Genomic DNA, 115,343 nt, shown 5'->3' with positions numbered 1-115,343 from the left:
CAGCTCGTTTCAAGAGATGCGCATGAAGCCACAGTTTCGTACGCTAACCATTTGATGTACCATGACAGGGGCAATCACCCCGCCATTCGGAAGATCCTTGAGGTTGAAGCGCTGTCGGAAAGCTGGAGAAGCTCATTTTTAAAGGAGCTGAGCGCATAAAAACAAGCCGTGTCCGAAAAGGAGCACGGCTTTAACATGTTTATTTTTTGACGCTTTCAAGCAGGTTGGCCAAAAAGTGTTTTTTATAGCTTTGAAGCTTTCTTCCTTCATACTTTGTCATTCCCAGCTTTTTCAGTTCTTCTACATACCAGCCTTTGCTTCCGTAATGCATGGCAGAAAACTCCCTTCTATAATTCGATGCAATTGGCATTCTAACATCTATAGAAAAACGCTGAAAAGGGATAGGCGGCAATTTTTAAAAACTGAGTCTTTCGTCGTAGTTTGGAAGTTTGAGGAAGGCTTCAGCCGTGTGTCAAACTGGTGACGATCATCACAATGATCGAGATGCTGAGGACGATTCCGATATATTTTAAGAAGCCGTTCTTTTTTTTATGAGCATATACGATTAACAGGATGCTCTCGATGAAAAAGATCAGCCCGATGATGGCAAACAGCATGCGGTAAAGCTCCTTTCGGCACAGTTTGTCTTTTATTTTAGCATAAAAGCCCGGACTTCTATGAGCCGGGCTTTTTCACGTAATCAGTCAAGCTGTGTTAAAATGATCGGTTCGTTTTTCGTAATGACGATCGTATGCTCGATCTGTGCCACAAAGCTGCCGTCAGGCGTTTTGAATGTCCAGCCGTCTCCGGCTTCGATGGTATGCTCGGCTTTTGTGGAAACAAACGGCTCAAGGGCGATGACGGTTCCGTTTTTAAAGAGCGCATTATCAAACGGGTCATAGTAATTTAAGATATGGTTGGGCGCTTCATGGAGGTTCTTTCCAATCCCGTGTCCCGTCAGGTTTTTAATGACGGTAAATCCGTTTGCTTTTGCTTCATTGTATACGGCTCTGCCGATTTGGTTTTGTTTCTTGCCGGCGCGCGCCTGCAAAAGTCCCTTTTGAAATGCGCTTTCCGCGCTTTGGCAAAGCTTGTGCAGCGTTTCATCGCCTTTTCCGAGTACAAATGAAATGCCAGTATCAGAATAGTAGCCGCCAAATTCAGCGGAGATGTCGATGTTGATCAAATCCCCTTCTTTTAAAATCGTGGATTCGCTTGGGATACCGTGGGCGACTTCATCGTTCACACTGATGCACGTCGTTCCTGGGAAATCGTATTCTTTTTCCGGAGCCGATGCGGCGCCATGAGCCTCAAGCACTTCTTTACCGATGAGGTCCAGCTCTTTTGTACTCATGCCGGGTGCTGCTTTTGCCTTCATTTCCTCCCTGGCTAAAGCGACGATTCTGCCTATTTTCTTGAGCCCTTCCAGCTCTTGGTCATTTGTTACAATCACAATTCATTCCCGCTTTCTTTTTTTATATTCCATTTCAAGCTTACCATATCTGCTTGCGAAAAAGGAACAGAGCGGCTTCAAGACAAAAAAAAGCACCCGCTTATAAATAAGCGGGTGCTGTCTGTTTATTGTCCGGAATCTGATTTCGTAGTTTGCGCCGCATCAGATTCTGATGTTTTCGGATTGTGGTTGGTGTAGTCGTAGTCGCTCGGGTTGATCGCTTTAAAGCCTTTCGGTTTATAAAAACGCAGCAAATCTCCGTCGACGATTTTATCCGACATTTCGAGTTCTTTTTTCACGGACTCATCGATGTTCGGATCGATGTCTTTTTCGTTCAGAAGCTCTCCTGTTTTCGTGTCGTAGTAGTTTCCGTTCGTTTTCGTATATTCCGGAGAAACGAAATCGCCGTTGCGGAACGGAATAACTTCACGGTGTTCCGGTGACAGAAGGTCTGAACCGCTCATCAGGTAATCTTTCGTATTCACGCCCATCAAATGAAGCAGGGTAGGGGCTACATCGACTTCGCCGCCGTATTTATTGGATTTGATTCCCTTGACCCCAGGCGCGTGGATGAACAGCGGAACCCTTTGCAATTGGGCATTTTCATTCGGTGTGATGTCTTTGCCCAATACTTTGGCCATCGCTTTGTTGTGATTTTCCGAAATACCGTAGTGGTCTCCGTACATGACGACAATCGTATTATCATACAGTCCGGATTTTTTCAGATCGTTGAAAAATTGTTCAATGGCCTGATCCATGTAGTTGGCCGACTGGAAATAATGGTCAACGACGCTGTCGCCGGTATCGCCGGCAGGGAAGTCTGTATCGCCTTCATCCATCTCGAACGGAAAATGGTTCGAAAGGGTGATAAACTTCGTATAGAACGGCTGTTTCAGGCTTTTCAACAGCGGCATTGATTCTTCAAAGAACGGTTTATCTTTCAATCCGTAGTTTTTCGTTTTATCTTCGCTCATATCGTAATACGTAGCGTCAAAGAATTTGTCATAACCGATGGCTTTATACATTTCATTGCGGTTCCAGAACGTTTTGTAGTTGCCGTGGAATGCCGCTGATGTATAGCCTTGAGACTTCAAAATGGCCGGAGCCGACTGCAGCGTGTTTTGCGCTTTATTAATGAACACTGACCCTTGTGATAAAGGATACAGCGAGTTGTCCATCATAAATTCCGCGTCAGACGTTTTACCTTGTCCTGTTTGGTGGAAAAAGTTATCAAAATAAAACGTTTCATTGTCATGCGCCAGTGAATTTAAGAACGGCGTGACTTCCTTGCCGTCGATCTTATAGTCGATCGCGAACGTCTGAAGTGATTCCAGTGAAATGTAAACCACGTTCATGCCTTTCGCTTTTCCGAAGTATTCGGCATTCGGCTTATCATGATTGGCTTTAATATAGTTCTCTACTTCCGTCACGTCGCTGGAGCTTGCCAGTGCGCGCTGGCTGTTTGACTTGATATTCTGCACCGCATCATAGATTGTGAAGTTGTAGGTCCCCAAATATTTCACAAGGTAGTTGCGGTCAAAAGAACGGGTCAGAAGCTCCGGACGATCAATCTCGGCAACGGCCAGGTTGACGAGGAAGACAAGGACGCTTGTTCCCAGCACAATTTTAAACGGGCGCTTCGTTGTTGTTTCAGAAGGTCTGTTATAGAATACAGCCAGCCCGATTAAAATAAAGGTATCGATGAAATACAAAACATCAAGCGGGTGCATGAGCGAGAAAATGCTGTCCCCGAGCTGCCCCCCGTTTGTTTTTGCCTGCATGATCGTAGGCAGCGTGATAAAGTCGCTGAAAAATCTGTAGTATACGACGTTTGCATATAGCAAAAAAGACATTAAAAAATGAATCACTATAATCGCTGTCTGCTGTATTTTTTTCTTGAACAAGAGTCCTAATCCAAGAAAGAACAAGCTTGAGCTAATCGGATTCACAAAAAGCAAAATCTGTTGTACTGTGTTGGTTATTCCTAAATTAAATTCAATTACATACGCAGCATAAGTTTTCAGCCATAGCAATATGGCGGCTATCAGGAAGAAGGCAAGACCTCTTTCCTTAATAAATCTTTTCAATTGTTACACTCCTTTTTTCCGGATCAGTAAAAAACCATCGGAACGAAAGAAAAAAACGAATGTATAAAATATACCATGAAATACCGATTTAGAAAAGCGGAAATCAACCTTGTGAAAAGAAGCTCAAACCCCCTGGTAAATCAGGGTTTTACAGTTTTCTAAAAAACATTTGGGAATATTTTACGCTTGTCTTGCATTGGCGGGAACGCATCTTTATGGCAGACTGTTGTTAGTATATGAACAAAAGGGGAGGATGTAGACCATGGATTTTTCGAGCATTGTTTCTGAAGATAAGATTAAGCGGGCCATTAAGGACGGCGAATTCGAAGGGCTTCCGGGAATGGGGAAACCCTTGAAAAAAGACGATGCCGCCCATGTTCCAGAGCATCTCCGCATGGCTTACCGGGTGATGAAAAACGCCGGAATGACGGGGGATGAAGGGGCTTTGAAGAAAGAGCTGATGACAATTGACGACTTAATCGCAAAGTGCACGGATGAAGACGAGCGCGATCGTTTAATTGAGAGAAAAACAGAAACGCGGCTCAGGCTCGACAGGCTCGCCGACAAGAAAGGCATGTTTTCCAAACCTGCCTCAGCGTTTTATAAAGAAAAAGTGTACCGAAGGCTCAGCGGGAAATAAAAAAGCGCTGAGCAGGTTTATTTCTGTCCTATAGTGGTATTGACCCATAAACGAATAAAAGGGTGATAGGATGGAACGATTGTTGAACTGGGTTGAATACATATCAGATTGGCTTTGGGGGCCGCCGCTCATCATACTGCTGACAGGGACGGGAGTCTATTTAACGATCCTGCTGAAATTTTTTCAATTTCGCTATCCTCTCTATATCTTTAAGCAGACGATCGGAAGCGTCGGCAAAAAGCCGAAAGGAGAAGGGACGGTTACACCGTTGCAAGCTTTGACATCGGCTCTCAGCTCAACAGTCGGCGCCGCCAATATCGTCGGTGTGCCTGCGGCGATCATGTTCGGCGGTCCGGGAGCCGTGTTTTGGATGTGGCTGGTCGCTCTGTTTGCCATGGCGATCAAGTTTTCGGAAAGCGTCCTCGCCGTCCACTACAGAGAAAAAAACGAAGAAGGCGAATATGTCGGGGGGCCGATGTATTACATTACAAAAGGACTCTCTATGAAATGGCTCGGCGTCTTTTTTTCGGTCGCGCTGATGATTGAGCTTGTTCCGAGCATCATGGTGCAGGGAAATTCGGTTTCCGCCTCATTAGCTGAGACGTTCTCGTTCAATCGTTTATACACCGGAATCGGGATTGCTATTTTGATCGGTTTAGTGGTGCTCGGAGGGATTAAACGGATTGGAAAAGTGACAGAGCTCGCGGTTCCGCTTATGGCAGGGGCGTACATCGGGGCCGGTTTCCTGATTGTCGTCATGAACCTTTCTTCTGTACCCGCATTTTTCTCTCTCATCTTTTCGAATGCGTTTACATCTTCTTCGGCATTCGGCGGCTTTGCAGGTGCGGCGGTTGCCGAAACCGTTCGCTGGGGGTTTGCCCGGGGCCTTTATTCCAACGAAGCCGGGATGGGGACGGCGCCGATCGCCCACGCGGCGGCGATGACCGACCACCCTGTGAGACAGGGATTCTGGGCGGTGATCGGCATCGTGGTCGATACGCTGCTGATATGCACGACCACAGCCTTCGTCGTGCTCGCATCAGGCGTCTGGACCGGTGAAAATGCGGCGAGCAATCCAGGGGCACTGGCGGCAGCCGCATTCCGCAGCTATTTCGGCCCTGTGGGCGGATACTTCGTCTCCGTCGCGCTCGTTTTCTTTGTTTTATCAACGATCACAGTGGTCATTTTTTACGGGGTAAAACAAGCTGAATTTCTGTTCGGACGGCTCGCGGGGCATATGATTAAATTCGTCTATCTGGCCGCCGTCATCATCGGGGCTGCCGGAGGAGCAAAGGCGATATGGGGATTCCTTGATCTTGCGCTCGTTTTCATTCTTCTTCCGAATATTTTGGCGGTGCTGCTTTTGAGCAGAAAAGTAAGGTCTTTATATGATGAGTTTTTTACATCAGAAAAGTATTATTTGAAAGACATCGGTCAGCAGGACGACGCTTATGAACGTGATGAAAAAGTGAACAATTTATGATCACAGCCGGTTGTTCCCGGCGCATAAATCGGAGGAAGCCTTGCTGTCCTTCGTTTTATGAAGGGAACAGCGGGTTTTTTTTATTTTTGAAAGCGCTATAAAAATATGTTGACTACTTGTATATACAGGAATACAATATAGGTATAACATGTATATACAAGTTATAAAAGGAGAAGGAGGGATTGGAATGACTGATTTACATCAATCAGCGCGACGGATTGTCGATGCTGTCGGCGGTGCGGACAACATTGCAGCGGTAACCCATTGTGTGACGCGGCTGCGATTTGCACTGCTCGATGAAAGCAAAGTCAATCAAGAGGTGCTGGAGCAAATAGATGTTGTCAAAGGATCGTTTTCAACGAACGGCCAATTTCAAGTGGTGATCGGCCAAGGAACGGTCAACAATGTATATGCGGAGCTGGTGAAGGCCACAGGAATCGGCGAATCGTCAAAAGATGACGTCAAGAAAGCCTCAGAGAAAAATATGAATCCTTTACAGCGTGCTGTGAAAACGCTTGCAGATATTTTTATTCCAATATTGCCGGCGATTGTCACCGCCGGACTGCTGATGGGAATCAACAATATCCTGACGGCTCAAGACATTTTCTTCAGCGGAAAATCGATCGTTGAAGTCTATCCGCAATGGGCGGATCTCGCCAATATGATTAACTTGATTGCGGGCACGGCTTTCGCATTTCTCCCGGCATTAATCGGCTGGTCGGCCGTCAAGCGGTTTGGCGGAAATCCGCTGCTCGGCATTGTGCTGGGTGTCATGCTTGTGCACCCTGATTTGTTAAACGCATGGGGATACGGGGCTGCCGAGCAAAGCGGAGAGATTCCTGTCTGGAATTTATTCGGTCTGGAAGTGCAAAAGGTCGGCTACCAGGGGCAGGTGCTTCCCATTTTGCTTGCATCTTATTTGCTGGCAAAAATTGAGCGCTTTTTGACAAAGCGGACGCCTGAGAGCATTCAGCTCCTTGTCGTGGCACCGATTACGCTGCTCGTCACAGGTTTTGCTTCATTTATTGTCATTGGACCGATTACGTTTGCCATCGGAAATGTCTTAACATCAGGCCTTATTGCTGTCTTTGAACAATTCGCCGTACTGGGCGGACTGTTATATGGCGGACTTTACGCCGCTCTCGTCATTACCGGAATGCATCATACATTCCTTGCCGTTGACCTTCAGCTGATCGGCTCAAAGCTCGGCGGAACATTTTTATGGCCGATGCTGGCGCTGTCCAATATCGCACAAGGTTCAGCCGCGCTTGCGATGATGTTTATTGTCAAAGATGAGAAGCAGAAAGGCCTGTCTCTGACATCCGGCATTTCAGCTTATCTCGGAATTACCGAACCGGCGCTGTTCGGGGTGAATCTCAGATACAGATTTCCGTTTGTGATCGCGATGATCAGCTCGGGGATTGCCGGAATGTTCATTTCCTCGCAAGGGGTTTTGGCAAGCTCAGTCGGCGTCGGCGGTGTACCCGGCATTTTCTCTATCATGAGCCAATACTGGGGAGCGTTTGCAATCGGGATGGCGATCGTGCTGATCGCGCCGTTCGCCGGAACATATCTCTATGCAAAATTAAAAATGAAATAAGAGAGGGAGAGGGGCGCGCATATTTGTCAGCCCTTTTCCCATTTCATAAAGAAGAAAACGGTGGTGTTGAAAAGTGGAAACGAAAGAAAATCCATGGTGGAAAAAAGCAGTCGTCTATCAGATTTATCCGAAAAGCTTTAAAGATACAACAGGGAACGGTGTCGGCGACATTCGCGGCATCATTGAAAAGCTCGACTACATCAAGGAGCTCGCCTGTGATGTCATTTGGCTGACGCCGATTTATCAATCGCCGCAAAACGACAACGGCTATGACATCAGCGACTATTACAACATTCATGAAGAATATGGAACAATGGCCGACTTTGAAGAGCTTCTAGAAGAGGCCCACAAGCGCGGCATAAAGGTGATCATGGATCTTGTCGTCAACCATACATCAACAGAGCACAAATGGTTTAAAGAAGCAGTGTCCGGAAAAGAAAACCCGTATCGCGACTTTTATATTTGGAAGGACATGAAGCCGGACGGTGCTCCGCCGACAAACTGGGAATCGAAGTTCGGCGGCTCGGCGTGGGAGTTTCATGAAGGGACCGGACAGTATTATCTCCATCTCTATGATGTCACACAGGCGGATTTGAATTGGGAGAACGATGAAGTCAGAAAAAAAGTGTACGAGATGATGCATTTCTGGTTTGAAAAAGGAATCGACGGCTTCAGACTTGATGTCATCAATGTCATCTCAAAAGACCAGCGTTTCCCTGATGATGATCAAGGGGACGGGCGCAGATTTTATACGGACGGGCCGAGGGTTCACGAGTTTCTGAATGAAATGAACAGGGAGGTCTTTTCAAAATACGACAGCATGACGGTCGGGGAAATGTCATCGACCACAATCGCAGATTGCATCAGGTATACAAACCCTGAAAGCCGGGAGCTCGATATGGTGTTTAACTTTCACCATTTAAAGGCCGACTATCCAAACGGGGAAAAATGGGCGCTTGCGGATTTTGATTTTCTAAAGCTGAAGAAGATTCTTTCTGAATGGCAGACTGAAATGAATAAAGGGGGCGGGTGGAACGCATTGTTCTGGTGCAACCACGACCAGCCGCGGATCGTCTCACGCTACGGCGACGACGGAACATACCGCATAAAATCTGCGAAAATGCTGGCAACCGCGATTCATATGCTTCAGGGGACACCATACATTTATCAGGGAGAAGAGCTCGGGATGACCAACCCGAAATTCGAGGACATCTCTCTTTACCGGGATGTCGAATCTCTCAATATGTACCGTCTGATGAAAGAAGCAGGAAAGCCGGAAGCCGAAATCATCGAAATCCTGAAAGCGAAGTCCCGTGATAATTCAAGGACGCCGGTGCAGTGGAACGGAGAAGAAAATGCCGGGTTTACGACGGGGACACCGTGGATTCCGGTGCCTGACAACTACAAAGAAATCAACGCAGAAAAAGCGCTCAGCGATCCTGATTCGATTTTCTACCATTATAAAAAGCTGAATGAGCTCCGCAAGGAATTCGATATCATCACAACCGGAGATTATCAGCTGATTCTGGAAGACGATCAAGCGCTCTATGCGTATTTGAGAAACGGAGCGGATGAAAAACTGCTGGTGATCAATAATTTTTACGGGAAAGAGACCGAGTTCCAGTTGCCTGCTGATATTGATATTGAAGGCTATGATGCCAAGGTTCTCATTTCCAATGACACCGATCTTCCTGAGTCATTTACACGCTTTAAAGTGAAACCGTATCAATCGATTGTTTATCATCTTGCCAAACCATGCTAAACTAAGCGTGGTGGTAAAAAAATGAAGATCAACAAGTATATGATGATTTACAAACAAATTGCAGAACAAATCGATCAAAGCATACTGAATGCCGGAGATATCCTGCCGTCTGAAAACGACCTTGCCGAACAGCACGACACCTCGAGGGAAACGGTTCGGAAAGCGCTGAATGTGCTTGCCCAGAACGGATATATTCAAAAGATTAAAGGAAAGGGGTCAGTCGTGCTGCACAGGGAGAAAATGCAGTTCCCGGTTTCCGGTTTGGTCAGCATTAAGGAACTTTCAGAAACGCTTGGCAAAGAGACAAGCACGACGGTCCACGAGTTCGGCTTGACGCATCCGGATGCATATATTCAAAAGCAGCTTCGCACTTCTGGAGATGAAGAGGTATGGCGGGTCGTCAGATCGCGGAATATTAACGGAGAGCGCATCATCCTGGATAAAGACTATTTTATCCGCAAGCATGTGCCGCTCTTGACGAAAGAAATATGCGAGGACTCGATCTACCAATACCTTGAAGGTGAATGCGGGCTCGTCATCAGCTATGCCCATAAGGAAATTGTGGTCGAGCCATGTACGGCTGAGGATCAAGAATATTTGGATTTGAACGGATACGAACACATTGTGGTTGTGAAGAATTTTGTTTTCCTTGATGATACAACCTTGTTTCAATATACGGAAAGCAGACACCGCTTGGATAAATTCCGTTTTGTCGATTTTGCAAGAAGAGAAAAGTAGCACGGTGCGCCTGACGGCGGCCGTGTTTTTTTATGCAGCCGTTTCTCATCACGTCCGCATTGAATATGCTACAGCAGGTGTAAATGAGAAATGGAGGATGTATCAATGATTCATGAAACCGTAAAGATCGGAAAGAACGTGGTATTGGGAGAGCAGGCTGTCATTGAAGAAAATGTGGTCATCGGGGACAACGTAACAATCGGTCATCATGCCATTATTAAAAAGGATACTCAGATCGGCAGCGGGGTAAAAATCGGCGATTTGGCCGTCCTTGGCAAAGCAGCTTCTTCAAATAAAAAAATGGCCCGCCAGCCGAAGCAGACAGGAGCGCCTTTGCGGATAGAAGATGATGCCGTAGTCGGAGCGAGCGCTGTTATTTATCGGGATGTGCTGTTGGAACAAGGTGTTTTCGTGGGAGACATGGCGAGCATTCGCGAAAATGTCGCGATCGGAAGAGAAAGCATTATAGGACGCAACGCGATGGTTGAAAACAATACCAAAATTGGAAAGAGAGTGACGATTCAAACGGGCTGCTATATCACCGCTGATATGACGATCGAAGATGAAGTGTTTATCGGTCCTTGCTGTTCCACATCAAATGATAAATATATGGGAATGGGAAACTACCCGTATCAAGGTCCAACTATTAAAAGAGGAGCGAAAATCGGGAACAACGCAACATTGCTGCCGGCGGTCGTCATCGGGGAGCATGCGGTCATCGGAGCGGGCGCCGTCATCACAAAAGATGTTCCCGCAGGCAAAACGGCTGTGGGCAATCCAGGCCGATTGCTGAAATGAACGGTTTTTCAATCTTATCTGTGTTATATAACGTGTCTGCAAAAAAGAGAGATCATAGGATATAGAGCTTCAATATCTTTTAAAGACCATTGCAGCCAGAAAATGAAAAGAAATGGGGGTGGAAAAATGTCCATTCAAAACGCGGTGATGAACGGGGGGTTTGAGACGGGAACCTTCTCGCCTTGGGTAGGCGTAAACGCATTTGTTACAAGCCAGTTTTCGCACTCAGGATTTTTCTCTGCGAGATTTTTGGGCGGACCAGTCACGTCATATATTGCTCAATTTGTTCCGGCCAGGGCTGGGGAAGGAAGCGAATTTCTGGTTTCTCTTGCGCGAGCGGGATTTCTCCCGGCACCTTCTGTAACGATACAAGTTACTTATTTTAATAGTCAATTTAATTTTCTCGGATACGGGTTATTTGCCACTGTGCCGTCAAGCAGAATACCGGCAGCCGAAAATGGGACATGGCTTGAAGTCTATCAAACAACTTCACCGGCTCCCCCTGGCACCACCCAGGCATTCATTTTGATCAACAACATTCCGCAGGCGGGAACTGCAAGCGTGCTTGTGGATGATGTTGCTCTATTAAGTGTTGAGGGTGGAGGAGGTCCGACGGGAGCCACGGGTCCAACAGGAGCCACGGGTCCAACTGGAGCAACAGGTCCGACGGGTCCAACGGGAGCGACCGGACCAACAGGAGCGACGGGAGCAACTGGAGCGACAGGTCCAACCGGAGTAACAGGTCCGACCGGAGCCACAGGAGCGACCGGAGCCACAGGAGCAACAGGAGCCACGGGAGCGACAGGTCCGACGGGTGCAACCGGAGTCACAGGTCCAACGGGAGTAACTGGCCCGACAGGTCCGACAGGCGCAACAGGCCCAATCGGAGCAACAGGGGCAACAGGTCCGACGGGAGCCACTGGAGCGACGGGTCCAACTGGAGCCACAGGAGCGACCGGAGCCATCGGCCCAACAGGAGCAACGGGAGCGACAGGTCCAACTGGAGTGACTGGAGCCACCGGAGCGACAGGTCCGACGGGAGTAACTGGTGCAACGGGAGCGACAGGCGCAACAGGTCCAACGGGCGCAACTGGCCCGACAGGTCCGACAGGAGCAACCGGCCCAACCGGAGTAACTGGTGCCACCGGAGCAACAGGTCCAACGGGGGCAACGGGCCCAACCGGAGCAACGGGAGTAACCGGCCCAACAGGGGCAACGGGAGCGACCGGAGCAACAGGTCCAACGGGAGTAACCGGCCCAACAGGGGCAACGGGAGCGACCGGAGCAACAGGTCCAATGGGAGTAACCGGCCCAACAGGAGTGACCGGAGCGACGGGACCAACGGGAGCGACAGGAGCAACAGGAGCGACAGGAGCAACAGGAGCGACCGGCCCAACCGGAGTAACTGGAGCCACCGGAGCGACAGGTCCGACGGGAGCGACAGGTCCAACGGGAGTAACTGGCCCAACAGGGGCAACTGGAGCGACCGGACCAACAGGTCCAACCGCTCCAACGGGAGCAACGGGAGTGACAGGTGCAACGGGAGTGACAGGTCCAACGGGAGCAACAGGTCCGACAGGAGCAACAGGACCAGGAAGTTTGTTGGGAACACCGGCGCAGTCTACTGATCCTGTTTCACTTACAGTTGGAACCGAAACACCAATTCTAACGACGACTGTTACCTCTTCAGCCGGACAGAATATAAAACTCGATTCTATGGCTGAAGTTGATATTATCATAGGGCCAGCTACTACTTTTGAATACAGTATAATTTTTACATTATATAGAAATAACGGCGCTATCGCACAAGTGTCTGTTGATTCTCAGGATGAAAAATCGGCAGGTTCGGTTCGTGTATATGGTGATATTCCTAACCTTACATGGGTTGATACACCAGGTTCAGGAACACAAACTTATGAGGTTAGAATTAATGTAACAGGGACTAACCTTTTGGCAGCCAACGTTAATACGAGAGCGCTAAATGCTGTAATATTTGATTGATTGTAAAATGAAGAGTCCCCTTTAAGTTTTCATAAAGCTTAAAGGGGGTTTTTGTTTAAATTGATAGAAAAGATTTTAAGGAAATATGGATTTTATCGATTAGTTAATTATAAATTTATTATTCATAGCGATTGGGGTTATAAAAATTCAGAGAAATAGAGTTTTATCCAAACGGTATTCATAGATATTTCATATTTTGTTTGAGGGATATTATTATCTCAATTTTTGAGAAAGGGTGGTGAAACGTGATTGACCATTGAAAATCGAATAATAAATGGAGGGTTCGAAACAGGTTCTCTGCCGCCTTGGACAGGATTTAATGCCGTAGTTACTTCTAATTTCAGCCATTCAGGGATTTATAGCGTTAACTTAGTAACTTCATCGATTGGTATCATAGCCCAGAGCTTTCTGGTTAACCCGGGAGAGAATTTTGAATTTGTTATATCTATTTCAAAAGCTAGCAGCGCTCCTAATCCTGCGATTGTAATAACCGTAGATTATTATAACTCCTCTTTTAACTTTTTGTCGCAGGGATTAAGTTTAACAATTCCAGTAAACCGTCTATCTGCAGTAAATGTTTGGAATGAAATATATGCCGCAACGAATATTGCTCCTCCTGGTACTGCTATAGGGGTGTTAACTGTTCAAAAACTTCCTCTTAGTGGGGGGGCACCAATACTAATTGATGATGTTGCAATGATAACAATTGATCAACCAGGAGCAACAGGTCCGATAGGAGCGACGGGTCCAACGGGAGCGACGGGTGCCACCGGGCCAACCGGAGCCACCGGAGTGACAGGTCCGACGGGAGCAACAGGTGTAACGGGAGCGACCGGAGCAACAGGTCCGATGGGAGCAACCGGAGCGACCGGAGCAACGGGAGTAACCGGGGCAACTGGTGCAACGGGAGCAACAGGTGCCACAGGCGCAACCGGTCCGACGGGTGCAACGGGAGCGACAGGAGTAACCGGAGCAACAGGTCCGACAGGCGCCACAGGAGCCACCGGAGTAACCGGGCCAACGGGAGTAACCGGAGCAACAGGCGCAACGGGAGCGACCGGAGCCACGGGTCCAACGGGAGTAACCGGAGCAACAGGCGCAACAGGTCCGACAGGAGCAACCGGGGCAACTGGTGCAACAGGAGCGACCGGCCCAACAGGAGCGACCGGCCCAACAGGAGAAACGGGAGCAACCGGAGCGACAGGTCCGACAGGCGCCACAGGAGCAACCGGAGCAACAGGTCCAACTGGAGTAACAGGCGCAACCGGTCCGACCGGAGCCACCGGAGCGACGGGTCCAACAGGAGCAACCGGAGCCACCGGAGCGACGGGTCCAACAGGAGCAACGGGAGCAACCGGAGCAACAGGACCAACTGGAGTAACCGGACCAACGGGAGCGACAGGAACAACCGGGGCAACAGGTGCCACCGGAGCAACAGGAGCAACTGGAGTAACAGGCGCAACCGGTCCGACCGGAGCCACCGGAGCGACGGGTCCAACAGGAGCAACCGGAGCCACCGGAGCAACAGGTGCCACCGGAGCGACAGGAGCCACAGGAGCAACCGGCCCAACCGGTGCAATCGGAGCGACAGGTCCGACAGGCGCAACGGGAGCGACTGGTGCAACAGGAGCAACTGGTGCAACGGGAGCAACCGGGCCAACAGGTCCGACAGGCGCCACAGGTCCGACGGGAGCAATCGGAGCAACAGGTCCGACGGGAGCAACTGGAGCCACAGGAGCGACCGGGGCAACCGGCCCAACAGGACCAACAGGAGCAACCGGCCCAACAGGAGCGACGGGTCCAACGGGAGCGACAGGTCCGACGGGAGCGACAGGTCCGACGGGAGCAACCGGTGCAATCGGAGCGACGGGTCCAACAGGAGCAACCGGCCCAACAGGAACAACAGGAGCGACGGGAGCAACTGGAGCAACGGGTCCGACGGGAGCAACTGGAGCAACGGGAGTGACAGGAGCCACCGGGGCAACAGGAGCAACTGGAGCAACGGGAGTGACAGGAGCCACCGGGGCAACAGGAGCAACCGGCCCGACAGGTCCGACGGGAGCAATCGGAGCAACAGGTCCGACGGGAGCCACCGGAGCGACAGGCCCAACAGGAGCAACGGGAGCCACCGGAGCAACAGGAGCCACCGGGGCAACAGGAGCGACAGGAGCCACCGGGGCAACAGGAGCGACAGGAGCCACCGGAGCGACAGGACCAACGGGAGCCACCGGAGCAACAGGTCCAACCGGAGTAACTGGACCAACCGGAGCCACCGGAGCGACGGGGCCAACAGGAGCAACGGGAGCCACCGGAGCAACAGGTCCAACTGGAGTAACAGGCGCCACCGGCCCAACTGGTGTCACGGGAGCCACCGGAGCGACGGGTCCAACTGGAGCAACGGGTCCAACGGGAGCCGCAGGAGCAACCGGGGCAACAGGAGCCACCGGACCAACAGGAGCCACCGGAGCGACAGGTCCAACGGGGGCAACCGGAGTAACCGGACCAACCGGTCCGACAGGAGCCACCGGGGCAACAGGAGCGACAGGAGCCACCGGGGCAACAGGAGCGACAGGAGCCACCGGGGCAACAGGAGCGACAGGAGCCACCGGAGCGACAGGACCAACGGGAGCAACCGGAGCAACAGGTCCAACCGGTCCGACAGGCGCCACGGGAGCGACTGGTGCAACAGGAGCAACCGGAGCAACCGGCCCGACAGGTCCGACGGGAGCAATCGGAGCAACAGGTCCGACGGGAGCCACCGGAGCGACAGGCCCAACAGGAGCAACGGGAGCCACCGGAGCAACAGGAGCGACAGGAGCCACCGGGGCAACAGGAGCGACAGGAGCCACCGGGGCAACAGGAGCGACAGGAGCCACCGGGGCAACAGGAGCGACAGGAGCCACCGGGGCAACAGGAGCGACAGGAGCCACCGGAGCGACAGGACCAACGGGAGTAACCGGAGCGACAGGTCCGACGGGAGCAATCGGAGCAACAGGTCCGACGGGAGCCACCGGAGCAACCGGCCCAACCGGTGCAATCGGAGCGACAGGTCCGACAGGTGCCACCGGAGCAACAGGTGCCACCGGAGCGACAGGTCCAACGGGAGCAACCGGAGTGACAGGTCCGACGGGAGCGACAGGAGCCACCGGAGCGACGGGTCCAACTGGAGCAACGGGTCCAACGGGAGCCACCGGAGCAACGGGAGCCACCGGAGCCACCGGAGCAACCGGGGCAACAGGTGCCACCGGAGCGACAGGACCAACGGGGGCAACCGGAGTAACCGGAGCAACCGGTCCGACAGGAGCAACCGGTCCAACGGGAGCGACAGGAACAACCGGGGCAACAGGTGCCACCGGACCAACAGGAGCAACAGGTCCGACGGGAGTAACCGGAGCCACCGGAGCGACAGGTCCAACGGGGGCAACCGGAGTAACCGGACCAACCGGAGTGACAGGTCCGACGGGAGCAACGGGAGCAACGGGAGCGACAGGAGCCACCGGGGCAACAGGAGCAACAGGAGCAACGGGAGTGACAGGAGCCACCGGAGCGACAGGACCAACGGGAGTAACCGGAGCCACCGGAGCGACAGGACCAACGGGAGTAACCGGAGCCACCGGAGCGACAGGTCCAACAGGAGCAACGGGAGCAACCGGAGCAACAGGTCCAACCGGAGCCACCGGAGCGATGGGTCCAACAGGAGCAACAGGAGCCACCGGAGCAACAGGTCCAACCGGAGCGACGGGTCCAACTGGAGCCACCGGGGCAACCGGAGTGACAGGAGCAACAGGCCCTACGGGAGCGACGGGTCCAACAGGAGCAACGGGAGCCACCGGAGCAACAGGTCCAACCGGACCAACCGGTCCGACAGGAGCCACCGGAGCGACGGGTCCAACAGGAGCAGCGGGAGCAACAGGAGTAACAGGAGCGACAGGACCAACAGGACCAACAGGAGCAACTGGAGCCACAGGAGCAACCGGCCCAACTGGTGCCACGGGAGCCACCGGAGCGACGGGTCCAAGTGGAGCAACGGGTCCAACGGGAGCCACAGGAGCAACGGGTCCGACAGGTCCACAGGGTCCAACGGGTCCGCCGGGTGAAGTAGGAGTAATGGTAGTAGCTGGTCCAACCGGCCCAACAGGACCAGCTAGTCCACAAACCGCTATTTTCTTTAACAATCTATTTGGGTCTACTACTGTTTACAATCCACCAACGATTCCTTTAAATACAGAAGTAACTGTTGTGTCGGTTCCTAATGTATCGGTCACTAGTGGGCAAAATATTAAGGTGGATTATGCATTGGCGATAGAAGCCGTAAATACTGCAAACAGTAATATAATTTTTGAAATAAGGCTATATAGAGGTGGAACTTTAGTTCAAACAAGAATATTTAATAGAAGTCTCGCGGCTGCCGGCACTCAAAGGTTTCCATTAGCCAGCACAATTGTTGATACAATTCCTGCCACCGCAACAGTTGAATATTCCGTTAGGGTAGCGGTAACAATGGCTTCAAACGTTACTTCCGCTGCAGCATTTAATAGAGATTTAAATCTCATTCGGTTCCCTTAAAGGGAGGTTTCCCCTTTTGAAGTTTAATATTAAGTGAAAGAACGTTGCTTTAAAGTTAATATAGTTTGATTCACTTGGATTTAGCTTCTATAAATGTGTTTTAATCGTATGGAAAATAACGTGACCGAGCGTAGTAAGGAAACATAGTATATGTTAGCTTCATTCTTGAAAAGAGAATTGAAGCTAATCTAGTGAAAGGGAGGTAAAATCCTAGATGTCGATCCAAAATTTGGTTGTAAACGGCAGCTTTGAAAACGGGGCACTTCCACCCTGGGTAGGCCAAAATGCAACCGTCACAACTCAGTTTTCTCATTCTGGTTTTTGGTCGGCAAGATTACTGGGCGGGGCTGTTACTTCTTTTATTGCACAATTTGTTCCGGTAGATGCAGGAGAAGGTTTGGAGTTTTTAGTTTCTCTTGCTAAAGAAGGTTTTCCTGCTCCATCGCCTCAGGTGCAAATTCAAGTGTCTTATTTTGATAGTTCATTTAATTTTCTAGGCCAAGGTCTCTTTTTAAATATCCCGTTCAACAGACTACCGATTGTTCAAAATAATACATGGCTTGAAGTCTATCAAACGACGACCCCAGCTCCAGCTGGCTCTACTATGGCTTTCATTTTGATTAATACTTTGCCGCAGGCAGGTACAGCGAATGTCATTGTAGATGATGTAGCACTATTAGATGTAGAAGGCGGAGGAACAGGTCCAACAGGTCCAACTGGCCCGACAGGTCCAACCGGCCCGACAGGAGCGACAGGTCCAACAGGTCCAACCGGCCCGACGGGAGCGACAGGTCCAACAGGTCCAACCGGCCCGACAGGAGCGACAGGTCCAACAGGTCCAACAGGTCCAACTGGCCCGACAGGAGCGACAGGTCCAACAGGTCCAACCGGTCCGACAGGAGCAACCGGCCCGACAGGAGCGACAGGTCCAACCGGAGCAACAGGTCCGACAGGAGCAACCGGCCCGACAGGTCCGACGGGAGCGACAGGTCCAACCGGAGCAACCGGAGCAACAGGTCCGACAGGAGCGACAGGTCCGACAGGAGCAACCGGCCCGACAGGAGCAACAGGAGCAACCGGAGCGACAGGAGCAACAGGTCCGACGGGAGCAACAGGTCCGACGGGAGCAACAGGTCCGACAGGAGCAACTGGTGCAACGGGAGCAACCGGAGCGACGGGAGCAACCGGTCCAACAGGAGCAACGGGTCCAACAGGAGCAACAGGTCCGACGGGAGCAACTGGTGCAACGGGAGCAACCGGAGCGACAGGAGCAACCGGCCCGACAGGAGCAACCGGAGCGACAGGTCCGACAGGAGCAACAGGTCCGACGGGAGCAACAGGTCCGACAGGAGCAACGGGAGCAACCGGAGCAACAGGTCCGACGGGAGCAACGGGAGCAACCGGAGCGACAGGAGCAACAGGTGCAACGGGAGCAACCGGAGCAACAGGTCCGACGGGAGCAACGGGAGCAACGGGAGCGACAGGTCCGACGGGAGCAACTGGTGTAACCGGCCCGACAGGTCCAACAGGTCCGACAGGAGTAACCGGCCCGACAGGTCCAACCGGAGCAACTGGCCCGACAGGTCCAACCGGTCCGACAGGTCCAACAGGAGCAACTGGCCCGACAGGAGCAACTGGCCCGACAGGTCCAATCGGTCTGACGGGAGCAACCGGTCCAACAGGAGCAACGGGTCCAACAGGAGCAACAGGTCCGACGGGAGCAACTGGTGCAACGGGAGCAACCGGCCCGACAGGAGCAACCGGAGCGACAGGTCCGACAGGTCCGACAGGAGCAACCGGAGCAACTGGCCCAACGGGAGCGACAGGTCCAACAGGAGCAACCGGCGCGACAGGTCCAACAGGTCCAACCGGTCCGACAGGAGCAACCGGAGCAACCGGAGCAACAGGTCCGACAGGAGCAACAGGAGCAACAGGAGCAACCGGAGCAACAGGTCCAACAGGTCCGACCGGCCCAACAGGCCCGACCGGCCCTTAATATCTATCGGGTATTAGCAAAGTTTCCAATTAAATGTTTGTTTTCCCGAAAGTTCGCTGTAACGCTACGCGAATGATTCAGGGGGGCAGTAAACCGTAGGTTTACTGCCTTTTTTCTTTCTTTAATTCTAAGAATAAAAAAACATCCCTGTCACTATTTTGTGAAAGGGATGTTTTTGATTGATTAGCCTTTACGTTGGCTAAATGATTGAATGGCTGAGACTACCTGATCCACATTGACTTGGTCATGACAGGGGAGGGTGATCGTATTTTGTTCAAGAAAAATGGAATTGGGTTTAATCTGCCTGTATTTGCGGCGGTAATAGGTAGTGCCGCTTAAGCAATAGGTGCCAAAAGTCGACTCTATATGGCAGTCGCTCAAATATTGAATCAATTCGTCGCGAACGATGTTTTTTGGAACTTTGAAAACGGCGGATTGTATGTTGTGTACAACGTCAGGACCGATTTTTTGACTTTGGAATCCGAGGGGTTCAAGTCGTTCACTATATGCTTTCTGCTGAAGGTTTCTGCGATGAATGATGTCATCTAGTTTTCGGAGCTGTTTAATTCCAAGAGCGGCTTGGATATCAGATAATCTATAGTTATAGCCGAAATCCATAAAATCCATTTGGCCGTCAGCGATGGCGGCGCCATGATTTAATTTGACAGAAAGCCATTCTTTCAACGCTTCCCGGTCGGTTGTAATTGCCCCGCCTTCGCCTGTCGTAAGCAGCTTTCTGGGGTGAAAGCTGAAACAGGTAAGATCGGCAATTTTTCCGGATTTACAGCCGTATTCACTGCTGCCGATCGCACACGCGGCATCATCCACAAGCGGTAAGCCGTACGCTTCACAAATGTGTTTGATGTTGGTGATGCCTGTCGGGTTTCCCAGAGCATCTACAAAAAGAACGGCTTTTGTACGGGACGTGATTTGACTTTCCAGCTCTTCTGGAAGCATGTTAAATGTTTCAAGATCGACATCGGCAAAAACCGGCTTGGCGCCTAAATCTTCTATTACATTGACAGTGGCGGGAAACGAAAAGTCTGAGACGATCACTTCATCTCCGGGTTGCACGTTCAGGCTTTTAAGGCACATCGATAAAGCCGTTGTAGCCGATGTTGTTAAAAAAGCATGCTTTGCATTGACATACTGACTAATATGATCTGCAAATGTTTTGACGAAAGGGCCTTTTGTCAGCATGCCGGAAGAAAATATTTCTTTTAATTCTGCTTCCACTTCTTCAAACGTAATATACGGCTCGATCAATTTAATCATGAGAGCTCCTCATCTTTCACCCTTCGGTTTTTGATCACCTTTGCCGGCACGCCTACCGCTATGCTGTAAGGGGGGATATGACGATTGACGACAGCGTTTGCTCCGATTTTGGAGTGGGCGCCGATCGTAACGCCTGCTAAGATAGACGCACCGATCCCGATGTTGCAGTTTTCTTCAATATGAATAGGAGCGAATGTAAGCGGCGAAAACAAAATGGTACTGTCAGGTTTATCAGGATCGGTATGGTAGGCGGCGTGTATCCGGACATTCGGTCCGATTCCGGCAAATTCTCCGATTGTAACTCCTCCGGCACCGTGTATAAAACATTGCTGTCCGATCCAGCTGTTTGCGCCGATGATCAGGTCATGCTTGTAATAGCCTTTTAAAATCGTGTCATGGCCGATATAAACGTTATCTCCGATATAGATGTTTTCCGGATGAAAAATGCGGACCCCGTCTTCAATAACGACATTTTCGCCGCATCCTCCGAGCTGGGAAAGGGTGAATTCACCTTTTCCTTCGCTTTTCCATTGTTTCAACAAAAGCGCCTCCTTTCTTATTGATCCAAATTTTTTTGAATGCTTTCAGCTGTTCTTCTGATCCCTTCTTCCAGATCCACTTTTGCGCTGAAACCTAGCATTTCTTTTGCTTTATTGACCTGAGGGATGCGAAGTTCAATATCGGCTTCTTTTTTCTCCCCAAAGAAGATTTGCGATTTTGATCCGAGAACTCTGATAATCGTGCTTGCCAATCCGTATACGGTGATCACAGTGCGTTCGTTGCCGATGTTGAAAGACTCTCCAATGGCTTCTTCCATCGTCAAACAGCGCAATATTCCGTCGATCATGTCATCTACATAACACCAGGCCCGGATTTGCGTTCCGTCGCCGTGAATATAGATCGGCTCATCTAACAGAGCTCTGTGAACCATCGTTTTGATGGCGCCTTCCCCGACTTGTTCCGGTCCATAAACATTAAAAGGGCGGACGGTGACGGTCGGGAGCCCCAGTTCTTTAAAATAGGCATACGCCATATGTTCCTCGGCGAGTTTGCTGACAGCATATGTCCAGCGTGCTTCTCCCACCGCTCCTAAAACAGTATGACTGGTCTCGCGTGCTCTGAAAGCGATTTGGCCAAACACTTCACTTGTACTGAAACAGACGACCCTTTTGCATTCGCTTAAACCGGCAGCCGCTTCAAGCAGATTGGCTGAACCGATCATGTTGACCTGCATCGTTTTAACCGGATTTTGAATGACTGTGTCAATCCCTGCGATGCCGGCGGCGTGGACAATGTGACTGGCCCCTTGGATCGCCTTTTTAAGCGCGTTCACATCCAAAATGTCTCCCTGTACCACTTTCAAGTGAGGATGGTCCCGGTAAGATTTATACCGGAGGGAGTCTCTTGAAAAATTGTCGTATACGGTGACGCTGTTGCGCTCTATCAGCTTTCCTATTAAAGAGGATCCGATAAAGCCTGCTCCGCCAGTTATGAAAATATGCTGGCCGGATAACTCTGTCATATCGCTCATCTTGTTCACCTGCTTGTTTCGTTTTTTTTGAAATACAAATCCCCGACGCGAAAGGTGTTCAACATCATCCCGAAAGTAGCGCCTGATAAACAGCCAGCGTTTTTTTGCTGTTTTTCACCATATCATGATGAACTTCTGCATATTTTCTTCCTTTCTGGCCGATTTCCGGCAGCATATCCCGGTTTTTCAGTACATTTTCAATCACTTCTGTAATGTTGTCGGGATTTGCTCTTATGAGAGGCAGTTCGGAAGGATAGTGATCCTTCATAAAATCACTGACCCAGCAGATAACGGGTTTCCCCATTGCCATCGATTCGACGGCAAATAATCCATAGCTGCCGATATGAAGCTGATCAATGATCAAATCCGCCTTTTGATAGATTTTCTTTGCCTGTTCATGAGAAACCCCTCGTACTAGGTGAAAATGAAAATCGTATTTTTCTTTTAAAGACTCCACCGCCTTAAGGATATGGCGGGTTCCTTTTATTTCTGGAGAGGTGGGGGCATGAACGATGAGCGGCTTTTCATTTGACCTGTAGTCAGGAATATAGCGGTCAAGCTGGATCATGGTTGGAATCATGTGGATATGCTCATAATAGTCTTTTACATATTCGTAAAGTTCCATATCGGCGACGATGCAGTGCTGGACATATTGTGAAATTCGTTTGAGGTGATATCGAATTCGCGCTTCGTTTTTCGTTTTTACAACGGCGTATGGATTTGTTTTAGCCAATGTTGAATAAAGCCTCACATCGCTGCCCCAATGATGCATGATCATTGGTTTCCCCGCCTGTTTTAAAATGGGATAATCCGACATGTCCAGCGTAAAGCTCGTGCCAAAATGAAAATGGAACAAATCATAGGATGGCAAGAGATCATTGGCAAGCCTTCTCAGCTTCGCATTCATGGCGGGCGTATTGCGTTCTTTCAGCAATGACCAGGTGTAGTCGGCAGCGTAATTTAAATAATAAGGATAGTAATTTAAAGTGTGTGCAAGCGCGCCATGCTGTGAGAGCCCTTTAGCCAATGTGTTCATTTGGTTGGCGATTTCCATTGTGCCTTGCAAAACGCGGATTTGCCCAGCCGGAGATTCGGTTTTTTCATGAACGGGAAGGTCAAGTTTCGGACTGCTTTCGGTTTCTGCTCCATCTCCTTTTTGAAGATAGGCCGCGCTCTCTTTTTCCCTTCCGGTGCGCAGGCACACTTTTCCCATCAGCAGATTTAAAAATCTGTTATCAGGAAAAAGGTCAAGCCCCCTCCAGAGCCACAGCCAGGCGTTATGGTCATGGCCGAGATAAACAGAAAGAGAGGCTTGAAGAAAATAAAAATCAGGCTCGTTATGCGAGCCGTCAGCTTCCCACTCTTTTAGGCGTTTCATGGCTTTGTTCCAATCTTTTTGTTCCAGACAATGAATGATGTCTGATTTGAAATCTTTCATGATGACCTCCCATCGATCATGCCGCTTTTAATTTCTCCTTTATATGGCAGAATAAAAACACTTTGTGCGCTCTATCATACGTATAAATGAATCTATATGACTGTGTATTTGTGCGAGAGTGTAAGAGAAAAACGTTAAACACATGTTCACTAGTAGTATTTCATTCAAGCGAGAAAAGAAAGTTCTATAAAAACCACTTTGGAAATGGCGCAGCCTGAAATGCTAAAACAGTGACAGCGGCACAAACGCGATCAGCTGCTGGTTCATATTTTATGGGTAGATTTTAAAAAAGAGTCTCAGGGAGTGAAGGCTTTGGTTACAATCAGTCTATGTATGATTGTCAAAAATGAAGAAGAAGTATTGGCGAGATGCCTTGATACAGTGAAAGACATTGTAGATGAAATTAACATTGTGGATACGGGGTCGACAGATCAAACCGTAGAGATTGCGAAGCGATACACGGACCGCGTCTTTTTCTTTGAATGGATCGGCGATTTTGCGGCTGCCCGCAATGAATCGTTCAAACACGCCACGAAGGATTATATTCTCTATCTGGATGCGGATGATGTGTTGCTTGAGAAAGATCAGAAAAAATTAAAAGAGTTGAAGGAAACGCTTGATCCTTCCGTTGATTCCGTGTCCATGTACTATGATGCGGGAACAGACGAATTCGGAAATGTGACCTTAAGGTACCGCCGCAACCGCCTGGTGAAAAGGGAGAAAAACTTTAAATGGAAAGGCGACTGCCATCAATATTTGGAGGTATTCGGGAACATCATCAATGCCGATATCTCGGTGACGCATAAAAAAATCCGCCACTCTGTCGGACGAAACCTCAATATTTACCAAAAGAAGATCGATCGCGGCGACACGTTTACCCCGCGCGACTATTTTTACTACGGAAATGAATTAAGAGAAAACAGACACTACGAAAAAGCAATTGAAAGCTACAATAAAAACATTGAAATGAAAGAAGGATGGATTGAAGACAAAGTATACGCCTGCATCAACAAAGCCGACTGCCACCGCTTTCTCGGCGACTTGGATAATGAGCTGAGATCGCTCTTCCAGTCATTTGAATTTTCCAAAACGCCTCGTGCCGAAACATGCTCAAGAATCGGCTATAACTTTCAGCGGCGGCGGGAATACAATGCCGCTATCTACTGGTATGAGCTGGCAACAACACTGGTGCCTGATTCGAATAAATGGAGCTTCACCTATCCGGCATATTACACTTGGTACCCTCACTTGCAAATGTGCGTGTGCTACTACAATTTAGGAGACTTTGAAAAGTCGTATCAGCACAATGAAGAGGCGAGAAAATACCGTCCCGATGACAAATCCGTCCTTCATAACAAACAGCTGCTGGAAGGGAAATTAGGCATGAACAAATAAGCATGGTCAAGACTTACTGAACAAGTAGGTCTTTTTTTATGAAAAAAATCAAGCCGTGCCAAATTACCGGCAGGCATCATAACTTATTTTGGAACTTTTTGATTTTAGAGGAGGAACAGAGATGATCCCGTTAATCAATTTAAAACGCCAGTTTCAAACGGTAAAACAAGATATTTTACAAGAGTTTGAGCATGTGTTGGACAGCGGCCAATATATATTGGGGCCGAAGGTTGAAGAGCTGGAGAAAAGAATAGCCGAAAAGCTTGGTGTAAAAGAAGCGGTCGCGGTCGCCAACGGAACGGATGCATTAGTGCTGACGCTCGAAGCTTTCGGTATCGGCAAAGGGGATGAGGTCATTACGACGCCGTTCACTTTTTTTGCGACCGCCGAAGCTGTCTCAAGGGTGGGGGCTAAGCCGGTGTTTGCTGATGTTGATCGTGAAACCTGCAACCTTGATCCGGAAAAAATAGAAGAAAACATCACCCCTGCTACTAAAGCGATCATTCCCGTCCACATTTTCGGACAGCCGGCTGATATGGACGAGATCATGGCGATTGCCAAAAAACACGGACTGCTTGTGATTGAGGATGCCTGCCAAGCGTTCGGCGCTTCATATAAAGGGCGTCCTGTCGGCAGCATCGGGGATGCCGCCTGTTTTTCATTTTTCCCGACAAAAAACTTGGGAACGTTGGGAGACGGGGGAATGGTGACGATTTCAGATCCGGATGCGGCTCGGCAATTAAGAACACTCAGAACCCATGGCACAAGCAAAAAATACTTCCATGACAAAATCGGTTTCAACAGCCGTCTTGATGAATTACATGCCGCTGCTTTGCTCATTCTTCTTGAGAAAATCGACGGCTGGAATGAACAAAGAAGAAAAGTGGCCAGCCGCTACAGGGAAGGTTTGAAAAAGGCGGAGCATCTCACACTGCCGGCTGAGAAAGAAGACCGCACACATATCTATCATCTCTATTGTATCGGCGCGAAAGACCGCGACGAATTCATTCAATCGCTGAAAGAGCAGCACATTCATTCAGGCGTGTATTATCCTTGCTGCCTTCATTTGCAAACGGTCTATTCTTCATTGCAGTACAAAAAAGGCGATTTCCCTATAGCCGAGTCCTTGTCCGAAACCCTTTTCGCGATTCCGATGGATCCTTTTCTAGCCGCTGAGGAACAAGAGCAAATTATTTCCGCGTTGCTGAAAAAAGGAGGAGGGGAAAAGTGACGGTTCATTTCGGTTTAATCGGCTGCGGCTATATGTCAAGAAAACATCTTCAAGCACTGGCCGGGTGCGGCGATGCAAAGTTGTCGGCCGTCAGTGATTTGCAGGAAGAAAGAATGAAGGAAGCGGAAGAATACTATGCTTCCCTCGCCGGTGAGAAAAGCCGAATGACCTGTTATCAGCAGTATCAAGCCCTGCTTTCAGATTCCAAAATAGAAGCGGTCATTATTGCGGCGGTTTCGGGACTGCACGCCGAAATGGCCAAAGCCGCGCTGCTGGCAGGCAAGCATGTCATCGTCGAAAAACCGATCACCTTGTCATTGCAGGATGCCGATGAGCTTATTGAACTGGCGGAACAGAACGGGCTGAAGCTCATGGTCTGCCACCAGATGCGCCACCGGCCGATCATGAAAAAGCTGAAGGAAACGATTGAGAGAGGAAAACTGGGAAGGATCTACTTAGGCACAGTATCGCTTCGCTTAAACAGGTCACCCGCTTATTATGAAGCGGCATCTTGGCGAGGAAGCTGGGAAAAAGACGGCGGGATGCTCGTCAATCAAGGGATACATCTGATCGATCTGCTGCAATGGTTTTTAGGTGATGTAAAAGGCGTTTACGGAGATATACTGAGCGGCTCAGGAGCAAAAGAAACGGAAGATGTTGCTATCGGTGTTCTGACGTTTGCCAGTCAGGCGAAAGGAGTAGTAGAAGCGAATATCGTCACACAGCCAAACAATATCGGAAGTTCTCTCTCGATTTTTGGAGAACATGGAACGATTTCATTGGAAGGCCCGGCATTAAACCGGATCAGCCGCTGGTATATCCAAGGGGAGAAGGCGGCTGCTGAAGAAGCGGCGCAGCTGATTGATCTCGGCGGCGAACAAACCGCCATGTATCAAAACTTTATAAGCGCCGTCAAGCGCCAAGACACCCTATTGGTTGACGGCTATGAAGGGAAAAAGGCGATTGAAACGATTTTTGGAATCTACCAGTCTGTGTTGCAGAAGCAGCCGGTGCAGCTGCCTCTTTCTTCATTTCAAACTTCTGATATGAAAAATAAATAGGTTTTGATTTGGTAGATCGTCCCTTTCAAAAAAAGATTTAAAACATAGTTTATTAAAGGAATGTACAGAAGGGGCGATTTGATAAATGAGCAAACAGGAAATGCATAACGAAACGATAGCGGTCATCGGCTTGGGGTTTGTCGGTCTGCCCTTGGCCATGTTGTTGATATCAAAAGGAATTCGGGTTATCGGTGTTGATTTGGACAAAAAGAAAGTCGAGGCATTACGGAAAGGAAACAGCTATATTTCAGATATCAACGATCAAGCGGTGCAGGACGGAATAGGCACCGGTTTCTTTCGTCCTGTTTCGGACTACGGTTTAATCGGTGAAGCGGATGCCGTCATCATCTGCGTACCGACGCCGCTCAATGATGATGCGGGCCCTGATTTGACTTATGTGAAAAGAGCGGCGCAATCGATTGGAGGGCACTTGAAAAAAGGGCAGCTCGTCGTATTGGAAAGCTCGACATATCCAGGTACGACAAGGGACATCGTCAAGCCGATCCTCGAAGAAAGCGGCCTTGTATGCGGAAAGGATTTTTATTTGGCTTATTCTCCAGAACGCGTTGATCCGGGCAATCAATTCCCGATTGAAGTCGTGCCGAAGGTAGTGGGAGGCGCGACGGAGGCATGCCTTGAAAAGGTGCATCAATTATACAGCGGCATTTATGAAGAGGTTGTGCCTGTCACATCGCCGGAAACAGCAGAGCTGACAAAGCTGCTCGAAAATACGTACCGGTTTATTAATATTTCATTCATTAATGAATTCGCGATGATCTGCGACAAGCTCGGGGTGAATGTATGGGAAGTCATCGAGGCGGCAAGCACAAAGCCGTACGGCTTTGCGGCGTTTTATCCAGGTCCCGGCATCGGCGGCCATTGCATCCCCGTCGATCCGCTGTATTTGCAGTTTGTCATGAAACAAAGCGGTTTATCGAGCGACTTTATCGAGCTGTCGGAAGCGACAAATGCAAGAATCGTCCGCTATATCGCAGAACGTTCCTTGCAACTGGCAGGGGAAGATAAGGCGACAGACGCCCGCATTTTAATCTACGGCGTCACCTATAAACGAAATATAGCGGATGTCCGCGAATCAAAATCGCTTGATATTATAGAGAAGCTGATCGGTATGGGGGCCGATGTTTCCTACCATGATCCGCACGTTCCGGAACTCGATCTCAGCGGCAAAAAACTGGCCAGCATGCCGATAGATTCAGAGATGCTGAAAGAGTACGACTGTGTTGTCGTTTTGACTGATCATGACGCACTTCCGAAAGAGCTGTTACTAAACCATGCAACCGTGATATTTGATACAAGAGGCGTATTGAGAGAAGCAGCCGGAAAAGCGAAAGTCATCCAGCTCGGAAACGGATGCTCTTGACGCCAATTTTTTGCCGCGACTCACGCCCAGACCCGTTCGGAATACAATAAGTTAAAACAAGAACGTAAAGGGTGAGGGCCGTGTGGATCGGAATTTTGTTGATGGTCTTTGGAATTGGGATCAGTATTTTTGCCGTCAGTCTGATTGTCAGCTATTTGTTTGTTATGCCGAACCGGAGCACATATGAAGAAACCTTTTTCAGCGGACTCAAACACGGCGAGATCATCGATGATGTGTTTGAGTCACACGACAAAGAAGAGCTGTTTTTGACGGCGGGGGATGGATGCCGGCTGCATGCGCTGCTTTTTCCTGTTCAAACGAGCAGGAAAGCTGTCATCGTCTCCCACGGCATCAAGTGGTCGCTGTTTGGAGGGTATAAATACGTCGAGCTGTTCCAGTCCATCGGCTACAATGTCCTGCTTTGCGACAGCAGGTGCCACGGATTGAGCGGCGGTTCACACGTTTCTTACGGATATTACGAAAAGGACGATTTGGCGAGGTGGGCTGACGAGCTTGAGAACAGGTTCGGCAAAGACCTTTGGATCGGGGTGCTTGGCGAATCGCTCGGAGCCGCGGCTGCCATCGAGCTGATGAAACAGGACCGGAGAATCAAGTTTTGTATTGCCGATTCCTGCTTTAGCGATTTAACAGAGCTATGCCGCTTTCAGCTGAAAGCCGCCGTCAAATTGTCCGTGCCGTTTCTCATCCCGTTGGCAAGCGGGCTGATCAAGCGGCGCCACGGCTGGAGCCTTGCCGACATATCGCCGGTCAGCAATCTTGAGCAGTCAGACACGCCGCTGTTTATCATCCACGGCACAAATGATCAGCTTGTTCCGCCGGAAATGGCCAAAAGCCTGTATGACCGGAAAAAAGGGATAAAGAAACTATATTTGATTGAAGGCGCGGGACATGTCGGCGGATTTCGCCACGATCCTGAAGAATACTTAAACAGAATCAAAGACTTTCTCTTAAAAATCGAGCCGGCCAATTAGCCTTGCGATTCCAGCATTTCAGCGTCAGCCGATCTTTGGCGTGCTTCCTTAATTTTGCCGGCATAGGAAGCTCCCCAATTCATCATTTGACTGATGATCGGGATCAGCGTCTTGCCGAACTCAGTTAAACTGTACTCGACTTTCGGAGGAACCTGCTTATAAATCGTGCGGCAGACGATGCCGTCGCGCTCAAGTTCGCGAAGCTGGAGGGTCAGCATCCGCTGTGTCACGGCGGGAATTAAACGCCGCAGCTCATTAAAGCGTTTTTTATCATCGATCAAGTGATACAGAATGACGCTTTTCCATTTGCCGCCGATGATATCGATCGTTGCTTCTACCGGGCATGAATAACCGTCCGGTGCTTCGCATGCCTTCGGATTCTGTTTCATTTTTCTCTCTCCTTAGTATAAAAAATGATACTATGCCACAAAAATGTGCGTACTTTCTAATTGCTATTATAATGATTAGAATGAAATTGAGAAAGGAATATAAACTATATTCAAAAGGAGAGAACAGAACATGACACAGCAATCCAAGAAGCAGGAGATTCTTGACGCATTCCAATTTAGACACGCGACTAAAGAGTTTGATCCGGACAGAAAGATATCAGACGAGGATTTTCAGTTCATTTTAGAAGCGGGCAGACTGTCGCCAAGCTCGGTCGGCCTCGAGCCGTGGAAGTTCGTCGTCGTCCAAAATAAAGAGCTGCGGGAAAAACTGCGCCAGGTCTCATGGGGCGCGCAGGGACAGCTTCCGACGGCCAGCCATTTCGTTTTGCTGCTCGGACGCACGGCTAAGGAAATGCGACATGATTCCGGGTATGTTGCAGATCAGTTAAAGCATGTGAAAAAAATGCCGGAGGACATCATTGAAAATATGCTGAAAGAAGACGGTGTTCTGAAAAGTTTCCAAGACGGCGATTTTCATTTGTACGAAAGCGACAGAGCGATGTTTGACTGGGTATCAAAGCAAACGTACATCGCGCTTGCCAACATGATGACGGCGGCTGCTTTGATCGGTATTGACTCCTGCCCGATTGAAGGCTTTAACTACGACAAAGTCCACGACATCCTTGAAAAAGAAGAATTGTTGGAGGACGGCCGCTTTGACATCTCGGTCATGGCTGCTTTCGGATACCGCGTGAAAGAGCCGCGTCCGAAGACAAGACGGGCGCTTGATCAAATCGTGAAATGGGTTGAATAAGAAAAGTACGGTTCTGCCTTTAGCAGACCGCCTCAGCGTGTCGACAAACCCTCGCATTCGTTGTCAGGCCTGCGCGTCGGTGCTCACGAATTCCAACATTCGCTCCGCTCCGATGCTCAGCCTTCCTAGACTGCAAAGGTTTTCAATCACGCTGAAAGGATGACAAAATCCCAAAACTAAAAGTCGTTTTGGGATTTTGTCAACAATCTGAGTGCGGTTCTGCCTTTAGCAGACCGCACTTTTTTTATTTAGATTTGGAGCTTGCGCCGCTTCCTTTGGTAAAGGTACAGGCCGCTTCCGGATATAAGCAGCAGCAGGCCGAGCATCAGCCAATGATAGGCGTTTGTAGCGGTGTCAGGCAAAAATCCGCCGTTTGAACCATCTGAAGGTTCATTTCCGTCATCTGACTCGCCGCTGTCATGACCGCCTGATCCGTCTCCGCCGCTTCCGGCGCCGGGCGAAGCAGGGGGTTCACCGCCGCTGCCGCCATCCGGGCCGTCATCATCGCCGGAACCCGGCGGAAGTGAAGGAGACCCGGCATCATTGTCATTCATCACAGTATACTCGCTGAAATGGTCGACATAGCCTGCAACGGTACGGCCTTTCGTATAGCCGTTTGGCACTTTTGTGAAGCTGTTGTTTTTGCGGTCGACATAATAGACGCTCAAATGTTTGTCAGGAGCATCGACTTGGAAAAACAGTCCGACAGGCTTTTTAAATGTGCTGACCGTTTTTCCTTTCTGCTGAATGTTGAAATCATACACCTTTGTGACCGCCTGCTTGATATTCTTGGCGATTTTGATGCTGATTTTAGTCTTTTCGCTTGCCAGATTAACGGCTGGAAGCTGCATCGCAATGCGATCGTTTTTCAGGGTGATATTTGGATCGTCAGTTCTTTCTTTGACAAGGTCAGTCTGTGCTTTTGTCATATTCAGCTTGATGTGGTCTTTTTCCGTGTCAGGGAAATAAGCAATCACCTGATTTGCGTTTTTCGCGTATGTTTCGAACGGCTTTTCCGCAAGCGTCCAAGTGCCGTCTGTCTGACGGTCAGGAAGGAACACTTCTGTGATTCTGTTTTCGATGTTCGGTGAAACAGAATCGTACAAGGCAAGCTGTTCTGTAAAAATGTCGTAATCGGTAAAGCCGAGATCGACACCGTTTTTCGCTTCTTTAAAAACGGAATAGCCGTCTCCGCCGCCGCCCATGAAGTTATTTGTAGCGACACGGTAGGTTTTTTCCAAATCGAGCGGAACAGCGTCCCCTTTGTCATTGACAAGGTTTACATCAAGGATGCGCTCACCTTTTGGCTTGCTCAGTGTAAAGGTGAAGGATAAACCCGCGACATGCGGAAATGCGCCTCCGCCTTCTTCGACTTGGCTCACCCCGTGCTCAAGCGCTTCTTTAATTTGCGCCCCCGTCAGATCAGCGGCATAAAGGGTGTTGCCGAACGGCATGACTGTCAGCACATCGCCGAGTGTGATGTCGCCTTTGGCAATACCGCTTCTGATTCCGCCGCCGTTTGTGATGGCGATGTCAGCGCCGCCGGCTTGTTTTGCTTTCTTCAGCATGCCGTCCGCGATAAAATTGCCGAGGTTTGTTTCTTTTGAGCGGACATGCTCGCGTTTTCCGTCAAGCGGGACATCGGCATAGCCTACTTTTTTCTTCTTCAGTTCGTCAATATCTTCTTTAAAGCCGTCAAGCACTTCTTTCGCAGGAGGGTCTTCGTCCACTTTGCCGTCGATCGCGATCAAATTGAACCTTGATTGATCCGTTTGAACGACGCCTTTCTCATCAAACACAACATCGACCCTTCCTAAAAACTGCCCGTAGTCTTTCACTTGGGCGACGATTGTCGGTTCTTCGTTCTCCACCACTTTTAAATGATCGACGAGTGTATGCGTATGCCCGCCGATAATCAAATCGATGCCCTTCACTTTTTTGGCCAGTTCCAGATCCCGGTTGTAGCCGAGGTGGGTGAGGGCGATGATTTTGTTGACCTTTTCTTTTTCTTTCAGTTCCTTGATCGTTTTCTCCGCTGACAGATAAGCGTCATGAAAGGCAATGTTCGGACCGGGGCTTGACGTATATGACGTATCTTCCGTTGTCAGCCCGAATACGCCGACTTGTTCGCCGTTTACATCAAGCAGAATATAAGGATAGATGCCGCTTTCTTTCTTTTCTCCCGCTGTTAAGAGTGCAGGCTCTTTTTGAAAGCTTCGCAGCTGAGGCTCCTTTGATACATCGACATTGGAGCTGACGATTGGAAAATCGGGCTTTTCCAGCTGGTGTCTGTTTAACGGATCGACGGCCGCATTGTTTCCGCTGAGAAAGTCTGCGAGCACTTTCGGCCCTTTATCAAATTCATGGTTGCCGAAGGTCATGGCGTCATAGCCCATCATGTTCATCAGCTTCAAATCGGCGAGTCCGTTCCATTTTGTAAAATACAAGTCACCGGAAAAGACGTCGCCGGCATCGAGCAGCACATTGTTTTCTGTTTCACTGCGGATTTCTTTCACTTTGGCAGCGCGCCTTGCCGCTTCATCAAGGTGGGCGTGCGTGTCGTTCGTGTGCATGACTGTTAACGTCCAGTTTCCATCATCAACCGGAGGCTCTGAACCTTCAAAGTTCAGCTTATAGACGCCATATCCGCTGTTTTCGGATTCCCTGACAAAATCGATGTCCTTCGCTTTTTCAGCAAACGGTTTGGCGAGGAGAGAAGATTCGAATGTTACATCGGCTCCTTTAATCGGAGCGATCGACCAGTTGTTGTCGGCGGCAGGATTGACCGTTTTCTTTTCCATGATGTAGTTCATGAGCACCTGCCTGTTTTCATCAGCCGCCGCATAAACGACTTTGTCCTGGGTCAGATGCGGGAATCCGCCGCCCCCGGACGCGCGGTAATTATTTGTGACCACAAGAAATTCCTGATCGTCGCGGACTGGTTTTCCGTTGTAAGATAACTGTTTGACGCGGTTTGCCTGCGGATTTTTCACCCCGCCTGACGCATTGTATTTCGCCGGTTGTGTGACATCGATCTGGTAGGTCACACCGTCAATGACATCGAAATTATACGATCTGAAATCGGGGTTGAGGAGCGCTTGTTCACCCGATTTTGAAGGATCGATCTGGTTGAACTGCCCGGCCGACATTTCGATCCAGTCCTTCACTTCGCTTCCCGTCAGCTTGACGATATAGAGTGTATTGTCGTACAAATACAGATCGCCGATGTTTTTGATCGCAAGATTTCCTGCTTTAATGTTTGTATAATAATCAGCACCGTTGCGCCCTCCTGCTTTAAACGGCGCGCCCGCTGATAAAATCGGCAGGTTTTCGTATTCCGTTCCTTTCATGACATCTTCCGCATACCATTTTTGTGCGTCTGTGACAATCTGGATCGAAGGATCGTCTTTTACCTGTGCGAAAAAGCTGTTAATATCGGCTTCCGTTTGGCCAACCGGCGCGCGGACGTATTCAAGCGTTTTTTCGTGCGTGTCTTTAATCGCGGAAACGACGGTTTCGTTTCGCGACGTCACATTTCCGGCAATCGCTTCCGTTTTTGCGCTGGCATCTTTCACTGTCCATTTGCCGCTGTCCTGTTCAAGCTGCATATCGATGATTCCTAAATGGCTGCCCCAGTTTTTCGGCATGACGACAGGGATGCCGTTGATCGTTCCTTTTTGATTGTCGATCACGCCATTTCCTGGATAGTCGGTACCGGGGAACAGACCGTGCTGGTGTCCGGAGATGATCGCATCTATTCCTTCCGTCTTGAGAGCCAGGTCATATACGGCGTTTTCTGCTCCCGCCGCCTGTCCGCCATTTTCAATTCCGGAGTGGGCGATCGCAATGATCACGTCGGCGCCTTCTTGCTTCATTTTCGGAATCGTTTGTTTCGCTGATTCGGTGATGTCCTGCACCGTGATTTTGCCGTCCAGATGCTTTTTATCCCATGTTAAAATCTGCGGCGGAACGAAGCCGATGTAGCCGACTTTAAGCTGGTGCTTTTGGCCGCTTTCATCCGTCAGCGTCCGCTCTTCAATATGATATGGCGTATATTTGTTCTTTCCGTCCGATGTTTTTATATTGGCATTGACAATGGGAAATTCGGCGCCTTTTATCGTGCCGTCAAGGAATTCAAGGCCATAGTTGAATTCGTGGTTTCCGAGCGTGCCGGCGTCATAGTGCAGTTTGTTCATGACATCAATGATCGGGTGTGTTTTCGTTCCGGAGATAATTGCTTCACGTTCATGTTTGAAGATATATTCCCCTAGAGGGTTCCCTTGAATTAAGTCGCCGTTGTCGACAAGAATCGTGTTCGGATTCCGGCTCCGGTGCTTTTCGATCAGCTGAGCCGTGCGGACCAGTCCGAATTCTGCCGTTTCTTTGTCGGCATAGTAGTCATAGTCCATGATATGGGCGTGGATATCTGTCGTACCCAGGATGCTGAGGTTGATCAGCGGGTGTTCATTTGGTTCTTCTGCATATGTCTTGGTGTTTGGAATGAGTAAACTGAGTATCATCACTGAGGTTAGCAGAATACGGAGAATGTTTTTCCTTGAAAACCGTCTTTTCTGTATTCCCACCATTTCTCCACCTTTCAGATTAGAGTAACAATTTCTATTGTAAGAACTTTTTGTAAAGTTTTGTAGAACTTTCGTTGCGAATATTGTAAACACTCAGAAAATGATTCCAAAGTCTGTCCCTGTCTGCCGGGTGACTTAGGTACTTTGTCGCGAGGAACGTGCGGATGTTTTATTTAGTGTGGCAGGGGGAAATGGATTTATGTAGACAGAAGCTTTTGGGAGGGTGATCAATATGAGCAAAAACATTGCAGTTGTTCTGACAGATTACTTTGAGGATTCGGAGTATACCGAGCCTGCGAAAGCGTTCAAAGACGCCGGGCACCAGCTTACGGTTATTGAAAAAGAGAAAGGCAAAACGCTGAAAGGCAAGCAAGGCGAGGCGCAGGTGGAAACAGATGCGTCCATTGATGAAGTCAGCCCGGCCGATTTTGACGCGCTGTTGATTCCGGGCGGATTTTCGCCGGATATTCTCAGAGCCGACCAGCGTTTCGTATCGTTTGCGAAATCCTTTATGGATGACAAAAAACCGGTGTTTGCGATCTGCCACGGCCCGCAGCTTTTAATCACCGCCAAGGCTCTGGACGGACGCAGTGCAACAGGCTACACATCGATTCAAGTCGATTTGGAAAACGCCGGGGTTCAATTTAAGGACGAGGAAGTTGTCGTCTGCCAGAACCAGCTTGTTACAAGCCGAACGCCTGACGACATCCCTGCGTTTACACGCGAATCTTTGAAGCTGCTCGGCTAATGAAAAAGACCGGAATAGATTTCCGGTCTTTTTTATGTTTATTTTCGGAGTGCAGCCAGTTCCTCTGCGATTGCCTGCATTTCGCTCGGACTGAAAGATTTCTTTTTCATCACCATTTTGTGCAGGTATTCAAGATCTTCAAGCTTTTCATTGCTGAAGGCTTCAGCTTTGATGACGCCGATGTTCAGCATGTTTAGTTTTTGCGAGATCTCTTCGATCATTTTGTTCAGCTCGGCTGTTTTCTGCTCTGACAAGAAGGCACATCCTTTCTCACTGATTTTGTAGTCTTTATTGTAACAAAATTAAGCGAGAAGAAAAGGACGGCTGTCAAAAAGCATCTCCGGTTTAAACGGATACGCTCTTTTGCTTTTCCGCTTTTTCGGCTTTGATTTTGGCAAGGATCTGTTTGGACTCATAGATGACAATCCCTGTCAAACCGAGCAGTCCGATCAGGTTCGGTATCGCCATCAGACCGTTCAGCATATCGGCCAGCGCCCAGACAAAGTCATTTTTAAAGACCGCTCCGAAAAAGACGGCGATCACAAAGATGACACGGTAGACGATCGCATATTTTTCATTCAGCAGGTAGGTGAAGCATTTTTCTCCGTAGTACGACCAGCCCAAAATCGTCGAATAAGCGAACAGCAGCAGTCCGATCGCAACGATTGTCGATCCCGCAGGGCCGAGAAAATGTGCGAACGTCATCGATGTCAGCGCATCGTTTTTTTCTGTCAGATACATGTTTCCCATGACAATCGATATCCCCGTAATCGAGCAGACAATCAATGTGTCGATGAAAACCTGGGTCATAGAGACAAGTGCTTGGCGAGCCGGCATATCAGTTTTTGCCGCGGCTGCCGCGATCGGCGCCGAGCCGAGCCCTGCTTCATTTGAAAATACGCCCCGCGCCACGCCCCAGCGGATCACGGTTCCGATCGCGCCTCCTGCCACGGCCTGGCCGGTAAACGCGTCAGAAAAAATTAAACCAACCGCGCCTGGGACAAGTTCAAAGTTTGTGACAAGAATGATCAACCCGGCGATGACATAAAATAAAGCCATGATCGGCACGAACAGCGAGGTGACTTTGCCGATGCTTTTAATCCCACCGAGAATAACAAGTGCTGTAAAAATCGTGACAATGATGCCGGTTACCCAGGCAGGCACAGAAAATGTGGAGCTCATGACTCCGGATACAGAATTTGACTGAACCATATTGCCTATTCCGAAAGCGGCAAGCGCCCCGAATATGGCAAATAACACACCAAGCCACTTTTGCTTGAGGCCGTGTTCCAAATAATACATCGGGCCGCCTGACATTTCGCCGTTTTTGTCTTTCACGCGGAATCTGACAGCAAGCACCGCTTCGGCATATTTCGTGGCCATTCCGAAAAAGGCGGCGAGCCACATCCAAAACACGGCGCCAGGCCCTCCGGCAATGACAGCTGAGGCGACACCGACGATATTCCCGGTACCGACCGTAGCGGCAAGGGCAGTCATCAACGCCTGAAAGTGGGAAATATCGCCTTCGGAGGATTTATCCTGATGTCTTGAAAAGGCAAGCTTTAATGAGTAAGGCAAAAGTCTGATCTGCAAAAAAGCCAGCCTGAAAGTCAAATAAATACCTGTTCCAACAATGAGGATCAAAAGCGGAGGTCCCCATAAAAAACCGTTCATTGTATCTACAATATGTGAAATAAAATCCATAGGCGAAATATCCCCCTTTAATTTTGTGTCTAACTAGAATATTCTGAAAGTTTGTTAGATTTGTCAATAGCATTGTCATCTTTTCTTCCCAAAGTTGAAAAAAACAAAAAAATCTTTAGTATAAAAGCAAAAGTGTTTTTTCTTTCTGAAATGTGGGGAAAGAATAGAGGAGGCTCTTGTTTGATGATCAAAGTGCTATTTGTTTGCCTCGGCAATATTTGCCGCTCTCCGATGGCAGAAGCTGTATTTAACGACATGCTCAAAAAAAGCGGACTGGAGGACCGAATTGAAGCCGATTCGGCGGGGACAGGGAACTGGCATGTCGGAAAACCGCCTCATGAAGGCACACGGTCGCTGCTATCTGCAAAAAAGATAAGCTGCGAAGGCCTTTACGCGAGGCAGATTACCGACAAAGACCCGGAAGCGTTCGATTATATCATCGCGATGGATGCCGAAAACGCTGGCCATGTGAGAAGCCTTGCCGGCTACGGGAGCAAAGCCGTCATCCGGAGGCTGCTCGACTATGTCGAGGATTGTGAGACGGCAGATGTTCCTGATCCATACTACACCGGGAACTTTGATGAGGTGTACGAACTCGTCGCGAAAGGATGCAGCGAATTGCTAAAGGACATTCGAAAAGAACACAAATTATAAAAAAACGAAGGGAGAGATTTTTTATGAAAAACGACCGCGTTTTCATCAGAAATATCCTCCTCGGCGCTTCGGTCGGGGCGGTTATGTCACTGCTGCACAAACCGACCAGAGAAGCGTGCGGCGCAAAGCTTGACGCGTGCAAAAGCAAAGTCCGCCTTTACCGCGCAAATCCCGGAATGTTCACCGAATGCGTGAAAGAAAAAATGGACGAAGCCAAAAAACTGACCGCTTCCATATCGGACGATTTAAGCTTCTTAAATCAACAGATGAAAGAACTGAAAGAGACGACGCCAAAAGTGATCGGTTTGATCGAGGAAACGAGGGATCACTTCACAGCTAAATCCAAAGGGCGTACGGAGCCGGAAAAAGAATGAGCTTTTTGAAAGAGCTGGCTTGGCGTTTTTTCCTTCATGAAGGGCCGAGCAAATCGGCGGAACTTGCCTACTTTTTCCTGCTGTCCCTGTTTCCGTTTATGATTTTCCTATTGACTTTGATCGGCTACCTGCCTGTCAAAACGGGCGATGTCATCGGGCTGATTGAACAGTATGCTCCAGAAGACACGATGTCCGTTATTGAAGAGACGCTCAATACAGGAAACAGGGGCCTGCTTTCTTTCGGGATCATCGCGGCGCTCTGGTCTGCGTCAAACGGATTGAACGCGATTGTCAGGGCCTTTAATCATGCTTATGAAGTGGAGGAAAACCGCTCATTCATCATGGTTCGGCTGACATCACTCCTCCTGACCGCCGCGATGGTTTTCACCATATTGGTCGCGCTTCTTCTTCCGGTATTCGGGAGGGCCATCGGCCATTTCATCGCCAATCTGGACGGTACGCCGGAAATGTTTCTAGCGGCATGGTCAGCGCTCCGCTGGGGAATCAGCCCGCTTGTGCTGCTGGTCGTCTTTACGGCTTTATACTTTTTTGCCCCGAATAAGCGGCTGTCATTTAAATTCGTGCTTCCGGGAGCCGTTGCAGCGACAGCCGGCTGGATCCTCGTCAGCATGCTGTTTTCATACTACGTCAGCGAATTTGCAAACTACAGCGCAACATACGGAAGCCTCGGCGGCATCATCGTCCTGATGATCTGGTTTTATTTAAGCGGAATGATGATTATTCTTGGAGGGGAGATCAATGCCCTTTTACATAAACGTAAAATCATTCCTGAAGAAAATCCGCGGAAATGAGCAATCTATAAAAGAACGTTTCATGAGTTCAAAAGCGGAGGGATCATCATGACAAAACACACGAAAAAAGGCGGCAGCCATAATAAACAAAATTCAAAGCAAAGTTCGAAAAACAAAACGAGCGGAAGCGCCAACGGACAAAACGGATATCATTAAAACTGCCTGACGTTTTCGAAAAGGCCGGCTGCCTATAGTAAGCAGCCGGCCTTTTTTACATTGGCGCCGCCTCAGATTGTTCGAGAGCGCCGTTTTTCTTCGTTTTGCCAAAGAGCACCCCGATCCAGATCAACACCATCACGATTGTAATCAAATAAAACAGATTGCTGTTATGAAATGTCTGCATATACCAGCCGCCGGCAACCGGGCCGAAAATGCTTCCGAAGCTGAAGGTGATTCCGCACATCAAGTTTCCGGCCGGGAGAAGGCGTTTTGGAAGCAGGTCGGCCATAAAGCTGATGCCGAGTGAAAAAGTTGATCCAACAGCCATTCCGGCTATGAAAAAACATGCCGCAAGCAAGGGGACGGAATCGGAAAAGCCCGCCGCAAAGAAGCAGCCTGCCCCGACAGCCAATATAACAAGGAGCACATTTCGTCTTCCATACTTGTCGCTCAACACGCCGAGCGGATACTGAAAGACGATGCTTCCGATCGCAAAAGCCGGAAGAATAATTGATAGGCCTTCGACGGAAATGCCCGAGCGGAGCGCGTAGACGGGAAAATTGCCGTTCAGGGCGGTTTCCAAAAAGCCGTAGCCGAATGTCGGCAAAAACGCGACCCATCCTAGCAGAAAGGCTTGGACGAAGCGCTTCAAGCTGTTATCGCTGCGGCTTTCAGAGCCGCTTTTCTCAGGAAAATCGTTTTGAAGGCAAAAAATAAACAGCCACGCCAGCAGGCTGAATGCACCTGAGACGATAAACGGCAATGACGGGGCAATGTTGACAAGCGGCGTTAAAAAAGGACCGGCAGCAAATCCCAAACCAAACGAAAGGCCGTACAAAGAGATATTGCGGCCGCGGTTTTTTTCAGACGATAATGTGGTCACCCAAGTTTGCGTTGAAAAGTGCAGCATATGATCCCCGATTCCAATCAAGAGCCGTAAAAAGAACCAGACGATAAACGACTGAATAAAAACAAAGGCGAACAAACTCGCGCACACCATCACCCCGCCGATGACGATCAGCGGTTTAAAACCGAGCCTGCGAAGCGGTGCTTCCATAAACGGCGAAGCGATCAGGACGCCGATGTAGAGGCCTGTCGCATGAAGACCGTTCAGCGCAGCCGAATGGCCTTCCTGTTCGAAAATAACAGAGATGACCGGAAGGAGCATCCCTTGCGAAAAACCTGATATACTGACAATCAAAACGAGAATGAAAAAGTGAAATCTAGTCATCGGCCGATTCTCCTTATCCGTAATCCTTCTTTGATCGTACAACTTTCACAAGTTTTTAGGCAAGGCGATTTTTCTTTTTCTGTCAAAAGAGGTGTGAATCATGGAAATCGTGTGGAATCAGAACGGCTTTGAGGCTGATCTGGAATATGGAAAGCTTAAGATATCAGGCAATGAAGAAGCAGGATTCAGGCCTTATCAATTGCTGGCCGCTTCGATTGCGGCATGCAGCGGTACCGTTCTTCATAACATATTGGAAAAGAAAAGGATACAGCTGAAAGATATGACCATCGAGACAAAAGAAGAACGCATTTCCGAAGAGGCGGGCCGCATCAAAAGCATTCATCTTCACTTCATATTGAAGGGAGAAAACCTCGGTGCAGAACAAATTCAAAAGGCGCTGAAAGTAGCGATGAAAAATTGTGCCATGGTGAGGTCTGTTGAAAACAGCATCAAGATCATCGAAACATTTCAGATTCGCTGATGTTTAAAAACCTGCGTTAATGCGGAATAGATCAGTATGCTGTATATAAACTGAAAAGTTCGCACAAAAATAACCTACACCAAAAAAGAAAAGAGGAATGAAAAATGGGCCGTTTTTTCTTTTGGATGATGGCTGCGGGAGTTCCCCTTTCTGTCGCAGGGAGCATGTTGCATTGGCCGCAGGTTTTATTGTTCATCATATACTGCCTGACGATTATCGCGCTTGCAAGCTATATGGGAAGAGCCACCGAAAGCCTTGCGATTATTGCGGGTCCGAGGATCGGGGGCCTTTTAAATGCGACGTTCGGAAACGCCGTTGAGCTGATCATTTCGATCTTCGCGTTGCGGGAAGGACTGACCGGCATTGTGCTCGCATCGCTGACAGGATCTGTCCTCGGCAACCTTCTTCTGGTCGCCGGCCTGTCGTTTTTCATCGGGGGCCTGAAATATAAGCGCCAGGAATTCAACGTGTATGATGCGAGACACAATTCAGGTTTGCTCATGTTCGCGGTGATTGTCGCTTTCGTCATCCCTGAAGTATTTTCAGCCGAAATGACAGAGCCGAGGAAGCTGTCGATGAGCGTCGGCATCAGCATCATCATGATTTTGCTTTACCTGGCAGCGCTTTATTTCAAGCTTGTCAGCCACCGCGGGGTTTACCAGACGAATCAAAATGAGCGGGAAGAATCGCATGAAGAACCGGAATGGTCGGGAAAGAGGGCAACATTGATTTTATTTTTGGCGACCGTTGCCGTTGCCTACATTTCCGAGCACCTCGTCCACACATTTGATACGGTGGCCGAACAATTCGGCTGGTCGGAGCTTTTCATCGGGGTCATCATTGTCGCGATCGTCGGAAACGCGGCAGAGCATGCTTCCGCCGTCATTATGGCCTATAAGGACAAAATGGATGTCGCAGTTGAAATTGCGATCGGATCAACGCTGCAGATCGCGATGTTTGTCGCACCTGTTCTTGTGATCAGCTCTTTGTTTTTTCCAGTGAGCATGCCGCTCGTCTTTACCTTGCCGGAACTCGTCGCCATGGCTTCCGCCGTCCTTTTGATGATCGTCATTTCAAACGACGGGGATACGAACTGGTTTGAGGGCGCGACATTGCTGGCTGCTTATATCATCATGGGAATCGGTTTTTTCCTTCTTTAAAAAAATTGGGATAAACGGAGAGCATCCGGAAAACAATAAGGGAAAAGAAACAGAAAGAGTGATAGTATGAAAAAGCTTTTGTGTTTTACGCTAACTGCGTTTTTATCCTTTAGTTTTTTCGCTGTACAGGAAGCAGATGCAGCCAAGCCGATCAAGATTCCAAGCTCTGTCACGAATATTTCCAAAGAGAACACATACCCTAACGCCTCCCAGGATCAGCCGAGGCTGCAGCCGAGCGAACTGGCCGAAGAGCTGCTGAAAACAACCGATATCGCGATTGAAAATCCGCATCTCATCAAAATGCTGAATGAGTCAAGCATTTCCGGCACACCGCTGGCAATCGGCTACAGAGCGACGATCTATTTGGGCAGATGGGCGCTCGGGTATACCTCGAATGAAACCGTTGCGAACTGGGAATACCGCAAAATCAACACAAACCGCTTTGACAACCGGGGCGGGAAAGCACCTGCCGAACTCACGTATTCCCAGGAACAGACGAGCAAAATCAAAGGCGGCTTAACAGCGAAAGTCCCGAAAGCGGACGATGTCAAAAACATGATGATGCTTGAAGCCATGGAAAAAACAAAGCTGCCGCTCGCCTTTGAAACAGTCGTCGGCGCCGGCACAAAACGCGATCAGATTTATAAAGTGCAGCCGAAAAAGCTGGGGAATTTACACGCCTATGCACCTGCCGTCAATGAAAAAGGGAAGGTCACCTACGGTGAAGTGTACATTGTATTAAAAGGCAACAAAAGAAAGCTGGTCGTCAAAAATATCACCTCGCAAGGAATTGGCGCCTGGATTCCTGTACAGGATCACCTCACATTCGGCTTTCAGCTCAGCCATCAGCCGAAATAAAAAAGCAAGCCTTTTGCGGCTTGCTTTCAGCGTGTCGAGAAACCCTCGCATTCGTTGTCAGGCCTGCGCGTCGGTGCTCACGAATTCCAACATTCGCTCCGCTCCGATGCTCGGCCTTCCTAGACTGCAAGGGTTTTCAATCACGCTGAAAGGATGACAAAATCCCAAAACAAAAAGTCGTTTTGGGATCTTGTCAACAATCTGAAAGCAAGCCTTTTGCGGCTTGCTTTTTCATACTCTTGCTGTTCTGGAAGTAAAATCAACATCTTGATAATAGCTGTTTTTGACGAGCACATTCGGCCCGAGGCATCGGACGTGCGGGCAGTGGCAGTTGAGCTCCTTGGCAAGCTCTGTTTTTCTCCACTTCGCATAGGCGCTTGGCAGGCTGTCGGTTTGAATGTTGCCGAGCGGCGGAGTATCTCCGAAATCGGTCACGATGATATTGCCGTCAAAAATATTGACGTTCAGGCGCGATCTGCCGTCAGGGTCGTTTCTGACCGTGACATTTTTCGCTTCGCGCAGCCGCTGTAAAAGAGCGTGGTCTTCAGGATCAGGGCTGCACGCGTAAAACGGCAGGGTGCCGAACAGCATCCACGTATTTTCGTCGCGAATGTCAAGAAGGCGGTGGATCGCTTTCCTCATGTCTTGTAAGCTTAAAGATTCAAGCGCGCTTGCAAAATCGCTCGGATACATCGGGTGAACCTCATGGCGCTGGCATTTCATGTCTTCGACAATTTGCCGGTGAATATGCTCGATGTGAGGAAGCGTCCGTTTGTTGAGCATCGTCTCGGCGGAGACCATAACCCCTTCATCAACAAGCGTCCGGCTGTTTTCGATCATTTTTTCGAAATAGCGCGCCCGCTGGGCAAACGTCGGCTTTTTATCCATCATGGCGAAGCCGATTTCTGCAAAGTCTTCGACTGTTCCCCAGTTGTGGGAAATATGAAGCACATCAAGGTAGGGGATGATCAGCTCGTAGCGCCCGATATCGAGCGTCAAGTTTGAGTTGATCTGCGTCCGCACGCCGCGTTCATGAGCGTATTTTAATAAAGGAACGACATATTCCTTTACGGATTTTAATGAAAGCATCGGCTCGCCGCCCGTAATGCTTAAAGAACGAAGGCGGGGAATCTCATCAAGCCGTTTCAACAGAAGGCTGACGGGCAGCGCGTCCGGGTCCTTCGTCTGGAGCGTATACCCGACGGCGCAGTGCTCGCAGCGCATATTGCAAAGAGTCGTCGTCGTAAATTCAACGTTCGTCAGCTGTACATCTCCATATTGGTCAACGTCCATGTAGGCTTCCCACGGATCATATTCCGGGGTAATCGGACGAACCTGCGTTTTTTCTGTCATGACATATCTAACTCCTTTATGATAGGACATACTAATATAGCCCAACTATTCATTTTAGACCTGATCCTTGAGGCGTGCAAGTCATGGATGATTGAAAAAAGGCCGTTTATAGGCTACGATAAAGGAACAAAAGGAGGAGAATCATGGGTAACGCAGTACATGACAAAGAACAGCAAGTCAATTATTTAAAAAACAGATTGGATATGTTTATGTCAGTCATCGATTCTTTAGACCCGGAATCGACCGACCTTGAAGATATTGACAGACTGATCAGCATGCTCGACGACTTGGAAGCCAAATACGAGCGCTTTAAAAAAGACTGGAAATAAAACCGCCGCATTCTTTGCCGCGGTTTTTTTGTTTTCCAAGTGTTGCTTGGTATGAAAAGCCCAGCCCTTCTGCACAATAAGAAAAAATAAAACTGGGAGCGAGAAGATGATGAAACGATTCTATGCCTTATGCTGCGGATTCCTGCTGATGCTGGCCTTCAGCGGCAATGCTGAAGCGATTTCCAACAAGGCGATCCATTGGGGCTTTTCAAAAAGCAAAAACCATCAGCCGGCAGATGCGGGACAAGAGCTGAACAGCCTTTTGCAGCAGTACGACGCCTTTTATTTGGGCAACACAAAGGAAAAAACGATCTATCTGACCTTTGATAACGGCTATGAAAATGGCTACACCCCTAAGGTGCTTGATGTTCTGAAAAAACAAAACGTCAAAGCTGCCTTTTTTGTAACGGGCCATTTTGTCAAAGATCAGCCGGAGCTGATCAAGCGAATGGCCGAGGAAGGACATATCATCGGGAATCATTCCTATCACCATCCGGATCTCACGACGAAAACAAGCCGCGTGATACAAGAGGAATTGGAATCGGTCGATGAGGAGGTTTACAAAATCACAGGCAAAAAAAACAACCTCTACCTGAGGCCGCCTCGGGGCGTTTTCAGCGAGCGGGTGCTTGAAGAAACGAAAAAGCTCGGTTATCAAACGGTATTCTGGTCTGTTGCTTTTGTCGATTGGAAAATCAATGCCCAAAAAGGGTGGCGCTATGCGTACGACAATATGATGAAACAGGCCCATCCCGGCGCCGTCTATTTGCTTCACACCGTCTCGAAAGACAATGCCGAAGCGCTTGATCAGGCGATCACCGACTTAAAAAAAGAAGGCTATACATTTAAAAGCCTTGATGACCTGATGTTTGAAAAATCTATGATGCTAAAGCCCTTTTGAAAGAAATGCCCCGGACGCTGAGACGGGGTTTTTGCTTTGAGCGGAAAAGTTGATGGTTCAGGCTCTTTTATTTCCCCTAGTCAATTCCATAGAATAAAAATCCATTCTATATACATATATTACTAGATTTAAAAAGAAAATAGGTATATCATTGATAGTGAAGGGGGAATTACCATGTCAAAATTAGTAAAATCAGTCACATCGCCTAAAAAATTTATTACAGGAAAACGACTCCTTGAGAACTTGAACGATTACATTGAAGATTATGGTGATCACGCATATATCATTTGCGATGAATTCATTTTAGAACGCGCTCAAAAAGAAGCGGGGAATTCGATTCAGAAAGCCGGCAATCAAGCTGTTTTTGAAAAATTCAATTACGAATGCACACAGGAAGAAATCGATCGTAACCGGGAGCTTGCACGCAATGCAGGCGCTAATATCATCGTTGGGATCGGCGGGGGAAAAACGCTTGATACAGCAAAGGCCACCGCTTATTACGAGAAGCTGCCGGTTGTGATTTTCCCGACAATTGCTTCAACAGATGCTCCATGTACGGCCCTTGCTGTCATTTATAAACATGACGGATCGTTTGACCGATATCTGTTTTTGCCGACGAACCCAGATGTCGTTCTCGCGGATTCTGACATTTTGGCATCCGCGCCGCCGCGCTTTTTCGCAGCCGGTATCGGAGACGCCTTGGCGACGTATTTTGAAGCGCGCGCCTGCTTTAAAGCAAACGGCGACAACCTCGTGCTGATGAAGCCTTCAACAACTGGATTGGGACTTGCCCGCCTTTGCTACGATACGCTATTGGAAAACGGCGTAAAAGCGATGCAGGCGATCAAGCATGGCGTTTCTACACGAGCCGTTGAAGACACAATAGAAGCGACCATCTATTTAAGCGGCGTCGGCGCCGAATCAGGCGGTCTTGCCGCCGCACATGCGATCCACAATGGAATGACAGCCGTTCCTTCTCTGCACAGAGCTCAGCACGGCGAAAAAGTCACGTTCGGCCTTTTGGCACAGCTCGTTCTTGAAAACGCGCCGGCCGAAGAGCTGGAGACCGTCATTGACTTTATCAAAGGCGTCGGTCTGCCGTTGACATTAAAAGACCTCGGAGTCGACGAATTTATCGAAGAAGAATGGCGCCAAGTCGCTCAAAGCGCTTGCGCAGAAGGCGACACAATGGGCAACATGCCGTTCCCAGTCACCCCTGACGATGTCTACAATTCGATCGTCGCCGCCAACGCGATTGCAGAATCTTATCGCGATTAATAGACGAAAAGCCGCTTCCGTGAAGGAGCGGCTTTTTTCTTTGAGGTTTGTCTATTAGTTTGTGAAGCGGCTGTTTGCAGTTCGTTTTTTCTGTATACCTTTTACTTCTAAAGCTTCTCTTCCATGTAATATTTTTAAAAGTTTCCAAAAGCGTGCTGCTTGACTCGAGTGAAGTCGCTCATTTCACCACTTCAACCTTCATCCTCGGCTCTTCTTCTATCCCTGATTCATACACATCCTCATTTCCCGGAGCCTTAAAGGTGACGCTGTACGTCTCTTGTGAATGCGGAGACAGTTCCAGCTCTTCCGGCTGAAAGTCAAATTCGCTCGTTATATCAGGGATGAGCTGGATGCGTTCGGTCTTTTTTCCGTAATTGTTCACTTTCACCTCACAGTCCATGTTTCCTTCCTCCATATCGCTCTGATAGCTGCAAGTGCTTCTCTTTTTCATATATTCCACGGCATCATCGCCTTGTGCATTCCATTTTTGAAAGAGCATCAGCTGTTCTGTGACCAGCGGGTAAAATACTGAAATGCCGATAATAAACAAAAACAGCTTAAAGCGGATCCACGGTACTCCATAATAATGGCGCCACGCCATAATGAAGCCGATGATGAGCATCAACATGCAGATCAGAACCACTAAATTGCGGACAGGCAGTCTGAAAAAGTCCGAAAGCGCGTCTGCAGCAGACACGCTTTGATGATTTTCGGCGCTAATCAACAAGCCGAGAACGATCAAGAAGATGCCGGCAAGCCCTGTATGTACCTTCATTTCTTTCCCCCCTCAGTTATAGAAATAGTCGAACAGAGAGGAAAAAGGTTTCCGGTTTTACTTGAAAATGTCAAACCATCCTTTATGCCGGAACCAGAAGATCATGCCGGCGACAACGGCTCCCATCATGACGAGGATGAAAAAATAGCCGTAGCGCCAATGCAGTTCAGGCATGTTGTCAAAGTTCATGCCGTACACTCCGGCAATGAAGGTGAGCGGAATAAAAATCGTTGAGACGATCGTCAGCGTCATCATAATGGCGTTCATCCGGTTGGAGTTGAGCGTCTGGTAGCTGTCCCTTAAATCGGCGGTCATGTCGCGGTTGTTTTCGACGATTTCGGTCAGCTTCAAGAGGTGGTCGTAAATGTCGCTGTAATACGCTTTTCGTTCGCGGTTTTCTTTTGAGATTTCAATGTTTAAAATCCGGTAAAGCAAATCCCGCATCGGAATGATTGTTTTCCTAAGCTTTAGAAGGTCGCTCCGGATATCAAACACTTCATTCATCAGCGTTCCATACGTTTTTCTGCTGTCGCTTTCAGCAATTTCATTGAGGCGGTCTTCTATTTTGTAAAGAATCGGGAAATATTCGTCAACAAGCTGATCCATGACCATATAGGCGATATGGCTCGGTCCTTTTTTCCACAACTCGCTGTTTTCCGAAAGCTGTCTTCTTACTTTTTCAATACCGTCTGAACGATGAAAGTGAAATGTGACGATAAAATCTTTTCCAACGAATAAGTCAACTTCTTCAGACGCCAGCGTCCTTTGATTCAACGCGTGTATGACGAAAAAAAGATATTCTTCGTATTGATCAAGCTTCGGACGCTGCAAATGATGAACGCAGTCCTCAACTGCTAAAGGGTGAAAGTGAAAATGGCTTTTGAGTAAAGAGACTTCTTCATCCGAAGGCTGATCGAAGTCCGTCCAGTACCACTCAATATCTTGATCTGTCAGCCTTTCTGCTTTGATGTCGGTAGATAAAAGTTTTCCGTCCTTTGTCATCGCAAAATGTTTAATCATCGGCACCCCTCCGCTTCCATAGGATGCTGCGATGCCCTGTGATTCATTCGGTGAAAAAATAAAATGTTGTTCTTTTTTAAGAGAATTTGAAACATGGTATACTGTGGACAAAGAAGAAAAAGGGATGGGAAGCGATGTGGAAGGAAACTGTAAGCGTATCACCGCCGTATCATTTTGACCGCGTCTTGGACAGGCTTTCGCTTGATCCGCTCAATGCGGTCAACCTCGACAAAAGGGAGGTCAAGCTGCCGCTCCGCAATCAAAACAAAGAGCCCCGGATTGTCGCTGTGCAGGCGACGGGAACTGTCGAAGCCCCGGCGTTTGCCGTCAGCGGTACAGACGATCGAGACGCCATGATGAAAGAAGTGAAACGGATCTTCAGATGGGAGGAAAATCTTCAGCCTGTACTGGATCACTTTTCACAATCAAGCTTGTCATCAATTTTCGCAGAGCATGCCGGAACGCCGCTGGTGCTCGATTTTCATTTGTATCATTGCTTGATGAAATGCATGATCCACCAGCAGCTTAATCTGTCTTTTGCTTATACGCTCACAGAGCGGTTCGTTCACACTTATGGAGAGCAAAAGGACGGGGTCTGGTTTTATCCGCTTCCCGAAACGATTGCACAGCTCGACTATAACGACTTGCGCGAACTTCAGTTCAGCATGCGGAAGGCTGAATACGTCATCGATACATCAAGAATGATCGCAGACGGCCGTTTAAATCTTGATGAGCTTGATCAATTATCAGATGAAGATATTATGGAAAAGCTGGTGAAAATAAGAGGCATCGGCCCGTGGACCGTCCAAAACGTTCTGCTGTTCGGACTGGGTCGCCCCAATCTGTTTCCGGCCGCCGATATCGGCATCCAAAACGCCATCAAATGCCATTTTGGCTTAAACGATAAACCGACAAAAGAACAAATGCTTGAAATGAGCAAAGAATGGCACCCTTATTTAAGCTATGCTTCCTTGTATTTATGGAGGAGCATTGAGTAGAAATGGAGAGAACATCAGTGAAACGTGATAAAAAAGGATCATCAGCAGAATTAAAAGTCGGACAGCAATTTCCGCTGACGATCAAGCGCCTCGGCATCAACGGCGAAGGCGTCGGCTACTTCAAGAAAAAAGTCGTCTTCGTCCCCGGCGCACTGCCTGGTGAAGAAGTTGTCGTCGAGGCGACAAAGGTTCATCCGAAATTTTCCGAAGGGCGGGTCAAAAAGGTGCGCAAGCGTTCAGAGCACCGCGTCAAGCCGCCCTGCATCATCTATGAGCAATGCGGGGGCTGCCAGCTCCAGCATCTGGCTTATGAAGAGCAGCTGAAAGGAAAACGGGACATCGTCATTCAATCGCTCGAACGGCACACCCGTTTTGACATCGGCAAAATGGACATCAGGCCGACGATCGGCATGGAAAACCCGTGGCACTACCGGAATAAAAGCCAGTTTCAGCTCGGGCTTTCGAAAAACGGCAAGATGGTGGCCGGGCTGTACGGCCTTGACTCGCACCGTCTTGTCCCGATTACGGAATGCATTGTTCAGCATCCGGCGACGAACACAACGACGCAAACCGTCAAGCAGATTCTTGAAGACTTCGGCATTTCCGTCTACAACGAACGGAAGCGCACGGGCGACGTCCGCACGATCGTGACGAGGGTCGGCTTTGAGACGGGGGAAGTGCAGGTTGTCCTTGTCACGTCAAAAGAAAATCTGCCGCGCAAGGAGCTCATTGCAGAAGAAATCAAAAAGCGACTGCCTGAAGTGACCTCCGTGATTCAAAACGTAAACAAAGCCAAGACATCGGTTGTCTTCGGCGAGGATACAAGGCTCTTAGCCGGCAATATGGTCATTCAGGAATTTCTCGGCGAGGTTTCATTTGAGCTGAGTGCCCGCGCTTTTTTTCAGCTTAATCCGATCCAGACGGTCAAGCTGTATGACGAAGTGAAAAAAGCGGCGAAACTGAGCGGGCGCGAAAAAGTCGTCGACGCCTATTGCGGCGTCGGCACGATCGGAATGTGGATCGCCGACGGGGCAAAAGAAATCCGCGGCATGGACGTCATTAAAGAATCGATCGATGACGCCAACCAAAACGCCAAAAAGCACGGAATCGAAAATGCGCGCTATGTCACAGGGACGGCGGAGCACTGGCTGCCGAAATGGACAAAAGAAGGCTTCAGGCCGGATGTCGTCATCGTCGATCCGCCGAGAACAGGCTGTGACCGCACCTTCCTTGATACGATCAGGCAGGTTAAGCCGAAACGGTTCGTTTATGTCTCATGCAATCCGTCAACACTTGCGAAAGATTTGCAGTACTTGGCGAAGGATTACCATGTCGAATACATTCAGCCTGTCGATATGTTTCCGCAGACGGCGCACGTCGAATCGGTCGTATCGCTGAAGCTGAAATAAAACGCCTTTTCAAAGGCGTTTTTTAGCGGAACCAAAAGGGGGATACATGATGAAAAGACTCTGCATCATCCCGTGCGGGGCGAAAAAAATCTGGGATGTTGATCCTGGCATCGGCCCGTCCGCCGCAAAAGATGTCTATCTGAGCCCGTTTCATCGGGCGTGCCGCGCATATGCGCAGACGTTTTTTGCGGATTGGGTGATTCTTTCAGCAAAACACGGGTTTTTAAAGCCAGAAGATATCGTTCCTGAAAACTATGATGTCACATTCGGGATGCGCCACCCGGAGATTATGGCGGATGATGAACTGAAGGCTCAAGGTAAACGGAAAAACCTGATGGATTATGACGAAATCGTCATGCTCGGCGGAAAAAAATACAGGCCTGTTTTGAGGAACGTGTTTGGCAGCCGCCAGCAGATCACTTACCCGCTGGCGGGATACCGGGGAATCGGCTATATGCTGCAGGCGCTGAAAGCGGCTGTCGATGAAGGCCGGGAGCTTAGTGAACCTGAAAACAGCTGACGAGAAAGTGAGTTTTTTAAAATCGCTGGTAGGTTTGTCTAAATAAGGGCAGGGCCTGATCTGGAAGACATTTGTTTGGCGGATGGGATATCCGGAGGCAAAAATGAAATATTCATTTTTGTCTCTTTTTTTATGCGATTTTTTGTAACAAAAAGAAGTTCAGCGGTACTAATAAGTGAATGGAAAAATAGCGGCATGCCCAGCCGGGGAGGGGCTTTATGAAGCTTGAGGAAGTCTACAAGAGTATTCAGCCTTCCGTTTATGCCTTTTTCTACATCAAGACATTCCATAAAGAAACGGCGGAAGATTTAACACAGGAAGTATTTTATCAGGCTGTGAAAGGCTATCATACATTTTCGGGAAAGTCGACAATTAAAACATGGGTGTTTGCGATTGCTAAAAATGTGTTGAAAAAACACTATCGTTCAGGAGCGTCAAACGCCGGGACAAACACGATTCAGCATGAGAAAGCGGCTTGCTTATCTCCTGAAGAACACCTCCTGAAAACCGAAAAAGAGCGGCGGCTTCTCGAAGAAATCAACCGGCTTGATGAGACTTCAAAGGAAATTGTCACCCTCCGTATCTACGGAGAATTGTCATTTAAAGAAATCGGCATGCTCACAGGCAAAACCGAAAACGGTGCCAGGGTCGGGTTTCACAGAGCGAAGCTCAAGCTGCAGCAAGAAATGGAGGGGTATGATGAAGGATAAGGAACGCAGTGTATTCAAAGATTTGCTTCCTTTATACCATGAGGGGCTGTTAAGCAAAGAGACGGCTGAATGGATTGAGGAAGCGGCCGAAAACGATGAAGAGCTTCAGAGGCTTTTGAAGATGACGAAGGCCGAGCTTCCGAAAGAACATATTGAATCGTCTGTTCATGAAAGTCAAATGTTTAAAAACATCAATCGGAAGCTCTCCTTGTACCAATTGATGTTTACAGCCATTTCGTTTTTTCTCGCGATTCACACATCCCTGTTAAATGAGAGCTTCGGCTTTATTTTGTGGTATGCCGTGCTTGGGCTTGCGGTGTACCTGTTTTACCGGGATATGAAACTCGTGATACTCCTCTCCTTTGCGCCGATTTTCATGTGGGGGATCGGGGATATTCTGGCCGGATGGGATGCAGCCGACGGTACAGGGGTTGTGGAGCACCTGCTGTATGCCGTCTTTGGCGCTTTCATGCTTGCAGTTATTCACTGTTTTTTCGCCGCGGCCGGGATGATGATCGGATGGCTGTTCTTAAAGCTGAAAAAGATGGAAAAGAAAATCTTATATAGCGTATTGATTGTGCTGCTCGTTTCCTTTGTGCTTGCCACATACAACGCCTTCAACGGAAATCCCGTAAGCAAGAAGCTGTCTCAAACGGCGCTTGAGCATTATTTGACTGACCGCTATCCCGAAAAAGACTTGCGGATCGACAGCGGACTCTATCATTTCAAGTTCGCCGAATATGTATTTGAAGTTACTGATACCGGAGATCAAAAGCGCAAAGATCCCTATCTGTTTTCTTTGAGAGGGTTTGTTCAACCAGAAGTACACACGGACGGTATCTATGAAGAGAACCTCAACGAACCGCTGATGGAGCGGCTTGGAGAAGAAGCCGGAAAAGAAATCAAAACGTTTTTATCGAAAAGCATAAACCATCTGAAAGACGTTGACGTGCATGTGGAAGTATTAAAAGGAAAGCTGAAAGAGGACGCAAAATGGGAGAAAAGCCTCCGCTTAGAGCGGCCGATGGAGATTCATATTTTACTTGATGCCGCAAATGCCGACCGAAAAGACGTATACAAAACGGCGCAAAAGATTCAGCGCCTGTTGAATGAAGAAAGGTACGACTATGAAAGCGTGACGATTAATGCCAACATTTTTGAGGGGGAAGATATCAAAGACGACGAGACCGGCTATGTCAAATACAGCACCTTCTTTGAAAAAAATACGGATACCAGGCTGAAGGATGTTGAGGAGCTAAATGAGTAGCGATCCATCCTTCAGTCTGAAAGGTTTGATCAGATGTGCAAACCGCCGCAGAAAGCGGCGGTTATCTGTTTAATATAAGTGTCTTTAGCGACTTTTTGAAACCGGCCGTCAGCCAATGCGCCAGAAGAGAAGTATCCGTATAAAGATGACAGAAAAGCGAAGGCCTGTGAATCCGCATCTCCCTTTTTCATCAGGCTTTTGTCCTGCATCGTTTGAAAGTAGTCTGTTAAATAACGAAGGAGTTCTTCCATATGCTTTAACAGAGAACCGAAAAGATCAGTCATCCTTCCGCCGTCTTGAACAGCGATAAGGTAGAGGGGCTTGTTTTTTTCCATATGAAGCAAATACGATTCTGCAATCAATGTTAAGTCATTCTCCAGGTTCCAAGTGATATCATTTTCAAATACGCGCTGAAAGGCTGGTATATAAGAAAATTGCTGAACGGCCGCTTCCAAAAGTCCGAGCTTTGTGTTGAAGTGGCGATAGACCGTCATCTCGCTGACGCCTGAATGGAGCGCGATATCCTTTACCGTCACCGACTTGAAACCGTATTTTTGCATTAAGTCTAAAGCAGCAGATATGATCCGTTCGTTCGTCTCTTGCAAAGGTGTATACCCCCATTTTATGATAGTTAGTAGTAACTAACACCAGTCTAATCAGGCGCTGAATTGATGTCAACCCGTTTCAAAAAGGATAAAAAGGAGTTTTAATCATGAAAAATATTTTAATCGTCAATTTTCCGGCGGAAGGGCATGTCAATCCTACATTAGGGATCACCAAAGCATTTGCTGACAGAGGCGACAATGTGCACTATCTTTCAACAGAAAAGTATAAAGACAGGCTGGAGGGCGTCGGGGCTACCGTCCATTTGTACAAAGATCTGGTAAGAAACGCGCATATTGATCCGAATTCACCGTCCGGCCTTCTTGAATTTTTAAAAATTCATCTCAAAACCTCGCTGTATATTTTAGACATTGTAAAAGAGCTGTCCAAAAGCATTTCGTTCGATGCCGTGTATTATGACACATTCGGTGCAGGTGAATTGGTCAGGGATTATTTGAACATTCCGGGAATCGCTTCGTCGGCTTCATTTCTCTTCGGACAAGAACATATGAAGATTCTGCCGCTGCATCCGGATTCAGGCGCGGAGCTGCACTTGGACAAAGAATGTGAAGACATGCTTAGTGAACTGAAAGAAAAGTACGGCGTCTCACCTAGGCATACAGGACAGTTTATGAGCAATCAGGCGGAGTTGACGGTTGTGTATACAAGCCGGTATTTTCAGCCTGAAAGCGACCGTTTTGGGGATGATGTGCTGTTTATCGGTCCGCGTTTTCCGAAGCGCCTGGACAAGACCGATTTTCCGATAGAATCGTTAAAGAATGAGAAAGTCATTTATATTTCAATGGGAACCGTACTTGGTAAAACTGAGGATTTTTTCAATATGTGCATCGATGCATTCCGTGATTTCGACGGCAAGGTTGTCATCGCCGCCGGCGAAAAGTCGAACTACGCGGATATAAAAGAAGTGCCGGAGCATTTTATCATTGCACCGTATGTGCCGCAATTAGAGGTGCTTAAAGAAGCCGATGTGTTCATCACCCACGGCGGCATGAACAGCGTCAATGAAGGCATTCATTACCGTGTCCCGATGGTCGTGCTTCCGCATGATAAAGATCAGCCGATGATCGCCCAGCGCCTGAAAGAACTGAATGCTGGATATCCGCTGTTTACAGAAGAGGTCAATGCTGAAAGATTAAGAGATGCAGCAGAACAAGTACTCACTGACGGAAAGTATCAGGAAGGTATTCAAAAAATTGATGAAAGCTTCAGCAACTGCATGGACATGAAAGACGCATTAGCGCGCATTGATGAATATACTGCGCGGAAATCGCTGCAGGCTTGATAGGAAGCCCAGCCGCTTTACCAAGCGGCTTCAGCGTGTCGACAAACCCTCGCATTCGTTGTCAGGCCTGCGCGTCGGTGCTCACGAATTCCAACATTCGCTCCGCTCCGATGCTCGGCCTTCCTAGACTGCAAGGGTTTTCAATCACGCTGAAAGGATGACAAAATCCCAAAACTAAAAGTCGTTTTGGGATTTTGTCAACAATCTGAAGCCGCTTTACCAAGCGGCTTTTTTTTATGCATAAACTCCGCAAAACAGATAAAAATAGAATGAATCATAGATCAGAAAGGATGTTGCATGATGCGCAAACTGTGCGTTTGCCTGCTTCTCTTCATTCCGCTGTCATGTACGGCTGTCATGTCTTCTGCCTACGGGGAAACACGCGTTTATCAAGAGTTGACCGACAAGCAAAAAAATGAACTGGCTTCTTTGCAAAAGGACATTATGGAAAAGAAAAAACAGCTGATCAATAAGTATGTGGAGTTCGGAATCCTTGATCAGGAAAGAGGAAAAGAAATCAAATCTCATATTGAGAAGCGCTATGAAAAAGAGCGGGAAAACGGGTTTCTGCCAAAGTTGAAGCACCAAAAAGAAAAGTTTCACAAGCATCATATTCATTAAACTGAAATAGACGGCGCCTCATTTTCTTCGTGACAAAAGTGTAAAGACAGGTGTAAACTAATACTCATGTAAACTGCTAAGAGAGTAAAGAGGTGTAGTGAGTATGAAGAAGAACCGTCCTGTTTCAGAGCGCAGACTGCTTGGCATCGCCGGTCTCGGCTGGCTTTTTGATGCTATGGACGTTGGCATATTATCGTTTATTATCGCCGCTTTGCACGTGGAATGGAAGTTGACGCCGCAGGAGATGAGCTGGATCGGCAGCGTCAACTCAATCGGCATGGCAGTCGGGGCGTTTGTCTTTGGCCTTTTGGCTGACCGTGTCGGAAGAAAATACGTTTTTATGATTACGCTGCTGTTTTTCTCGATCGGCAGCGGGTTATCCGCTTTGACGACGACATTGTGGGCATTTTTAGTCCTGCGCTTTTTCGTTGGTATGGGGCTTGGCGGAGAGCTTCCAGTCGCATCTACACTCGTATCCGAAACGGTTGCGCCGGAGCGGAGGGGAAGAGTCGTCGTCCTGCTCGAAAGTTTCTGGGCATTCGGCTGGCTGGCCGCAGCGCTCATTTCGTATTTTATTATTCCGGCCTACGGCTGGCAGGTTGCTTTATTAATAACCGCGATACCGGCTATTTACGCCTTATATTTGCGGATCGCCCTGCCGGATTCTCCGAAATATGAGAAGCTTGCGCAGGAAAGGAAGCCGACCGTCGTGGAAAATGTGAAAAACGTCTGGTCCCGCAAATATGCCCGGCCTACGGCCATGCTGTGGATTGTCTGGTTTTGCGTTGTCTTTTCCTACTACGGCATGTTTCTTTGGCTGCCGAGCGTCATGGTGATGAAAGGATTCAGCATGATCCAGAGCTTTGAGTACGTCTTGATCATGACGCTGGCTCAACTGCCCGGCTATTTCTCCGCGGCATGGCTGATTGAAAAAGCCGGCCGGAAAATGGTGCTTACCGTCTACTTGTTAGGGACGGCTGTCAGCGCCTACTTCTTCGGATCGGCTGAATCGCTGGCGCTTCTGCTTGCGTCAGGTATGTTTTTATCGTTTTTCAACCTTGGTGCCTGGGGCGCGCTTTATGCTTATACGCCTGAACAATACCCGACATCAATCAGGGGGACCGGCGCAGGAATGGCAGCCGGCTTTGGCCGAATCGGCGGCATCCTGGGCCCGCTTCTTGTCGGCTATCTCGTCGCCCGGGGAACAGAGATTTCAATGATCTTTTTGATCTTCTGCGTCGCCGTTATTGCGGCTGTCGCGGCGATCTTCTTTTTGGGGACGGAGACGAAGCAGAAAGAGCTTGCCTAATGTCCGAATTCTCCTTCATAATGGACGGGACGCGAGAATTTGGAAAGAGTTGATTGAATTGAAAAAGAAAGCCATCATTACTGGTCTCTCGTTGTTGATTCTTGTGACAGGTTGTTATGTGTATAACGCCTTTTACGGAAATCCGTTCAGCCGCGCGCTGGCTGAACAAAAGCTATCGGCATACTTGCAGGAAGCACACGCCGGTGAAACCTTAAATATGAAAGGGAGCTCCTATAATTTCAAGTTTGCTGAATACCTTTTTCGTGTGTCAGATGAGCGGAATGATGAGTACATTTTCAGCGTGAAAGGCGGATTGCACCCGGCTGTCACAAACGATGGCATCAAAGAAGCCAGACAGGAAAAGACGAGAGCCAGAATAAGCAAAGAAGCCTCAAATGAGATCAAGAGAGAGCTTGAAAAAAAGCTGAAAAACGTAATTGACGTCCAAGTTTCTCTATCAGGAAGCTATGATGTCAATACAAATTGGAAAAAACTGAAGCAAACAGAACCGATCGCTGTTACAGTTACCTTGAATTCAGGCCGGGACGGCCGGAGGCAGGTCTATGACCAGGCAAAAGTGGTGAAAAAGTTATTGAGCGGCTACCATTATGAAAACATTGAGATTGACAGTATGGGCTTAGACGGGGAAGACCGGCCAGGCTATGTGAAGTACAGTGTGCATGTTTTAAAGGATCGTGCGATAGCCATTGAAGATGTAGAGAAGACGCTTTAACGCCTTCTCTTTTTTTATACGGGGGATATATAGGCGGTTTGCACTATTGATGTCCAAGGCCGAAGCGAATAGAATCATATTAAGAACAAATGAATATCGTCGGGATTGTTACTGGTAAGGCAGGCAAGACCTAAAATGTGCTAAAGGAACCGCAGACCTTAGTGTGCTTTTTTGCGCCTATCGGCTGATGCTTTCGCATGTTTTAGGTCTTTTTTTATTCCTTTCGCCGGGGTCTTTAGATGTAATGGCACATTTTTCATTTTGATCGTCTTCTGTTGATTTGATAGGATAGAAAAATTGGAGGAGGTAGATCCGGGTGCTGCAAAAAGAGATTGCAAGAGAACTCTTACCCCTCATTGGAGGCGCGGAGAATATCATCAGCATCAGCCATTGTACGACAAGGCTGCGCTTCAATGTCAGAGATGAAGAAAAAATCGATATAGCTGCTATTGAAAAGATGGAGTCTGTGCAGGGGACTTTTTTCAGATACGGTTTGTTCCAAATCATTTTCGGTACAGGTGTGGTCAATAAGATTTATAAAGAAATGATCCAATACAGCGATCCGGCTCCTTTTGAAGAAGCACGGGAGGTGCGGCCAAACATGAACGTATTGACGCGATTTGCCAAAACGCTGTCAGACATCTTTGTGCCGATCATTCCTGCAATCGTTGCGAGCGGATTGCTCATGGGTCTCATCAGTGTGCTTAAAGAATTCAGCCTCGGCGCTTATGGCGGCCCGCTGATGAAAATGCTCGACATTTTTTCAAGCTCAGCGTTTGTCATTTTGCCTGTGCTGATCGGGTTCAGTGCGGCTAAACAGTTTGGAGCGAATCCGTTTTTAGGCGCTGTCATCGGCGGAATTCTGACCCATCCCGATTTGCTTGATCCTTCATTGCTCGGCAGCCAAAAGCCGGAATCCATCGAAGTATTCGGCCTTGAAGTCCCTTTGATCGGATACCAGGGGACAGTCATTCCGATTCTTTTATCCGTCTACATAATGAGCAAAATCGAAAAATTCTTAAAAAGAATCATCCCCCGTTCTTTAGATTTGCTTGTCGCACCGTTTATTACAGTCATGGCTTGCGGATTTGCCGCGCTGTTTATCATGGGGCCGCTCTCACTGATCATCGCCCATTTCGTAAGCGGCTGTCTCGGGTTTGTCTATCATTTTGCGGGGGCTTGCGCCGGATTTTTATTTGGCGGGCTTTACTCCTTACTCGTTTTGAGCGGCCTGCACCACAGTTTTTATGTGATTGAAGCGTCGCTGCTCGCAGATCCCGAATACGGGGTCAATTTTCTGCTTCCAATATGGTCGATGGCCAATGTCGCGCAGGGAGGAGCGGGACTCGCCGTATTTTTGAAAACAAAGAATGCCGGCATCAGAAAGATTGCGATTCCGGCTTCTCTCACCGCTTTTTTGGGAATCGTCGAACCTGTCATGTTTGGCGTCAACCTGAAGCTCGTCAGGCCGTTTATCGGCGCATCGATCGGAGGCGCGATCGGAGGTGCATACGCCGTCTTCACACACGTTGCGGCAAACTCTTACGGATTGTCCGGCATCCCGATGATTTCAATCATTCTTCCTCTCGGCACCGCCAATCTCATTCATTATTTAATCGCTTTTGCGATTGCGGTGATTTCAGCATTCATTGCGACTTTGTGTCTTGGCTTTAAAGATGAAAAAGAATAATTCCGTTTTCATTCATTAAAACAGGATGAAAGGAAGGCAGCTATGAAAGTAAAAAAAATCTTAAATAACAATGCGCTCGTCGTCAAGGATCGCGGCGAGGAAAAGATCGTATTAGGTTCCGGAATCGCATTTCAAAAAAAGAAGAATGATATTGTCGATAGATCTAAAATTGAAAAAATATTCGTAATGAAAGATTCATCAGAATACCGCCAATTTGAGGAGATCTTAAAAACGTTGCCGGAAGATCATATTCAGGTGGCGGAGGATATTATTTCTCATGCGGAAAAAGAGCTCGGAATCAAAATCAATGAGCGAATCCATGTTGCTTTTTCAGATCATTTATCATTCGCGATAGAACGGTTAAGCAAGGGAATGGTCATTAAAAATCCGCTGCTTCAAGAAGTCAAAGTCCTCTACACGAAAGAATTTCAAATCGGCCGCTGGGCAAAGGCCCTCATTAAAGAAAAGCTGAAGATCGATATTCCGGAGGATGAAGTCGCCAATATTGCACTTCATATTCATACAGCCAAAACAAACGCGGGAGATATGACAAAAACGCTCGATCTCACAACGATGATCAAAGATATTATCGAGATCATCGAAAACAAACTCAACATTAAAATAAAGGATGAGACGATTTCGTATGAGCGGCTTGTCAACCATCTCCGTTTCGCCATTCAGCATATCGAATCGGGAGAGACATTTTACGAAATGGATGGTGAAATGATCAGCCTCATTAAAAAGAAGTTTGGACAAGCGTTTATGTGCGCAGAAGAAATCGGGGCATTTGTGAAGCGGGAGTATGGTTTTGAATTTCCGGAAAAAGAGCTGTGCTACATTACCATGCATATTCAGAGATTTTATCAGCGGTCTGCTGTCGTGTAAAGAATGGTGTGTTTAAGAAAACGGAGCCCTGTTATCGGGCTCCGTTTTTGTTTAAGGCTTCAATTTCCGTTAAAATCGAATTTTCGATTAGAAATCCTTTCACTTTGACGTGCAAAGGGATTAACGGGTGCCGGCGGATGGCCGCGACGCTTTTTTGTACGCCTTCGGCCACGTTTTCGCTCGGTGACAGCCATTCATCAATGCTGCTCTGCGTAAATTCCGGACTGCAGTTTTGGAAAAGGTACTCTAAAGTTTGCATTCTATCGCTTAAATCTTTGTCTCTATTTAAAAGGTCAGAAATAGATTCATCTGCCGTTTGTTCGTATTTATCGCGGACAATCCAGATTTCTTCCGCTTTGTTCCGGTGGACAAGGGTGATGATATCCCTCATCAAATCACCGTAGGGCTGTGAAATATCAGGGAAGACGCTTTTTAAAACGAGGGTATCCTCCGGCTGAATATTTGCTGCCCGGCAAATGGTCTGTTCAAGCTGTTTCTCCATTCCGATAATCATCAGTATTTTTTTATTTTCTTCCATGACATTTCACCTCATTCATTTATCGTGTTTGTCCAGTTCTTCCATTTTCCCTCCGGATTAATAGATGCCAGATGAATCCATCCGTTCTCCGCCTTTTGCCGGAAGCTGTGATCGCGGTCAAGGAGCCGTTCGATCTCATCATCCGGCGCTTCGATCACGATCAGCAGCCTAAGAGGTGCATGATAGATTTCGTCATCTGACCGCATGACGGACTGCCACGGGAGGCCGGCCAAAAGATCGCTTGCATTTCCTTGCATGACGCCGAGGCCTGAAGTGACGGTTTGAGTTGCTTTATTTCCGCTTCCATAATAATGCGGTGCAACGGTTGACGCGTAATATTGCAGATTGATCCATTGGGCTACAGTTCCAGGCCCTGAAATGATGCCGCTGAGGATGGAGCCGTCTTCATCATTTCGCCAGTCATAGCTGTGCAGAAAAGCCCTTCCTTCAAGATCGGCTCCGCGTGTAAGCCGGCGTGTGCCGATGATGAAGGAAGCATTTCGGGCCAGCCCCCATTCGGGGCGGACTTCGCTCCAATCTTCGGCGAAGCGCTCAACTTCATTCCGCGGATTTTGGTAGCCGAGCTGCGGCAGCTCTTCTAAGCGTTCGGCTCCGACAGTGCGGCTCACATCGGGAAGCACCGAGTTGATGCGGTCGAACGCTTGTTGAGCTTTAGCCGGAAGCTCAGGTACATAGAGCCACTGCAGTTCATCCAATGTTGTAATATGCTCTGCGGCGGCGAATACCGTATCATCCGGAATAAAAATGCCGTCGGAGCGGAGTCTCTGTCTGACGCTCGGAAGATTGCATAAAGCGGCTAGGACGCGTGCGTTGAAAGCGCCTGATGCGCCTCCGCAGGCGCCGCAGTCCAGTGCCGATGCATAAGGGTTATTCGTGCTTCTGCTGCCGTGCCCGCAAATGACAACGAGCGGAGCGAACCGGTCAGTGATCCCCATCATCTTTAATGCCTGTCTGGCATAGGCGGCTTTTTCTTCTTCTGTAAATCCGACCGGAATGCCGGTTTCAGATATTTCCGTGCGATCGAGCGAGAGCTTTGCCTGAGGCTTCTTCAGCCATGTTTTCCGCGCATTCCGGAAAGCTTGCCCGGCTGCGCGGGGGACCAGGCTGCGCGCGGCCATTTGCAGGCTCAGCCATGGCCCGCTCACTTCGGGAAGGAGCATACCCGCCAATAGATTCTGTTTCATCTTTTTAAAGGCGGAGCTCAGCGAAGCTGCTGCTTTTTTATGTTCTTGATACGATTTAAAGCTTGATTCATCGGCCGTTTCATTTACTCGATGCTGAGGTTTAAGGATGACCGGCAGAGAGCTGTGAGTGTGCTTAGTGCCAAGTTCACACGTTTCGATTGCCAGATTGAAAAAGCCCGCTGTTCCATACGTTTCAAAAGGGCCTGACTTTTCCAATGCCCGTCGGAACGGCTCTGAACGGACATCAATACAAAATGCAAGCTGGGCCAGCGCCGCTTCACTTTTGGCGGCAGCGGCAGGTTTGTTTGCCGTGATGAGGTTCCTTACCTCAGCAGCGTATGATTGTTCCCATGCTTCCAGCCAGATGCGCCTGCGCGTTAGATCATCAAAGCGGCGGGCGAGTGTTAATCTCGCTTTTTGCTCTGCTGCTGAAAGTTTGAGCCATTCGTCAGGCGTCAGGCCGCCCCAATGCAGCCAGGCCGCAATCAAAGGAACGACCTGCATCTCTTTTTCAGGTTTTGGCTTAGACAGCGGCAAATAAGGTTCAATAAGCATCCATTCCATTGAAAGCCGGATGGCCAAATACTCGAGAAGCAGCCCTTGTTCGTCCTGCGATTGCTGGGAACGCCAAAGCATCATCCCGGCCCATCCCGGAAGAGAGAGCAAATGAGCTTCAAGGTATGCCTGAACGTCTCCATCAGAAATATCAAGCGCTCGGAGTGCTCTTTTCATCGCGTCCCGAGGCTCTTCCGGCCACCCTTTCAGTCGTTGGCGTTCCGCTCGCGCCAGGGCGGGATCATGTTCAACAAGCTGCCGCCAAGCGCTGTAAAACCCTTTCTCGCGATGCGGAAGCCGCCATGCCGACTGTGATTCATCGAGAAACAGCTTGCACCATTTAATCACATGATGATCAAGAAGGTGAGCGGCTTTTTGTCCGGCAAAAACGCTGAGCGGTTTGATCAAGCGTGTTTTTTGATCATCGATTGTCCCGCGCGCTGCTTGTTTGGCAAGCTTTTCGACTTGCCGGGATCTCAAGAGCTGTTCAGGGATTTCGTCCAGCTTGAGCGCGGCTTTGCAAAACGCTTCCGCTGTTTCCCTCTGCATGCCGGGCTGATGTGAATCGAGCCAATGCGTCAGCTTTTTTTCAAGAATGGCCTCATCGATTTCTCCCCTTTGTTTTGCGGAGCGGAAAATGGAGGACTTTGGGTAAATATCAACATGAAGCTGCTGTTTAAGCTGCCGGGCCGTCTGTTCAAATGTCTGTTCTTCAAGACCCATCCACGGATGGCGCGCGGCAAAAGTTTCAATCGGCCAAAGCGGCGCAATGACCCGTGCTGCTGATTGAACCGATTCATCAATATTAAAGTCAGCTGTCTGATGTTCATATTTGAAGATCAATTGTTTAGACAATGTCGGTGCTGCTTTCATGATTGACGACCTCCTTGAGTAAGATATTGGTCAAGATAATTCGGCCGTTCTTCGACCGATTCAAAATGAGGCTCACCCGTTTTTACAAGACGCAGATAAAGTGCGCCAGACCATGCAAAGCGCTGCCGAACGATCAAGGCGCCGGCCGCACTGCCGGCTAACAAAATGACTGCCGTTAAAACGGCCGCCATTGCAGGCGGCTGCGCCCCTTGTACAACAGCTTCCTTCAGGAGCCCGTGTAAACCGGAATGAATGATGGTAAACGCGAGTGAAGCCCCCGTTAAAATGAAAAGCCCGGCCATTCGTGTGACGCGTCCGTCATTGGCTGTGACAAGCTGTCTCCAAGCAATGAACAGTGCCCAGCCTAAAACAAGGGCGCTGATCAATTGATAGCCATCGTCTGCAGCTGAGACCCAGATTCCAATGACGACAGTAAGAGCAAAGACGCCGCCTATCATGTTCCAGAAAAGAGCCGGTTTGCCCCGTTTAGATGCGAACGATTCATAACGGCGCACCGCTGACCCGGCTTGCAGGAAAAGTGCGGCTTTGAACAGGCCGTGTAACATGAGGTGGATAACAGCCGCAATATAGGCCCCTAATGCGCATTGGACGAGCATAAAACCCATCTGCGCGACCGTTGAAGCTGCGAGCTGCCGCTTGTAGTCCGTCTGGACGATCATCATGCCTGTTCCGAGCAAGACGGAAAAGACGGCGGGAACAAGCAGAATAAGCTGCAGCCCATCACCGCTGAACATCGGTGCGAAACGGGTCAGCATGACGCCGCCTACATTTACGAGTCCGGCGTGCATGACCGCGGAAACGGGAGTCGGGGCGATTGCAGAATCGAGCAGCCAGCGATGAAACGGCCACTGTGCCGCAGGAATCATCACCGTTAAAATGATAAGGAGGCCGATCCCGGTTTTCTCCCATGAGCTGAGCTGTGCTAGGCTTTCCTCCGCTATGGCGGATGATAGCTGCCAGTGACCTGTCGCGAGAGACAGCCAAAGAGCGGCTGCTGCTATCGCCAGCCAGCTGAGCGCAAAGATCCGGCCCGCATATAAAGCGGCATTTTTGGCCGCCTGCCACGCGCTGTTTAAGCCGATTAGCGCGGTCAAGCCGAAAAGCGTGATACCCCAGCATAAGAGGAGCCAGCGAAGATCATCGTTCAGCCAGGCGCATGAAGCGCCTCCTGTCGTAAGCGTCAGCAGCACAAAAAATTTACGGTAGGAGCGGTCACCGAACAAATACCGGACAGAGTAGCGCTGGACGATGAAGCCGATGGTCAAGACAAACAAGGCGATTAACCAAGCCAGCGAATCCAAGCGCCACGGAGCTCCAGCTTGCCCGGGATTCACCGTTATCAATGCTGCCAGCGCGGCAAGCGGCGGCAGGGCGATGATCTTGGCGTGAATCCGTATATATGCCAATGGAACCTTTCGATTCAGGACGAGCAGTGCGCTGAACAAACAAAGCGCAAGCGACGCGAAAAATATTTTCAGCCAAAATAAAGAATCTAGCAGATCAAACATCCGGCATCCCTCCGTCGGGATGATGGAAAAGAACATACTGTTTCATGTCTTGCCTTCCTTTCTGAAAACGTAAAAAAAGCCGGTATATTCAGGATCGGCCCATTTAGCCAATCTTTCTGAATAATACCGGCTTATCTTTAACTCATGTTCATGCTTTAAAGATCTTCCGTTTTTCTATGCCAATTTTTTTTGCAGGTCGTTTGCCAATTTAAATACCATGATCCGCTCGCCAGTGCGGGTGCTGATATCCGTGTGAAAGCTGATCGTCTCTTCACCGGTCAGCTCCTTCATTATGCGGCTCAGTTGTTCTATACCCGATTCCACCAAACCGGAGCGGGTTCTTTTAATTGACAGCAGGCCTTCTTTTGTACTGCAAAGTTCGTATTCGGCGGGTGTCAAAATACCGTTCAGGGAAATGATGACCATGTTTCTGAGAATATCTGTTTTAACAGACACAGACCCGCGGCCCAAATAGTCTTTTTCCCATTGGGTTAAGGTTTTGCTGATCTCCGCCTCCAAAGACCCCTTCGTCACTTTCTGTTTTTTCAATGTTATATCCTCCTGAAAAACGGTATATTTCTTTTCCTTATACACGGCAGGTAGGGAAAATGAAATATACCGTCCTATCAAAATGTTAAGGTCATGCATGGTAAAGTTGCTTTTTCACGCGACCATAATGGGATTATAGCCGAATGCTAAAGCTCTTTTGCATGAGATTACAATTATTGATTTTACGGAATTACTTTTTAAATATCATATCTTTTAAGATTTATGATGTCAATACCGTTCTTTTATTGGATAAAAAAGAGGAATGCCGTCTTAGCAGACGAGCATTCCATTGGCAACTGCATCGGCTTTTTCTTTGCCGTTCAGCAATTCGGCAAGCTTGAGGGCAAATGGAATCGTGGTCGCCGGGCCTCTGGATGTAATGATGTTTCCATCCGCGACAACAGTTTCATTTGCAGTGACATCCGCTCCTGTCAAATGTTCTTCAACCCCGGGATAGCAGGTCGCTTTTTTTCCGCTGACAAGCCCCGTTTTTCCGAGCGTCATCGTTGCGGCGCAGATAGCGGCAACATATTTTCCTGCATCCGCCGCTTCTGTCAGCGTCTTGTGCAAAGCCTGGTGTTCCAGCATTTTTTTGCTGCCTACATTTCCGCCCGGAAGAATCAGCATATCCGCTTTTTGAAAATCAGCATCCTCAAACATGACGTCTGCCTCGACGACAATGTCATGCCCGCCTTTCACGCTGCGGGATGGATCAAGCGAGACGGTGACGGTCTCGACTTCAGCCCTCCGTAAAATATCAATCGTTGCTATCGCTTCGATTTCTTCAAATCCGCTGATTAAAAAAACATACGCTTTCTTCATGAAAAAAACCTCCTTCGTCTCTACCGTTCATTCTAACTGCGGCAAAGACATTTCCGCAACTGATGAAGTAGACAAATTGAGACACCTGTCTCGTTTTGTCTCTTGTTTTGGAAGGGTGTCCGCTTAAAAAGAGCTTCATGTTTGCGTCGGAGAGTTGGCACGATTTTTGCATCATAACGTGTGAGTAAAAAAAGACAGGAGGTTTTTTCATATGGAAGAGGCACTGACAAAGGAAAAGGCGGTGTGGATGTATCAAAAAATGCTGGAAATCCGCCATTTCGAAGATCGGGTTCATCAGCTGTTTGCTAAAGGAATACTGCCGGGTTTTGTCCATCTTTACGCCGGAGAAGAAGCGGTTGCTGCGGGCGTCTGCGCTCATCTGAATGATGAAGACACCATCACGAGCACACACCGCGGCCATGGGCACTGCATTGCAAAAGGGTGCGACTTGAAAGGGATGATGGCCGAGATATACGGAAAATCTGCAGGACTTTGCAAAGGCAAAGGCGGATCGATGCATATCGCAGACTTTGACAAAGGGATGCTAGGCGCAAACGGAATCGTCGGCGGGGGATTTCCCTTGGCCTGCGGAGCTGCCCTCACTGCAAAGTATAAAAAGACTAAAAATGTAAGCGTTTGCTTTTTTGGTGACGGCGCCAACAACCAAGGGACGTTTCACGAAGGGATCAACCTTGCCGCCATTTGGAAGCTGCCTGTCATATTTGTCGCCGAAAACAATGGGTATGGCGAAGCAACGCCGTTTTCCTATGCGTCAAGCTGCGAGTCGATCGCAGATCGTGCGGCCGCCTATGGGATTCCTGGCATTCGCGTGGATGGAAAAGATGCGGCCGCGGTTTTCCAGGCTGCGGGCCGGGCGATAGAGCGTGCCAAAAACGGAGAAGGACCGACGCTCATTGAGTGTATGACATACCGGAACTACGGTCATTTTGAAGGAGATGCCCAGCGCTACAAAACAAATGAAGAAAAGGCGGTGCATCAGGAAGAAAAAGATGCCATTGCCGCGTTCAAAAGCGAATTGCTGGCAAAAGGGCTGATGAGTGAAGAAGAGCAGTCGCGGATTGAAAAAGAAGTTGAAGAAGCGGTCGAGGAAGCGGTTGCATTCAGCGAAAAAAGCGCTTATCCGGAGGAAACCGAACTGCTGACAGATGTATATGTATCCTATTAATTCATGAAGGGGGAAGGAAACATGACGAGGGAAATCAGCATGTCAGCCGCATTGAATGAAGCGATCAAACTTGCGATGAGAAAGGACGATCACGTCATTTTAATGGGGGAAGATGTCGCAGGAGGAGCGAATGTCGATCATCTGCAGGATGATGAAGCATGGGGCGGTGTGCTCGGCGTCACGAAAGGGATTGTTCAGGAATTTGGACGGGAGCGCGTCCTTGATACGCCGATCAGTGAAGCGGGGTACATCGGCGCAGCCATGGCGGCGGCTTCAACAGGTTTAAGGCCGATCGCGGAATTGATGTTTAACGATTTTATCGGAACATGTTTGGACCAGGTGCTGAACCAGGGAGCGAAGTTCCGCTACATGTTTGGCGGCAAAGCGGAAGTTCCGATTACGATCCGGACGACCCACGGCGCCGGCTTTAGGGCAGCCGCCCAGCATTCGCAAAGCTTGTATGCTCTATTTACAAGCATTCCCGGCCTGAAAGTGATTGTGCCGTCGACCCCGTACGATGCGAAAGGCTTATTACTTGCTGCGATTGAGGATCAGGACCCGGTTATCTTTTTTGAAGACAAAACGCTGTACAACATGACAGGCGATGTGCCGGAAGAATATTACACGCTGCCGATCGGAAAAGCCGATATCAAGCGGAAAGGCGCTGATGTAACGATTGTCGCAGTCGGCAAACAGGTTCATACGGCGCTTCAAGCGGCGGAACAGCTCTCAGCGCGGGGAATTGAAGCCGAAGTCCTTGATCCGAGGAGTCTTTCGCCGCTTGATGAAGAGGCTGTCCTTTCATCTGTAGAAAAAACAAACAGGCTTGTGATCGTTGATGAAGCCAATCCGAGATGCAGTATCGCCGCGGATATCGCATCATTGGCGGCAGATAAAGGATTTGATTCGCTTGACGCACCGGTTAAAAAGGTGACGGCTCCACATACGCCGGTGCCATTTTCACCGCCTCTTGAAGACCTGTATTTGCCGACACCGGAAAAAGTGGCGAACACCGTGCTTGAGATGCTAGGAGAAACCTCAGCACATACGGTGTAAAGATTGGAAAGGAGAGGAGAACATGGCTGTCGAGGTTGTCATGCCGAAATTGGGAATGTCGATGAAAGAAGGTACGGTTTCCGTCTGGAATAAAAAAGTCGGTGAAGCCGTTGAAAAAGGAGAAAGCATTGCCAGCATCAATTCCGAAAAAATCGAAATGGAAATCGAATCTCCGGCAAACGGAACCGTGTTGGACATCAAAGTGTCCGAAGGAGAGGGAGTGCCGCCGGGAACGGTCATCTGCCAGATCGGGAATGAAAACGAACAAACGCCGGAAAGTCAAACAAAACAGCCGGATCCCCCGAAAGAACGGATTAAAATTTCTCCGGCTGCACGCAAAATCGCGCAAAGCGCAAATATAGACGTCAAAACGCTGAAAGGCACAGGGCCCGGGGGGAGAATTACGAAAGCGGATGTGCTGCAGGCGCTTCCCGACAGGCCGAACAAGCAGGCGGATCAGGCGGAAGATCGTCCCCCGGCAAGCCCGATGAGGAAAACGATTGCCGCAAGAATGACGGAAAGCCTGCAAAACAGCGCCCAGCTGACGATTACGATGAAGGCGGACATCACGAAATTAACAGCCCTGCAAAAACAGCTTAATGAAACAGCCCAATCCAGGTATGATACAAAGCTGACGATCACTGATTTTGCCGCAAGGGCAGCTGTTTTTTCGCTTTTGGATCATCCGGCCATGAACAGCGTTTATCAAGACGGAAGGCTTACGACCTTTGAGCATGTTCATTTAGGAATGGCGGCCGCTTTGGACGAAGGCCTGGCCGTTCCCGTCATCCGCCATGCCGAGCGGCTCCCGCTGATCGATCTGGCCAAAAAAATCAAATGGTACGCCAAAAAAGCGCGGGAAGGCCGGCTTCTGCACGACGAAATAGAAGGATCGACATTTACGATTACAAATCTCGGCGCATATGGTGTCGAGCACTTTACGCCGATCTTAAATCCGCCGGAAACCGGGATACTCGGAATCGGCCAAATGTATTCGGCCCCCTTTTATCAAGACGGAGAACTGACAAAGGGCGCCATTCTGCCGCTCAGTCTGACTTTTGATCACCGCGCGCTTGATGGTGCGCCTGCTGCAGCATTCCTTTCAGATGTCAAAAAATATTTGGAAGATCCTGCATCGATTCTTTTATAGAGAGAAGGTGGATAGACTGTGACACTCGCGATTATAGGAGGGGGACCTGCGGGTTACGTGGCCGCGATAACAGCCGCCAAGAATAGCAGAGAAGTCATCCTGATTGAAGATGGCCCCCTTGGAGGGACGTGTTTAAATGAAGGGTGCATACCGACAAAAGCGCTTCTTGAGAGCGCCGATATACTCGAGAAAGTAAAGTCCGCAGGCGCATTCGGCATCGGGCTGTCAGGCGAAAGCCCGACGGTTCAATGGGAGGCCGTCCAAAGCCGTAAGAGAGAGATCATTCAGCGGCTCGCCGGGGGTATTAAATATTTGATGAATAAAAATAAAATCAAGGTGCTGCAAGGAAAAGCATCGTTCTTGTCGGAACACGACATACTTGTTGAAAAGGACGGAAAACAGGAGGTCATCAATGCCGGGCATGTGATTATAGCGGCAGGAGCGGAACCTGCCGCACTGCCTTTTGCGTCTTTTGACGGGAATTGGATCATCCACAGCGGAGATGCTATGTCATTGCCGTCCATCCCTGAAACGATTTTTATTATCGGCGGAGGAATCATCGGTTGTGAATTTGCAAGTATATACAGCAGGCTGGGGGCGAACGTAATTATAGCCGAGCAAGCGGAACAGATTTTGCCTGAGGAAGATCCGGATATTGCCGCCTTTCTGCACACAAGTCTCGAAGAGTCCGGCGTCCGTGTTTTCACATCTGTACAAGTGGAGCGTCTTGATCCTGCCCGGCGGCGCGTCTTTCTGAAAAATGGCGATGACAGCTTTAATATTCAAGCGGATCGATGTCTGGTCGCCGTCGGCCGAAAACCGAGAACGGCTGATCTGAAGCTTGAGCATATCGGAGTCCAATATGACAGGAAAGGGATTCATGTCAACCAACATATGCAGACAAACATTCCGCATATTTATGCGTGCGGGGATATCACAGGCGGGGTTCAGCTGGCGCATGCCGCTTTTCACGAAGGAACCGTCGCCGCATCCCATGCTTCAGGCAAAGACATGAAGGTCAACAGTGAAATCATTCCGCGCTGCATCTATACCTCGCCTGAGATCGCAAGCGTCGGCTTAAATGAAAAAAAGGCGAGGGAGCGCTACGGGAATGTTCGTATCGGTGAATTTCCGTTTTCTTCAAACGGAAAAGCGCTTATTTTAAATGAAGCTGCCGGTAAGGTCAAGATCATCATAGAGCCGGAGTATCAGGAAATTGTCGGGGTTTCGATCGTGGGTCCGGGAGCAACCGAACTGATCGGCCAGGCAGCCGTGATGATGCACGCTGAGCTGACGGCAGACGCAATGGAGCACTTCATCGCGGCTCATCCGACTCTTTCGGAAACGATTCACGAAGCTTTGCTGCAAGCCACAGGTCAGGCGGTTCACTGTTGAATAATGGAAAACTTCGCACAACAGGTAAGTGCGGAGTTTTTTTTATCGATATTGAAAGCGCTTTTATAATATAATGAGGAAAAAGCATTAGGAGAGGATGGAATGAATCCGACGCCCTGCTATTTAAATACGTGGAAACGCTTTGTTCAGGAGGGGCTTCTTGACCAGGCCCGCTTGAACAAAAGAGTCATGGAATCATGGTACCGCTGCAAAAGCCGAAATGTAAATCCGTATTTAGATAAAGGACAGTCAATTTTAAAAAAGGATTTATTCAACGCTCAAAAAAAGAAACACTCGTTATTCCTCGATATCGCCCTGCCTTATTTACACAATATCAGCCGTGAATTAAAAGAGTCGGAAATGATGGCGCTCCTGATCGATGCCGACGGGTACGTATTGAGCTTGGCCGGATGCCTGAGGACGCTTGAAGAGGCGAAAAAAATCAATTTTGTTGAGGGGGTGCGCTGGACGGAAACAGAAGTCGGCACGAACGCCATCGGAACCGCACTTGAAATCGGCGAAGCTGTCACCATTCACGGGACCGAGCATTTTTCGGTGGCATCCCATCATTGGAGTTGTTCTGCTGCACCGATTCGCGATGAAGACGGCACTGTTATGGGTTTGATCGATATTTCCTGTCTCACGGATAGAAGGCATCCCTTTATGCTTGGGATGGCTGCTACTGCCGCACACGCCATCGAGCGCGAGGTCAGCGTACACACGAAAAAAAACGAAGCCGAGCTCATCAGCCATTGTCTTGAAAAAATCGATTCGGATCAGCCGTTTATCGTCTGCAATGAAAAAGACAAAATCGTAGCTGCGAGCAGACCGGTGCGGGAACGTTTTTCCGACTGGAGGAGAATGGATGTCAATGATCTGTATGAGCGCGGGTTTACGGGCGTGCACAAGCAGCCGATTTTCTCCGCAAAAGACGGGAGGCCCCTCGGAAAGTCGATGGCACTGGCTGAAGTGTGCCGCAAAAAAACAGCTCCATCACTCGTATCCCGTTTCATCTATCCGGGAGAAACCGGAACAAGCCGGGCGTTTCAGCAGGCGCTTAACGACATGAGGCTTGCGGCTCAGACGGATGCGAATGTATACATATGGGGGGAGACGGGCTCCGGAAAGGAACTTGCCGCAAGGGCCATTCATCAGGCAAGCGCCCGGAGAAACGGGCCTTTTATCGCCGTCAACTGCGGCGCCATTCCGGAAAGCTTGATGGAGAGCGAATTGTTCGGCTATGCCGAAGGCGCATTTACAGGAGCAAAGCGCCGCGGTTCAAAAGGGAAGTTTGAACAGGCTCACCGCGGTACGATTTTTCTCGATGAAATCGGTGAGATCCCTTATCAGATGCAAGTGGCGCTTTTAAGGATCATCGAAGAGCGGAAGGTCACTCCGATCGGCGGAACCCGTGAAGTTCCCCTCGACATCAGAATCATCACAGCAACACACCGTGATCTGAAAGATCTTCTCCAAAAAGGAAAGATACGTGAAGATCTGTATTACCGCCTTCATGTTTATCCGGTAAAAGTACCGCCGCTCAGAGAGCGCAAAGAGGACATACCTGATTTGTTCCGCCACTATCAGCAGCAACACGGGTGGAAGGCCGAGTTTCCGCCGGTTTTTTTCAAGCGGCTTCAAGAATATCATTGGCCGGGAAACGTCCGTGAGCTCTTTAATACGTTTGAAAGGCTCAGGGTTTTATTTCCGGATGGCGGGCTGATTGATCCGTCCCAATACAGCGCGGTGCTGGACGGACTCCATTGGAAAAGCGGTGCGCCTTCTGAAGAAGACCGGCTCACATTCAGAGAACGTGTTCAAAAACAAACGCTGATGGAAGCTTTGCAAAAAACGAAAGGAAATGTGTCCGAAGCGGCCAAGCTGGCCGGAATTCCAAGAAGCACATTTTACAAGCGGCTTCGAAAGTATAACCTTTAACCTCTCGGCGCCCAAAGCATGACGCTGACTCCGGCTAAACAGATCACAGCCCCGGCCCAATCATAGAGGTCGGGGGTTTTTTTGTCCACCAGCCAACCCCAAAGCACAGCCAGTATAATAAATACGCCCCCGTATGCGGCATAGACGCGCCCGAACGATGGAAACGCCTGAAAAGCCGGGATTACGCCGTAAATGATTAAAGTCAGCCCTCCGGCTATCCCGTACCACAGCGGTTTGGCTTCCCTCAGCCACAGCCATACGAGATAGCCCCCGCCGATTTCAGCCAAGCCCGCCAGCAAAAATAAACCGATTGCGATCAGCATCAACAACACACTCCAATTCAGTTAATTGCCTTTATTCTACACGACATGAAACGGCCGGGAAAGTTCCCGTTTTTCGGGAAAATAAACAGAACGCGAGTATAGGAACTGTCTTTGCCGAACCAGTTGGAACGGCTCCTTCAGCATGATATAAGTAAATTGTAAACGCTTATAAGGGGGCTTTAAAAATGGATAAAACGTATTCGATTGTCATTGCAGGCGGAGGAAGCACATTTACCCCGGGGATTGTATTGATGCTCTTGGACAATTTGGATGATTTCCCGATCCGACAGCTGAAATTGTATGACAATGATGGGGAGCGGCAAGACAAGATAGCCGGCGCCTGTGAAGTGTTGGTTCGAGAAAGGGCTCCGCACATTCAATTTTTAGCGACAACCGATCCGGAAGAGGCGTTTTCCGATGTTGATTTTGTTATGGCTCATATCAGAGTCGGCAAATATGCAATGCGCGAGCTCGATGAAAAGATCCCTCTGAAATACGGAGTCGTCGGCCAGGAGACGTGCGGACCCGGAGGGATTGCGTACGGAATGAGGTCGATTGGCGGCGTCCTTGAGCTCATTGATTATATGGAAACTTATTCACCTGAGGCGTGGATGCTGAACTATTCAAACCCGGCTGCAATCGTTGCCGAAGCGACGAGAAGGCTGCGGCCGACATCAAAAGTGCTGAACATTTGCGATATGCCGATCGGTATCGAAGACAGGATGGCTCAAATTCTCGGGCTGTCATCACGGAAAGAGATGGTCGTCCGTTATTACGGTCTTAATCATTTCGGCTGGTGGACGTCAATTTGTGATAAAAACGGCAATGATCTGATGCCGGCGATCAAGGAGCACGTCGGGAAGTTCGGCTATATTCCTGAACATGAACATGAAAAGGCTGAGGCCAGCTGGAACGACACGTTCAAAAAAGCGCGGGAAGTATATGAACTCGATCCTGAGACGCTTCCAAATACGTATTTGCAATATTATTTTTATCCCGATGACATGGTGAAAAAATCAAACCCTGAATTCACGCGGGCGAACGAAGTAATGGAAGGGCGGGAAAAATTCATTTTCGGCGAGTGTGAAAAAATCGCAAAAGCCCAATCCAGCGCCGGCAGCAAAATCAAAATTGATGACCATGCTTCATATATTGTCGACCTTGCGCGCGCCCTTGCTTTTAATACCGGTGAACGGATGCTTTTAATTGTTGAAAATAACGGAGCGATCCAAAACTTCGATTCATCGGCGATGGTTGAGGTGCCTTGCATTGTCGGCAAAAACGGTCCGGAGCCGATCACAATCGGCAAGATACCGCAGTTCCAAAAAGGGCTGATGGAACAGCAGGTGTCTGTTGAAAAGCTTGTCGTTGAAGCCTGGATTGAAAAATCGTATCAAAAGCTTTGGCAGGCTCTGATTTTGTCGCGCACCGTGCCGAATGCAAGAACAGCCAAACTGATTCTCGATGATCTGATTGAAGCGAACAAAGCATATTGGCCGGAGCTCTCCGCGGAACATCTTCAGCCGTCGCTTTAAGGATGAAAGCGCCTGGGCTCCTGAGCCATACCGGTCAGCCCAGGCATATCTCCCATTTATTCTCGTATTTTATATAATAGAGACAGAGAATAAATGGGGTGAAAATGATGCAGTTGGAAGAATTAATGAACAAGCATTATAAAAAATTGAACGAAAACGACTTTCATGTTTTGAAATATATTTTGAACCATCAAGACACTTGCTACAAGCTGGGCATCAACGAATTAGCAAAGAAATGCAACGTGTCCCGCACATCGATTTTAAGGCTTTCTCAAAAATTGGATTTCAGCGGGTACAGCGAGTTCAGGGTGTTTCTGAAATGGGAGGCTGAGAAACGGGAAGAAGAGCGGGAAGATTGCCGTTCCTTTGAAAGCCTCATGAGGGACATGGAAGCAAGCATGAAGTATTTAAAAAATACGGATTTGCGCAAGATGTGTCAGCTCATTGACGAAGCAGACCGCATTTTTGTCTATGGTTCAGGTACGGCTCAGACGACGTGCGCTTATGAGCTGCAGCGAATGTTTGTTTCTCAGCACCGTTATTTGACGGTGATCAAAGATCAAATCGATTTCGACCTCATGTTTCCCGATTTTAGCCCGGCCGATCTGATCATCATCATTTCGCTGTCAGGAGAAACCCCGTCGCTGATTCCGCAGGCACAGTCTCTGTCGGCAAAAGGCATTCCTTTTATCTCGTTGACGAATTTGAAAAATAATCTGCTCGCCCAGCTCACGCCTTACAATCTCTATGCGCCGAGCCAGACGGTGACGGTTTATCCAAAAACAGAGCTGACCGCTTTTGCGCCCTTTTTTCTCGTTGGGGAAGCGCTGTTTCGCAGCTATGTCGACTATGCTGAAGAAAAGAAAAATCAGGAATAACAGGGGGGATTCGCATTGATGCAAAAAGTACAGCGATTCGGAAGCGCTATGTTTGTGCCGGTTTTGCTATTTGCCTTTGCCGGGATCGTCGTGGGCCTCAGCACATTATTTAAAAATGAGCAGCTGATGGGATCGCTCGCCCGTCAGGACACCTTTTGGTATCAATTCTGGTATATCCTTGAGGAAGGCGGCTGGACTGTCTTCAGGCAAATGCCGCTCTTGTTTGCGGTCGGAATTCCGATCGCACTGGCGAAAAAAGCGCAGGCGCGGGCATGTTTGGAAGCGCTTACTACCTATCTGACCTTCAATTATTTTGTCAGCGCCATTTTGACTTTATGGGGAGATGTTTTCGGTGTTGATATGACACAGGAAGCTGGAGGAACAAGCGGGCTTGCGGAAATCGCCGGGATCAAAACCCTTGATACGAACATTATCGGGGCGATTCTGATTTCATCGATTGTCGTTTATATCCACAACCGCTACTTTGATAAGAAGCTGCCCGATTTTTTAGGAATATTTCAAGGCTCTTCATTCGTCGTTATCATTTCATTCGCGATCATGCTTCCGGTAGCGCTTGCGACCGCGTGGATTTGGCCGATGGTGCAGGGCGGTATTGCGTCGCTGCAAAGCTTCCTTGTCGCCTCAGGAGCATTCGGTGTATGGGTTTACACATTTTTGGAAAGGATTTTGATCCCTACAGGCCTGCATCACTTCATCTACACGCCATTTGTATTCGGTCCGGCCGTAGTTGAAGGCGGAATTGTCACCTATTGGGCGCAGCATCTCAGCGAGTTCTCGGCAAGCTCTGAGCCGTTGAAAGAGCTCTTTCCTCAAGGCGGATTCGCGCTCCACGGAAACTCTAAAATCTTCGGAATTCTGGGGATCGCGCTCGCGATCTATGTAACAGCCAGAAAAGAAAAGAAGAAAATCGTTGCCGGTCTGCTGATTCCGATCACGCTGACAGCGGTGATTGCGGGGATCACGGAGCCGATCGAATTTACGTTTTTGTTCATTTCGCCGCTGCTGTTTTTCGTACACAGTCTCTTGGCCGCGACGATGGCAACCTTGATGTATGCTGCAGGGGTGGTCGGAAATATGGGCGGCGGTTTAATCGAGATTTTAACGCTCAACTGGATCCCTCTGTTTCATCAGCATGGCAGCACTTATATTTTTCAAATTTTGATCGGCTTGTCTTTCACCGCCATTTACTTCTTCGTATTCAGGTTCTTGATTGTAAAATTGGATATTGCCACACCGGGGCGTGAAAAAGACCAGCAGCAGGAGACTAAATTTTATTCGAAAAAAGATTACAAGGCGAAAAAAGAGTCCGAAAAAGAGGTTTCTGCGGCGCAAGAAATGGATGAAGCCGATCAGGCGGTTCTTTGCATCAAAGCGCTCGGCGGAAAAGAAAACATAGCTGAAGTGACGAATTGTGCGACAAGACTGAGAGTCAGCGTGTATGACGAATCGAAAGTGGAGCCGGACGGTACGTTTAAGTCCTTTGGCGTTCACGGTGTCGTCAGAAACGGAAAAGCCTTGCAAATTATCATCGGTCTTTCGGTTCCGCAAGTCCGTGAAAGGGTTGAGAAGCTGCTGGATCAATCATAATTGTGCCGGGGAAAATAGCATCTCCTGAAACGACAAATGCAAGTTGCGGAGACTTGCATGTACGATTGGGGGGATGCTCTTTTGATGCAGAGACAAGCTAACGCTTCACAGGTTATCCGCATTAGCTCGCTGCATGCCAATTCCCGCTTATTATCTTTTTTTGCAGTTCAGCACGTAAATTTCATTCTTCAGCTGTTCAGATGTTTTAATGACGACTTTTTCGCTGCCCTGAAAATCCAATATGCCGTCGTATCTTTCGATGACTTCGTCAATATGTTTGAAGTGGCGGACATGGGCGCGTGAATCATAGTTAGGCACAGAAATCACCATATCGCTTCCTTGAGGAAGACTTGATAAAAACGCTTTGTCTTTCTCGATATGCTCTAATACTTCCAGCAAAACAAAAACATTGTATTTTTGCAGCATCCGGACGATCGCCTCGTCATATACATTCCCTTCGATGAAAGTAAACGAGGGATTATACCTTTTGGCTTCTTCAAGCATTCCTTTGGAAAAATCGATGCCTAAATATTTTCTGTATCCTTTGTCATATAAAAGCTTTGCGAATCTCCCTGTGCCGCAGCCGATATCAACAATCGTTTCATCTTTGGACTCCGGCAATAGACGTGCAGCTTCTTCATACACCTTTTTCCAAGGGCTTTTTTCAAGCGGAATCAGATGTCGGTCAATAAATTGATCATAAAACTCAGCGGGCATTTCCGTTCCCATGTTTTTCACCTCGAAATCTTTTAAATCATCAGTAATAGAAATTATATGTCCGGAAAGAAAATGCGTGCGGGAACAATCCCGCCGGATAAGAAAAATGGATCCATTCATCACCGTTTCCGCTGCTCCAAAAAATCTATTATCGCGTCTGCTATTTCTTGTGCGCGCGCATGATAGGTATGCCGCGAATGAACGAGACGGTAGCCGTTGTCTGTGATACGCTGCCTTTCTTTTTCGTTTTGAAGATAGTATTTTGCTTTGTCATAAAAGTCTTCAACTTCACAAGCAATGAAATGGGTGCCGTCTTTAAAACCAAGATCGTAAATATCTTGATTTGGTTCCGCCAGCAACAGCGTTCTGCAGGCAGGAACTTCAAAAAATTTTAACAACGGATAGCGAAGGGTGCTTCCGCACGTGAAAAATATCTTGGCCCTGTTCAGTTCCTGGGCATACTTTTCATTCAAAAAAGCCTGCTTGATTTCTTCTTCATCAGTTATGACATTGCCGGGATGGGGGTGGTGAACAAACCCTTCTTCATGCTTCATGGTCTGCAGTACAGCTTCCCTAAAATGGTACTTTCCTTTTGGAGGGTATCTTTTGTTTCCTTCATGCACGAGCCCCATGAGCAAATAGTCTATCGTTTTTTTCAACTTCCAGTCCTTGAATATTTCTGGATCAACTGCCCATGGGACCCATCTGAATTTTTCTTCGTACTGGGGATATTCATTTAAAAAATGCTCTTTTGTCACTGAAAAAATTAAATCAATCTGGTTTTCTTCGAAATAACTGCTTCTGATATGTTTATTAAAATGAGAATCGATCACAAACGCACCGGTGGGGATGTTTGTATCCTTGAGCCCCCTTATGTTTGGGGATAATGAGAAGCCGTAGGCAATGTCGTAGTGGAAAATGAAATCAGGGCGAAATTGGATTTTGTCCAATATATCCGGAAGATAGCCGTCTGTATGCCAGTACATGACTTCGGCAAACTCCTCCAGAGATTTCATCATTTTATACTTTACTTCATGTTTGGGCATGGTCTTCCAAAACGTTTTAATCAGAACCAATATTTTTAAGCATCTCCGCATTTCTTTCTCCTCTCAGGATGTAATCTTTCCCTATTTAATATATGAGGATTAAAAATTGATGTTCAGGCAAGCATGAAAAAGGCGGGAACTGAAAAATATGCGGAATAAAACGGCAAAACAAAAAGGCGATGCACCTGAGATGCACGCCTTTTTTAATGATTTTCCCGTTCATTGGCGTCGTCCAGATCGATCCATTCCTGCGACCATTTTTCCATTCCTTTAAGGACCGATTCGAGCGCCTGTCCTTTTTCAGTCAGGGAGTATTCGATCCGCACCGGAGTTTCTGGATACACGTGCCGGTGGATGATGCCCTCGTGTTCGAGTTCTTTTAATCTTTCGGATAACAGCCTTCCGCTGATGGGAAGGGAAGATTCTATATGGCAAAACCGCTGCGGGCCGTTAAGAAGCTGGTGAATGATGAATCCGTTCCAGCGTTGACTTATCATTTTCATTCCTTTTTCGAATTTCGGACATAAAGATGATAGGCTCATATTCCTCACCTCTCTAGGTCTATTATAACGGTATATTAATGAATGAGCAAAGCTCATAAAATGTCTTGACGTAAGTTTGTTATTTATATATACTAACTTACACAAAGTAAGTAACGAGCGAAAAAAGGAGGACACTGCAGACTTCTTATGCGGATGATATGTTGATAGATGGGTAAAGTTGGCGTACGTCATTGGTCTTTTAAATAAAAAATAAACAAGAGGAGAAAATAATGAACAACAAATACGAATTAGGTGCATTTATTTTACGTTTGGTTACAGGTCTTACATTTTTGCTTCACGGGCTTTCAAAATTTCAAGGTGGGATTGAAAATACTGTAGGATTTTTCAGCAGTGTCGGAATTCCGGGCTTTCTCGCCTATATCGTAGCGATTATCGAATTGGCCGGAGGGGCTTTAATGATTCTCGGGCTCGGTACGCGTGTGATTGGCCTTTTATTTGCGATTGTCATGCTGGGGGCCATTTTCACTGTTAAGCTCTCCGCCGGTTTCATGGGAACGGATGGAGGCGCAGGCTATGAATTTGATGTAGCGCTTCTTGCCATGTCTGTATACTTGGGCTTGAGCGGAAGTCGGATGCTGTCCCTTGGGGAAGTGATCCTGAAATCAAGGAAAGAAGGAAAAACAGATGACGCAGCAAATTCACCCGGGCACTGAGCTCGGATATGTCAAGCTGAAGGTGAGCCGTCTTGAAAGATCGGTTTCTTTTTACAGGGAAGTGATCGGTTTTCAAGTATTAAAACGGGACGGCAAAACGGCGGAGTTCACAGTTGACGGGAAAAATCCGCTTCTGATTATTGAGGAAATTCCAAATGCTGTTGTGCTGCCTGAAAGATCGGCAGCAGGCCTTTATCATTTTGCCATTTTGCTTCCAAATCGAAAGCAGCTCGGCATGGCCGTGAAGCATTTGCTCCGCTCAGGTATCGAACTCGGCCAGGGAGATCACCTTGTCAGCGAGGCGCTTTACTTGTCAGATCCTGATCAAAACGGAATTGAAATCTACCGTGACCGCCCGCGCGAGGGATGGAAGCGTGATGAACAGGGGAACTACGTGATGGGCACGGAACCGGTTGATGTCCAAGGTCTTCTTGAAGAAGCCGATGGCCACGAATGGCAAGGTCTTCCCCCTGAAACTAAAATCGGACACGTCCATTTTTACGTCAGAGATTTGAAGCAGGCGAAAGAATTTTACCACGCTGTGCTGGGATTTGATATCACGGGAGATTATCAGCACATGTCAGCGCTTTTCGTCTCTGCCGGAGGCTACCATCATCATATCGGTTTAAACATCTGGGCCGGACAACATGCGCCATTTGCTCCACTTGATGCGACAGGTATGGCGTATTACACGGTTCTCCTCCCGAGTCAGGCGGAACTGGACCGAATCGTAAAAAAACTGAAAAGCTCAGGTTATGCCGTTGAGCATCAAGAAAACGCTTGGTTTGTTCAAGACCCGGCTTCAGGCATTGATATCAGGTTGACTGCTTGAAAAGGCGAAACTAAGGTGAAACTTTAGTTTCGCCTTTTTTTTATCCCATTCAATCAAAGGACAACAATAGCAAAGAATGAGAATAAACAGACATCAATAACAAAGATTCAGGGGCGGCAGCTGTGCTAACATGAATTTGAAAAATTGGAAATGAAACAGGGGTGAAGGTTGATGGCAAAAAGCCTGACTGGCAAGGCGAAACATCCGCCTGTCTCCGTTTTTTTACAAAAGGAAAGGGTTTTTCTATCATATGTGCTCCAAGTTCATTTTCTTTAAATTCTGCAAAATAAACAATATAATTCCATCAAAGGACGAAAAGGAGGAAGCGATATGCAGACTGCCCTTATATATGCACACCCAAATCCAAACAGTTTCAACGGGGCCATTTTAAATCAAGTCATAAAGGCGCTTGAGGATGGTAAGCATTCTTATGATGTCATCGATTTGTACAAAGACCGGTTTGATCCCGTTCTTTTATTTGATGAAAAGAAAAGGCGTTTTGATATGAAGCGCGACCCGGAAACCGCCGACCATCTGATTTTCATTTATCCGCTTTGGTGGGGCGGGATGCCGGCGATCATGAAAGGATTTATTGACCGCGTTTTTGCCGCCGGAGAAGCTTATACATATCAAGGAAAGCTGCCAAAAGGCCTGCTGAAGGCGCGCACGGCAACGGTTTACTACACGGCTGACGCTCCGTCGTGGTATTTGCGGTTTTGGCGGCGGGATGCCGACTGGGTGACGGTTAAAGATGTGATGTTGAAGTTTTGCGGCGTACGGCGGGTAAAGCGCCTGCTGTTTGCCGGTGTAAAAGACAGCTCTGAAGAAAAACGAACGCAATGGCTTGACCGTGTCTACCGGTCTATAGCTCCTGCAGATCGGGGGATCAGCGAATGACAAAGGATCTGAAATGGCTGGATTGGGCAAAGGAAATTCAAGCCATCGCCCAGGCGGGGCTGGCCTATACAAAAGATGACTTTGATCGTGAACGTTTTGAGCGGCTTCGCGAGCTGAGCTGCGAAATTATCGCCGATTATGCGGAAGCCGATTTCTCAAAAGTGAAAGAGCTTTTTGCCGGAGAATCGGGCTATCAAACGCCTAAAGTCGATGTAAGAGCCGTGATTTTTAAAGATCATAAACTCCTCCTTGTCCAGGAAAAAGCAGACGGTAAATGGGCGTTGCCAGGCGGATGGGCAGACATCGGCTTTACGCCGAAAGAAATCGCGGTTAAAGAAACGCTTGAAGAGACAGGTTTGAAAGTCAAGGCGCACAAACTTTTGGCGGTCATGGATAAAATGCGCCACAACCACCCTCCTTCCGCCTTCCACATCTATAAGCTGTTTATCGCCTGTCAGATTGTCGGAGGCAAGGCGGAAGCGGGGATGGAAACGCAAAACCTGGGGTTTTTCTCATTGGAGAATCTGCCTGAATTATCGGAAGCAAGGAATACGTATGAACAGATCGAATACCTTTTTGGAAAGCATGAGGAAGTGTATTGCGACTAAGGGAGGAACAGACAATGGATCAGTTGAAATATCCGATCGGCGCCTTTTCCAAACCGCTTGAAGCGGACGAAAAGGAACGGGAGAAATGGATCGGGGATCTGAAGCAAGCGCCGCATCTCCTGAGAAGCGCGGTGGCGGGACTAAATGAAGAACAGCTTGATACGCCGTACCGAACCGGAGGCTGGACTGTCCGGCAAGTCGTTCACCATCTCGCCGACAGCCATATGAACGGCTATATTCGAAGCAAATTGGCGATGACAGAGGAGTCGCCTTTGATCCGCACGTTTGACGAACAGAATTGGGCCGGACTTACCGATGCCAGAACGCTCGATCCGGATTTGTCGCTCGCGCTTTTGAACACGCTGCATCTGCGCTGGACCGCTTTTTTTGAATCTTTAACAGAGGAGGATTTTGAAAAAGCGTACGTTTATCCGGACACAGGAGAGAAAATGAAGCTGTATCAAGCGCTCGCTCTCTATGTGTGGCACTCACATCATCATATTGCCCATATTACAGAGCTTCGAAAAAGAATGGGTTGGAACTGAAAAAAACGCGCCGCTGCGCGTTTTTTTCAGCGTGTCGCCAAACCCTCGCATTCGTTGTCAGGCCTGCGCGTCGGTGCTCACGAATTCCAACATTCGCTGCGCTCCGATGCTCGGCCTTCCTAGACTGCAAGGGTTTTTAACTACGCTGAAGGGATGACAAAATCCCAAAACAAATAGCTGTTTTGCGATTTTGTTTACCGTTTGTTTTCAGGGGGGATGGTTAACACTAACATAACAGCAGAATCGTTGGTTTTTGCTTTTTCTAGCCGGTAAATTAAGGTAAGATATATGAGTTATCACTCAAAACGTGATGGATTTATCCTGTGATTAGAGAGAAGTGGTTTTTCATGAAAAAAAATGCGCTGGCGATTTTAAGGATTGTAATTCCGGCGGCTGTTCTTTTGTTTGTCTTTTTTCAAGCGAAAAAAGAACTGGCCGGGCTGTCTTTTAAAGCAACATTTTTGATTATCGATCAAATTAATCGGGTTGACCTGTTTATCCTTGTTTTTCTCGGACTTGCCGCCATTTTGGCGATGACATTATACGATTTTGTTCTGGTTCGCTCCCTCGGAATGAAGGTTTCGAAATGGAAGACGATCAAGGTGTCCTGGATCGCTAACTCGCTTAACAATGTTCTCGGGTTCGGCGGATTGTCCGGTGCAGGATTGAGAACGATCCTTTACAAAGAGCATGTTGATGATGTGAAGAAGCTGATCAGGGGGATCGCATGGCTTGCGTCTTCGATTCTTCTCGGGCTGTCTGTCCTCTGCCTTCTCGTCCTTGCCGGGATTCTGCCTGCCGGAGATCTGTTTACAGAAAAAGCGTGGGTGCTGCTGGCTGTTACCGGTACGGCGATAATCGCTCCCGGTACGGCCATCATTTTAATGATCAAAAAGAGGAGAAGCGCAGGAGCCGAAAAAGGCATGCGGCTTTCGGTCTTCTTTTCGTATTTGGGTGCATCTGTGATCGAGTGGTTTGCCGCTGCAGCGGTTATGTATTATTCCCTTGTAACGATGGGGGTCGATTTAGATGCGAAAACCGTTCTCGGCGTTTTTACAATTGCATCTGTAGCCGGAATGATCAGTCTCGTTCCCGGCGGATTCGGTTCGTTCGACCTGCTTTTTTTGGTGGGGATGAGCAAGCTTGGGGTTGATCAGGAAATCACTCTGACGGCGATTGTGCTTTACAGGCTTGCCTATTCGTTTATCCCTTTTGTATTCGGCCTTATTTTTGCAGCAGCCGATTTGACTGGGAATACAATGAAGAAGCTCGAAGAAAAGCCGATTATTGCCCCGGCAATAGAAACGACCAATATTCTGTTGATTTTACACAGAGCGCTGTTATTCAGACTGCTGAACGGTTCGCTTTCAGTCATCGCGTTTTGCAGCGGAGCGATTGTGATCGCATCCGTGGCGCTGCCGATTGACAGGATTACATTGATACCGAATATTCCGAAGTACATGCTGGTGTTTTTTAACGGCTTGTCCCTCAGTTTCGGCTTGATTTTGCTGATCCTGCCGCTGGAGCTTTATCGGAGGACAAAGAGATCTTATTATATGACGCTGACCGCTTTGGTTCTTGCCTTTCTGTTCACGCTTTTTAAAGGTTTTAATATTAGTGCGGTCTTCATGATTCCTGTGGTATTTGTCCTGTTTGTCCTGCTGAGGGGGCAGTTTACAAGGGAGCGGGCTGTCTACACATTCGGGCAAATCGCATGGGGAGCTTTTATCTTTCTCTTTACTTTGCTGAATTACAATATTATCGCTTCAAACATTTGGGAGGCGCTCGGCCATATTCTCGTAAAAGATTATTTCATTCACAGTGAACGTCATGTCGACTTCGCGACGTTTTTTGCATTATTTTTCGTTCCGCTGTATTTCGTTGTTTTCATCTGGACGTTTAACAGGAAAACGAAAGAGGTCGGTGAAGCTCCTGATCCGGAGAAACTGGAGGCATTCTTAAAAGAAAAAGGCGGAAACGCTTTGAGTCATTTGGGTTTTTTAGGTGACAAGCGGTTTTTTTATTCAAGCGACGGGAATGCGCTGATTCAATTCGCCAAAGTCGGCCAGCGTCTCGTTGTGCTCGGCGACCCGTCGGGCCTGGAAGGCTCGTTTCCGCTCGTGATCAAAGAATTTCTTCATACGGCTGACCAAAAAGGGTATCTTGTCATTTTCTATCAGATCGAACGAGAAGACATGGGGCTCTATCATGATTTCGGATACCGTTTTTTCAAGCTTGGAGAAGAGGCGATTGTCGACCTTGACACCTTTACAATCACCGGAAAAAAGCGGGCCGGGTTAAGGGCGATTCACAACCGCTTTGAACGGGAAGGGTATACATTTCATGTCGAACAGCCGCCGTTTTCGGCAGAATTCCTCAACGAGTTGAGGCAGGTATCTGATGAATGGCTCGGCCGAAAAAAAGAAAAAGGCTTTTCGCTCGGGTTTTTTCATGAAGATTATTTGCAGAAAGCGCCGATTGCCGTTTTAAAAAGCGAAGAAGGCGAGATCGTCGCGTTTATGAATATCATGCCGATGTACCGCGAAGGGGAAATATCCATCGATCTGATGCGCTATTCGAAGAAAGCGCCGAAAGGAATCATGGATGCGCTGTTCATCTATTTATTTCAATGGGGAAAAGAACAGGGCTACACGGCCTTCAATATGGGAATGGCCCCTTTATCGAATGTAGGGACATCGTTTCAGTCATTCTGGACGGAGCGATTAGCCGCTGTGATTTTCAACAATGTCAGCTACATGTACAGTTTTAGCGGACTGCGGTCTTTTAAAGAAAAATATAAACCGGTTTGGCGGGGAAAATATTTAGCCTACCGGAAAAACCGATCTCTCCCGGTGACGATGATCCTTGTGACGAGGCTGATCGGAAGGAGAACGAAGTGAGGCCGTTTTTTAAAACGGTCTTTTTTAGATTGCCATTGTAAGAAGCAATGAAAGGCGGTATACTGCAAATGATTGGAAGGAAAGGATCGAACTCGACAAATGGGGGATCAAAATGAAGCAAATTGAAGTATTAAGATATGACGCATTTTCAAAGAAGGCGGGTCTGGGAAACCCGGCGGGCATCGTGCTTGAAGCAGACGGATTGACCGATCGTGAAATGCAGAAGATCGCTGAACAGGCAGGCTATAACGAAACGTCTTTCCTGCTGCCGAGCGAGTCGGCCGACATAAGGATCCGCTACTTTACGCCGGGCCATGAAATGAATCTATGCGGACATGCGACTGTTGCTTCACTTTATGCGCTTCTGGAAAAAGGCGCGATCGAAGCCGGGGCGGAGTTGAAGGTCGAAACAAAAGCGGGTGTTCTTTCCGCGTATACCGCCTCTGACGGCAATCAGCGGTTTTTGGTGACGTTGGAGCAGGCGCCACCGAGTTTTCAGTCATTCACAGGAAGCAGAAGCCAACTGACGGAAGCGCTGGGGATCAGCGAAGCGGACTTTCATGAAGCATTGCCCGTTGTTTACGGCAGCACAGGGATATGGACATTGCTTGTGCCGGTGAGAGATTTGGCCGCAATCCGCAGGATGAAGCCCGTTCAAGCTGAATTCCCCAACATTTTAACCGAAATGCCGCGGGCATCAGTCCACCCGTTTTGCCTGGAGACGATTCATCGGGATTGCCAGCTTCACGGCAGGCATTTTTCATCGCCTTATTCCGGAACGAGTGAAGATCCTGTCACAGGAACAGCATCAGGAGTGATGGGCGCTTATATGAAAACGTACGGAAAGGAATTCTGTGAAGAGGGCCGGACTGATTTTCTAATCGAACAGGGCCAGGAAATGGGAAAAGACGGAAAAGTGAAAATCGAAGTTGCGGAACAAAACGGCATCATGAAAGTGCGGATGACAGGAACCGCTGTATTTGCTGAAAAGCAGAGCTTCGAGGTGTAAAACAGATACCGCCTTTTTTTAACGAGTGATGATCATTGCAAACGCCAGCGGTAAACATTATAATCAACAATGATAATCATTTTCATTTGAGGGGGCGGCCACATGAACGACACGCTGGAAATTCAAAGTATTCGCGATTGTGTCAGAAATAGAAGAACGATTCGAAAGTTTAAACAGGATCCGGTGCCGAAAGAAGTGGTGCTGGAACTCTTGGAAGATGCGGTTTATGCGCCGAACCACAAGCTGACAGAACCGTGGCGGTTCATTTATATCGGGACGGAAAGCGGGAAAAAGAAGCATGCCGACAATTTAAAAGCGGCGTTTAAAGAGCTCAAGCCGAATATGCAGGAAGAACAAATCAATAAGTTCAGAGAGCATATTCTCAGCGTTCCGGCTTTTCTCTTCGTTATTATGAAAGAAGACGAAAACGAACGGGTCAGAAGAGATGATTTTGCAGCCGTCAGCTGTTTGATCCAGAATCTTCAGCTTCTCGCTTGGGAAAAAGGCATCGGCATGGTATGGAAGAGCGGGGAAGTTCTTTCTCATGAAACATTGCACAGGTTAATGGGGCTGAAGCGCGATGAGCGGGTAGCAGCTCTCTTGCAGATCGGATATCCTGCGGAAATTCCTGAAGCGAAGCACAGGACCCCGGCAGCACAGCTACTGACCGAATTAACTTAAAGAATGAGGCCCGGGAATCCCGGGCCTCGATTATTATTTTGACTGCCGCTTTTCCGCGCGCTTATCAGCCGCCTGCATGCGGGCTTGTGCTTCGCGGTCATCCTGATCGGCGAGTTCAGCAGAATATTCCTCGTATACTCCGTCAGCTTCTCTCTTATACTGATCAGGAACTTGAGGGAGCTTTTGCTTGTTTTTGTCACGGTTTTTGTGGATTGCATTTCTGCCCATATGATCACTCCTCATCAATAATCGGCCGGTCAAGCTTTATTGTTCGCTGATCAGGCTCCCGCTATGCATTATGATTTTTCCCTTGCGGCGCGCTCAGCCCTTTTAAATTCGCGCGAATATCTGACTTCCTGCGTCTTGTTCAGAGAGGATTTAAAATGCTCCCGTTTTTTCTTGTCAGCCATCTTTTCAAGCCTCCTCAAAACCTCAGTTATTCACAGGCTGTCCGTTTCAACGGCATTTATACAAGTTTTAAGCTTCTTTTAACCGGCGGTTTTCCTCTTCAAATGTTCTCATGCTGTACAGCGTGTACATATCTTTCGGAATTTCATACAGGTGAAATGTATCGCTGCCGGCCCAGTCAAGATCAGTCTTGACGGCATAGGGGAGCTTTTCCGCCGCTTTGAGGGAGCGCATATTTGTTTTTCTGATTTTCATAAAAACGGCTTCGATTTGCTTTTCATAAAAAAGCTCGCAAAAAAACGCGTCTTTCGCCCGTTGATTCAAGCCTTTTCCATGATAAGGTTTGCCGAGCCATGTGCCAAGGAAGCCTTTTTGATCTTCGATTTCATACAAGCTGATGCAGCCGACCGGGTTTTCCCATTCATCAAGTATCGTTCGCGATATCAGCTTTCCCTGTTCTTCCTCTTCGATCATGTTTTTGACATGAAACATATACTCTTCAATCGTCTCCGCTTTATTTCTGACAAAAGGGAAGACATCCGGATGAATCATCAGTTCAAAAAGTGCATAGCAGTCGGTCAGTTCCCGTTTCTTCAGCATGGCAGCCCCTCCTTAGTTTGAGGGCGGCTTTTACAGCAGAACGGGACGCATAAATCCACCCTCGGAATTTTTTAATTTGCGGAAACAGTTGTCCGCGTATCTTGCACATCCATTAAAAAATTCGGGGTGGGAATCGAACCCACTAAAACCAGAGACCTGGTGGCGCACCATTTGCCTTCCCTGTATTGTATGCTGCTAAAAAGTTACTTACATTTTACGCAGCTGGGAAAGGAAAAGCTACAAGGCTTTTGTTGGGAAAACAGCTTTTATGTCAAAAGGTGTTGCAGGGCATCTTCCAGTTCGGGATATATGAAATGATAGCCGTTCTGAAGCGCTTTTTTCGGGAGGACGCGCTGCCCTTTCAGCACGAGCATGCTCATTTCTCCGAGGATGCCTTTTATTACAAATTCGGGAATCGGGAGCCAGTGGGGGCGCTTTCCTACTTTCGCGACGGTTTGTCCGAAGGTTTCCATCTGAACGGGATTCGGTGCCGTGACATTGACAGGGCCGGACAGCTGAGGCTGCTCAATCGCTGATAATATCATGCCGACGACGTCTTCGATATGAATCCACGGCACCCATTGCTGCCCTGAGCCGACGCGTCCGCCTGCAAACAATTGATAGGGGAACACCATTTTTGGGAGCGCCCCTCCGTCTTTTCCAAGCACCATGCCAAAACGCATCCAGACGGTGCGGATGCCAAGCGCTTCAATTGGTTCGGCTGCTTTTTCCCACGAAGCTGTCGTTCTGCTTAAAAAATCCTCAGCTGAGACGGGGGATTCCTCTGTGAATGTCTGTTCAAGACTCGTTCCGTAAATGCCGACTGCGCTCGCCTGAATGAGGGTGTTCGGCTTCTTCCGAAGACTTTGTATGATGCGGGCCGACTCCTGCACGGAGCGGAGGCGGCTTGCCGCGATTTCCGCCTTCGTTTTTTCATTCCAACGGCCGAAAAGTGATTTTCCGGCTAAATTGATCCAAACATCGATATCGGTCAGCTCTGTTTCAGGGCGGGTGCCGTTTTTTTGCCAGAGAACGTAAGAAGTGTTTTTTTGTTCGGTTTCAGCCGGTTTTCTTGTTAAAATATAGACGTGATGTCCCTGGGCGGTTAAGGCGTTTGTCAAATGCTTGCCGATAAAACCCGTCCCGCCGGAAATCGCAATCTTCATCATGATTCCTCCCTTTCATGATCATTAACCTTATTGTAAAAGAAGAAAACAAAAGAAGGGAGTTATTTATGCCATATATTACAAAGATTTCTGCCCAGAAAAACAATGAAGAACGGGTCAATATTTTTCTGGATGAAAAGTATGCGTTCAGCGTCGACCTGGACGTGCTCGTCAAGTTTGACCTGCGAAAAGGCAAAGAGCTTGATGAGCTTGATATCATTGAGATTCAGTACGGAGACGACGTTAAAAAAGGGTTCAAAAGAGCGCTCGATTATTTGTCATACCGGATGCGCTCGACAAAGGAAGTTAAAGACCATCTCAAGAAAAAAGACGTCGCAGACTCCGCGATCACAGAAATCCTGCATATGCTTAAAGGTTATAAATATTTGGACGACCGCGAATTTGCGGCTGCATATGTCAGCACCCACAGAAAAACGAGCGGCAAAGGCCCCGATGTCCTATTCAGAGAGCTTAAATTGAAAGGGATCGATGATGAACTGATTCAGGAAGCGCTCAGTTCGTTTTCGTTTTCCGATCAGGTCGAGGCCGCGGTCAAGCATGCGGAAAAAGTGCTGAAAAAAGAAAAAAAGCTGTCCTCCAAAGAGACGAAACAGGCCATCGAACAGCACCTTGTCAGAAAGGGGTTCTCCTTCGATGTCATCTCGGCCGCGCTTCAGGAAACGGATTACGAAAACGACGACAGCGCTGAAAGGGAAGCGCTTGAGAAGCAAGGGGAAAAAGCGATGAAGAGGTGCGGTTATGACGGATCATACGAAACGAAAATGAAGGTCAAACAGCATCTGTTCAGAAAAGGCTTTTCAATCGACATGATTGATCAATTTTTAGATGAAAAGGGATGAGAATATGGAGAAAAGATACAGTGAAATGACTGCACACGAACTGCACCAGGAAATCGCGGGTCTGACCGAAAAGGCAAGAAAAGCGGAACAAATGGGGATTGTGAATGAACTGGCCGTCCACGAACGAAAAATCGCGATGGCGAAAGCTTACCTTCTTGATCCGACCGATTTTAAAGCCGGCAACGTATACGAAATCGAAGATGGGGGCGACGATTTCCATATCCGCTATATAAACGGCGTGTTCGCCTGGGGATACCGTCTTTCGTCACCTGATCATGAAGAGGCTCTGCCGATTTCTTTATTAAAAGAAAAGGGCTAAGCCAAAAGCTTAAACCCTTTTCGCAAATGTTATCTTGTCCGGATGCGCGTGTTGCGCTGGAGAATGATGAGGTCCTGGGTCTGCTGCGTTTCTCCGTTTACCTGCGCGCGCGCATGCTTTGTGTTTGCCCATGGCTGCGGATAGTTTTGCGTTTTCATCTGGTTAAAATCGTTTGTATACGGTTTGCGATTTGCACACAAAAGAAATCACTCCATCCCAGAAAAGTTTAGCGTTTGCCGGAAGCCCTCATTCTTTCTTGCGGATGAGTATTTGTGCTTCCGTCAGGGCGCTTTGAAGCAAAATCATCTTTGGCCCGGGGCTCGCCTTCAAATTTATTGTTGTTCATGTTCGGAAAGCCTCTTGATTTATTTCGCATCTCTTTTAGGCTCCTCCAATCAAGTCCATAATGTTTGCGTCTTCGGTTCGGAAGACGTAAGGTTAGTATATGAAAAGGACGACGTTTTCAAAAAGAAAGTTTTTTCCTTAGGGAAAGGGGGAAAAGCCAAGTGGAAGAGTACTTTGAAAAGCTGACAAATGCGCTTCTTGAAAAAAATCATATGCTGAGTTACGCACAAGCCAGAACATGGGTTGAACTGCTGTGGGGGGATTTCGAGGCGACATTTGCAAAGGCCGGCCACCCGTACAGAGGAAAAGAGCTGACAGAGCGTGTCGTCAAAGAGTGGATTGAGCACTATGGCAGCAAGTTGCATTTATTTCAAAATGATAAACCTTATTACAAGGATCTGTTCTCCGGAGGCCGCGGGCTGCTTCATTAAGCATTTCTTTCGAAAAGAATGATTGGCGTGAAAGCGATTGTCATTGGTTCCGGATTGCCGGTGCCAGCGCCGCATATCAAAAGGAGCCCGGATGGCGCATGAAGGGCGTGAAGGCAAGGCGAGGCCGGAGCGGGAGCCGTCTGTCCGTTGAAGCGAAGACTGGTGTAAGCTTGCCTGATCAATGACCATTACATTGTGTCATTCGCCGATTCCCGGGTTGTCGGGAGGAGCCGCAAGAGGAGCGGGGTCACGGTTTCGACTGCAGCATAACGGCGTGAAGTCATGAAAAAAGCTCTGTCTGCAGCGTTCGGTCTTCCATCATGGAACAGTCGGAGAAATCAAATCCGGTTTTCACCCGATGACAAAGGGCATATTAAGGGGAAGGATTTGATTGCGGCGGCGGACTTTGACCTCCGGTTTGACAAGCGGTCCTTACGAGGTTTTCCCTGCGGCTTCTTTGGCTTTTGGTGAAGAGCAGGGGTTTAATTTGGAAAAATATGATTCAATGCGAAAAATGTCGTAAAATGGGAAAACCATTAGGCTATCGTGTTTGATTCTAAAGCAATATCATTTTTTTACCACTTGTTCATAGATGTCTGATATAATGACAAAATAATCTTGTAGAAAATAGTACAGCGTGCCCACAGTTTTCCTTTTGTTGTGTGGGAAGCGGCTAGATGCAAGTATCCTGCCAAACGGATGCCGGATGCAATTTTATTATGTCCAAAAGAGGTGCCTTTAAGTGAAGAGAGGATTCGTTTCAATCATTATTCCTTCATACAATGAAGCAAGCAATATTAAATTGATTTATGAATCGTTGAGGAACGAATTTCAATCCATTGATTATGATTATGAAATTTATTACATAAATGATGGAAGCACTGATCAAACATTGGAGGAAATTAAAAAGCTAGCCGAAAAAAGCGAGCGTGTGAAATATATTTCGTTTTCACGGAATTTCGGCAAGGAGGCAGCCATCCTTGCCGGTTTTCAGCATGCCCGCGGCGATGCCGTTGTAGTGATGGATGCGGATTTGCAGCACCCGACATACCTCCTGCACGATTTTATTAAAGGGTATGAGGAAGGCTATGATCAAGTGGTCGCCCAGCGCAACAGAAAGGGAGACAACCCTGTGCGCTCCTACTTGTCGTCCCTTTATTACCGCTTTATCAATAATGCGGTGGAAGTCGATTTAAGGGACGGCGTCGGCGATTTTCGTCTTTTAAGCAGAAAAGCCGTCAATGCGATGCTGAAGCTGAGCGAAGGCAACAGGTTCTCAAAAGGGCTGTTTTGCTGGATCGGTTTTGACCAAAAGATTGTTTATTACGAGAACGTCGAAAGGAAAAACGGAAAGTCCAAGTGGTCGTTCCGCCACTTGTTGAACTATGGAATCGACGGGGTTGTGTCGTTCAACAACAGACCGCTGAGAATTTGTTTTTACGCCGGTATTTTTATCCTTTTTCTATCGCTTATTTATATCGCTGCGACATTCATCAGAATCTTAAAATACGGTGTGATCGTTCCCGGCTATTTTACGATTATTTCCGCCGTCCTGTTTCTCGGCGGCATCCAGCTTCTCAGCCTCGGAATCATCGGCGAATACATCGGGCGCATTTATTATGAGACGAAAAAGCGGCCTCATTACTTAATACAGGAGGCAAACATCGCTCATGGAGAAACTCATGAAAATCGTGAATCCTGAATTTATTCGCTTCGCCGTCGTCGGTGCAGTGAATACTTTGAATTACTATGCGGTGTATTTGCTGCTGCATGTTTTGCTTCAGTTGAATTATATGGTTTCTCATATTGCCGCTTTTTTCGTCAGTCTTGTGATTTCTTTTTTCTTGAACTGCTATTTTACATTTAAAATCAAGCCGACGCTGGCAAAGTTTTTGCAATTTCCGCTGACACAGCTGTTTAATTTGACGGTATCTTCTTTGTTCGTCTACACGTTTGTGAATTTTTTCAAGATGAACAGTGAGGCAGCACCGCTTGCCTCCATGTTTTTAACCGTTCCTCTGACATTTTTAGTGACAGGGAAGATTTTGAAAAAAGACAGGGGAAGAGTATGAAGAAAACAGTTTTTTTATTTGTGATCGCAAGCGTTGCAGTTTCCTTGGCCGCCCATTCCTTTTTTCTGTATGAATGGGCGCATGACCGCTACATGACTGGGAACGGCGACGGACTTGCACAAATGATTATTTTTAAGTCGTTTCTTTTTGAACAATACAAACAAGGGAACTTCTTTTATTCGTATTCTTTCGGTCTCGGAGGCGGGATCTACAGCCAGCTTGGCTATTATTTCACGACGTCTTTTGTCTTCATCGCTTCATCCGCAGCCATTTTTCTGATGCAGCTTTTGCATTTGGCCGGGGATGCGGACCCTTTGTTCTGGGCGCAGGCCTCTGTATTCATCAGTGTCATTAAGCTAAGCCTGATCATTTTAGCGGCAGCGTATGCGTTAAACGGCATGGTGAAAAACAAGCTTGCCGCCTTTACAGGTGCGGTCTTGTACGGTACGTCGGTCATCTATTTCAGGCACACGGTGTTCTGGGAATTTTTCAGTGACGCCATGCTGTGGCTGCCGCTGCTTGTCGCCGGAGCCGAGAAAGTTATCAGGGAAAAGCGGACAGGACTGTTTATTACGGCTTGTTCTTTAACGCTGATCAATAACTTTTATTTTGCCTATATCAACTTGATTTTCATTGCGATCTATATCATCTTCCGCTGGCTGATCCGGCTAGACCCGGAAAAGGAAGCGCCGAGGTGGAAGCAATTCGGGATGTTCGCCGCTTCATGCCTGATTTCTTTCGGAATCAGCGCGGTTTCCTTTGTGCCTGCAGTTTACGGATTTTTAAACAATTTACGGCCGCCGTATGAACAGGCTGTCGCTGTATACGATCTGACGGACAACATTCTGTTTTCCAGCCGCATTGTCTTGCTGCCGGCTGTCTTTATGCTGTTCTTGTTCGCGTTTTCGTTCTATAAAAATAAAACGTTCAGGCTGTTTGCCTCAATCAGTGTGCTGCTTGTGCTTTTGCACTACAGCCCGCTTGCGGCAAGCGCGTTCAACGGCTTCTCCGCTCCGCAGAACCGCTTTGAATACCTGCTCGCTTTTACGATCGGGGGAGCGGCGGCCGCAGGAATGACCGAACTGAAAAACATCAGGCGGAAAGAGATGATATGGTCCATCCTGCTCGCCCTTCTGGTTTATATCGCGGTCATTTGGCGAAAAGACGTGGATTTATCACTGATGCAAAATTGGAGCATGCTTGTGCTTCTGTTCCTGACAATCGCCATCTTTACGGCGGCGGGGTTTCAATATAAGAAATCGCAGCTTTTTTTGCAAGCCTGCATTTTATTATCGTCCGTTCTCGTGGCGAACACGTATCAGAAATATGTTCTGTCTGAGTCAAGCGGCATTAAAGACGTCACAAAAAGCTATTTGACCAGCAATGAGTACAATGGCGAAGAACAGCGCCGCCTCTTAAACAACATTCGAAAAGACGATGACGGTGACCCGTATACAAGAATCGACTGGATGAACGGCGTGCGCAACAATACTCCGCTGATGCAGGATTTTAACGGCTTCAGCGCCTACTCAAGCATTCTCAATCGCGATCTTCTCCTGTTTTATTGGGAAGACCTGCAAATCGATATGGGAAGGGAAAGCGTCAGCCGCTACGCATCGATGGGCGACCGGGCCAACTTGTACAGCTTGCTGTACGGCAAGTATTACATGACGGAAAAAGAGAATGCCGCCAATGTTCCGTACGGGTTTATCAAAACGGATGAATCAGAGCACTACGCGGTCTATAAAAACAAATACACCATGCCGTTTATCCGGACCGCGCGGACAGTATTTACGGAAAAAGATTTAGCGGATGCGCCTGTTTTAGCGCGGGAGCATGCGATGCTTGAAGGAATCGTGCTTGAGAATGGCGATGATGGAAAAGTGCAGCCGCCGGACGTTCCTGATTTGATGAAGCAGACGAAGCTGAAAACCGAAGGGGCGAGCTATCATAACGGCGTCCTCGACGTCACCGCCGAAAATGGCGGCATCGATCTCATTCCCGAAGGCGGGCTCCCGAAAGAAGGCGACTATTATGTCGGATTTTATTTAAAAAGCCTTGCAAAAGACCAATTCTTTAACTTGCGGGTCAATGATTATGTAACATCAAGAAAATCGAACGAGTCGATTTACAAAACAGGTGTTTACGATTTAACGATCAGGGTCCCGAAAACAGATAAAATTTCAATCAGGCTGCCAAAAGGGAAATATCAATTGGACCATTTGAGCCTGCACCAGGAAGACTATCAATTGCTGAAAAAAGCGGCCGCCCAAAAAGCGCCGGCCGCCGACTTGGACTGGCGGAACAATCAAGTGTCCATCAGCTTTGACAATCAAAATGGAGACCGCTACATGGTCCTGCCGGTTCCGTACGAAAAAGGCTGGGAAGTCACTGTAAACGGAAAACCGCAAACCGTCCATAAGGCAAATTACGCGTTTATCGGATTTTCAATAGAAAAAGGGAAAAACGACATCCGGCTCGTTTATTACCCGCCGTACTTCAAAGCTGCCTTGGCCGTGACAGTCATCAGCCTCATCATCGGAATCTGGTACGGCAGAAGGAGAAAAAAGCTTGGCTCTTAAACAGAGCCAAGCTTTAATTTTTTCTGAAGTTTTTCCTCGCTGAAAATCCATCCCGTATAGGAGGTGATTAATTCGAGCGTGTCTCTGTCGATGTGCGCGATCGCCACGAAAGGGTAGTGTCCTTTGCTGCGGTATCGCAGATCGATAAAGCGGACTTCGTAGTGATCCTTATACGTATCGATCTCCCATTTGTAAACCGGTGAGAATGAAAGAAACGCCGAAATGTTCTTATCCTGTTTCGCCGCTTTCATCACGTTCGTATCCGGCACAGGCACCCTGTTGAAGGTGTCGACGATGACGACGTTTCCGTCCATGCTTCGTCCGACGTAAAAAGCCGATTTTGCTTTGACGGCAATTCGCCACTGCCTGAATTTCATCGTAGGCGAAATAATGATTTCTTCAATATCTTCGATTTTTTCACGGAGCTCATGCTTGATGTTCCTCTGCATGAAATACCTCACCAGATAATAACCGGCCAAGACGATGTAAAGAGCCAAAAATGTATAGCCCTGATGAGCGCCTGCCAGCCAAAAGGCGATGGCTATGAGATGGCTGACGAAAATAAACGGATCAAATGTATTAATCAAGCCGAGCGCTACCCATTTCCTTGAAAAAGGTCTGATCGCCTGTGTTCCGTATGCATTAAAAATATCCACGAACACATGAAGCGCGACCGCGGCAAAGGTCCAAAGCCACAGGTGAAGCAGATTGGCTTCGGGATAAAAGAGCATGAGAATGCCCGGAATCATCAGCGACCAGGCGAGAACAGCGGGGATGGAATGGGTGAATCCCCTGTGGTGCCTAATATAAACAGCGTTGTTTTTCAATTTCAAAACGGTATCGATATCCGGAGCCTGAGATCCGGCGATTGTCGCAATCATCACGGCTTGAGCCATTGATGGGTCCATTCCGACAACTGGATCAAGCGTCGCAATGCCTCCGAGTGCAACGCCCATGACAACATGTGTGCCAGTATCCATTGGTGACCTCCCCTAATGGTGCTAGAAAATCATTTTATTTTCCAAAAACAGAACGAACGAACGACGGACCTTGCCTGAAATATTTAACGCTTTTGCTTTCTTCACTTTTAATGTAACATGTTATCGTATATGCATATAGTTTACAACAAAAAGCCGAAGTAACAAAAGATCGGTATGCAAATGTGACGTGCACAGGCAAGGAGAAGTTTCATGATGGATCTGCAAAAGAAATTACAGCAAAAAAACATCAAACAATTTCAAGAAGATTTAATTTCTTGGTATGAGCAAGAAAAACGGGATCTGCCATGGCGCTCAGACAGCGACCCTTATAAGGTATGGGTGTCAGAAGTGATGCTTCAGCAGACGAGAGTGGATACGGTGATTCCTTACTTCAACAACTTTATCGAAAAATTCCCGACCGTTGAAGCGCTCGCTGAAGCCGACGAAGAAAAAGTGCTTAAAGCCTGGGAAGGACTGGGATACTATTCAAGAGTTCGGAACTTGCAGAGCGCTGTCAGGGAAGTCCACGAACGATACGGAGGAGTGGTTCCTCCTTCAAAAGAGGAATTCGGCAGCTTAAAAGGTGTCGGCCCTTATACAAGAGGCGCGGTGCTAAGCATCGCCTACAATCAGCCGGTACCCGCGGTGGACGGAAATGTCATGCGGGTGATGTCACGGATTCTTTCCGTATGGGATGATATCGCAAAGCCTAAAACCAAAACCCTGTTTGAAAAAATTGTCGAAGCGTTTATTTCTGAAGAAAAACCGTCCGAATTTAACCAGGGGCTGATGGAGCTTGGCGCTGTCATCTGTACGCCGAAATCGCCGTCCTGCCTTCTCTGTCCCGTCCGAGAGCACTGTTCCGCTTTTGCAGAAGGCTGTGAAAAAGAGCTTCCGGTTAAAAGCAAAAAGAAAAAACCCTCGGTAAAAACTCTTGCAGCCGTTGTCCTGACTGATGAAGAAGGATACATCTATATCCATAAAAGACCGGCATCAGGCCTTTTGGCAAACCTTTGGGAATTCCCGAACACAGAAACGCAGAAAGGGCTGAAGCACGAGCGCGAGCAGCTTGCGGCTTTTTTGAAAGAAGCAGCCGGAATAGAAGCTGAAATCGGTCCGCTTGAAGGAATCGTAGAACACGTGTTTACACACCTTGTCTGGAACATTTCTGTCTTTTTCGGGAAAACGCTCGATCAACCGGATGATTCATACTTTAAAAAGGTCACGAAAGAAGAGCTCACTGAATATGCCTTCCCGGTTTCACATCAGAAAATATGGAATATGTATATGAAATAGGCAGCTTGACTGTGCATGCTGCCCGTTAGTCGTACTGGATGGCGGTGCCGTGCGTATAATCGGCTTCCTGGCGGCGCAGTCCGCCTCTTGCTTGGATTTCTTTCACAACCTCCAGGTACTCGGCATGCCCTTCTTCATTGAGGAATGGCATGATTTGCTGGAAGGCGCGGTGAAAATAGAGAAGCTCCGCATCTTTCCACTCGTTTTTCGGCGTGTGGTCGAGCTCGCTCATATCGCGTCCTACGTACATAAGGCGAATGCCTCCTTTTTTGATCGTGTTATAAGCTATTTTTTATCAGATTTTCAATCACTATACTAGGAGATGAATGACAGATGGAACAAAGAAAATGTGCCCTTATTACAGGAAGCAGCCGCGGCGTCGGCAAAGCAGCCGCTTTGAGGCTTGCCGAAAACGGCTACAATATCGTCATCAACTATGCGAGAAGCAAAAAAGCGGCCCTTGAGACGGCTGAAGAAATCGAAAAACTCGGTGTCAAAGCATTGGTCGTCAAGGCGAATGTCGGGCAGCCGGCGAAAATAAAAGATATGTTTCAGCAAATCGAGGAAGCGTTCGGCAGACTGGACGTGTTCGTCAACAATGCTGCATCCGGCGTATTACGCCCCGTCATGGAGCTTGAGGAAAGCCATTGGGACTGGACGATGAACATCAATGCGAAAGCTCTGCTATTCTGCGCGCAGGAAGCGGCAAAGCTGATGGAGAAAACGGGAGGCGGCCACATTGTGAGCATCAGTTCGCTCGGTTCGATCCGTTATTTGGAAAACTATACGACAGTCGGCGTTTCAAAAGCTGCGCTTGAATCATTGACAAGATATCTCGCTGTTGAGCTTGCGGCGAAAAACATCATCGTCAATGCGGTTTCCGGAGGCGCGATCGATACAGACGCCCTGAAGCACTTCCCGAACCGCGAAGAACTTTTGGAAGATGCCCGGCAAAATACGCCTGCCGGCCGCATGGTTGAGATTAGCGACATGGTCGATGCGGTGGAATTTTTAACGTCAGGGAAAGCGGATATGATCCGCGGACAGACGATCATTATTGACGGCGGCCGTTCACTGCTCGTGTAAATTTTTCGCGTTCAATGAATAGGATATCATCCTCCTGCACAATCTAATGGTCGTGGAGGTGATATACAATGGCTAACCAACAATCCAAAACAAACGCACAAAAAGTAAGACAACAAAACCAAGCTTCTGCACAAGGTGGTCAGTTCGGCACTGAATTTGCCAGCGAAACTGACGCGCAGCAAGTAAGACAAAATAACCAACAAGCTGAGCAAAAAAAACAGCAAAACAGCTAATCACTGAAACAGGAAAAAGCACTTCACCATCGGATGAGGTGCTTTTTTCTTTTCGTTTTTTGATCCGACAAAACATCCGAATCTTAGCCACAATCAGTCAAAGGACATCCGGCATGTATAGAGAAATGTTAGTTAGGCAATAAATGGAGTAGAGCATAGAATGGAGGATCCCGAATGCCGGAATTTGAAAACTTGGTTCAGGGGCAGATGGAGATTATGGATAAGCTGCTGTATCTGCAAGCGGAGATTGAAAGATGCCAGAAAATTGAAAAAGAATTGGCTGCCCTTGAAAAGAAAGCCCAGCTTTTATCGATCCGGGAAGATATATCCCAGAAGCGGAAAGATCTTGCTCAAATTCAGGATTTATTCCAAAAGCAGACGGAGCAGGTGATTCAGGCTTATCAAAGAATCGAAGCATGAGCCTCTCTTTATCGTTTTTAGAAAAGAGCCATTCCTGTTCGGGAGTGGCTGTTTTATTTTCATTTTTTATTTTCAAACGTTATAATAAATAAAAGAACTGTCGGACAGGCGATGTGACACACTGACTTGTAAGGCTTTTGCAAAGAAAGTAGGGGAGAAAAACATGGGCTTTCCCAAGGAAGGAGAAACCATTCAAATTCATAGCTATAAGCACAATGGACAGATTCATCGGATTTGGAATGAAACAACGATTTTAAAAGCAACGGAATTGTGCATCATCGGCGCCAATGACCGGACAATGGTCACAGAATCTGACGGCCGGACATGGGTGACGCGAGAGCCCGCAATTTGTTATTTCCATGCAAAGCAGTGGTTTAACGTCATCGGCATGCTTCGCGAAGACGGGATCTATTACTATTGCAACATCAGTTCGCCGTTTGCTTTGGACGATGAAGCCATCAAATACATCGACTATGATTTAGACGTGAAAGTCTTTCCGGATATGACGTATCATATTCTTGATGAAGATGAGTACGCGGATCATAAAAAGGCGATGAATTATCCGAAGGAAATCGACGGCATTTTAAGGTACCACTTAAATACGTTGCTGCATTGGATACACCAAAGAAAAGGCCCGTTTGCATCTGAATTTATTGATATTTGGTATGAACGGTATTTGCATTATACAAAATAAACCTGAAAAACCTGTTGAGACCAACAGGTTTTTTGCGGTGTACTCACACATCAAGATATAGAGGGGGGAAGACGTGTGGGGGTAATCAGAAGGTACATGGAATTTGTGAAGCCGTATAAATGGAAAATCGTTTTGACGGTTTTAATCGGTATTATTAAATTTTCTATTCCGCTGGTCATCCCGCTTCTGCTGAAATACGTCGTTGACGACATCATCCAGGGGAGCGGAACCACTGAAGAAAAAACATCCACATTATTCATGGTAATGGCGGTTATGTTCGCCATTTTTTTGGTGCTTCGGCCGCCTGTCGAATACTATCGGCAATATTTCGCACAGTGGACGGCAAGCAAGGTGCTTTATGATATCAGGGACAAGCTGTTTGCACACATTCAAAAGCTGAGCCTCAGGTATTATGCAAACACCCGCGCAGGAGAAATCATTTCAAGGGTCATCAACGATGTCGAGCAGACAAAGGAATTTGTCATCATCGGGTTGATGAACGTATGGCTTGACGTGATGACGATTTTTATCGCCATCGCCATCATGCTGACGATGGATGTGAAGCTGACGCTTATTTCGATCGTGCTGTTTCCGCTTTACGGACTGTCTGTTAAATTCTTCTACGGCAGGCTCAGAAAGCTGACGAGAGAACGTTCCCAGGCGCTGGCCGAGGTGCAGGGCCACCTTCATGAAAGGGTTCAGGGGATGCCTGTCATCAGGAGTTTTGCGATCGAGGATTATGAACAGAAGCAATTTGATCACGAGAACGCGAATTTTCTCGGCAAAGCAATCCGCCATACGGCCTGGAATGCCAAAACGTTTGCCGTCGTCAATACGGTTACAGACCTCGCTCCGCTGATCATCATTACGGTTGCGGGTTACCATGTGATTCACGGGTCCCTTACTGTAGGAACGATGGTGGCGTTTTTCGGATATATTGAACGCCTCTACAACCCGCTGCGCCGCCTGATCAATTCATCGACAACATTGACGCAGTCGATCGCATCGATGGACAGGCTGTTTGAATTTATTGATGAACCGTATGAATTAAAAGATAAACCCAATGCTGTAAAAGCAGAGCGGTTAAAAGGAATTGTTGAATTTAAAAACGTTTCCTTCCAATACGAAAAATCGGAAGAAATGATTTTGCAGAATCTTTCTTTGAAAGCCGAACGGGGCGAAACGGTCGCGCTCGTCGGAATGAGCGGAGGCGGCAAATCGACGCTCGTCAGCCTCATTCCGAGATTCTACGATGTCTCAGCCGGAAGCCTAGAGATCGACGGCATCGATGTGCGCGATTATCAGGCGCAGAGCCTTAGAAACCAAATCGGCATGGTGCTTCAGGATACATTTTTATTCAGCGAATCGGTACGTGAAAACATATCGATCGGAAATCCCGAAGCTTCGATGGAAGACATCATTGAAGCGGCAAAAGCCGCGAATGCCCACGATTTTATTATGGAACTGCCGCAAGGCTATGATACAAAGGTCGGAGAAAGGGGCGTCAAGCTGTCCGGAGGCCAAAAACAGCGGATATCAATCGCCAGGGTGTTCCTGAAGAATCCGCCTCTCTTAATTTTGGATGAAGCGACATCAGCGCTTGACCTTGAAAGCGAGCACTATATCCAGGAAGCGATGGAAAAGCTCGCGAAAGACCGGACGACCTTTATCGTTGCCCACAGATTGTCGACGATTACCCACGCTGACAAAATCGTCGTCATCGAAAACGGACGTGTCGCGGAAGCCGGCACACATGATGAATTAATGAGCCGCGACGGCCACTATAAGCATTTATTCACCATTCAAAAATTAAACTAAAACCGCCAAAAGCCTGACTTTCGTTTGAAGCCGAACGATTGTCAGGCTTTTTCTTTCCCTGCAAATTTCGTACATATTTCCTATCTCGTCTAAATACAATTTAAAAAATACAAGCTCCGGAGGTGTATAAGTGACAAAAGAAAAATTGCTTGAAGTATCGGATTTATCGATTTCGTTTCACCAGAAAAAGTCTGAAACCCCGATTGTGCAAGGCATTTCTTTCGATCTCCATCCCGGAGAAATCATGGGAGTCGTCGGAGAGTCCGGCTGCGGCAAGAGCGTCACCTCTTTGGCTTTAATGGGGCTGAACGCAAACACCCGGACGACGGGCCGGATCAAGTTTCAAAACAAAGATCTTCTCATGCAGTCTGAAAAAGAATGGAGACAGATGCGCGGCAATGACATCGCAATGGTTTTTCAAGAGCCGATGACCTCCCTCAACCCCCTTTTCACAATTGGCGATCAATTAACAGAAGCACTCTCCAGCCATACCAATATTCATAAAAAAGAAGCAAGAAGAAAAGCCGTTCAAATGCTGGAAACCGTCGGCCTGCCGAGGGCGGACCAGCTGATGAAGCAGTATCCCCACGAACTGTCGGGAGGCATGAGGCAGCGGGTCATGATCGCAATGGCATTAATTTGCGAACCGAAGCTGCTGATCGCCGATGAACCGACAACAGCTCTCGACGTCACCATCCAGGCCCAGATTCTGTCCCTGCTGAAAAAGCTCAATGCCGAATTTAACACAGCCATTCTCCTCATTACCCACGACCTTGGCGTCGTTCACAATACATGTGAACGCGTGATGATCATGTATGCCGGCCGGATCGTTGAAGAGGGCGGTGTCACCGCTGTTTTTGACAGTCCGAAACACCCTTATACAAAAGGCTTGTTCGCCTCTATTCCGGCATTCACAGTCAAATCCGAGCGGCTGTCTTCGATTGAGGGGCAGGTGCCGAAGCCGGGATCGATTAAAAAAGGCTGTATGTTTGCGCCGCGATGCCCCCATAAACATGAACGCTGCATTGAAGAAGCGCCCGGATTGAACAAGCTGAAGGATGATCATGCTGTAAGCTGCTTTCTCTATGAAGAGGAAGGTGTTTTCACATGAATCGCGAACTGCTGAGCGTTCAAGAGCTGAAAACGTATTACCGCGTGTCCCGTAAGAAAATCGTGAAAGCGGTCGATGATGTTACTCTGTCAGTTAAAAAAGGCGAAATCTTAGGGATCGTCGGTGAATCAGGCTGTGGAAAATCAACCTTGGGAAAATCGATATTGCGGCTGACCGAGCCGACTGCGGGAAAGGTGACATTTCTCGGGCAAGAGATGACCGGCCTTAATGCAAAAGAGCTTCGCAACATGAGAAGGCATATACAAATGATTTTTCAAGATCCGTACGCTTCGTTAAATCCGCGCATGAAAATAAAGGATATTTTGGAAGAACCGCTGATCGTTCATCAACTCGGAACGAAGGCGGAAAGGAGAGAAGTCGTGCGCTCGATGCTTGAAATTGTCGGCCTTGATGCTTCATACGGCGACCGCTACGCACACCAATTCAGCGGCGGTCAGAGGCAAAGGATCGGCATTGCAAAAGCGCTGATCACAAAGCCAAAACTGATCATTGCCGATGAACCTGTTTCCGCGCTTGATGTATCCGTTCAGGCGCAGATCTTAAATCTGCTGAATGATCTGCAGGAGGCATTCGATTTAACGTTTCTGTTTATTTCTCACGATCTCGCAGTCGTTCGCTATATCAGCGACAGGGTGGCTGTGATGTATTTCGGAAAGATCGTCGAGATGGCGGACGCCGAATCGTTATTTAGAGAACCGAAACACCCGTATACAGAAACGCTGTTAGCGGCAGTACCGGTCATCGGCAAAGGCGAAGCGGTTCATACGGCACCGGATATTGCCGCGCCCCGCATGAGTGAAAAGGGCTGTCCTTTTTACAGCAGATGCATGAAGCGGGCAGCGGTTTGTCTGGAAGCGGAGCCGCCGCTTGAAGAGACTGCGGACGGGCATTATGCCGCATGTCATTTTACCAATAAGGAGGCTGTAAGATGAAAAAGAAAAGCTGGCTGATCTGTTTGGGAATGATTCTGTCTATTTCCGCTTTTTTAATGGGATGCTCCGGTAACGAAAGCGGAAAAAACGACGGAGGGACGAACGGCGGAAAAGATACGCTGATCATCGGCAGAGGCGGTGATTCAACATCGCTTGATCCGATCACAACGACAGAAGGCGAAGCATTTAAAGTGACGATCAATATGTTTGAAACCTTGCTGAATTACGGAGAACAAGACACTACGCTAAAGGAAGGCCTCGCGGTGAAATGGGACGCTTCAGATGACGGTTTGACCTACACACTGGAGCTGAGGCAAGGCGTGAAATTCCATGACGGAACGGATTTTAATGCAGAAGCCGTCAAATACAATTTTGAGCGGTGGATGAACGGGGATGAAGAAAAATTTCCTTACTACGGCATGTTCGGAGGCTATAAGAAAGATGATGGGCATGTCATCAAAGATATAAAAGTGCTCGGCGACCATAAGATTCAGTTCATTTTAAAACGCCCGCAAGCGCCGTTTTTAAAGAACCTTGCCATGACTTCATTCGGGATTGCAAGTCCTGCCGCGATCGAAAAATACGGCGAAAAATTCAGGGAGCACCCCGTCGGCACGGGCCCTTACAAATTTGTCGAATGGAAGCCGAACGACCGGATCGTCCTTGAAAAAAATGAAGACTATTGGGATCAAGGCAAGCCGAAATTGCAGAAGATCATTTTCAGAGCCATTCCTGAAAACTCAGCCCGCTTAAATGCATTGAAGACGGGCGAAATCGACCTAATGGACGGCGTCAATCCGTCTGATATCGAAAGCATCAAAGCAGACGCCAATCTGAAAATATTTGAAAGGCCTTCAATGAACGTCGGGTATCTCGGAATGACGACGACAAGAAAGCCTTTTGACAATAAGCTGGTCCGCCAGGCGCTGAACCATGCTGTTGATAAACAGGCGATTATCGATTCCTTCTACGGAGGCCTCGCCGAATCTGCCAAAAACCCGCTCCCTCCTTCGCTTGAAGGGTACAACGATCAGATAAAGGAATATCCGTATGATTTAAAAAAGGCAAAAGAACTCTTAAAAGAAGCCGGATTCCCGGACGGGTTTAAAATGAAGCTTTGGGCAATGCCTGTCCCGCGCCCGTATATGCCGGACGGTATGAAAATAGCCGAAGTGATTCAATCAAGCTTCGAAAAAATCGGCGTCAAAACGGAAATCGTCACTTACGACTGGGCGACGTATTTGGATAAAGTGAGTAAAGGGGAAGCCGATGCGTTTTTGATGGGCTGGACCGGAGACAATGGAGATCCGGACAACTTCATTTATACGCTGCTTGATAAAGATAATATCGGCGGTAACAACTATACGTACTTCAGCAATGACGAGCTTCATGACATCTTAATCGAAGCGCAGTCAGATCCTGACCAAAAGAAGAGAAATAAACTGTATCAAGATGCGCAGGAGCTCCTCCATGAAGAATCGCCTTGGGTTCCGCTTGTCCATTCCACGCCGATTTTGGCCGGTTCAAAAGATATCGAAGGATATGCTCCGCATCCGACAGGGAGTGAAGTATTGTCCGGCGTAGAGTTTAAATAGGTGGTGACAGCCATTGCTTGCTTACTGTTTTAAACGGACGGCTATGCTGATCCCCGTTCTCATCGGCATGACACTGGTCGTTTTTTCGATCATCCGCTTTATTCCCGGCAACCCCGCCCAGGTTATTCTCGGTCAGAGGGCGACAAAGGAAGCGGTGCAGCAGCTGACCGTCCAGCTCGGCCTTGATCAGCCGTGGTATGTGCAATACGCCAGATATATCGGGGATTTGCTGAAAGGGGATCTCGGGACATCAATCCGCACGGGAGCGGCGATTACGCAAGAAATAAAGCCGTATTTGTTCGCCACTCTCGAGCTTGCTTTTTTCGCGATGCTGATCGCAGTGTTTGTCGGCGTGAATGCCGGAATCATCAGCGCGTGGTTTAAGAATTCGGTATTCGACTATGTTGCGATGCTGGTTGCTTTAATCGGCGTGTCGATGCCGATTTTTTGGCTCGGTCTGATGGGCCAGTGGTTCTTTTCGATCGAGCTCGGCTGGCTGCCGACAACGGGAAGGGAGAATGTCAGAAATCCGGTCGAAGCCTTTACCTACATTCATACACTGGACACCCTTTTGCACGGAAGGTTTGATCAGTTTGCAGATACCATCCGCCATTTAATTTTGCCGGGAACCGCTCTTGCGACCATTCCCGCCGCGATCATTGCGAGAATTACGAGGGCCAGCATGATAGAGGTGCTGCAGTCCGATTATATCCGCACGGCAAAAGCAAAAGGCGTGCATATGTTTTTCGTTATCTATAAGCACGGTTTAAAAAATGCGTTCATTCCGGTGCTGACCGTCATCGGCCTGCAAACCGGACTTTTACTGGGCGGCGCGATTTTAACGGAGACGATTTTTGCCTGGCCCGGCATCGGCCGGTACATTTATGATGCGATCAGCTACCGCGACTACCCGGTTATCCAATCGGGCATTCTCGTGATCGCCTTCATCTTCGTCATGATTAACTTCATTGTTGATCTGCTGTACGCCGTCATCGATCCGAGAATTAAATATTAGGAGGCGGGAAATGTGGTTGTGCTTCAAAATGAACAGCAGAGGGAGGACGTGAAGGTGCGTTCGCCTTTGGCGGAACATATTCGGCGGTTCTTTGAGCATAAACTGGCTGCCGCCGGCACGATTTTAGTCGCTCTGTTTATCCTGCTGGCCATCTTCGCGCCGCTCATCGCACCCTATGGAATAAACGACCAGTCACTGTCAGACAGGCTTGCCGCTCCGTCTGCTGAACACCTTTTTGGAACGGACGATTTTGGCAGGGATATTTTTTCAAGGGTGCTGTACGGCGCGAGGCTGTCTTTATGGGTCGGCTTTTTCTCCTGTCTGGCATCGGCCTTGGCGGGGACGCTGTTAGGGCTGATCGCCGGTTTTTACGGCAGATGGGCTGATGCGTTGATTTCGCGGCTGTTTGATATCATGCTCGCGTTTCCCAGCATTCTGCTGGCGATCGCCATTGTGGCGATTCTCGGGCCTTCCCTTGAAAATGCCCTGATTGCCATCGCCATCATCAACGTTCCGACGTTTGGCAGGCTCGTTCGTTCAAAAGTGCTCAGCATCAGGCAGGAGGAATATGTCTTATCTGCGCGTGCTGTCGGGATGTCCAATATGAGGATGATGTTTAAACACATTCTTCCCAACAGCATGGCCCCGGTTATCGTTCAAGCGACACTGAATATTGGAACAGCGATTATAGAAGCGGCCGCGCTCGGATTTTTAGGGTTGGGGGCGCAGGCGCCGAACCCGGAGTGGGGAAAAATGCTTGCGGATGCCAGGCCTTATTTGGCACAGGCCCCGTGGACATTATTTTTTCCGGGATTTGCGATCATGCTGACCGTGCTCGGCTTTAATCTGATGGGAGACGGCCTGCGCGACACCCTTGATCCGAAAATGAAGGAAGGAAAATAAAAAAACCGGTTAACGTATTCGTTAACCGGTTTACTCTTCCTCAACTTCAAGCTCGCTGTCTTTTTTGTGGTACGTCTGAAAGCTTGTGAGCAAGGTTTCCAAATGTTCAAGCTGTTCTCGGTATTCTACGGTGCTCGCCATAATGGTCAGCATATTGTAGTCCAACAGTTCTTCTTTCAATTTGTCCTGGTTTTTCAGGAATGATTCGGTCAAGTGCTGTTTGTACACGTCTCCTTCTTCGTGAAGGTCGACGTGATCCTGCGTTTTAATCCTGCCGACGAATCTCATTAAAATTCGCTCGTGCCAATGGAGAAGATAATCAAGCTCTTCGACCAGCGTTTCTTGAAATTCTTCAGGCATATGACAAAACTCGTTTTCAAGCCGGTGCAGTTTTTTCAAAGCATCAAGCGCGCGGTTCGATGCAATGATCGCCTGTCTGAACAGCACGAGCTTTCGCTGTTTTACATATGTGGAACGTTTTAAATAGCTTCTTTCTTCTTTGTAAAGCAAGTAAAGGTGATCGACCTTCATCATTTTTTCTTTCAGCTTTTCAATATCTTCTTTCAGCATGGAGTGTTCCGTTGTCTTCCGCGTCAACAATCTGATCCATTTAATGACTTCATCTGTATTTTCAACAACATGGCTGACGAGCTTCGTTTCATATTTAGGCGGCAGAAAAATCAGGTTGACCAGGAACGCAGACAATACACCCAAAATAACCGTTCCGGTTCTCACCAAGGCAAACCATAAAAAGTTGTCGCCGGAGCTCTCCAATATGGCAATAACGGTGACGAGAGCGATCGAAATTGTATTCTCGATCTTCAGCTTCAGGTTGATCGTAATGACGATTACCGCCGTCAATCCGATGATGATCGGACTGGGTTCGAAAATAAGTCCAAAAATAATGGCTGTGGCAGCTCCGATTATGTTCGCCTGCACTTGATCGACAATCGTCAAAAATGAACGATAGATCGAAGGCTGTATCGCGAAGATAGCCGCGATTCCCGCGAAGACAGGAGTCGGAAGGCCGAGCCAAGACGCGAGGTAAAGCGCAAGCGTAATGGCAATGCCTGTTTTGAAAATACGGGCACCAAGTTTCATTAGGCTGTACTTGCATCCCTTTCTATAATAAAATTCGTTCTTTACAGAAAATGAATTGTATTGAACATTCCCTCTCTGTTAATTTGCCAAACAATAAAGTAATATACAGCGATCTTCCGAAATATTCAACCCATTTTTAAGAAAAAACAAATCATTGACAAAAAAGAAAAACAAGCCGGTGAAAAGTGCCTGTTCACCGCGTTTACAAAGTGCTCCGCATTTGATAAAAAGAGAGCGGACCCGCTCTCTTTTTATATGCGTTGTTTCAATTGTTTAAATGAGTCATCCACGGCTTTAAGCGTTGCTTTAATGTCCTCTTCCGTGTGCGCGGTGGTGATAAACCATGCTTCATATTTTGAAGGCGCAAGATTAACACCGCGCTCAAGCATCAGTTTGAAAAAGGCAGCGAACATTTCTCCGTCCGTATTTTCGGCTTGCTCATAGTTTTCGACTTTTTCGTTCGTAAAGTATACGGTGAGCGCGCCTTTAAGACGGTTGACAGTGATGTTGATGCCGTGGGTTTCGGCGTGTCCCAGGATACCTTCTTCAAGCATAGCGCCGAGGCGGTCAAGTTTTTCGTATGTGCCTTTTTCTTTCAGCACTTCAAGACAGGCGATACCTGAGAGGATCGAAGCCGGATTCCCCGCCATCGTGCCCGCTTGATAAGCAGGTCCGAGCGGTGCGACTTGTTCCATAATCTCTTTTTTGCCTCCGTATGCGCCGATCGGCAGGCCGCCGCCGATGATTTTGCCGAGCGCCGTCAAATCAGGTTTGACGCCAAGAAGATCCTGGGCGCCGCCGTACATAAAGCGGAAGGCGGTGATAACTTCATCATAGATGACAAGCGCTCCTGCATTATGTGTCAGTTCATTGACCTGTTCGAGAAATCCGCTTTTCGGTTCAACGATCCCGAAGTTTCCAACAATCGGTTCAACGAGAACTGCCGCAATATCGTCCCCCCATTTATCGAGCGCTTCTTTATAGCTGTCGATATCATTGAAAGGAACGGTAATCACCTCGTTGGCGATGCTTTTTGGAACCCCCGCTGAATCAGGTGTGCCGAGCGTTGACGGACCTGAACCGGCCGCCACCAGCACAAGATCGGAATGGCCGTGGTAGCAGCCGGCGAACTTGATGATTTTCGTTCTGCCTGTATAGGCCCGGGCGACGCGAATCGTCGTCATCACGGCTTCCGTTCCTGAATTGACGAATCTCACTTTATCCAAGGTAGGAATCGCTTCTTTAAGCATCTTGGCAAATGTCACTTCATGCTTTGTCGGCGTGCCGTAAAGCACCCCGTTCTCAGCAGCTGTTTGAATCGCTTTTGTGATATGCGGGTGAGCGTGACCCGTAATAATCGGTCCGTAGGCGGCAAGATAGTCTATGTATTTGTTGCCGTCTACATCCCAAAAATAAGCGCCGCTTCCCCTTTCCATCGCGACGGGAGAACCGCCGCCGACCGCTTTGTAAGACCTTGAGGGGCTGTTGACGCCTCCGACTATATGTTGAAGAGCTTCTTCATGAAGCTTTTCAGATTGAGTATGCTGCATAATATCCTCCTCATTTCTGCACCTTTTATCTATTTCTATATTGTAACACGAGGCGGACAGAGCGCAAAAAAGAAGCCGCCGAACATTTGATCAAGACGGCGCTGTTTTTTATAATGGGGGAAAGCAAGCGATTAAACATAACAGGAGGCAAAACAATGACTGTTGAAATTGGACAAAAGGTGCCTGATATTGAACTGCTCGGTGATCACGGAGAAAAAGTAAAGCTGTCGGATTTTGAAGGAAAGTATGTCGTGCTCTATTTTTATCCGAAAGATATGACGCCGGGATGCACAACGGAAGCGTGCGATTTCAGAGACCGACATGAAAGCTTTGCTGAACTTGATGCCGTCATCATCGGAGTCAGCCCTGACGACCAGACAAGACATGAAAAATTCAAGCAGAAACACGATCTGCCGTTTCTGCTGCTCGTCGATGATGAACACAAGCTCGCTGAAAGCTTTGACGTATGGAAGCTGAAGAAGAATTTCGGCAAGGAATACATGGGTGTTGAACGGTCGACATTCCTGATTGATAAAGAAGGCCGCCTTGTGAAAGAGTGGCGGAAAGTAAAGGTAAAAGACCATGTCGCAGAAGCGCTTCAAGCAGTAAAAGAAATCGCGGAAGCGTAAAGCTCTTGCGGGAGGCCGGACTGTATTTTAGTTTGGTCTCTTTTTACGCTCATATTCGTCTGTCTGACCGGACATGCTGATCATATCGGCCTTTTTCGCCTTAAAAATAGCTTTTTCACAGGGATTGGAATTGACAAAGATTCTGATCAGGAGTTACACTAATTATAAACGTTATAATGTAAGAATTTTTTTTAGAAGAGAGGTGCATGACGATGGCTGAACATAACCTGAAAGAAGCGTTGGAAGCGTTGAAGGAAACCGGGGTTCGAATTACTCCTCAACGTCATGCCATTCTGGAATTTCTCGTGAATTCTATGTCTCATCCAACTGCAGATGATATATATAAAGCTCTGGAAGGGAAATTTCCAAACATGAGCGTAGCAACGGTTTACAACAATTTGCGGGTTTTTAAGGAATCAGGGCTCGTTAAGGAATTAACGTACGGAGATTCCTCCAGCCGGTTTGACTTCGTGACATCCGAGCATTATCACGCAATTTGCGAACGCTGCGGGAAAATCGTCGACTTTCATTATCCCGGCCTCGACGAAGTGGAGCAGCTGGCTTCACATGTGACAGGATTCAAAGTCAGTCACCATAGACTGGAGATATACGGTTTATGTCAGGAATGCGACAAAAAAGAAAGCCATTAAAAAGAGCTGGCCGCTTTTTTAACGGTCAGCTTATTTTTATTGCAGTATCTACTGAGACTTTCGATTATACGATTCGTTAAACTCTTTTCCTTCGAGGTTTTTATCCAGTGTCAGAGGCTCCCTGCAATGCATGCACATATCGACCCGGCCTAAAATCTTGGTCGGTTTTTCACAGTTTGGACAGACGACTTGAACCGCTTTCGTTGAAAGCATGCCGATCCAAAAATAAACCGCTGTGCTCAACAAGATAGACAATACCCCCAAGATCATAAACACCGACATCAAGAGGATCGAGGACCTAAAAAAGATCCCGACATACATAATAATGAAGCCTATAAATACAAGGCTTAACGCAAACGTTCTGATTTTGTTGATTTTGCTAGAGTATTTTGCCATATCCATCCCCCTGTCTCTAATATAGCATAGAAAAGATGTGTTATTCTTTAATTAAAACGAATCAATTGGAAAATTTCTATAGAGAGTTTTGGGGAAATTGATTATAATAATTCAATGTGTTTTCAAAATAAAGGAGTTTTTATTGGCTCGTAGAAATAGGTAGAAACAAAGAGAGAAGCTTTTAGAGCAACGCATTTACATCGTATTGGAGGAATGGTGATGGAAAATCTTCTCCGTCCGATTTACCAAGAAAGAGCAAGCCGCCCTGACACACTCGCTGTCATGCTGATTGAGAGGAGAAATCAAACCTCATCTGCGACAGATAATTTTGATGCGGCATTGTTGATTATCGTTAATAAGGCTGAAGACCCTGTATTCGTGAAGCATTATGAGTTCGACGGAAAAACGGCTTCTCTTCATATTATTTCTGTTGAACAGCTTCAGGAATGGATTTTGCTCGGAACAAATAGAAGAATCATAGACTGGGTCCTCAATGGAAAGGTGCTTTTCGACCGAAACGAATTTATCGCCAAGCTGATTGAGCAGCTTAATACATTTCCGTTTTCAGAAAGAAAACTAAAAATCGGACTTGAATACGGGAAATTAATCAGAAGATATATAGAAGGGAAATCGTTTTTTGAGGACGGTCAATTTTTGGACGCCTACAATTCCATCGTACACGCCCTCCATCATTTGGCCAGAATCGAAGTGATCGATAAAGGTTTTCACCCAGAAGTTACGGTATGGAACCAAGTCCGCCACATGGAGCCTCAGGTTTATAAATTGTATAAGGAATTAATTGAGAGCAATGAAAGCTTGCAAAAACGGCTGGAGTTATTATTCCTCGCAAGCGATTTTCTCATTCATTCAAAAGCCGAAATCGGGGCCGCACATATTCTCAATGTCATGGATGAAAAAGAGGTTTGGCAATTTGCCGATCTTCTCAAGCATCCGGATCTCAAGTATTTCACGGCAGACCTGGGAGTCATACTGGAGTTCTTGGCTGAAAAGGACTTAGTCGGAGTCAAGCCGATTGAGACAAAGGGCCAAAAGATTTTTCACCGAGGATATTTTATCAAAAAAAGTGTTGACACTAATTTATAACGGTGATATATTATTAAGCGTCGCTGTTAGCGGAACGGTTTTTGAACTGAAAGCAGCAGCGACGAAAAAACAAAAAAACATTTGACACTCCTTGTTGAAAATGTTATACTAATAAAGTCGCTTCGGACAGGAGCGGAAATGATCTTTGAAAACTAAACAAGACAAACGTACCTGTTAAGCACATTTGTTGTGCGTAGTCATTATCAAACTTCATGGAGAGTTTGATCCTGGCTCAGGACGAACGCTGGCGGCGTGCCTAATACATGCAAGTCGAGCGGACAGATGGGAGCTTGCTCCCTGATGTTAGCGGCGGACGGGTGAGTAACACGTGGGTAA

At 48.0% G+C, this 115,343-nt stretch carries 109 protein-coding genes, 1 rRNA gene and 2 pseudogenes (1 of these 112 running past the window's edge); 75 read left to right on the top strand and 37 right to left on the bottom strand.

Translation table 11 applies throughout. The features are described 5' to 3' along the window. Positions 1-159 carry the 3' end of an MOSC domain-containing protein gene (locus KI350_RS17945; RefSeq protein WP_035336959.1) on the top strand. Its footprint begins 492 nt before the window's first position, so the window shows 159 of its 651 coding nt (coding positions 493-651); the start codon falls outside the window, past its left edge; its stop codon occupies positions 157-159. A gap of 40 nt (positions 160-199) precedes the next feature. Here KI350_RS17945 and KI350_RS17940 read toward each other — a convergent pair whose 3' ends face one another. The 4 genes from KI350_RS17940 to ltaS form a co-directional block, all read right to left on the bottom strand. Next, positions 200-331 carry a DUF2639 domain-containing protein gene (locus KI350_RS17940; RefSeq protein WP_003179731.1) on the bottom strand — a complete coding sequence of 44 codons (132 nt, stop codon included), beginning with the start codon at positions 329-331 and terminating at the stop codon, positions 200-202. A 130-nt stretch (positions 332-461) separates the two neighbouring features. Beyond that, entirely contained in the window at positions 462-617 is a 156-nt protein-coding gene (locus tag KI350_RS17935) for a hypothetical protein (RefSeq protein ID WP_020450539.1), read from the bottom strand. Between the two features lie 83 nt (positions 618-700). Continuing rightward, the gene (gene map / locus KI350_RS17930) at positions 701-1,453 is read right to left on the bottom strand and encodes a type I methionyl aminopeptidase (RefSeq protein WP_020450540.1); all 753 of its coding nucleotides are present in this window, start codon (positions 1,451-1,453) and stop codon (positions 701-703) included. A 125-nt stretch (positions 1,454-1,578) separates the two neighbouring features. Then, positions 1,579-3,540, bottom strand: a complete 1,962-nt coding sequence (gene ltaS, locus KI350_RS17925) for a lipoteichoic acid synthase (RefSeq protein WP_212930565.1) — start codon at positions 3,538-3,540, stop codon at positions 1,579-1,581. Between the two features lie 262 nt (positions 3,541-3,802). On the opposite strand from ltaS, the gene KI350_RS17920 reads away from it, so the two are divergent. From KI350_RS17920 to KI350_RS17880, 10 genes and pseudogenes are all read left to right on the top strand, one after another. After that, positions 3,803-4,180, top strand: coding sequence for a DnaJ family domain-containing protein (locus KI350_RS17920; RefSeq protein ID WP_212930564.1), 378 nt, complete (start codon positions 3,803-3,805; stop codon positions 4,178-4,180). Positions 4,181-4,250: 70 nt separating this feature from the next. After that, on the top strand, positions 4,251-5,663 hold the full coding sequence (locus KI350_RS17915; protein ID WP_212930563.1) for an alanine/glycine:cation symporter family protein: 1,413 nt from the start codon (positions 4,251-4,253) through the stop codon (positions 5,661-5,663). 187 nt (positions 5,664-5,850) lie between these two features. After that, on the top strand, positions 5,851-7,263 hold the full coding sequence (treP, locus tag KI350_RS17910; protein WP_065644568.1) for a PTS system trehalose-specific EIIBC component: 1,413 nt from the start codon (positions 5,851-5,853) through the stop codon (positions 7,261-7,263). A 73-nt stretch (positions 7,264-7,336) separates the two neighbouring features. After that, positions 7,337-9,025 (top strand): alpha,alpha-phosphotrehalase, encoded by a 1,689-nt coding sequence (gene treC / locus KI350_RS17905; RefSeq protein WP_212930562.1) that lies wholly within the window; start codon positions 7,337-7,339, stop codon positions 9,023-9,025. 21 nt (positions 9,026-9,046) lie between these two features. Beyond that, on the top strand, positions 9,047-9,763 hold the full coding sequence (treR, locus tag KI350_RS17900; RefSeq protein WP_212930561.1) for a trehalose operon repressor: 717 nt from the start codon (positions 9,047-9,049) through the stop codon (positions 9,761-9,763). Between the two features lie 105 nt (positions 9,764-9,868). Further along, positions 9,869-10,561 (top strand): N-acetyltransferase, encoded by a 693-nt coding sequence (locus KI350_RS17895; protein ID WP_212930560.1) that lies wholly within the window; start codon positions 9,869-9,871, stop codon positions 10,559-10,561. A 126-nt stretch (positions 10,562-10,687) separates the two neighbouring features. Then, complete coding sequence (locus KI350_RS17890; protein ID WP_212930559.1) at positions 10,688-12,562, top strand: NTTRR-F1 domain; 1,875 nt, start codon at positions 10,688-10,690, stop codon at positions 12,560-12,562. A 249-nt stretch (positions 12,563-12,811) separates the two neighbouring features. Next, positions 12,812-13,255: pseudogene (locus tag KI350_RS23455) on the top strand (NTTRR-F1 domain); the annotation flags it as partial. A gap of 3 nt (positions 13,256-13,258) precedes the next feature. Beyond that, positions 13,259-17,128: a collagen-like triple helix repeat-containing protein gene (locus tag KI350_RS17885; protein WP_374706270.1), complete on the top strand. Its 3,870-nt coding sequence runs from the start codon at positions 13,259-13,261 to the stop codon at positions 17,126-17,128. A 214-nt stretch (positions 17,129-17,342) separates the two neighbouring features. After that, positions 17,343-19,124, top strand: coding sequence for an NTTRR-F1 domain (locus tag KI350_RS17880; protein ID WP_244845648.1), 1,782 nt, complete (start codon positions 17,343-17,345; stop codon positions 19,122-19,124). Between the two features lie 183 nt (positions 19,125-19,307). Here the strand turns inward: KI350_RS17880 and KI350_RS17875 are convergent, their stop codons facing one another. The 4 genes from KI350_RS17875 to KI350_RS17860 form a co-directional block, all read right to left on the bottom strand. Beyond that, positions 19,308-20,399, bottom strand: coding sequence for a DegT/DnrJ/EryC1/StrS family aminotransferase (locus KI350_RS17875; RefSeq protein WP_212930557.1), 1,092 nt, complete (start codon positions 20,397-20,399; stop codon positions 19,308-19,310). Next, positions 20,396-20,938: an acyltransferase gene (locus KI350_RS17870; RefSeq protein WP_212930556.1), complete on the bottom strand. Its 543-nt coding sequence runs from the start codon at positions 20,936-20,938 to the stop codon at positions 20,396-20,398. The genes KI350_RS17875 and KI350_RS17870 overlap by 4 nt, the downstream gene beginning before the upstream one ends. Positions 20,939-20,955: 17 nt before the next feature. Then, positions 20,956-21,930, bottom strand: coding sequence for an NAD-dependent epimerase/dehydratase family protein (locus KI350_RS17865; protein ID WP_212930555.1), 975 nt, complete (start codon positions 21,928-21,930; stop codon positions 20,956-20,958). A 64-nt stretch (positions 21,931-21,994) separates the two neighbouring features. Continuing rightward, a complete protein-coding gene (locus KI350_RS17860; RefSeq protein ID WP_212930554.1) occupies positions 21,995-23,368 on the bottom strand; it encodes a glycosyltransferase in 1,374 nt (457 codons plus the stop codon). Between the two features lie 312 nt (positions 23,369-23,680). On the opposite strand from KI350_RS17860, the gene KI350_RS17855 reads away from it, so the two are divergent. From KI350_RS17855 to KI350_RS17835, 5 genes are all read left to right on the top strand, one after another. After that, entirely contained in the window at positions 23,681-24,763 is a 1,083-nt protein-coding gene (locus tag KI350_RS17855) for a glycosyltransferase (RefSeq protein WP_065644632.1), read from the top strand. Positions 24,764-24,884: 121 nt separating this feature from the next. Further along, positions 24,885-25,994, top strand: a complete 1,110-nt coding sequence (locus tag KI350_RS17850; protein ID WP_065644576.1) for a DegT/DnrJ/EryC1/StrS family aminotransferase — start codon at positions 24,885-24,887, stop codon at positions 25,992-25,994. Next, positions 25,991-27,055 (top strand): Gfo/Idh/MocA family protein, encoded by a 1,065-nt coding sequence (locus KI350_RS17845; RefSeq protein ID WP_065644577.1) that lies wholly within the window; start codon positions 25,991-25,993, stop codon positions 27,053-27,055. The genes KI350_RS17850 and KI350_RS17845 overlap by 4 nt, the downstream gene beginning before the upstream one ends. 85 nt (positions 27,056-27,140) lie before the next feature. Further along, complete coding sequence (locus KI350_RS17840) at positions 27,141-28,436, top strand: nucleotide sugar dehydrogenase (protein WP_065644578.1); 1,296 nt, start codon at positions 27,141-27,143, stop codon at positions 28,434-28,436. A gap of 80 nt (positions 28,437-28,516) precedes the next feature. Beyond that, positions 28,517-29,428, top strand: a complete 912-nt coding sequence (locus KI350_RS17835) for an alpha/beta hydrolase (RefSeq protein ID WP_065644579.1) — start codon at positions 28,517-28,519, stop codon at positions 29,426-29,428. Here the strand turns inward: KI350_RS17835 and KI350_RS17830 are convergent. Next, on the bottom strand, positions 29,425-29,817 hold the full coding sequence (locus KI350_RS17830; RefSeq protein WP_065644580.1) for a winged helix-turn-helix transcriptional regulator: 393 nt from the start codon (positions 29,815-29,817) through the stop codon (positions 29,425-29,427). The genes KI350_RS17835 and KI350_RS17830 overlap by 4 nt on opposite strands. Positions 29,818-29,947: 130 nt before the next feature. Here KI350_RS17830 and KI350_RS17825 point away from each other — a divergent pair, with 130 nt between their 5' ends. Further along, positions 29,948-30,631 carry an NAD(P)H-dependent oxidoreductase gene (locus tag KI350_RS17825; protein WP_065644581.1) on the top strand — a complete coding sequence of 228 codons (684 nt, stop codon included), beginning with the start codon at positions 29,948-29,950 and terminating at the stop codon, positions 30,629-30,631. Positions 30,632-30,879: 248 nt separating this feature from the next. On the opposite strand, the gene KI350_RS17820 is transcribed toward KI350_RS17825, so the two are convergent. Then, complete coding sequence (locus KI350_RS17820) at positions 30,880-35,214, bottom strand: multifunctional 2',3'-cyclic-nucleotide 2'-phosphodiesterase/3'-nucleotidase/5'-nucleotidase (RefSeq protein WP_483861451.1); 4,335 nt, start codon at positions 35,212-35,214, stop codon at positions 30,880-30,882. 232 nt (positions 35,215-35,446) lie between these two features. Here KI350_RS17820 and KI350_RS17815 point away from each other — a divergent pair, with 232 nt between their 5' ends. After that, on the top strand, positions 35,447-35,962 hold the full coding sequence (locus KI350_RS17815; RefSeq protein ID WP_020450564.1) for a type 1 glutamine amidotransferase domain-containing protein: 516 nt from the start codon (positions 35,447-35,449) through the stop codon (positions 35,960-35,962). A 38-nt stretch (positions 35,963-36,000) separates the two neighbouring features. Here the strand turns inward: KI350_RS17815 and KI350_RS17810 are convergent, their stop codons facing one another. Continuing rightward, positions 36,001-36,216: a DUF1128 domain-containing protein gene (locus tag KI350_RS17810; RefSeq protein WP_020450565.1), complete on the bottom strand. Its 216-nt coding sequence runs from the start codon at positions 36,214-36,216 to the stop codon at positions 36,001-36,003. 91 nt (positions 36,217-36,307) lie between these two features. Beyond that, the gene (locus KI350_RS17805; protein ID WP_212930552.1) at positions 36,308-37,666 is read right to left on the bottom strand and encodes an alanine/glycine:cation symporter family protein; all 1,359 of its coding nucleotides are present in this window, start codon (positions 37,664-37,666) and stop codon (positions 36,308-36,310) included. Positions 37,667-37,849: 183 nt separating this feature from the next. Between KI350_RS17805 and KI350_RS17800 the strand changes: the two genes are divergently transcribed. Genes KI350_RS17800 through KI350_RS17790 form a run of 3 tightly spaced genes read left to right on the top strand, consistent with a single transcriptional unit; the run spans position 37,850 to position 39,506 of the window. After that, complete coding sequence (locus KI350_RS17800; RefSeq protein ID WP_025810251.1) at positions 37,850-38,320, top strand: low molecular weight protein-tyrosine-phosphatase; 471 nt, start codon at positions 37,850-37,852, stop codon at positions 38,318-38,320. 23 nt (positions 38,321-38,343) lie between these two features. Further along, positions 38,344-38,694, top strand: coding sequence for a hypothetical protein (locus KI350_RS17795; RefSeq protein WP_025810249.1), 351 nt, complete (start codon positions 38,344-38,346; stop codon positions 38,692-38,694). Further along, positions 38,691-39,506, top strand: coding sequence for a YihY/virulence factor BrkB family protein (locus KI350_RS17790; protein WP_025810247.1), 816 nt, complete (start codon positions 38,691-38,693; stop codon positions 39,504-39,506). The genes KI350_RS17795 and KI350_RS17790 overlap by 4 nt, the downstream gene beginning before the upstream one ends. A 211-nt stretch (positions 39,507-39,717) precedes the next feature. Here the strand turns inward: KI350_RS17790 and KI350_RS17785 are convergent, their stop codons facing one another. Then, the gene (locus KI350_RS17785; protein ID WP_020450570.1) at positions 39,718-40,896 is read right to left on the bottom strand and encodes an MFS transporter; all 1,179 of its coding nucleotides are present in this window, start codon (positions 40,894-40,896) and stop codon (positions 39,718-39,720) included. 100 nt (positions 40,897-40,996) lie between these two features. Here KI350_RS17785 and KI350_RS17780 point away from each other — a divergent pair, with 100 nt between their 5' ends. The 3 genes from KI350_RS17780 (at position 40,997) to KI350_RS17770 (ending at position 43,395) form a co-directional block, all read left to right on the top strand. Continuing rightward, positions 40,997-41,377 carry an OsmC family protein gene (locus KI350_RS17780; protein ID WP_020450571.1) on the top strand — a complete coding sequence of 127 codons (381 nt, stop codon included), beginning with the start codon at positions 40,997-40,999 and terminating at the stop codon, positions 41,375-41,377. 104 nt (positions 41,378-41,481) lie between these two features. Beyond that, a complete protein-coding gene (cax, locus tag KI350_RS17775; protein WP_020450572.1) occupies positions 41,482-42,537 on the top strand; it encodes a calcium/proton exchanger in 1,056 nt (351 codons plus the stop codon). A 66-nt stretch (positions 42,538-42,603) separates the two neighbouring features. Continuing rightward, entirely contained in the window at positions 42,604-43,395 is a 792-nt protein-coding gene (locus KI350_RS17770; protein WP_020450573.1) for a YfkD famly protein, read from the top strand. Positions 43,396-43,626: 231 nt separating this feature from the next. On the opposite strand, the gene yfkAB is transcribed toward KI350_RS17770, so the two are convergent. Next, positions 43,627-44,748, bottom strand: coding sequence for a radical SAM/CxCxxxxC motif protein YfkAB (gene yfkAB, locus KI350_RS17765; RefSeq protein ID WP_079289344.1), 1,122 nt, complete (start codon positions 44,746-44,748; stop codon positions 43,627-43,629). 143 nt (positions 44,749-44,891) lie between these two features. Here yfkAB and KI350_RS17760 point away from each other — a divergent pair, with 143 nt between their 5' ends. The 3 genes from KI350_RS17760 (at position 44,892) to KI350_RS17750 (ending at position 47,256) form a co-directional block, all read left to right on the top strand. Then, the gene (locus KI350_RS17760) at positions 44,892-45,077 is read left to right on the top strand and encodes an SE1561 family protein (RefSeq protein WP_003179806.1); all 186 of its coding nucleotides are present in this window, start codon (positions 44,892-44,894) and stop codon (positions 45,075-45,077) included. Between the two features lie 109 nt (positions 45,078-45,186). Further along, positions 45,187-45,978 carry a delta-lactam-biosynthetic de-N-acetylase gene (gene pdaA, locus KI350_RS17755; protein ID WP_139372635.1) on the top strand — a complete coding sequence of 264 codons (792 nt, stop codon included), beginning with the start codon at positions 45,187-45,189 and terminating at the stop codon, positions 45,976-45,978. A gap of 174 nt (positions 45,979-46,152) precedes the next feature. After that, entirely contained in the window at positions 46,153-47,256 is a 1,104-nt protein-coding gene (locus tag KI350_RS17750) for a glycerol dehydrogenase (RefSeq protein ID WP_025810240.1), read from the top strand. A 178-nt stretch (positions 47,257-47,434) separates the two neighbouring features. Here KI350_RS17750 and KI350_RS17745 read toward each other — a convergent pair whose 3' ends face one another. Together KI350_RS17745 and corA are read right to left on the bottom strand one after the other, a co-directional pair. Continuing rightward, positions 47,435-48,031 (bottom strand): hypothetical protein, encoded by a 597-nt coding sequence (locus KI350_RS17745; protein WP_020450577.1) that lies wholly within the window; start codon positions 48,029-48,031, stop codon positions 47,435-47,437. Positions 48,032-48,088: 57 nt separating this feature from the next. Beyond that, the gene (gene corA, locus KI350_RS17740) at positions 48,089-49,051 is read right to left on the bottom strand and encodes a magnesium/cobalt transporter CorA (RefSeq protein ID WP_025810238.1); all 963 of its coding nucleotides are present in this window, start codon (positions 49,049-49,051) and stop codon (positions 48,089-48,091) included. A gap of 134 nt (positions 49,052-49,185) precedes the next feature. On the opposite strand from corA, the gene KI350_RS17735 reads away from it, so the two are divergent. From KI350_RS17735 to KI350_RS23095, 5 genes are all read left to right on the top strand, one after another. Then, positions 49,186-50,049: a DNA-3-methyladenine glycosylase family protein gene (locus KI350_RS17735; protein ID WP_212930551.1), complete on the top strand. Its 864-nt coding sequence runs from the start codon at positions 49,186-49,188 to the stop codon at positions 50,047-50,049. 2 nt (positions 50,050-50,051) lie between these two features. Further along, entirely contained in the window at positions 50,052-51,458 is a 1,407-nt protein-coding gene (gene rlmD / locus KI350_RS17730) for a 23S rRNA (uracil(1939)-C(5))-methyltransferase RlmD (protein ID WP_374706269.1), read from the top strand. Positions 51,459-51,507: 49 nt separating this feature from the next. After that, positions 51,508-51,978, top strand: a complete 471-nt coding sequence (locus KI350_RS17725; protein WP_065644597.1) for a DUF6884 domain-containing protein — start codon at positions 51,508-51,510, stop codon at positions 51,976-51,978. Positions 51,979-52,196: 218 nt separating this feature from the next. Beyond that, positions 52,197-52,688: an RNA polymerase sigma factor gene (locus KI350_RS17720; RefSeq protein ID WP_065644598.1), complete on the top strand. Its 492-nt coding sequence runs from the start codon at positions 52,197-52,199 to the stop codon at positions 52,686-52,688. After that, positions 52,675-53,955, top strand: a complete 1,281-nt coding sequence (locus tag KI350_RS23095) for a YfjL-like protein (RefSeq protein ID WP_236808658.1) — start codon at positions 52,675-52,677, stop codon at positions 53,953-53,955. The genes KI350_RS17720 and KI350_RS23095 overlap by 14 nt, the downstream gene beginning before the upstream one ends. A gap of 29 nt (positions 53,956-53,984) precedes the next feature. Here KI350_RS23095 and KI350_RS17705 read toward each other — a convergent pair whose 3' ends face one another. Beyond that, a complete protein-coding gene (locus KI350_RS17705) occupies positions 53,985-54,560 on the bottom strand; it encodes a TetR/AcrR family transcriptional regulator (protein ID WP_025810226.1) in 576 nt (191 codons plus the stop codon). Positions 54,561-54,667: 107 nt separating this feature from the next. Between KI350_RS17705 and KI350_RS17700 the strand changes: the two genes are divergently transcribed. From KI350_RS17700 to KI350_RS17675, 6 genes are all read left to right on the top strand, one after another. Next, on the top strand, positions 54,668-55,861 hold the full coding sequence (locus KI350_RS17700) for a macrolide family glycosyltransferase (protein ID WP_065644599.1): 1,194 nt from the start codon (positions 54,668-54,670) through the stop codon (positions 55,859-55,861). A 297-nt stretch (positions 55,862-56,158) separates the two neighbouring features. After that, positions 56,159-56,482, top strand: a complete 324-nt coding sequence (locus KI350_RS17695) for a YckD family protein (RefSeq protein ID WP_236808660.1) — start codon at positions 56,159-56,161, stop codon at positions 56,480-56,482. Positions 56,483-56,585: 103 nt separating this feature from the next. Then, a complete protein-coding gene (locus tag KI350_RS17690) occupies positions 56,586-57,791 on the top strand; it encodes an MFS transporter (protein WP_065644601.1) in 1,206 nt (401 codons plus the stop codon). Beyond that, complete coding sequence (locus tag KI350_RS17685; RefSeq protein ID WP_020450589.1) at positions 57,784-58,524, top strand: YfjL-like protein; 741 nt, start codon at positions 57,784-57,786, stop codon at positions 58,522-58,524. Before KI350_RS17690 ends, KI350_RS17685 begins: the two co-directional genes overlap by 8 nt. 319 nt (positions 58,525-58,843) lie before the next feature. Beyond that, positions 58,844-60,214 (top strand): sucrose-specific PTS transporter subunit IIBC, encoded by a 1,371-nt coding sequence (locus tag KI350_RS17680; RefSeq protein WP_065644636.1) that lies wholly within the window; start codon positions 58,844-58,846, stop codon positions 60,212-60,214. Positions 60,215-60,256: 42 nt separating this feature from the next. Then, on the top strand, positions 60,257-61,099 hold the full coding sequence (locus KI350_RS17675) for a PRD domain-containing protein (protein ID WP_065644602.1): 843 nt from the start codon (positions 60,257-60,259) through the stop codon (positions 61,097-61,099). 31 nt (positions 61,100-61,130) lie between these two features. On the opposite strand, the gene KI350_RS17670 is transcribed toward KI350_RS17675, so the two are convergent. The 5 genes from KI350_RS17670 to KI350_RS17650 form a co-directional block, all read right to left on the bottom strand. Beyond that, complete coding sequence (locus tag KI350_RS17670; RefSeq protein ID WP_065644603.1) at positions 61,131-61,637, bottom strand: carbonic anhydrase; 507 nt, start codon at positions 61,635-61,637, stop codon at positions 61,131-61,133. Between the two features lie 11 nt (positions 61,638-61,648). Next, positions 61,649-64,270: a DUF2309 domain-containing protein gene (locus KI350_RS17665; RefSeq protein WP_025810212.1), complete on the bottom strand. Its 2,622-nt coding sequence runs from the start codon at positions 64,268-64,270 to the stop codon at positions 61,649-61,651. Next, on the bottom strand, positions 64,267-65,799 hold the full coding sequence (locus KI350_RS17660; RefSeq protein ID WP_025810210.1) for an NADH dehydrogenase subunit 5: 1,533 nt from the start codon (positions 65,797-65,799) through the stop codon (positions 64,267-64,269). Before KI350_RS17660 ends, KI350_RS17665 begins: the two co-directional genes overlap by 4 nt. Before the next feature lie 174 nt (positions 65,800-65,973). Beyond that, positions 65,974-66,348, bottom strand: coding sequence for a Na-translocating system protein MpsC family protein (locus KI350_RS17655; RefSeq protein ID WP_016886253.1), 375 nt, complete (start codon positions 66,346-66,348; stop codon positions 65,974-65,976). A gap of 270 nt (positions 66,349-66,618) precedes the next feature. Next, positions 66,619-67,170: a DJ-1 family glyoxalase III gene (locus KI350_RS17650; RefSeq protein ID WP_025810208.1), complete on the bottom strand. Its 552-nt coding sequence runs from the start codon at positions 67,168-67,170 to the stop codon at positions 66,619-66,621. 211 nt (positions 67,171-67,381) lie between these two features. Between KI350_RS17650 and KI350_RS17645 the strand changes: the two genes are divergently transcribed. From KI350_RS17645 to KI350_RS17625, 5 genes are all read left to right on the top strand, one after another. Continuing rightward, on the top strand, positions 67,382-68,356 hold the full coding sequence (locus tag KI350_RS17645; RefSeq protein ID WP_025810207.1) for a thiamine pyrophosphate-dependent dehydrogenase E1 component subunit alpha: 975 nt from the start codon (positions 67,382-67,384) through the stop codon (positions 68,354-68,356). 21 nt (positions 68,357-68,377) lie between these two features. After that, positions 68,378-69,412, top strand: coding sequence for an alpha-ketoacid dehydrogenase subunit beta (locus tag KI350_RS17640; RefSeq protein ID WP_025810205.1), 1,035 nt, complete (start codon positions 68,378-68,380; stop codon positions 69,410-69,412). A gap of 22 nt (positions 69,413-69,434) precedes the next feature. Beyond that, positions 69,435-70,562, top strand: a complete 1,128-nt coding sequence (locus KI350_RS17635; RefSeq protein WP_025810203.1) for a dihydrolipoamide acetyltransferase family protein — start codon at positions 69,435-69,437, stop codon at positions 70,560-70,562. An 18-nt stretch (positions 70,563-70,580) separates the two neighbouring features. After that, positions 70,581-71,957: a dihydrolipoyl dehydrogenase gene (lpdA, locus tag KI350_RS17630; RefSeq protein ID WP_025810201.1), complete on the top strand. Its 1,377-nt coding sequence runs from the start codon at positions 70,581-70,583 to the stop codon at positions 71,955-71,957. A gap of 102 nt (positions 71,958-72,059) precedes the next feature. Then, positions 72,060-73,895 (top strand): sigma-54-dependent Fis family transcriptional regulator, encoded by a 1,836-nt coding sequence (locus KI350_RS17625; protein WP_025810199.1) that lies wholly within the window; start codon positions 72,060-72,062, stop codon positions 73,893-73,895. Here KI350_RS17625 and KI350_RS17620 read toward each other — a convergent pair. Then, a complete protein-coding gene (locus tag KI350_RS17620) occupies positions 73,892-74,221 on the bottom strand; it encodes a YnfA family protein (RefSeq protein ID WP_162157329.1) in 330 nt (109 codons plus the stop codon). The two genes, KI350_RS17625 and KI350_RS17620, sit on opposite strands and share 4 nt — an antisense overlap. 182 nt (positions 74,222-74,403) lie before the next feature. Between KI350_RS17620 and glvA the strand changes: the two genes are divergently transcribed. The 3 genes from glvA (at position 74,404) to KI350_RS17605 (ending at position 78,239) form a co-directional block, all read left to right on the top strand. Further along, a complete protein-coding gene (gene glvA, locus KI350_RS17615; protein ID WP_065644605.1) occupies positions 74,404-75,753 on the top strand; it encodes a maltose-6'-phosphate glucosidase in 1,350 nt (449 codons plus the stop codon). A gap of 107 nt (positions 75,754-75,860) precedes the next feature. Then, positions 75,861-76,631, top strand: coding sequence for a MurR/RpiR family transcriptional regulator (locus KI350_RS17610; protein WP_065644606.1), 771 nt, complete (start codon positions 75,861-75,863; stop codon positions 76,629-76,631). A 15-nt stretch (positions 76,632-76,646) separates the two neighbouring features. Further along, positions 76,647-78,239, top strand: a complete 1,593-nt coding sequence (locus KI350_RS17605) for an alpha-glucoside-specific PTS transporter subunit IIBC (protein ID WP_212930550.1) — start codon at positions 76,647-76,649, stop codon at positions 78,237-78,239. A 150-nt stretch (positions 78,240-78,389) separates the two neighbouring features. Here KI350_RS17605 and KI350_RS17600 read toward each other — a convergent pair whose 3' ends face one another. The 3 genes from KI350_RS17600 to KI350_RS17590 all read right to left on the bottom strand — a co-directional run bounded on the left by KI350_RS17600 (position 78,390) and on the right by KI350_RS17590 (position 80,544). Next, the gene (locus KI350_RS17600; RefSeq protein ID WP_026580631.1) at positions 78,390-78,968 is read right to left on the bottom strand and encodes a class I SAM-dependent methyltransferase; all 579 of its coding nucleotides are present in this window, start codon (positions 78,966-78,968) and stop codon (positions 78,390-78,392) included. A 107-nt stretch (positions 78,969-79,075) separates the two neighbouring features. Continuing rightward, positions 79,076-80,053 (bottom strand): glycosyltransferase family protein, encoded by a 978-nt coding sequence (locus KI350_RS17595; protein WP_212930549.1) that lies wholly within the window; start codon positions 80,051-80,053, stop codon positions 79,076-79,078. A gap of 152 nt (positions 80,054-80,205) precedes the next feature. Beyond that, positions 80,206-80,544: a winged helix-turn-helix transcriptional regulator gene (locus KI350_RS17590; protein ID WP_145652948.1), complete on the bottom strand. Its 339-nt coding sequence runs from the start codon at positions 80,542-80,544 to the stop codon at positions 80,206-80,208. Positions 80,545-80,774: 230 nt separating this feature from the next. Here KI350_RS17590 and KI350_RS17585 point away from each other — a divergent pair, with 230 nt between their 5' ends. From KI350_RS17585 to KI350_RS17550, 8 genes are all read left to right on the top strand, one after another. Continuing rightward, positions 80,775-81,218: a DoxX family protein gene (locus KI350_RS17585; RefSeq protein WP_212930548.1), complete on the top strand. Its 444-nt coding sequence runs from the start codon at positions 80,775-80,777 to the stop codon at positions 81,216-81,218. Then, complete coding sequence (locus KI350_RS17580; RefSeq protein ID WP_212930547.1) at positions 81,190-82,050, top strand: VOC family protein; 861 nt, start codon at positions 81,190-81,192, stop codon at positions 82,048-82,050. The genes KI350_RS17585 and KI350_RS17580 overlap by 29 nt, the downstream gene beginning before the upstream one ends. Before the next feature lie 330 nt (positions 82,051-82,380). Next, a complete protein-coding gene (locus tag KI350_RS17575; RefSeq protein ID WP_212109944.1) occupies positions 82,381-82,947 on the top strand; it encodes an NAD(P)H-dependent oxidoreductase in 567 nt (188 codons plus the stop codon). Beyond that, positions 82,944-83,555, top strand: a complete 612-nt coding sequence (locus tag KI350_RS17570; RefSeq protein WP_212109946.1) for an NUDIX hydrolase — start codon at positions 82,944-82,946, stop codon at positions 83,553-83,555. Before KI350_RS17575 ends, KI350_RS17570 begins: the two co-directional genes overlap by 4 nt. 14 nt (positions 83,556-83,569) lie before the next feature. Next, positions 83,570-84,100, top strand: coding sequence for a YfiT family bacillithiol transferase (locus KI350_RS17565; protein WP_212109956.1), 531 nt, complete (start codon positions 83,570-83,572; stop codon positions 84,098-84,100). Between the two features lie 347 nt (positions 84,101-84,447). Continuing rightward, on the top strand, positions 84,448-87,000 hold the full coding sequence (mprF, locus tag KI350_RS17560; protein WP_023856445.1) for a bifunctional lysylphosphatidylglycerol flippase/synthetase MprF: 2,553 nt from the start codon (positions 84,448-84,450) through the stop codon (positions 86,998-87,000). Between the two features lie 112 nt (positions 87,001-87,112). After that, complete coding sequence (locus KI350_RS17555; protein WP_146874557.1) at positions 87,113-88,009, top strand: PhzF family phenazine biosynthesis isomerase; 897 nt, start codon at positions 87,113-87,115, stop codon at positions 88,007-88,009. 102 nt (positions 88,010-88,111) lie between these two features. Continuing rightward, positions 88,112-88,690: a nitroreductase family protein gene (locus KI350_RS17550; RefSeq protein ID WP_020450617.1), complete on the top strand. Its 579-nt coding sequence runs from the start codon at positions 88,112-88,114 to the stop codon at positions 88,688-88,690. 33 nt (positions 88,691-88,723) lie between these two features. On the opposite strand, the gene KI350_RS17545 is transcribed toward KI350_RS17550, so the two are convergent. The 4 genes from KI350_RS17545 to KI350_RS17530 form a co-directional block, all read right to left on the bottom strand. After that, positions 88,724-88,918, bottom strand: a complete 195-nt coding sequence (locus tag KI350_RS17545; protein WP_020450618.1) for a YfhD family protein — start codon at positions 88,916-88,918, stop codon at positions 88,724-88,726. A gap of 68 nt (positions 88,919-88,986) precedes the next feature. Further along, entirely contained in the window at positions 88,987-89,100 is a 114-nt protein-coding gene (locus tag KI350_RS17540; RefSeq protein ID WP_023856002.1) for a YfhE family protein, read from the bottom strand. A gap of 67 nt (positions 89,101-89,167) precedes the next feature. Further along, positions 89,168-89,698, bottom strand: a complete 531-nt coding sequence (locus KI350_RS17535) for a GNAT family N-acetyltransferase (protein WP_020450619.1) — start codon at positions 89,696-89,698, stop codon at positions 89,168-89,170. Between the two features lie 266 nt (positions 89,699-89,964). After that, positions 89,965-90,864 carry a TIGR01777 family oxidoreductase gene (locus KI350_RS17530; protein WP_236808669.1) on the bottom strand — a complete coding sequence of 300 codons (900 nt, stop codon included), beginning with the start codon at positions 90,862-90,864 and terminating at the stop codon, positions 89,965-89,967. Between the two features lie 68 nt (positions 90,865-90,932). On the opposite strand from KI350_RS17530, the gene recX reads away from it, so the two are divergent. Further along, positions 90,933-91,724, top strand: coding sequence for a recombination regulator RecX (gene recX, locus KI350_RS17525; RefSeq protein WP_048350619.1), 792 nt, complete (start codon positions 90,933-90,935; stop codon positions 91,722-91,724). A 4-nt stretch (positions 91,725-91,728) separates the two neighbouring features. Beyond that, entirely contained in the window at positions 91,729-92,043 is a 315-nt protein-coding gene (locus tag KI350_RS17520) for a YfhH family protein (RefSeq protein ID WP_065644618.1), read from the top strand. A 29-nt stretch (positions 92,044-92,072) separates the two neighbouring features. Here KI350_RS17520 and KI350_RS17515 read toward each other — a convergent pair whose 3' ends face one another. Both KI350_RS17515 and KI350_RS17510 read right to left on the bottom strand, forming a co-directional pair. After that, positions 92,073-92,243, bottom strand: a complete 171-nt coding sequence (locus KI350_RS17515; protein WP_003179922.1) for a YpzG family protein — start codon at positions 92,241-92,243, stop codon at positions 92,073-92,075. Positions 92,244-92,269: 26 nt separating this feature from the next. Continuing rightward, on the bottom strand, positions 92,270-92,419 hold the full coding sequence (locus KI350_RS17510) for a small, acid-soluble spore protein K (RefSeq protein ID WP_003179924.1): 150 nt from the start codon (positions 92,417-92,419) through the stop codon (positions 92,270-92,272). A gap of 130 nt (positions 92,420-92,549) precedes the next feature. On the opposite strand from KI350_RS17510, the gene KI350_RS17505 reads away from it, so the two are divergent. From KI350_RS17505 to KI350_RS17490, 4 genes are all read left to right on the top strand, one after another. Then, positions 92,550-92,819, top strand: coding sequence for a YfhJ family protein (locus KI350_RS17505; protein WP_026580622.1), 270 nt, complete (start codon positions 92,550-92,552; stop codon positions 92,817-92,819). Between the two features lie 742 nt (positions 92,820-93,561). After that, a complete protein-coding gene (locus KI350_RS17500) occupies positions 93,562-94,521 on the top strand; it encodes a glycosyltransferase family 2 protein (protein WP_020450623.1) in 960 nt (319 codons plus the stop codon). Then, positions 94,490-94,891 (top strand): GtrA family protein, encoded by a 402-nt coding sequence (locus tag KI350_RS17495; RefSeq protein WP_020450624.1) that lies wholly within the window; start codon positions 94,490-94,492, stop codon positions 94,889-94,891. The genes KI350_RS17500 and KI350_RS17495 overlap by 32 nt, the downstream gene beginning before the upstream one ends. Continuing rightward, positions 94,888-97,473, top strand: a complete 2,586-nt coding sequence (locus KI350_RS17490; protein ID WP_105980824.1) for a YfhO family protein — start codon at positions 94,888-94,890, stop codon at positions 97,471-97,473. The genes KI350_RS17495 and KI350_RS17490 overlap by 4 nt, the downstream gene beginning before the upstream one ends. Here the strand turns inward: KI350_RS17490 and KI350_RS17485 are convergent. Beyond that, a complete protein-coding gene (locus tag KI350_RS17485) occupies positions 97,470-98,453 on the bottom strand; it encodes a metal-dependent hydrolase (protein WP_023855996.1) in 984 nt (327 codons plus the stop codon). The genes KI350_RS17490 and KI350_RS17485 overlap by 4 nt on opposite strands. A 210-nt stretch (positions 98,454-98,663) precedes the next feature. Between KI350_RS17485 and mutY the strand changes: the two genes are divergently transcribed. Then, positions 98,664-99,749, top strand: a complete 1,086-nt coding sequence (mutY, locus tag KI350_RS17480; protein WP_065644622.1) for an A/G-specific adenine glycosylase — start codon at positions 98,664-98,666, stop codon at positions 99,747-99,749. A 25-nt stretch (positions 99,750-99,774) separates the two neighbouring features. Here the strand turns inward: mutY and KI350_RS17475 are convergent, their stop codons facing one another. Beyond that, positions 99,775-99,999, bottom strand: a complete 225-nt coding sequence (locus tag KI350_RS17475; RefSeq protein ID WP_065644623.1) for a hypothetical protein — start codon at positions 99,997-99,999, stop codon at positions 99,775-99,777. Between the two features lie 83 nt (positions 100,000-100,082). On the opposite strand from KI350_RS17475, the gene fabL reads away from it, so the two are divergent. The 10 genes and pseudogenes from fabL to KI350_RS17425 all read left to right on the top strand — a co-directional run bounded on the left by fabL (position 100,083) and on the right by KI350_RS17425 (position 109,577). Next, positions 100,083-100,835, top strand: a complete 753-nt coding sequence (fabL, locus tag KI350_RS17470; RefSeq protein ID WP_020450629.1) for an enoyl-[acyl-carrier-protein] reductase FabL — start codon at positions 100,083-100,085, stop codon at positions 100,833-100,835. A gap of 83 nt (positions 100,836-100,918) precedes the next feature. Then, positions 100,919-101,068: pseudogene (locus KI350_RS17465) on the top strand (gamma-type small acid-soluble spore protein); the annotation flags it as partial. A 174-nt stretch (positions 101,069-101,242) separates the two neighbouring features. Further along, positions 101,243-101,488 carry a YgaB family protein gene (locus KI350_RS17460; RefSeq protein WP_003179940.1) on the top strand — a complete coding sequence of 82 codons (246 nt, stop codon included), beginning with the start codon at positions 101,243-101,245 and terminating at the stop codon, positions 101,486-101,488. Between the two features lie 163 nt (positions 101,489-101,651). After that, positions 101,652-102,182: a nucleoside tri-diphosphate phosphatase gene (gene ntdP / locus KI350_RS17455; protein WP_003179942.1), complete on the top strand. Its 531-nt coding sequence runs from the start codon at positions 101,652-101,654 to the stop codon at positions 102,180-102,182. A 75-nt stretch (positions 102,183-102,257) separates the two neighbouring features. Further along, a complete protein-coding gene (locus KI350_RS17450) occupies positions 102,258-104,000 on the top strand; it encodes an ABC transporter ATP-binding protein (protein WP_065644624.1) in 1,743 nt (580 codons plus the stop codon). A 130-nt stretch (positions 104,001-104,130) separates the two neighbouring features. Next, on the top strand, positions 104,131-105,111 hold the full coding sequence (locus KI350_RS17445; RefSeq protein ID WP_025810168.1) for an ABC transporter ATP-binding protein: 981 nt from the start codon (positions 104,131-104,133) through the stop codon (positions 105,109-105,111). Then, positions 105,108-106,064: an ABC transporter ATP-binding protein gene (locus KI350_RS17440; RefSeq protein WP_212930545.1), complete on the top strand. Its 957-nt coding sequence runs from the start codon at positions 105,108-105,110 to the stop codon at positions 106,062-106,064. The genes KI350_RS17445 and KI350_RS17440 overlap by 4 nt, the downstream gene beginning before the upstream one ends. Then, entirely contained in the window at positions 106,061-107,659 is a 1,599-nt protein-coding gene (locus KI350_RS17435) for an ABC transporter substrate-binding protein (RefSeq protein ID WP_212930544.1), read from the top strand. Before KI350_RS17440 ends, KI350_RS17435 begins: the two co-directional genes overlap by 4 nt. A gap of 13 nt (positions 107,660-107,672) precedes the next feature. Continuing rightward, positions 107,673-108,674 (top strand): ABC transporter permease, encoded by a 1,002-nt coding sequence (locus KI350_RS17430; protein ID WP_212930543.1) that lies wholly within the window; start codon positions 107,673-107,675, stop codon positions 108,672-108,674. A 12-nt stretch (positions 108,675-108,686) separates the two neighbouring features. Beyond that, positions 108,687-109,577, top strand: coding sequence for an ABC transporter permease (locus KI350_RS17425; protein ID WP_020450635.1), 891 nt, complete (start codon positions 108,687-108,689; stop codon positions 109,575-109,577). A 30-nt stretch (positions 109,578-109,607) separates the two neighbouring features. Here KI350_RS17425 and KI350_RS17420 read toward each other — a convergent pair whose 3' ends face one another. Continuing rightward, positions 109,608-110,678, bottom strand: a complete 1,071-nt coding sequence (locus KI350_RS17420; protein ID WP_020450637.1) for an FUSC family protein — start codon at positions 110,676-110,678, stop codon at positions 109,608-109,610. A gap of 251 nt (positions 110,679-110,929) precedes the next feature. Next, positions 110,930-112,228 carry a glutamate-1-semialdehyde 2,1-aminomutase gene (locus KI350_RS17415; protein WP_065643907.1) on the bottom strand — a complete coding sequence of 433 codons (1,299 nt, stop codon included), beginning with the start codon at positions 112,226-112,228 and terminating at the stop codon, positions 110,930-110,932. 155 nt (positions 112,229-112,383) lie between these two features. Here KI350_RS17415 and bcp point away from each other — a divergent pair, with 155 nt between their 5' ends. Continuing rightward, positions 112,384-112,857, top strand: coding sequence for a thioredoxin-dependent thiol peroxidase (gene bcp / locus KI350_RS17410; RefSeq protein ID WP_023855987.1), 474 nt, complete (start codon positions 112,384-112,386; stop codon positions 112,855-112,857). A 212-nt stretch (positions 112,858-113,069) separates the two neighbouring features. Continuing rightward, positions 113,070-113,507 carry a peroxide-responsive transcriptional repressor PerR gene (gene perR, locus KI350_RS17405; protein WP_003179961.1) on the top strand — a complete coding sequence of 146 codons (438 nt, stop codon included), beginning with the start codon at positions 113,070-113,072 and terminating at the stop codon, positions 113,505-113,507. A gap of 48 nt (positions 113,508-113,555) precedes the next feature. On the opposite strand, the gene KI350_RS17400 is transcribed toward perR, so the two are convergent. Continuing rightward, positions 113,556-113,903, bottom strand: a complete 348-nt coding sequence (locus tag KI350_RS17400) for a YgzB family protein (RefSeq protein WP_020450640.1) — start codon at positions 113,901-113,903, stop codon at positions 113,556-113,558. 219 nt (positions 113,904-114,122) lie between these two features. Here KI350_RS17400 and KI350_RS17395 point away from each other — a divergent pair, with 219 nt between their 5' ends. Beyond that, a complete protein-coding gene (locus tag KI350_RS17395) occupies positions 114,123-115,007 on the top strand; it encodes a nucleotidyltransferase-like protein (RefSeq protein WP_020450641.1) in 885 nt (294 codons plus the stop codon). 209 nt (positions 115,008-115,216) lie between these two features. Further along, positions 115,217-115,343: ribosomal RNA gene (locus KI350_RS17390) — 16S ribosomal RNA — on the top strand; the annotation flags it as partial.

This window comes from Bacillus sp. J41TS8 (assembly GCF_018333035.1).
Classification (GTDB): Bacteria; Bacillota; Bacilli; order Bacillales; family Bacillaceae; genus Bacillus; species Bacillus paralicheniformis.
The sequence above is the reverse complement of the archived record's forward strand: the minus strand, read 5'-3'. Positions and strand labels throughout refer to the sequence as shown.

What these genes read in the sequence shown, in the direction of transcription:
- KI350_RS17940 (WP_003179731.1), bottom strand. Translation starts at nt 331, where the DNA reads ATGCATTACGGAAGCAAAGGCTGGTATGTAGAAGAACTGAAAAAGCTG.
- KI350_RS17935 (WP_020450539.1), bottom strand. Translation starts at nt 617, where the DNA reads ATGCTGTTTGCCATCATCGGGCTGATCTTTTTCATCGAGAGCATCCTG.
- KI350_RS17920 (WP_212930564.1), top strand. Translation starts at nt 3,803, where the DNA reads ATGGATTTTTCGAGCATTGTTTCTGAAGATAAGATTAAGCGGGCCATT.
- KI350_RS17915 (WP_212930563.1), top strand. Translation starts at nt 4,251, where the DNA reads ATGGAACGATTGTTGAACTGGGTTGAATACATATCAGATTGGCTTTGG.
- treP (WP_065644568.1), top strand. Translation starts at nt 5,851, where the DNA reads ATGACTGATTTACATCAATCAGCGCGACGGATTGTCGATGCTGTCGGC.
- treR (WP_212930561.1), top strand. Translation starts at nt 9,047, where the DNA reads ATGAAGATCAACAAGTATATGATGATTTACAAACAAATTGCAGAACAA.
- KI350_RS17895 (WP_212930560.1), top strand. Translation starts at nt 9,869, where the DNA reads ATGATTCATGAAACCGTAAAGATCGGAAAGAACGTGGTATTGGGAGAG.
- KI350_RS17890 (WP_212930559.1), top strand. Translation starts at nt 10,688, where the DNA reads ATGTCCATTCAAAACGCGGTGATGAACGGGGGGTTTGAGACGGGAACC.
- KI350_RS17885 (WP_374706270.1), top strand. Translation starts at nt 13,259, where the DNA reads ATGATAACAATTGATCAACCAGGAGCAACAGGTCCGATAGGAGCGACG.
- KI350_RS17880 (WP_244845648.1), top strand. Translation starts at nt 17,343, where the DNA reads ATGTCGATCCAAAATTTGGTTGTAAACGGCAGCTTTGAAAACGGGGCA.
- KI350_RS17875 (WP_212930557.1), bottom strand. Translation starts at nt 20,399, where the DNA reads ATGATTAAATTGATCGAGCCGTATATTACGTTTGAAGAAGTGGAAGCA.
- KI350_RS17865 (WP_212930555.1), bottom strand. Translation starts at nt 21,930, where the DNA reads ATGAGCGATATGACAGAGTTATCCGGCCAGCATATTTTCATAACTGGC.
- KI350_RS17860 (WP_212930554.1), bottom strand. Translation starts at nt 23,368, where the DNA reads ATGAAAGATTTCAAATCAGACATCATTCATTGTCTGGAACAAAAAGAT.
- KI350_RS17850 (WP_065644576.1), top strand. Translation starts at nt 24,885, where the DNA reads ATGATCCCGTTAATCAATTTAAAACGCCAGTTTCAAACGGTAAAACAA.
- KI350_RS17840 (WP_065644578.1), top strand. Translation starts at nt 27,141, where the DNA reads ATGAGCAAACAGGAAATGCATAACGAAACGATAGCGGTCATCGGCTTG.
- KI350_RS17830 (WP_065644580.1), bottom strand. Translation starts at nt 29,817, where the DNA reads ATGAAACAGAATCCGAAGGCATGCGAAGCACCGGACGGTTATTCATGC.
- KI350_RS17825 (WP_065644581.1), top strand. Translation starts at nt 29,948, where the DNA reads ATGACACAGCAATCCAAGAAGCAGGAGATTCTTGACGCATTCCAATTT.
- KI350_RS17815 (WP_020450564.1), top strand. Translation starts at nt 35,447, where the DNA reads ATGAGCAAAAACATTGCAGTTGTTCTGACAGATTACTTTGAGGATTCG.
- KI350_RS17805 (WP_212930552.1), bottom strand. Translation starts at nt 37,666, where the DNA reads ATGGATTTTATTTCACATATTGTAGATACAATGAACGGTTTTTTATGG.
- KI350_RS17800 (WP_025810251.1), top strand. Translation starts at nt 37,850, where the DNA reads ATGATCAAAGTGCTATTTGTTTGCCTCGGCAATATTTGCCGCTCTCCG.
- KI350_RS17795 (WP_025810249.1), top strand. Translation starts at nt 38,344, where the DNA reads ATGAAAAACGACCGCGTTTTCATCAGAAATATCCTCCTCGGCGCTTCG.
- KI350_RS17790 (WP_025810247.1), top strand. Translation starts at nt 38,691, where the DNA reads ATGAGCTTTTTGAAAGAGCTGGCTTGGCGTTTTTTCCTTCATGAAGGG.
- KI350_RS17785 (WP_020450570.1), bottom strand. Translation starts at nt 40,896, where the DNA reads ATGACTAGATTTCACTTTTTCATTCTCGTTTTGATTGTCAGTATATCA.
- KI350_RS17780 (WP_020450571.1), top strand. Translation starts at nt 40,997, where the DNA reads ATGGAAATCGTGTGGAATCAGAACGGCTTTGAGGCTGATCTGGAATAT.
- cax (WP_020450572.1), top strand. Translation starts at nt 41,482, where the DNA reads ATGGGCCGTTTTTTCTTTTGGATGATGGCTGCGGGAGTTCCCCTTTCT.
- KI350_RS17770 (WP_020450573.1), top strand. Translation starts at nt 42,604, where the DNA reads ATGAAAAAGCTTTTGTGTTTTACGCTAACTGCGTTTTTATCCTTTAGT.
- yfkAB (WP_079289344.1), bottom strand. Translation starts at nt 44,748, where the DNA reads ATGACAGAAAAAACGCAGGTTCGTCCGATTACCCCGGAATATGATCCG.
- KI350_RS17760 (WP_003179806.1), top strand. Translation starts at nt 44,892, where the DNA reads ATGGGTAACGCAGTACATGACAAAGAACAGCAAGTCAATTATTTAAAA.
- pdaA (WP_139372635.1), top strand. Translation starts at nt 45,187, where the DNA reads ATGAAACGATTCTATGCCTTATGCTGCGGATTCCTGCTGATGCTGGCC.
- KI350_RS17750 (WP_025810240.1), top strand. Translation starts at nt 46,153, where the DNA reads ATGTCAAAATTAGTAAAATCAGTCACATCGCCTAAAAAATTTATTACA.
- KI350_RS17745 (WP_020450577.1), bottom strand. Translation starts at nt 48,031, where the DNA reads ATGAAGGTACATACAGGGCTTGCCGGCATCTTCTTGATCGTTCTCGGC.
- corA (WP_025810238.1), bottom strand. Translation starts at nt 49,051, where the DNA reads ATGATTAAACATTTTGCGATGACAAAGGACGGAAAACTTTTATCTACC.
- KI350_RS17735 (WP_212930551.1), top strand. Translation starts at nt 49,186, where the DNA reads ATGTGGAAGGAAACTGTAAGCGTATCACCGCCGTATCATTTTGACCGC.
- rlmD (WP_374706269.1), top strand. Translation starts at nt 50,052, where the DNA reads ATGGAGAGAACATCAGTGAAACGTGATAAAAAAGGATCATCAGCAGAA.
- KI350_RS17725 (WP_065644597.1), top strand. Translation starts at nt 51,508, where the DNA reads ATGAAAAGACTCTGCATCATCCCGTGCGGGGCGAAAAAAATCTGGGAT.
- KI350_RS17720 (WP_065644598.1), top strand. Translation starts at nt 52,197, where the DNA reads ATGAAGCTTGAGGAAGTCTACAAGAGTATTCAGCCTTCCGTTTATGCC.
- KI350_RS23095 (WP_236808658.1), top strand. Translation starts at nt 52,675, where the DNA reads ATGATGAAGGATAAGGAACGCAGTGTATTCAAAGATTTGCTTCCTTTA.
- KI350_RS17700 (WP_065644599.1), top strand. Translation starts at nt 54,668, where the DNA reads ATGAAAAATATTTTAATCGTCAATTTTCCGGCGGAAGGGCATGTCAAT.
- KI350_RS17695 (WP_236808660.1), top strand. Translation starts at nt 56,159, where the DNA reads ATGATGCGCAAACTGTGCGTTTGCCTGCTTCTCTTCATTCCGCTGTCA.
- KI350_RS17690 (WP_065644601.1), top strand. Translation starts at nt 56,586, where the DNA reads ATGAAGAAGAACCGTCCTGTTTCAGAGCGCAGACTGCTTGGCATCGCC.
- KI350_RS17675 (WP_065644602.1), top strand. Translation starts at nt 60,257, where the DNA reads ATGAAAGTAAAAAAAATCTTAAATAACAATGCGCTCGTCGTCAAGGAT.
- KI350_RS17670 (WP_065644603.1), bottom strand. Translation starts at nt 61,637, where the DNA reads ATGGAAGAAAATAAAAAAATACTGATGATTATCGGAATGGAGAAACAG.
- KI350_RS17665 (WP_025810212.1), bottom strand. Translation starts at nt 64,270, where the DNA reads ATGAAAGCAGCACCGACATTGTCTAAACAATTGATCTTCAAATATGAA.
- KI350_RS17660 (WP_025810210.1), bottom strand. Translation starts at nt 65,799, where the DNA reads ATGTTTGATCTGCTAGATTCTTTATTTTGGCTGAAAATATTTTTCGCG.
- KI350_RS17650 (WP_025810208.1), bottom strand. Translation starts at nt 67,170, where the DNA reads ATGAAGAAAGCGTATGTTTTTTTAATCAGCGGATTTGAAGAAATCGAA.
- KI350_RS17645 (WP_025810207.1), top strand. Translation starts at nt 67,382, where the DNA reads ATGGAAGAGGCACTGACAAAGGAAAAGGCGGTGTGGATGTATCAAAAA.
- KI350_RS17640 (WP_025810205.1), top strand. Translation starts at nt 68,378, where the DNA reads ATGACGAGGGAAATCAGCATGTCAGCCGCATTGAATGAAGCGATCAAA.
- KI350_RS17635 (WP_025810203.1), top strand. Translation starts at nt 69,435, where the DNA reads ATGGCTGTCGAGGTTGTCATGCCGAAATTGGGAATGTCGATGAAAGAA.
- KI350_RS17625 (WP_025810199.1), top strand. Translation starts at nt 72,060, where the DNA reads ATGAATCCGACGCCCTGCTATTTAAATACGTGGAAACGCTTTGTTCAG.
- glvA (WP_065644605.1), top strand. Translation starts at nt 74,404, where the DNA reads ATGGATAAAACGTATTCGATTGTCATTGCAGGCGGAGGAAGCACATTT.
- KI350_RS17610 (WP_065644606.1), top strand. Translation starts at nt 75,861, where the DNA reads ATGCAGTTGGAAGAATTAATGAACAAGCATTATAAAAAATTGAACGAA.
- KI350_RS17600 (WP_026580631.1), bottom strand. Translation starts at nt 78,968, where the DNA reads ATGGGAACGGAAATGCCCGCTGAGTTTTATGATCAATTTATTGACCGA.
- KI350_RS17595 (WP_212930549.1), bottom strand. Translation starts at nt 80,053, where the DNA reads ATGCGGAGATGCTTAAAAATATTGGTTCTGATTAAAACGTTTTGGAAG.
- KI350_RS17590 (WP_145652948.1), bottom strand. Translation starts at nt 80,544, where the DNA reads ATGAGCCTATCATCTTTATGTCCGAAATTCGAAAAAGGAATGAAAATG.
- KI350_RS17585 (WP_212930548.1), top strand. Translation starts at nt 80,775, where the DNA reads ATGAACAACAAATACGAATTAGGTGCATTTATTTTACGTTTGGTTACA.
- KI350_RS17580 (WP_212930547.1), top strand. Translation starts at nt 81,190, where the DNA reads ATGACGCAGCAAATTCACCCGGGCACTGAGCTCGGATATGTCAAGCTG.
- KI350_RS17575 (WP_212109944.1), top strand. Translation starts at nt 82,381, where the DNA reads ATGCAGACTGCCCTTATATATGCACACCCAAATCCAAACAGTTTCAAC.
- KI350_RS17570 (WP_212109946.1), top strand. Translation starts at nt 82,944, where the DNA reads ATGACAAAGGATCTGAAATGGCTGGATTGGGCAAAGGAAATTCAAGCC.
- KI350_RS17565 (WP_212109956.1), top strand. Translation starts at nt 83,570, where the DNA reads ATGGATCAGTTGAAATATCCGATCGGCGCCTTTTCCAAACCGCTTGAA.
- mprF (WP_023856445.1), top strand. Translation starts at nt 84,448, where the DNA reads ATGAAAAAAAATGCGCTGGCGATTTTAAGGATTGTAATTCCGGCGGCT.
- KI350_RS17555 (WP_146874557.1), top strand. Translation starts at nt 87,113, where the DNA reads ATGAAGCAAATTGAAGTATTAAGATATGACGCATTTTCAAAGAAGGCG.
- KI350_RS17550 (WP_020450617.1), top strand. Translation starts at nt 88,112, where the DNA reads ATGAACGACACGCTGGAAATTCAAAGTATTCGCGATTGTGTCAGAAAT.
- KI350_RS17545 (WP_020450618.1), bottom strand. Translation starts at nt 88,918, where the DNA reads ATGGGCAGAAATGCAATCCACAAAAACCGTGACAAAAACAAGCAAAAG.
- KI350_RS17540 (WP_023856002.1), bottom strand. Translation starts at nt 89,100, where the DNA reads ATGGCTGACAAGAAAAAACGGGAGCATTTTAAATCCTCTCTGAACAAG.
- KI350_RS17535 (WP_020450619.1), bottom strand. Translation starts at nt 89,698, where the DNA reads ATGCTGAAGAAACGGGAACTGACCGACTGCTATGCACTTTTTGAACTG.
- KI350_RS17530 (WP_236808669.1), bottom strand. Translation starts at nt 90,864, where the DNA reads ATGAAGATTGCGATTTCCGGCGGGACGGGTTTTATCGGCAAGCATTTG.
- recX (WP_048350619.1), top strand. Translation starts at nt 90,933, where the DNA reads ATGCCATATATTACAAAGATTTCTGCCCAGAAAAACAATGAAGAACGG.
- KI350_RS17520 (WP_065644618.1), top strand. Translation starts at nt 91,729, where the DNA reads ATGGAGAAAAGATACAGTGAAATGACTGCACACGAACTGCACCAGGAA.
- KI350_RS17510 (WP_003179924.1), bottom strand. Translation starts at nt 92,419, where the DNA reads ATGCGAAATAAATCAAGAGGCTTTCCGAACATGAACAACAATAAATTT.
- KI350_RS17495 (WP_020450624.1), top strand. Translation starts at nt 94,490, where the DNA reads ATGGAGAAACTCATGAAAATCGTGAATCCTGAATTTATTCGCTTCGCC.
- KI350_RS17490 (WP_105980824.1), top strand. Translation starts at nt 94,888, where the DNA reads ATGAAGAAAACAGTTTTTTTATTTGTGATCGCAAGCGTTGCAGTTTCC.
- KI350_RS17485 (WP_023855996.1), bottom strand. Translation starts at nt 98,453, where the DNA reads ATGGATACTGGCACACATGTTGTCATGGGCGTTGCACTCGGAGGCATT.
- mutY (WP_065644622.1), top strand. Translation starts at nt 98,664, where the DNA reads ATGATGGATCTGCAAAAGAAATTACAGCAAAAAAACATCAAACAATTT.
- KI350_RS17475 (WP_065644623.1), bottom strand. Translation starts at nt 99,999, where the DNA reads ATGTACGTAGGACGCGATATGAGCGAGCTCGACCACACGCCGAAAAAC.
- fabL (WP_020450629.1), top strand. Translation starts at nt 100,083, where the DNA reads ATGGAACAAAGAAAATGTGCCCTTATTACAGGAAGCAGCCGCGGCGTC.
- KI350_RS17460 (WP_003179940.1), top strand. Translation starts at nt 101,243, where the DNA reads ATGCCGGAATTTGAAAACTTGGTTCAGGGGCAGATGGAGATTATGGAT.
- ntdP (WP_003179942.1), top strand. Translation starts at nt 101,652, where the DNA reads ATGGGCTTTCCCAAGGAAGGAGAAACCATTCAAATTCATAGCTATAAG.
- KI350_RS17440 (WP_212930545.1), top strand. Translation starts at nt 105,108, where the DNA reads ATGAATCGCGAACTGCTGAGCGTTCAAGAGCTGAAAACGTATTACCGC.
- KI350_RS17435 (WP_212930544.1), top strand. Translation starts at nt 106,061, where the DNA reads ATGAAAAAGAAAAGCTGGCTGATCTGTTTGGGAATGATTCTGTCTATT.
- KI350_RS17420 (WP_020450637.1), bottom strand. Translation starts at nt 110,678, where the DNA reads ATGAAACTTGGTGCCCGTATTTTCAAAACAGGCATTGCCATTACGCTT.
- KI350_RS17415 (WP_065643907.1), bottom strand. Translation starts at nt 112,228, where the DNA reads ATGCAGCATACTCAATCTGAAAAGCTTCATGAAGAAGCTCTTCAACAT.
- bcp (WP_023855987.1), top strand. Translation starts at nt 112,384, where the DNA reads ATGACTGTTGAAATTGGACAAAAGGTGCCTGATATTGAACTGCTCGGT.
- perR (WP_003179961.1), top strand. Translation starts at nt 113,070, where the DNA reads ATGGCTGAACATAACCTGAAAGAAGCGTTGGAAGCGTTGAAGGAAACC.
- KI350_RS17400 (WP_020450640.1), bottom strand. Translation starts at nt 113,903, where the DNA reads ATGGCAAAATACTCTAGCAAAATCAACAAAATCAGAACGTTTGCGTTA.
- KI350_RS17395 (WP_020450641.1), top strand. Translation starts at nt 114,123, where the DNA reads ATGGAAAATCTTCTCCGTCCGATTTACCAAGAAAGAGCAAGCCGCCCT.